This is a genomic window from Amycolatopsis sp. NPDC043885, assembly GCF_056435685.1.
On sequence record NZ_JBWKEA010000012.1, the window covers coordinates 115,090 to 228,857 of the forward strand.

Genomic DNA, 113,768 nt, shown 5'->3' on the forward strand with positions numbered 1-113,768 from the left:
GAAGGGCACGGCGAAGTCGACGATGGTGCGCGCGCTGGCCGGTCTGCTGCCCGGTGTCGACGTGGTGGACGCGTGCCGGTTCTCCTGCGACCCCGTCGAGCCCGATCCGGCCTGCCCCGATGGTCCGCACGCCGAAGGTTCGCCCGCGCACCGCCGTCCCGCGCGGCTCGTGGAGCTGCCGGTCGGCGCGGCGGAAGACCGCGTGATCGGTTCGCTGAACCTGGAACGCGCGCTCGCGGACGGCGTCACCGATTTCCAGCCCGGTCTCCTCGCGGCCGCGCATCGCGGGCTGCTGTATGTGGACGAGGTCAACCTCCTGCACGACCACCTGGTCGACACGCTGCTCGACGCCGCCGCCATGGGGCGCGCGACCGTCGAGCGCGAGGGTGTCTCGGTGTCGCACGCGGCCCGGTTCGTCCTGATCGGCACGATGAACCCCGAGGAAGGCGAACTACGGCCGCAGCTGCTGGACCGCTTCGGGCTCACCGTCGAGGTCGCGTCGAGCCGGGATCCCGAACTGCGGGTCGAGGTCGTCCGCCGTCGGCTCGCCTACGAGGCGGACCCCGACGGTTTCGCCGGCCAGTACGCCGCGGCCGACGCCGAGCTCGCCGCGGACATCGAAGCGGCACAACGGCTTCTGCCGTCGGTCAAACTGCCGGACGACGCGCTGCGGCAGATCGCGGAGGTCTGCGCGTCCTTCGAGGTCGACGGGATGCGCGCGGATATCGTGACCGCGCGGACCGCGGTCGCGCACGCCGCCTGGGCCGGGCGCACCGAGGTGACCACCGAAGACGTCCGGGTCGCGGCCCGGCTCGCGTTGCCGCATCGCCGTCGCCGCAATCCCTTCGACGCGCCCGGGATCTCCGAGGAGCAGCTGGAACAGGCGTTGCAGGACGCCGAACCGGAAGGCCCCGGTCCGGACGACGACGGCCCCGGTTCCGGTGCCCCTCCTGAGGGCGGCGAGGCTCCGCAGTCGGAGAGCGGCGGCCAGGAACCGTCGGGCGGCGGCAAGAACGGCGGCGACCAGAAGCCGGTCGGAGCCGGGGAAGCCTTTCGTGCCAGGCGTTTCGAGGTGAAGGGCACCGGTGAAGGCGCCGCCGGACGGCGGTCGAGGGCGATCACCGACAACGGCCGGACCATCGGCGTCCAGCCCGCCGGGACCAAGGACGGGCATCCGCATCTGCTCGCGACCGTCCGCGCGGCCGCGCCGCACCAGCGGTCCCGCGGCCGCAGTGGCGCCGGACTCGTGGTGCGACCGCAGGATCTCCGGTTCGCGCGGCGGGAAGGGCGCGAGGGCAACCTGGTGCTGTTCTGTGTCGACGCGTCCGGCTCGATGGGCGCGCGGCAGCGGATGCGCGAGGTCAAGACCGCCGTGCTGTCGCTGCTGCTCGACGCCTACCAGCGTCGCGACAAGGTGGGCTTGGTGACCTTCCGCGCCTCCGGTGCCGAACTCGCGCTCCCGCCGACCATCAGCGTCGATGCCGCCGCGTCCCGTTTGGACGGTCTCGCGACCGGCGGCCGTACGCCGCTGGCCGAGGGACTTCTCGAAGCGGTCCGGGTCCTGCGGATCGAAGCCCTCCGTGATCCGTTGCGGCGTCCGCTGCTCGTCGTCGTCACCGACGGCCGCGCGACCAGCGGTGCCGACGCCGTCCAGCGCGCCCGTCAGGCGGCCGGGTTGCTGGCCGGGAACGTGACCTCGATCGTGATGGACTGCGAGAGCGGGAAAATGCGGCTCGGGCTCGCCGCCGAACTGGCGGAACACCTTGGCGCGGAACATGTCCCGGTCGCCGAGGTCGCCGCGGACACCCTCGCGGGCGCCGTCCGTACTCATCTCTCGGGAAGGGCGGCGTAATGCCACAGGGCAAACCGGAAACGGTGCCGAACGACGGGCTCACCACCCGTCAGCGCCGCAATCGCCCGCTGCTCGCCGTGCACACCGGCGAGATGAAGGGCAAGTCCACGGCCGCGTTCGGGATGGCGCTGCGGGCGTGGAACCAGGGCTGGTCGATCGGCGTGTTCCAGTTCGTCAAATCGGCGAAGTGGCGCGTCGGCGAGGAAGCCGCGTTCCGCGCGCTCGGCAAGCTGCACGACGACACCGGACAGGGCGGCGCGGTCGAGTGGCACAAGATGGGCGAAGGCTGGAGCTGGGCGCGCAAGTCCGGTTCCGAAGAGGACCACGCCGCCAACGCCCGTGAGGGCTGGGCCGAGATCAAACGCCGGCTCGCCGCCGAAACCCACGACTTCTACGTCCTCGACGAATTCAGCTACCTGCTCAAATGGGGCTGGCTCGAAGTGGACGACGTCGTCTCGACGCTGACCGGACGCCCCGGGCACCAGCACGTGGTGATCACCGGCCGGTACGCGCCGCCGGAGCTGATCGAGGCGGCGGACCTGGTCACCGAGATGACGAAGGTGAAGCATCCGATGGACGCGGGGCAAAAGGGCCAGCGAGGCATCGAATGGTGAACCGCGTGGTCATCGCCGCGCCTGGATCCGGGCACGGCAAGACCACGATCGCCGCGGGCCTGATGGCGGCGCTGCGGGCGCGGGGGCTGAAGGTCTCCGGGCACAAGGTCGGCCCCGACTTCATCGACCCGAGCTACCACGCCCTCGCCACCGGACGGCCCCCGCGCAACCTCGACCCGTTCCTCCAGGGCGAGGATCGGCTGATCCCGATGCTGCGGCACGGTTCCGCCGGTGCCGACATCGCGGTCATCGAAGGTGTGATGGGCCTGTTCGACGGGGCGCTCGGCACCGAGGGCTACGCCTCGACCGCACACGTCGCCCGGTTGCTGGACGCGCCGGTGGTGCTCGTCGTGGACGCGTCGGCCGCGTCGCGCAGTGTCGCCGCGACCGTGCTCGGGTTCGCGCAGTACGACACCCGCGTCCGGCTCGCCGGCGTCATCCTCAACAAGCTGGGCTCGCAACGGCACGCGGACGAGATCGTCACCGCGCTGGAGGCGACCGGCGTCCCGCTGCTGGGAACGTTGTACCGCAACGAAGAGATCCACGCGCCCAGCCGTCACCTCGGCCTGGTCCCGGCGGCGGAACGGGCGAGCGAGTCGGAACGGCTGCTGCCGGAGCTGGCGGCATGGATCAGCGAGGGCGTGGACCTCGGCGCGGTCGTGCAGGTCGCCCGGTCGGCTTCGCGGCTGTCGGGGGAGCCTTGGCGGCCTCCGTTCGCGTATGACGGGCGCCGTACGGTGGTCGCCGCGGCGGCCGGTCCCGCGTTCACCTTCCGCTACACCGAGGCCGTCGAACTGCTCGCCGCCGCCGGTGTGGACGTCGTCGACGTGGATCCGTTGCAGGACAAGGAACTTCCCGAAGGCTGCGCCGGGCTGTACTTCGGCGGTGGCTTCCCCGAGGTCCACGCAGAAGAACTGTCGGCGAACGTCCCGCTACGGACCGCGGTCGCGCGGGCGGTCGGTGACGGAATGCCCGTCGTGGCGGAGTGCGCTGGACTGCTGTACCTGTGCCAGGACATCGACGGGACGCCGATGACCGGCGTCCTGGACGCCTCGGCCACCATGACGAAACGCGGAAAACTCGGCTACCGCAAGGCTTTCTCGCCCGCGGACAGCGTGCTCGCCGTCGCGGGGCAACGCGTCACCGGGCACGAATTCCACCGCACGATCATCGAACCCGGCAGCGGCCCGACACCGGCCTGGGGCTGGGATCGCACTCCCGACGGTTTCGCGTCGGCGTCACTGCACGCGTCGTACCTGCACGTCCATTGGGCGGGCTACCCCGAACTCGCCGAACGGTTCGCCACCGCGGTGCGCGCCCATGGCTGACTACGACCTCTGGCACCACGGCGATCGCGAGGTCGGTGAAGGTCTCGTCGATCTGGCGGTCAACGTCCGCCTCCCGGCGCCACCCGCTTGGCTGCGCGCTGAACTGGCGGCGGCCCTGGGCGATCTCGCCGCCTATCCGGACGTCACCGCCGCTGTGGTGGCGGTGGCGCGGCGACACGCTTTGCCGGAGTCCCAGGTGCTGGTGACCTCCGGCGCGGCCGAAGCCTTCACACTGCTGGCCACGGCGTTGCGGCCGTCGTGTGCGGTGGTCGTGCACCCGCAGTTCACCGAACCCGAGGCCGCTCTGCGCGCGGCCGGTCATCCCGTGCACCGGGTGCTGCTGTCACCCGACGACGGCTTCCGGTTGGGCGGGGTCCCGGAGGAGGCGGACCTGGTCTTCGTCGGGAACCCCACGAACCCGACTTCCGTGCTGCACCCGGCCGCGGACCTGCTCGCGCTGGGCCGCCCCGGCCGGCTGGTCGTCGTCGACGAGGCCTTCCTCGACGCCGTCCCCGGCGAGACCGAAAGCGTTGCGGGACAACCGGGTTTCGCCGTCCTCCGCAGCCTGACGAAGACGTGGGGGATCGCCGGTCTGCGCGCCGGATACGTACTGGCGGACGAGTCCGTTGTGGACAGCCTGCGCGCGGTCCAGCCCCCGTGGTCGGTGTCGTCGCTCGCCGCCGTCGCCGTGGTGGCGTGCTGTCGTCCTGCCGCGCTGGAGGAAGCCGAAAAGCTGGCGGTGGCGGCGGAAGCGGATCGGGAGTACCTGGTTTCGGGCCTGACCGTGCTGGGGGTCGAGGTGCTGGGGGAGCCGCGGGGTCCTTTCGTGCTCGTGCGGCTCCCTGGCGCCGACGGTGTCCGGGAACGGTTGAGGGAGAACGGTTTCGCCGTCCGTCGGGGGGACACCTTCCCGGGGCTGGACGCGCGGTACTTGCGGATCGCGGTGCGGGACCGGGAGACGGTGGACGCGTTCTTGGGTGCGTGGCGGGTCGTGAGTGACGTTTCGGGTTCTAACCCGAAACGCCACTCACGACCCGCGCACGACAGTGGTTGGATGAGCCGGTGAACTTCGCGATCGGCGTCTTCGATCTCTTCGCCTACACCATCCCCGGCGCGCTGTACGTCGCGTTCTTCGGCTATCTCGGGACGAAACTCCACATCCTGACCGCGGCGAGCATCGGTGGCGTGCCCACCGTGGTGCTGGTCGTCGTGATCGTGCTGCTGAGCTTCCTGCTGGGCTATTTGGCCTATCCGCTGGGTGAGGCGCTGGAGCGGATCGTGCCGCGACGGCGGAGCCGGGACGCGGCGAAGGAGTTCGTCCGCCGGATGCCCGCGGCGAAGGACCGCCCGTTCCTGAAGGAGAACCCGCATCTCCTGCTGTGCGCGCTGCAACTGCAGGACAAGGAGGTCGCGGCCGACGTCTCGCGGGTGCGCGCGTCCGGTCTCATGGTGCGCAACTGCGCGCCGCCGTTGCTGTTCGGCGCCGTCGCCGCGATCGTCGAGATCTTCGCGGGCAAACGTCCGTTCATCGCCGCCGGGATCGCGGTGCTGCTCGTGTTCGCGTCGCTCACCTTGGTCACGCAGGGACGGAAATTCGGTCTCTGGGCCGGGATGAAGACCTTCGAGCTGTGCTTCTGGTTGCCGGACATCGACGAGAAACTGGCGGCTCCTCAGAAGGACGAAGCCAGCAAGACCCCCGCGACGGCGACCTCGACGCAACCCCCGAGCACGTCCCCGGTGACCCCGCCCAGCCGCTGAACGCACCGCGCCAGCAACGCCGCCGCGGCCAGGTACCCCAACGCCACCGCGGCGAGCCCTTGCCACCACGGGAGTACCAGCGCCGACGCGCCCACGAGCACGGCGAACACCACCGTCGCCGTCCACACCGGCACCGAACCGGCGACGGTCGCGCCCAGTCCTTCCGGCCGGGCCGAGGGGACGCCGCGCGCGCAGCACAGCGAGAGCACCCCGCGTCCGGCGATGACCGCCGTCGCGACCGCCGCGATCCCGTGCCCGGCCGAGATCGCCCCGGCCAGCGCGCCGGTCTGCACGAGCAACGTCAGCACCAGGGTCGCGATCCCGGTCGGCCCGGAATCGCCGCGCCGCATGACGTCCAGCGCCCGCACGCGGTCGTACGAAGCACCGAGCCCGTCCGCCGTGTCGGCGAGCCCGTCCAGATGAAGGCCGCGGCTGCCCAGCGCCACCGCGCCCAACGCGAGTGCCGCCGACGCGAACGCGGGCAGACCGACCAACTCGCCCAGGAAAACGAGCACCGAGGCGACGGCCGCGAGCGGCACGACGGCCAGCGGGGCGAGCACCATCGCGCCGCCCGCCACCCGCCGGTCGATCACCCCCGGCGCCGGCACCCGGACGGTGGTCAGGGTGCCGACGGCCATCTTCAGCGCGTCGGCGATCAAGCCAGATCCGCCAGCAGGCCCATGTCCGCGAGGATCGCCCGCGCCGCCCTCAGCGTCGGCACCGCCTGCACGGCACCGCTGCCCTCGCCGAGCCGCAGCCCGAGGTCGAGGATCGGCTCCAGCCCGAGCGCCTTCAACGCGAACGCCTGCGACGGTTCGGTCGACCGGTGCCCGGCCAGCCACCACCGCTCGGCACCCGGCGCGATCTCGCGGGCGATGAGCGCCGCGGCTCCGGAGAAGACGCCGTCGAGCAGTACCGGAACCCCGCGGACCGCGGCCTGCACGAGAAAGCCCGCCGTCGCGGCGAGACAAGCGCTGCCGAGCGCGGTCAGCACCGCGAAGGGATCCTTCAGCGCTCCGGCCCGCGCCAGCGCGGCCTCGACGACCGCGACCTTCCGCGCGCGACCGTCCTCGTCGATCCCGGTCCCCGTGCCGACGACCTCTTCCGCCGCCAGGCCGAGCACCGAAGCGACCACGGCCGCGCAGATCGTCGTGTTGCCGATCCCCATGTCGCCGGGGATGAGCAGATCCGCGCCGCCGTCGATCTCCTCGTCCGCGATCGCCAGCCCATGGTCGAACGCCGTCCGCGCCTCGCCCTCGGCGAGCGCGTCCTCGACGTCGATCGCACCGGACCCCCGCCGGACCTTGTGCGCGGTGACCTCGGCTGGCACGTCCGCGCCGTCCCAATCCACCGCGATGTCGCACACCCGCACCGTCGCCCCGGACAGCTTGGCCAGCACGCCGACGCCGCTCTTCCCGGCCAGGAACACCCGCACCATCGCCGCGGTGACCTCGCGCGGATACGCCGACATCGCGGAAACCCCGTGGTCCCCGGCGAACACGACCACGCGGACGTCGTCGAGCGGCCGTGGCGGGACGACGCCGTGCGCGGCGCTCAGCCAGGCGGCCAGGTCTTCGAGCCGTCCGAGCGAACCCAGCGGCTTGACCAGGCCGTCCAGTCTGGTGCGCGCCGCGGCTTCGGCGGCGGCGTCCGGGATGGCGATACGCATGGCAGCTCCTAAGGCAGGTCGAGCATCCGTCCGGCGACGACCAGCACGGTCCGGTCGGACACGGCGGACACCCGGTTGTTCACCGCGCCCAGCACATCACGGAACACGCGTCCGGACACCGTCGCGGGCACCACACCGCTGCCGACCTCGTTGCTGACCGCGATCACCGGCACGGAGGCCTGCTCCCACGCCGCCAGGAAGTCCTCCAGCCGGTCGTCGAGCCGCCGTTCCCAGCCCTTGCGTTGCTCCCAGGCGCCGACCTCGTCGAGCACCCGGCTGATCCACGTGCCGAGACAGTCGATGAGCAGCGGATGCGTCGCCGTGCGCAGCACCGTGGCCAGGTCGGTGGTCTCCACCGTCTTCCAGTGGCCCGGCCGCCGTGCGCGGTGCGCGGCCACCCGGGCGGCCCATTCGGGATCTTCGGCGCTCGGCGGCAGCCCGGGCGCGATGTAGGTCAGGTGCGGGTGGCGGGACGCGAGCCGCTCGGCGTGGTGTGACTTCCCAGAGCGGACGCCGCCCAGTATCAGCACCTTGCCGTCGTCGCGCGAATAGCGGCGAAGTGCCCGCGCGAGGGTCTCCAGGACCTTCGCGAGGCGATGCGTCAGCTTGGTCATACCCCGCATTCTCGTGCACGCGCTACGGTTCGCCACGTGCCACTCCGACAAGCCGCCACCGCAGCCGGACTCGTGACCGGTTACGTCGCCGACGTAGTGTTCGGAGATCCACGGAGGAGGCATCCGGTCGCGGGCTTCGGGCGGGCCGCGCAAGCCCTCGAACAGCGGGTTTACGCCGATTCGAAGGTGCGGGGCGCGGCGTACACCGCCGTCTGCGCGGGCACCGTCACCGGATTGGGGGTCGCGGCCCAGTTCTTGACCCGGAAGCGTCCGTTCGCGCGCTTCGCGCTCACCGCGGCGTCCACTTGGGTGGTTCTGGGCGGCAAGGGGCTGGCGGCCGAGGGCACCCGCATGGCCCGGTTGCTCGACGACGGCGACCTGCCTGCCGCGCGGCAGCGGCTCTCGCATCTGTGCGCCCGCGACGCCACCGGGCTCGACACCGAACAACTCGCGCGGGCGACCACCGAGTCCATCGCCGAGAACACCTCGGACGCGGTCATAGCGCCGCTGCTGTGGGGCGCGGTCGCCGGGATCCCCGGTCTGCTGGGTTACCGCGCGCTCAACACGCTCGACGCCATGGTGGGCTACCGGTCCCCGAAGTACGCCAACTTCGGCTGGGCGTCGGCGAGAACCGATGACCTGGCGAACCTGGTGCCGTCCCGGGTCGGCGCGGCGCTCACCGTGGCGTCGGCGCCACTGGCCGGCGGTTTCGCCAAACCCGCCTTCCGGATCTGGCGGCGCGACGGGAAGCACCATCCGAGCCCCAACGCGGGCCAGGTCGAGGCCGCCTTCGCCGGTGCGCTCGGGATCAGGCTGGGCGGGACGAACAGCTACGGCGGACGCACCGAACGCCGCGGCGTCCTCGGCGACGGCCGCGAGCCGGAACCGGTGGACGTGCGCCGCGCGGTCCGGTTGTCGAGGGCGGTCGGTCTCGCCGCGCTCGCCGTCGCGGTGGCGGTCACGCGGTGAGCGGCCTGCTCGTCGCGGGGACGACGTCGGACGCGGGCAAGAGCCTGGTCACCGCCGCCTTGTGCCGCTGGCTCGCGCGCCAGGGCGTGCGGGTCGCGCCGTTCAAGTCCCAGAACATGTCGAACAACTCGATGGTGTGCGCGGACGGCGCCGAGATCGGCCGCGCGCAATGGCTCCAGGCGCGGGCGGCCCGCGTCGAACCCGAAGCCGCGATGAACCCGGTGCTGCTGAAACCGGGGAGCGATCGCCGCAGCCACGTCGTCGCGCTCGGGAGACCGTTCGGCACGCTGGAAGCGGGGGAGTACGCCACGGGGCGGGAAGGCCTCGCCGAAATCGCCTTCGACACGTTTTCTTCGTTGCGACGACGCTTCGACGTCGTGCTGTGCGAAGGCGCGGGCAGCCCGGCTGAGATCAACCTGCGCGAAGGCGACTACGTCAACATGGGGCTGGCGCGGCGCTTCGGCCTGCCTGTGGTCGTCGTCGGCGACATCGACCGCGGGGGCGTCATGGCCGCGATGTTCGGCACCCTCGCCCTGCTTTCCGCCGAAGACCAGGCGCTGGTTTCGGGCTGGCTGGTCAACAAGTTCCGCGGTGACGTCGGCCTGCTGCGGCCGGGACTGGAGACGCTGGAAAAGCTCACCGGCCGCGAGGTCTTCGGCGTGCTGCCCTGGCTCGCCCAGGTGTGGATCGACTCGGAGGACGCGCTCGCCGCCGCGGGGTGGGGCGCTTCGGGTGGGTCGCTCCGGGTCGCCGTCGTGCGGTTTCCGCGTGCCTCCAACGCGACCGACGTCGACGCGCTCGCCGCCGAGCCCGGGGTCTCGGTCGCGCTGACCGCCGATCCGGACACAGTCCTTTCCGCCGACGTGGTGATCCTGCCGGGTTCCCGCGCGACCGTGGACGACCTGGCGTGGCTGCGTGCGCGCGGCCTGGCGGACGCCGTGCGGACGCGGGCCGAGGCAGGGCGTCCGGTGCTGGGGATCTGCGGCGGCTATCAGATGCTGGCCGCCGAGATCGAGGACGACGTCGAGTCCGGCGCCGGAACGGTACCCGGTCTCGGTCTGCTGCCGACGCGCGTTTCGTTCGGCGCCGACAAGGTGCTGGCCCGGCCCTCGGGGGAATGGCGCAGGCAACCCGTGGAGGCGTACGAAATCCACCACGGCACCGTGATCCCCGCCGGCCCCGCCGAGTCCTTTTTGGACGGATACCGGCAGGGCGCGGTGTGGGGCACGATGTGGCACGGAGCCTTCGAGAACGATGGTTTCCGCCGCGCTTGGCTGGGCGAGGTGGCGGACTGGTCACCCGCCGCCGGGGCACCGGGTTTCGGCGCGTTGCGGGAGAGCATGCTGGACCGGCTCGCCGACGCCGTCGAGGAACACGTCGACACCGAGGCTCTGCTGCGGCTGATAGAGAAGGGTGCCGACGGCGGCCTGCCGTTCGTGCCGCCCGGCGTCCCCTGACGCATTTAGTCCTCTGAATGCGGTCCTTGCACACGCAACTACCGCATTCAGAGGACTAAATGCTAGCTAACCCGCACGGTGTCTTTACGCCCCAACGCCTTCTCGGCCAAGGTGCCGAAGGTCAGCCCGAGCGCGGTCCAGAGCACCACCTGCGTCCCGGCCGACGCGAGCCGGAACGTCCACAGCGTGGAACCCGGGAACCCGTCGGGGACTTCGTCGATCGACGGCAACAGCGCCGCCGCCACCCCGATCAGCACTACGTACCCGCCCGCGGCGATCAGGCCGCCGCGCCAGGCGCCGAGCTTGTCGGCCAGCTTCCGGCCGAACGCCGCCGCGAGGATGCCGACCAGCAGCGAAAGCGCGACGAAACCGAAGTACAGCGAAGTCCGGCTTCCGATCGTGCCCGCCTGACCGACCGCGGGCGGATTCCCCGGGTACTTCAGGAACGGCACCAGGAACACGACCACGAAGGCGCCACCGGCGAGCAGAGCCGCGGTCACCCGCGGCCGCAAAGTGCCGAGGCGCCCGTAGACGAAGGCGAACGCGAGCGAGAACAGCCCGCCGACGGCGACCCCGTACAGGCCGACGCCGGTCAGCAGGCCCACGGTGCTCTGCACACCACGGGTGACGAGCTCTTCCTCGGCCTCGGCCGGGGCGTGTTCATGGGCACCCGGAGCACTGTGCGAATGAGCGGCGGTGCCTTCGAGACCGATGGCGGTATCGACCGAAGGCTCGCCGAAGAAGTACGCGAAAAGGGTCGCCAGGACACCGGCGACCAGGCCCGCGAGCATGCCGCGGACCAGCAAGGTCCTCATCATGGGGCGCGTGCCGCCTAGTGGCACGGGAAGGCCAGCAGATGCCGGCCGTCGTGGACGAACTCGTGGACGTACGAGTTCGCGAACACCGACACCGCGCCCTGCTCGGCGCTGATGAAGTACAGCGTGATCAGCGAAAGGAGGATGACGAGCACCGCCCAGGGCAGGATCTCGCGGACGGGGATCCGGACGGGGACGGGTACTGCGGCTACCGCTTCGGACATGGCGGTGGGACCTCCTCGGGCTAGCGCGGCCTCTTCAGGGGTGTCACGACGGCTCCGGGTCTGGCTTCCCCGATGGCTCGGGGTCACAGTGGCGCGACCGCGCGGATTCTCACCGCGTTCCGGGTGCCGTCGTCTGGCCGACCGAGCGTAGGTCGCCACGAAGCGTCCGGTCAATGTGACGGAACCCGATCGGCGCAGGCTCGTGACGTCACGGGCATCCACCGATCGGTTGATGGGGGCTCCACCGTCGCCCGCCTCAGCCGTGGCCACGCGGTTGATTCGGCGGACCCCCGCCGCGCGGCATGGTCTTCGTATGGCAATCATCGAGGTGGAAGACCTCGTCAAACGCTACGGCGACCACACCGCGGTGAACGGGGTCGGTTTCGCCGTCGAGCAGGGCGAGATCTTCGGCATTCTGGGCCCCAACGGGGCAGGCAAGACCACGACGGTCGAGTGCGTCGAGGGGCTGCGCGTCCCGGACGGCGGGACCATCCGGGTCTGCGGGATCGACCCGCGAAGCGAAACCGGCGAGCTGCGGCAGCTGCTCGGCGCGCAACTGCAGGAAAGCGAGTTGCCGGACAAGCTCAAGGTCGGCGAGGCGATGGAGCTGTACGGCTCCTTCTACCGTGAACCGGCCGACTGGCGGGAGCTTCTCGGCATCCTCGACCTGACCGCCAAGATCGACACCCAGTTCCGCAGGTTGTCCGGCGGACAGAAGCAACGGCTGTCGATAGCGCTCGCGCTGATCGGCAACCCGAGGGTGGCGGTGCTCGACGAGCTCACCACCGGCCTGGACCCGCAGGCGCGCCGTGACGCGTGGGGCCTGATCGAGCGCGTCCGCGACCGCGGCGTCACGATCCTGCTGGTCACGCATTTCATGGAGGAAGCCGAACGACTGTGCGACCGGCTCGCGGTGATCGACGCCGGCCGCGTCGTCGCGCTCGACACCCCGGCCGGGCTGGTCGCCGGCGTCGACGACCGGCAACGCATCCGGTTCCGTCCGTCCGCCCCGCTGGACCACTCCGTGCTGACCGCGCTGCCCGAGGTCACCTCGGTCGACCGCGCGGGCGACCAGCTCGTCGTGACCGGCACGGGCAACCTGCTGCTCGCCGTCACCACCGTGCTCGCCCGCAACCAGGTCACCGCGGCCGGCCTGCGGGTCGAGCAGGCGTCGCTGGACGACGCGTTCGTCGCGCTCACCGGCCGCACCATCGACTCCTGAGGAGAACACCATGTCCGCCCTCGCCCGGCTCACCGTCGCCGAGACCAAACTCTTCTTCCGCGAGCCGATGCTCGTGTTCTTCGTGCTCGCGTTCCCACCGCTCCTGCTCGTCGTCCTCGGCGCGTTCCCCGCGTTGCGAGAACCCAGCGCGGACCTCGGCGGCGCCAGGGCGATCACCCTGTACCTGCCGATCATCGTCACGATGGGGCTCGCCATGTTCGCGCTCAACAGCGTGTCCCAGCTGCTCGCCACCTACCGGGAGAAGGGGGTGCTGCGGCGCATGCGGACCACCCCGGTCAAACCGCACGTCATGCTCGGCGCCCAGCTGCTGATGTCCACGATCATGTCCGTGGCGACGATGCTGGTCGTGCTGGCCATCGGCAGGGTGATGTACGACGTGGGCCTGCCCCGGCAGCTCTTCGCGTACCTGATCGCCTATCTGCTGACGGCGCTGGCGATGTTCGCGATCGGCCTGCTGGTCGCCTCCGTCGCGCCGACCGGCAAGAGCGCGGGCGCGATCGGGACCCTGCTGTTCTTTCCGATCCTGTTCTTCGCCGGTCTCTGGGTGCCGCGCGCCGAGATGAACGACGTCCTGCGGACGATCAGCGACTTCACTCCGCTGGGTGCGGGCGTGCAATCATTGCAGGACGCCGCCGCCGGTCACTGGCCGCAACCACTGCAGGTGGCGGTCTTGCTGGGGTGGACGATCACTGCAGGCGGGCTGGCCGCCCGGTACTTCCGCTGGGAGTGAGTCGTGGGCATCGAAGCGGAGCTGCGTGCGGAGTTCGACCGCTGGGAACGGGTCGAGACGAAGGTCTTCAACGTCCTTCCGTACGTCCTGCTGGCGATCGGCGTGCTCATCGCGGTGCTGCTGCCGATCTGGCGGGTGCCGGTACACCTGCCGACAGTGCTCACGCTTTCGGCCGCGATCCTGGCCTGGACCTTCTGGTTCCACACGCTTCATCCGGAATGGCACCGGAACGGCCCGCTGATGGGCCTGTACTACACGGGCCTGATGGTGCTGACGGCCTGCCTGGTCGCGGTCGCGCCGTGGTACGGCCTGTTCGCCTTCATCGGCTACCCCCAGGCGTTCCGTTACCTGAAAGGCCGCTGGCGGTACGCCGGGGTCGCCGCCACGTCCGTGATCTCGGCGGTGGCGTACCTGGGCGGGCTGACCGGGATCCGGGACGAGAACATGTGGGCGGCGTGGGCGGCGCTCAGCGTGATCATCACCGTGCTGGCCGGGGCTTTCTCCCGGATCGCCGAGCAGTCGGACCAGCGCAACCTCAAACAGAAGCAGGCGCTCGCCGAGCTGAACGAGGCGAACACCAGGCTGGAGGCGGCGCTGGAGGAGAACGCCGGCCTGCACGCCCAGCTGCTGGTCCAGGCCAGGGAGGCCGGGGTGCTCGACGAGCGGCAGCGGATCGCCAGGGACATCCACGACACCTTGGCCCAGGGCCTGGCAGGCATCCTCACCCAGCTCCAGGCCGCCGAACAGACCCTGGACGAGCCTCCGGTGCTGCACCGGCACGTGACGAACGCGATGAACCTCGCGAGGGAGAGCCTGACCGAGGCACGCCGGACGGTGCACGCGGTGCAGCCGGAGCCACTCGCCGAGGGCAGGCTCCAGGACGCGATCGGCGAGGTGACCAGGCGCTGGTCGGAGGTGTACCACATCGAGGCGGTGCTGACCACCACCGGCGACCCCCGGCCGATGCACGCCGATGTCGAGGTGACGCTGCTCCGGGCCGCGCAGGAAGCACTGGCCAACGTGGCCAAGCACGCGAAGGCGGGCCGAGTCGGCCTGACCCTGTCGTACATGGAGGATCTGGTGACGCTCGACGTGCGTGACGACGGTGTGGGCTTCGAACCCACCGCCAAGCGCGCCAACGGTTCCGCCGACGGAGGGTTCGGGCTGACCGGTATGCGGCAGCGCGTGCAGCGCCTCGCCGGCCGCCTCGACATCGAGTCGGAGCCGGGCGGGGGCACCGCGATCTCGGCGTCCGTACCGGCGATCCCGGCCGGAGCGGAGCGGTGATCTCGCTGCTGATCGTCGACGACCATCCCGTGGTACGGGACGGACTGCGGGGCATGTTCAGCGCAGACCCGCGCTTCGATGTCCTCGGCGAGGCCGGGGACGGCGAGGAGGCCATCACCGCCGGGGTGAAGCTCCGTCCCGACGTGATCCTCATGGATCTGCGGATGCCCCGGATCGACGGCGTCACCGCCATCGAGGAGCTGGCGAAACGCGGGGTGACTTCGCGGATCCTCGTGCTCACCACCTACGACACGGACAGCGACGTGCTGCCCGCCATCCAGGCCGGTGCCACCGGCTACCTGCTGAAGGACGCGCCGAGGGAAGAACTGTTCCGCGCGGTGGAGGCGGCCGCGCAGGGGAAGGCGATGCTTTCTCCCGCCGTCGCGACCCGGTTGATGGGCCAGATGCGGCAGCCGACTTCAGGCCCGCTCTCACACCGTGAACTGGAAGTCCTGGAACTGATCGCCCAGGGCTCGACGAATCGTGAGGCCGCGAAGAGGCTGTTCATCAGCGAAGCGACGGTGAAGACCCACCTGCTGCACGTGTACGCGAAACTCGGCGTCAAGGACCGGGCGGCGGCCGTGGCCACGGCGTTCTCCCAGGGGTACCTGACACCGCGCGGCTGATGGTGCGGCGTCGGCGGAATCCTTGCGGTCCGCGGCGGGGCGCATGCCAAAATCCAGCTATGACACCTGCGGTGGCGGCACTCGATGTCGGCGGAACGTCCATCAAGGCGGCCCTGTACGACGCGGACCTGAAAGACCTCGCCAGCCTGCGCGAGCCGACGGCCCGCGGAGCGGACGGCGAGGCGCTCGCGGACCAGGTCGCGCGGATCGTGGAAACGCTGGGCAAGCAGGCGGGGACCGGGACGCCGGACGCCGTCGGCGTGGTCATCCCCGGCATCGTCGACGAAGTCGGGCGAGTGGCCCGGTTCTCGGCGAACCTCGACTTCCGGAACGTGCCGTTCGGCGAGATGCTCGACCGCAGGCTGGGGCTGCCGTTCGCGTTCGGGCACGACGTCCGCGCCGGCGGGCTCGCGGAGTTCCGCGTCGGCGCGGGCAAGGGCTGCACCGACGCCGCCTTCATCCCGGTCGGCACCGGGATCGCGGCCGCGCTCCAGCTCGACGGGAAGCTGTACGCCGCGGGCGGGCAAGGCGGCGAGATCGGGCATATCGACGTCGGCCACCGGCTGCCGTGCGGGTGCGGCGCGACGGGATGTCTCGAGGCGATCTCCTCCGCTTCGGCCATCGCCCGCCGCTACAGCGAGCACACCGGGCGGCCCGCCGACGGCGCCGAGCAGGTGGTCGACGCCGCCCGGCACGGCGACGAGGCCGCGATCTCCGTGGTCAACGACGCGCTCGAAGGGCTCGGCCACGGCATCAAGACCCTGGTCACGCTGTTGGCGCCCGAAGTCGTCGTCCTCGGCGGCGGCCTGTTCACCGCGGGCGACTACGTCCTCGAACCCGTACGCGCGTGGCTGGCGGCGAACCTGCAGTTCCAGCGGATGCCCGAACTGCGGATCGCGCAGCTCGGCGACGAGGCGGGCAGGCTCGGCGCGGCGCTGCTGGCGCTGGACCGGCTCAAGCCTTGACCACGCGCACGCCTTCCTCCTCGAAGGCGTGCACCCGCTCCGGATCCGCGCGGCCATCGGTGACGAGAACGTCGACGTCGGTGGTCGCGCAGATCTTCGCGAAGGCGTGACCGCCGAGTTTCCCGCTGTCGGCGAGCACGACGACCTGCCGGGCACGGGCGGCCATCAGCCGGTTCGTGCTCGCGTCGCCCTCGTGATGCGCCTGCGCGCCGTGCACCGGGTCGAAGGCGTCCACCCCGAGGAACACCAGATCGAGCGAGATCTGGTCGAGGAACAGGTGCGACAGCGGCCCGGACAGGTCGAACGACTGCTGCCGTGCGACCCCGCCGGTCACCACGATCTTGATATTGGGCCGGACGGCGAGTTCGTGGGCGATGTTGAGCGCGTTCGTCACCACGGTGAGCGACGGCCCTCCGGTCGGCTCGCCCATGTCCGGCCGGGTCGCGAGCGCGCGGCCCACTTCGGTGCTCGTGGTGCCGCCGTTGAGGCCGACCACCATGCCGGGGTCGACCATTCTGGCCGCGGCGGCGGAAATCCGTTGCTGTTCGGGCGCGTTGCGCGCCGCCTTGTGCCGCAACGGAAGGTCGTAGGCGACGTTGCTCGCCACGGCGCCGCCGCGGGTGCGGACCACGAGATTGCGCCCGGCCAGGTGATCGAGGTCCCGGCGGATCGTCGCGGGGGAGACACCGAGTTCGCCCGCCGAAACCTCGACGTCGACTTTTTCCCGCTCTCCCACCATGTCCAATAATGCCGTGAGTCGTTCATGCCGATTCATCCCCAGCTCCCTCCCCGAAGCCCGATGTCGCTTACCGCACCGGACAAAGTACTACGCGTCGCGAAAGGGGCAGGCTCGGGACGCCGGGAGAAAGCTAAATGGGCGGGCGCCGGCCACCCCCAGTGTGACCGGCGTCCGCCCGGTGGCCGGTACGCCCAGGACCGGCCCGTTTCGCAGGCTATCTCCGCCGACTCCAAACTGATATCCGCTTTACGCCCGTTTCGGTGACGTTTAGCGGATAACCCGATCAGCCCTTGCCGCCGAGCCCGCGCAGGAACGCGAGTGACGGCATGAAGAAGTAGTCGCCGCCCTTCAGTGTCACCGACTGCGGGATCGGATCCGCGGTCACCGTGCGGTCGCCCGCCCATTCCGTGGTGTAGACGGATTCCGGCCGCGGGCCCTGGCCGATGACCGGGTCGAGGCCCGGCGGCTTGACCCCGGCGGGCGGGATCGGGAACCCCGGGTTGTTCGACCAGGTCGCCTGGGTGAACTCGAACTGGTTGCCCAGCACCGAATTGAACGCCATGAACAGCAGCCCGACGCCGCCGCTGGGCCGGGCCGACGGTGGCAGGTCGGCGTTCGGATCGTCGGCTCGTTCGCCGTAGGGCACGCCCCGCCGCGCCATCAGGTGCAGGCGTTCCTGCGGCGGCTGTTCCGCGCCTCCGCTGCCGCGCGGGTTCGTCTTCCGGATATGGGCTTGGAAGGGGCATTTGGCGCCGGCGGCGTCACTTCCGTAGTCGAAGTTGTTCGGTACCGGACTTTCCGCACCCTCTTCCCGTTGCGCGGTCAGCGGGGTGCCGTCTTCGAAACGGCCGACGATCATCGCGCCCGCCCGTTCCCGGTCTTCGCCGACGAGGCCCAATTGATCCGCCAAATCCTCCTCGGACTGCTTGAATCGCCGCACATTCTGTTCCAGTTTGCGGAAAACGAAGTAGCTGCCGAAATGCACTCCTGGATCGGGGGCGGCGTGATCCGGGACGAGCACCTGGTTCAGCGGAGCGGTCGGATCCCAGACTCCGATGCCGTCCGTTTCCGTCTTTTCCGCGTGGATGTCCTCGACCAGGAAGAGCGGCTGGCTCCGGCCGTCGACGTAGCCGAAATGTTCGATTCCGTTCCCGTTGGCGTTCACCCGCCCGAGTCCGGTTTCCTCGGCGACGACGGAAACCGTCGACGGAATCAGTGCCAGAACCTCGTTCCGGCGCGCGGTCATCGGAGCGTCCTCGGCGTCGCCGATGATGACGACCGCGTGGATCTCGTCGTGGTATCCACCGTCGAACGTGGAGCGCGGCGGGTCGTTCAGCTTCTCGCGGGTCTCCTGCGCGCGCATGCCGAGACGGAACGATGCGTCTTGCGGCACCTCGATTTTCAGGAACCGGTAGCCGGCCGCGGTCAGTCCGGTGCCGACGTAGGGCGCCCCCTTCACCCCTTCGGTTTTGAAGCGCTCGACCTCGGTCAGGTGGGTCTTCGCGGACTTCATCAGCGGGACGAGCGACGCGAGGAACTTCATCGCGTCCTGGACCTCCGAAAAACGGAGGAACAGTGCGGAAAAATGGTCGCGAGCGTGTGCTTTGAGGATGTTCGGCTGTAGTTCGTCGAGCATCTTCGCGGCGTCGCCGGTCGCGGTCTTCCATTCCAAGGGCATGGTCAGATCGACGGACATGGCAAGGAACCCCCTCCTTGAGAACCCGTCCGGCGGCCCCGGCAGGTCTGATGCCGGTCGCCGTGCGGGTCTTACCCTTGATACAACCGATACCGAAAGCTCGCTGTCATCACCCGTAACTACACTCTTTCGGCGGTTCTTTCACTCGAAAGGACCAGTGTGCCGATCACGCCCCGCATTTAGTCCTCTGCATGCGGTGGTTGCGCACGCAACTACCGCATTCAGAGGACTAAACGCGAGAGGGAGTAACACGCGTGAAGGCCCCCTTCCCCTTGGGTTCACCCAAGGGGAAGGGGGCCTTCACGCGCTCAAGGCACCTAGGTGAGCGGCCGGTCGGTCGGCGCGATCGGGGCGGGCAGCACGTCTCGCCCGGTGAGGAACGCGTCCACCCCGGCCGCGGCGGAGCGGCCTTCGGCGATCGCCCACACGATGAGCGACTGGCCGCGGCCCATGTCGCCCGCCACGAACACGTTGTCGACGCTGGTCTTGAAGGACTTGTCGCGGGCGACGTTGCCGCGCTGGTCCAGTTCGACGTCGAGCGACTCCAGCAGGCCTTCCCGCTCCGGGCCGACGAAGCCCATCGCGAGCAGCACCAGCTGCGCGGGCAGTTCGCGTTCCGTGCCTTCGACCGGGACGAACTTGCCGCCCTCGTTGCGCACCTCGACCAGCTTCAGCGCGCGCACGCGCCCGCCCGCGTCGGCCAGGAACTCCTGGGTGTTGACCGAGTACAGCCGCTCGCCACCCTCTTCGTGCGCGGAAGAGACGCGGTAGATCATCGGGTACGTCGGCCACGGGTGCGCGTCGGACCGCGAAAGCGGCGGCTTCGGCATGATCTCCAGCTGCGTCACCGACTTCGCGCCCTGGCGGTGCGACGTCCCGACGCAGTCCGCGCCGGTGTCGCCACCGCCGATGACCACGACGTCGAGGCCTTCGGCGTTGATCGGCGAGACGTCCAGCTCTCCGGCGGCGACCCGGTTGGCGTGCGGCAAGAACTCCATCGCCTGGTGGATACCGGCGTGCTCGCGGCCGGGGATCGGCAGGTCGCGCCACGCGGTCGCGCCGCCGGCGAGGACCACGGCGTCGTAGGACGACTTGAGCTCCTCGACGGTGAGGTCGACGCCGACGTTCACCGAGGTCCGGAACTCCGTGCCCTCGGCCCGCATCTGGTCGAGGCGCCGGTCGAGCCGGTGCTTCTCCATCTTGAATTCGGGGATGCCGTAGCGCAGCAGCCCGCCGATCTTGTCGGCCCGCTCGAAGACCACGACGCTGTGGCCCGCGCGCGTGAGCTGCTGCGCCGCGGCGAGTCCCGACGGGCCGGATCCGACCACCGCCACCTTCTTGCCGGTCTTGACGACCGGCGATTCCGGCGTGACCCAGCCTTCTTCGAAGGCCCGGTCGATGATCGAGATCTCGACCCGCTTGATGGTGACGGGATCGTCGTTGATCCCGAGCACACACGCCGTCTCGCACGGCGCCGGGCAGAGGGTCCCGGTGAACTCCGGGAAATTGTTGGTCGCGTGCAACCGCTCGGCCGCGTCGCGCCAATCGTCACGCCAGGTCAGCGTGTTCCACTCGGGGATGAGGTTCCCGAGCGGGCAGCCCTGGTGACAGAACGGGATGCCGCAGTCCATGCAGCGTCCGGCCTGCTTCTGCAGCTTCGACGTCGCGAAGTCCTCGTACACCTCGCGCCAGTCCATCAGGCGCAGGTCGACGGGACGGCTCTTGGGCGTCTCGCGAGTGGTGGTCAGAAAGCCCTTGGGGTCAGCCATGTGCGGCCTCCATGATCGCCTCGTTCACGTCACGCCCGTCGCGCTCGGCCTCAGCCTGCGCCGCGAGCACGCGCTTGTAGTCCTTCGGCATGACCTTGCCGAACCGGTCGACGGCGGCGTCCCAATCGGCGAGCAGCGCACGCGCGACCGCGGACTCCGTTTCGTCGTAATGCTTTTCGAGCGCCTCGCGCAGGAAGTCCACATCGGACGAATCCAGCGGGTCGACGTCGACCATCTCCGGGTTGATCCGGTGCGCGGGCAGGTCCAGCACGTAGGCGACGCCGCCCGACATCCCGGCCGCGAAGTTGCGGCCCACGCTGCCGAGCACGACGACACGGCCGCCGGTCATGTACTCGCAGCCGTGGTCGCCGACGCCCTCGACGACGGCCAGCGCGCCCGAGTTTCGCACGCAGAACCGCTCGCCGACCTTGCCGCGGATGAAGATCTCGCCGCTGGTCGCGCCGTAGCCGATCACGTTGCCCGCGATGATGTGCTCTTCGGCGTTGTACCGCGCCACCTTCGGCGGCCGCACGATGAGCCGTCCACCGGAGAGGCCCTTGCCGACGTAGTCGTTGCCGTCACCGTAGAGCCGCAGCGTGATGCCCTTGGGCACGAACGCGCCGAACGACTGACCGGCGGTCCCGGTGAAGGTGACGTCGATCGTGTTGTCCGGCAGGCCTTCGCCGCCCCACCGCTTGGTGAGCTCGTGGCCGAGCATGGTGCCCACGGTCCGGTTCACGTTGCGGACCGGCAACTCCAGCCGCACCTTGTCCCCGGAGGACAGCGCGCCCTCGGCGAGCTGGATCAGCGTGTTGTCGAGCGCCTTCTCCAGCCCGTGGTCCTGCACCGTCTGCTGGTGCCGCAGTCCGGCCGGGGCCATGTCGGGCACGTGGAAGATCGGCGACAGGTCGAGCCCGGCGGCCTTCCAGTGGTCGATCGCCTTGCGCTTGTCGAGCATCTCCGCGTGGCCGACGGCCTCGGCGATGGACCGGAAACCCAGCTCAGCCAGGTACTCCCGGACCTCCTGGGCGATGAACTCGAAGAAGTTCACCACGTACTCCGCCTTGCCGCTGAACTTCTCACGCAGCTTGGGGTTCTGCGTCGCGACACCGACCGGGCAGGTGTCGAGGTGACACACCCGCATCATGATGCAGCCGGAGACCACCAGCGGCGCGGTCGCGAAACCGAACTCCTCGGCGCCGAGCAGCGCGGCGATGACGACGTCACGGCCGGTCTTGAGCTGGCCGTCGGTCTGCACGACGATGCGGTCACGCAGCCGGTTGGCCAGCAGCGTCTGCTGCGTCTCGGCGAGCCCGAGTTCCCAGGGGCCGCCCGCGTGCTTGATCGACGACAGCGGGGAAGCACCCGTGCCACCGTCGTGCCCGGAGATGAGCACGACGTCCGCGTGCGCCTTGGACACACCGGCCGCGACCGTGCCGACGCCGACCTCGGACACGAGCTTCACGTGGATACGCGCGGCCGGGTTGGCGTTCTTGAGGTCGTGGATCAGCTGGGCGAGATCCTCGATCGAGTAGATGTCGTGGTGCGGCGGCGGCGAGATCAGCCCGACACCCGCCGTGGAGTGCCGCGTCTTCGCGATCCACGGGTACACCTTCGCGCCGGGCAGCTGGCCGCCTTCGCCGGGCTTCGCGCCCTGCGCCATCTTGATCTGGATGTCGTCGGCGTTGACCAGGTACTCGCTCGTGACGCCGAACCGGCCGCTCGCGACCTGCTTGACCGCGCTGCGGCGCTCGGGGTCGTAGAGCCGCTCCGGATCCTCGCCGCCCTCACCGGTGTTCGACTTGCCGCCGAGGCGGTTCATCGCGATGGCCAGGGTTTCGTGCATCTCCGCCGAAATCGAGCCGTAGGAGATCGCGCCGGTGGCGAACCGCTTGACGATCTCGGAGACCGGTTCGACCTCCTCGATCGGCACGGCGGGCCGCTGCCCGATCTTGAAGTCGAACAGCCCGCGCAGCGTGTACAGCTTCTGCGCCTGGTCGTCGACGGCCTTCGTGTACTCCTTGAAGACCTCGTACTTCCCGGCACGGGTGGAGTGCTGCAGCTTGAACACCGTCTGCGGGTTGAACAGATGCGGCTCACCCTCGCGGCGCCACTGATAGTCCGAGCCGGTCTCCAGCTCGCGGTGGTTCGCGCGGAAACCGTCGCGCGGGAACGCCCGGCGGTGCCGCTCGGCGACTTCCAGCGCGAGCGTGTCGAAGCCGACGCCGCCGAGCCGGGAAGTGGTGCCGGTGAAGCAGTTCTGGATGACCTCGTCGCCGAGCCCGACCGCTTCGAAGATCTGCGCGCCGGTGTAGGAGGCCACTGTGGACACTCCCATTTTCGACATCGTCTTGCGGACGCCCTTGCCCAGTGCCTTGATCAGGTTCGCGGTCGCCTGCTTCGCGGTGACGCCGGGGATCAGGCCCTGGTCGGCCATCTCCTCGACGGTCGCCATCGCCAGGTATGGGTTCACCGCCGCGACGCCGTAGCCGACCAGCAGTGCGATGTGGTGCACCTCGCGCGCGTCGCCCGCCTCGACGATGAGGCCGACCTGCGTACGGGTCTTCTCGCGCACCAGGTGGTGGTGCACCGCGCCGGTGAGCAGCAGTGACGGGATACCCGCGTGGTCCTCGTCGATGCCGCGGTCGGAGAGCACGATCAGCCGCGCGCCCTCGGCGATGGCCGCGGACACCTCGGCCCGGATCTCGTCGAGCCGCCGCACGAGCGCCTCGCCGCCGCCGTGGACGTCGTAGGTGCCGTGCACGGTGACGGCCTGGAACTCTGGCAGATCGCCGTCGTCGTTGACGTGCACGAGTTTGGCGAACTCGTCGTTGTCCAGCACCGGGAAGGGCAGCACGATCCGGCGGCACGACGACGCGTCGGCCGTCAGCAGGTTCGGCTGCGCGCCGAGCTGGGTGCCGAGCGCGGTGACCAGTTCCTCGCGGATCGCGTCCAGCGGCGGGTTGGTCACCTGGGCGAAGAGCTGGATGAAGTAGTCGAAGATCAGCCGCGGGCGGCTGGACAGCGACGCGATGGGGGAGTCGTTGCCCATCGAGCCGATCGGCTCCGCGCCGGTGCGGGCCATCGGCTGGAGCAGGACGTCGAGTTCTTCTTCGGTGTAGCCGAAAGCCTGCTGGCGGCGCACGAGCGCGGCGTGCGGCGGGATCTCGCGCTCACGTTCGGGAAGCCCGTCGAGCGGGAGCAGCCCGTCCTCGACCCATTCGTCGTACGGGTGCTCGGTGGCGAGCCGGTCCTTGATCTCCTCGTCCTCGACGATCCGGCCGGCGGCCGTGTCCACGAGGAACATGCGGCCCGGCTCCAACCGTCCTTTCCGGACGATCGTGGACTGCTCCAGTTCCAGCACGCCGACCTCGCTGGCGAGGACGACGAGGCCGTCTTCGGTGACCCAGTACCGGGCGGGGCGCAGGCCGTTGCGGTCGAGCACCGCGCCGATCTGGGTGCCGTCGGTGAAGGAGACCAGCGCCGGGCCGTCCCACGGTTCCATCAGCGTCGAGTGGAACTCGTAGAACGCGCGGCGCGCGGGGTCCATCTCCTGATGGTTCTCCCAGGCCTCCGGGATCATCATCAGCACCGCGTGCGGCAGCGGGCGTCCGCCGAGGTGGAGCAGCTCCAGCACCTCGTCGAAGGACGCCGAGTCGCTCGCGCCGCGGGTGATGATCGGGTAGATCCGCTTGATATCACCCGGGATCAGGTCGGATTCGAGCAGCGCCTCACGCGCGTCCATCCAGTTCCGGTTGCCGCGCAGGGTGTTGATCTCGCCGTTGTGGGCGACGTACCGGTACGGGTGCGCCAGCGGCCACGACGGGAAGGTGTTGGTGGAGAAGCGGGAGTGCACCAGGCCGATGGCGCTGGTGACGCGCTCGTCGGTGAGGTCGGCGAAGAACTTCTCGACCTGCGGCTCGGTGAGCATTCCTTTGTAGACGATCGTGCGCGAGGACAGGCTCGGGAAGTAGACGTCGTCCTCGACGAGCGCGTGCTCGGCGCGTTTGCGCACCACGAACGCGGCGCGTTCCAGGGCGAGGCCCTCCAGCGCGTCCTGTCCGGCAAGGAACAGCTGGCTGAAATACGGCATGGTCTCGGCCGCGCCGGTGCCGACGTGTTCGGTGTGGACGGGAAGGTCACGCCAGCCGAGGACGCGCATGCCCTCTTCGGCGGCGACGCGCTCGATGGTCGTCATCGCCCGGCCACGGGCGTTTTCGTCCTGTGGAAGGAAAGCCGTGCCGACGGCGTACGCGCCGGGCTCGGGAAGGTCGAAGCCGACGACGTCGCGATAGAACTCGTCGGGGACCTGGATGAGGATCCCGGCACCGTCGCCGGTCTCCGGGTCGGCGCCGCGGGCCCCGCGATGTTCCAGGTTCCGCAGCGCGATCAGCGCTTTGGCGACGATGCCGTGATCGCGTTTACCGGAGAGATCGGCGACGAACGCGACACCGCAGGCGTCGTGCTCGAACTCCGGGTCATACAGGCCTTCGGGGGCCTTGCTGCCCTTGTAGCTGGCATGGTGGGTCACGGCTGGCCGCCTCCCAAGGCGTCGGCGCGACCGGTACCACTCCGTTCGGGTGGTTCGTGCGTGAACCAGTTAACGGAGTGGTCCGGGACCGCGATGGTCAGTCGAGAGGGAACGATCCCGCCCGCGGAAACGGGGGCAGGCCTCGTAGAGCCGCACTGCACTGGGCGGCCGATGCGCATATCGGTACTGCTGTGCACGTGGGTGCCGTCTGGCCACTGTGGTGGGCGGCTGACGGGTACACGTGTTACTCCCGGGTTCGCCGGTCTTATGACGATAGTGTGAAATCGCTGTTATCGACATACGTCGCTTGGTCGGGGTGGGAAATGCCACGCGGGCGTTGACTTCAAACATCATCTGCCCACTGGCTGGAATGACATGTCCACTGAGTGGAGCATCAGCACGTAGACCTGCGCTTATGACTGACAGACTCATCCAGAAGTGTGACCTGGGTCGCTCGGGAGAGTGGGTTGCGCCGGTGTTGCGATGACCCCGGGTGACCGCCGAATCGCCCGAACGGCAGAGTGACCCGGCCGGTTTGAGAGGCTTGGCCGATGGCGGATCGTTATCTCACCGTGGCGGGCACCGGGGTCCACGAGATCGAAATCCGGCGGTCGCGCTTCCTCTGCGCGCTCGCCCCGGTCACCTCGGAAGAGGCCGCCCGCGAGGTGATCGCCGCCAGGAAGAAGGCCGATCCGGCGGCCCGGCACCACTGTCACGCGTTCGTGTTAGGCGCCGACGGCAGGACTCAACGTTCGAGTGACGACGGCGAGCCCGCGGGCACGGCGGGCACCCCGATGCTCGAGGTGCTCCGCCGCCGGGAGCTGACCGACACCGTCGCCGTGGTGACCCGCTACTTCGGCGGAGTACTGCTCGGCGCCGGCGGCTTGATCCGCGCGTACGGGCAAGCCGTTTCGGAGGCCGTCGACGTCATCGGCGTCCGGGAGTACCGGCGGCTGCGGCTGGTGGAGGTCGTCGTCGACTACGACCGGGCCGGACGGCTGGAGAACGACATCCGCTCGTCGCCGTACCTGCTGCACGCGACCCGCTTCGAAGACGTCGCGCACTTCGACGTCGGACTCCCGCCCGACCAGGGAGACACGTTCCACGCCTGGCTCGCCGACCTCACCGGCGGGGAGGCCCTCGCCGAGGAGATCGGCGAAACCTGGCTGCCCACCTCGTGAGTGGTAAGGACGGTTCTAACCGTCCTTACCACTCACGAGGCCGACGCGGGCCCGCCACTCCTCCAGCGTGATGGCGTACTCGACCTCGCCCTCTTCCGTGCCGGGGATCGGGTTGTCGAAGTGCTCGTGATAGGTCCGGACGTGCCGCATCCCGATCTTCTCCATGACCCGCCGGGACCCGAGGTTCACCGCCATGGTCGCCGCCCAGATCCGCCGGGCGCCGAATTCGGTGAACCCCTTCTCAACGATCGCCAGCGAACCCTCGGTCGCATACCCCTTGCCCCAGGACGACCGGTTCAGCCGGTAACCCAGCTCGGGATCATCGGTGTGGTGACCGCGCAACGGTCGGAAATGGAACCAGCCCAGGAAATCCCCGCTCGATTTCTCGATCGCCGCCCAGAACCCGTAACCGGGGAAACGCTCGTAGTAACCGATAAAGGCGGGAAGGTCGTGGTTTTCGATCTCCGCCCGGTCGGCGGGTTCGCCACCGTTGAGGTAGCGCATGACTTCGGGGTCGTCGTAGAGCGCGAACAGAGGGTCGACGTCGGTGTCGGTGAACTGTCGCAGCAGGAGCCGCTCGGTCTCCAGAAAGACACGCATCGGCAAAGCGTGGCGACGGCGAGCCGCCCTGGCAACCCGATTACGCGGCCGCTTCGGGGCCCGCGAGGTCGTCCAGCGCCGCCGCCCCGGCCTCGGTGAGCAGGGCGGGAACGCGCTCGCCCCACCGGCCGTCCCTGGCGGGCGCCACCAGGCCGAGATGGGCGAGGCGATGCGCGGTGTGCTGGTCGCAGCAGGCGAGGCCGTCGACGAACAGGTCCGGCTCGCGGCTGCAGCTGATCTCGGCGTGGCCCTCGGCCACGGCTCTCAGGGTGGCCCGCTCACGATGATTGAGGTCCGTCCGAAGGTCCATGGCGTGCCTCCTTTCCGTCCCGCACTGACCAGTTAAACCCATACCCCCGACAGTTTCCGTCTCCTTGGCTGCGAAGTCCGGGATTTCGGGCGGACTGAAGGGCGGCGAGTCGTCCACTAAGGGGTATCACCCGGTATTCGCGGCGGAAGCGGTTCCAGTTCGGTCTTGCGCAGATGCCGGAAAATGATCGAACTGCGGAAGCCGATGATCTCCTTGCGCTTCGCCAAGCGATCCACGAGGAATGCGTGGAGCTGATCGACGTCCTGTGCGGCGACGTGGATCAGGAAATCGTCGCTGCCGGCGGTGACGAAGACCGAAAGGACTTCCGGCAATTCCGCGACCGAACGCTGGAAGGAGTCGATCACCTCCCGGCTCAAGGGCCGCACCTGCGCCGAGACCATCGCCTGGACGCCGCGGTTGAGGCTGCGCAGGTCGATGTCGGCGTGATAGCCGCGGATGACTCCGCGCTCCCGCAGCAGCCGCGTCCGTTCCAGGCAGGTCGACGGCGCGACGCCGACCTTGCGGGCGATGTCGCGGTTCGACTGCCGCGCATCCGCCTGGAGTTCCCGGATGATCGCCGAATCAAGTTCGTCCACGCCCACTCCTTGACCTCGTTCGCCGAATAACGTTCGGCAACTCCCCTGTAAGCCTGGGAATCAGCCTAGCTTCAGCGCAATCAGCCGACTAAATGCGTGGGAGGAAGCGAGATGTCCGTACAGGAGTTGGTCGTCCGGAGGGGACAGCGGTCCGGAGTGACCACGATGGTGGCCGTGCATTCGAGCGCCCTCGGCCCGGCCGTCGGCGGCTGCCGGTTCAAGGTCTATCCGCGTGTCCACGACGCGATCGACGACGTCCTGCGGCTGTCCGCGGCGATGACGCGCAAATGCGCGGTCGCGGGCTTGGACTTCGGCGGCGGCAAGAGTGTCGTCGCCCTCGACGCCGTGCCGACCGACGAGCTGCGGCGCGAGATCCTGCTCGACCACGCCGACCTCATCGCGTCACTCGACGGCGCGTATCTCGCCGGGCCCGACGTCGGAACCGGTCCGGAGGACATGCTCGTGCTGCGCGAGCGGACCCCGCACGTGTTCTGCCTTCCCGAGGAGCACGGCGGCACCGGTTCGTCGAGCGGGCCGACCGCTGTCGGAGTTCTCGCCGCCCTGCGAGCGGGCGCGCGGGCGGTCTTCGGTGACGACGAGATGAAGGGCCGCACGGTGGTCATCGGCGGCTACGGCTCGGTCGGCGCCCACCTGGCCGCCGGACTTGCCGGGCAGGGCGCCGAGGTCGTCGTGTCCGATGTGGACGAACGACGCCTCGCCGCGGCCCGCGCACAAGGCCTGAAGCCGGTGAGGCCGGATCAGGTGCTCGGCATCGACGCCGACGTCCTGATCCCGGCCGCCGTGGGCGGGGTCTTCGGCCCGGGAACCGAGGTCGCCGCGCCGCTGGTTGTCGGCCCGGCCAACAACCAGCTCACCGACGACACGGTGGCGGACGGCCTCGCCGCGAAGGGAATCCTGTGGATCCCGGATTTCGTCGCGAGCGCTGGGGGAGTCGTCTACACGCTCGGCCGCGAGAAGGAGGACCTCACCCACGCCGAGGCGCTCGCCCGCGTCGAAACCCTGGAAGCGACGACGCAACGCATCCTGGACGCCGCTTCGGCCAACGGCACCACACCGTTGGCCGAAGCGGACGCGCTCGCCGAAGCGAGACTCACTTCTGGTGCGGAGCCACGTACTCCTTCGCCTCGGGAGCCTCGAACAGCGGCTTGACGTAGCGGACCCCGCCCTCGGCCGACGCGTCCGGTGTCGCCGCGTACACCTGGCGTGTCGCCGGGGTACCCGCCTTCGAGAAGTCCAGCGCCGCCACCAGGTCACCCGTGCTCGCCGACGTGGTCTGCTTCAACGCCGCGGCGATGCCGTCCCGCGTGAGGTCCTTGTTCTCGCAAGCCTTTTTGAGCACCGTGCCCCAGACCTCGCCGACCGCGTAGCCGTAGGGGATCCCGCCGTTCGGTGTCTCCTTGTACGCCGCCTTGTACTTCGTCGCGACGTCCTTGGCCTTGGGGATGTCGGCGGAGAACGGCACGCTGCTGGCGACGATCGTCAGCTTGTCCAGCGCGTTCGCCGCCGGGCTCTTCAGCAGCACCGGGTCGAACACCGGGTTGTTGCCGAGCACCGGCACGTTCAGCCCGAGCGCCTTGTTCGCCGCGAGCGCGGAACCGGTCTGCGCCGGCGTGGTGGTCAGGACGATGGCCTTGACGCCGTCGCCCTTGAGTCCGGTGACGATGTTGGTGAGGTCGTTGTCCGTGGAGGTCACCTTGACCTCCTTGACCGTCAGATTGTGCTTCTTCGCGTAGAACTGCGAGCCGCGCAGGCCGTTCTTGCCGTACTCGCCGTCGATGTAGACGTGCCCGATCGTGTCGCCGTCCTTCACCAGGCCCTGTTCCTGGAAGTACGACAGCCCGTCGATGATCTCCAGGTCGTAGGTCGTTCCGACGATCATCACGTACTGGTTGTCGAGCAGTTCCGAAGACCACGACGCGGGCGCGGCGACGGTCTTGTCCGACGCGATGTTCTGCTTCAGCGCGGCCACCACGGGCGAGCCGAGCAACTGCACGAAGCCGAGGACCTTCGGCTCGATCTGCGGATACAGCGTCTTCGCCGTGTCCGCCTTGTAGCCGTGGTCGACGGTCTCCAGTTTGACCTGACGGCCGCAGGCCCCGCCCGCGGCGTTGAAGTCCTTGGCCCACAACTCGTTCCCCTGTGTGATGCCGAGCCCGAGGTTCTTGAACACCCCGGTCTTGTCGGTCATCACGCCAAGGGTGATCTCCGACGCCGTCACTCCTTTGTCGGTCTTGACGCCCGAACCGTCCGCCCCCGAGGACCCCGAGTCGCCCGCCTTCGTGCTGCACGCCGAGAGGGCGAGGACCGCCGCCAGCGCGACGGCCGGATATGTGTGCTTCATTTGTCTTGCTCCTCCGGGAGATGAGGTTTCCTTGCTGACGTGATCCGGCGACCGATCGCGGCGAGCCCGCCCGGTTCGAAGAGCACCACGAGGATGATCGCGGCGCCGTAGACGAACGAGCTGACCAGGATCGGGGTCAGTGCGCCGTCGCCGGTTCCGGAGAACCAGCCGAGATCGGCGGAGTACAGCGAAAGCACCTGCGGCAGCCCGTTGACGATCAGCGCGCCCACCAGCGCGCCGGGCACCGAGCCGAGTCCCCCGATGATCACCATGGCCAGGAAGGCGATGGAGATGTTGATGCCGTACGTGCCGAACTCGCTCTCGTCGGGTTTGAGGATGTCGAACCACAGCACGGTCATCGCGCCCGCGAGCCCCGCGTACGCCGACGAGACGGCGAAAGCGCCGGCCTTGGCGCGCGTGACACTGACGCCCATCACGGACGCCGCGGCCTCGTTGTCCCGCACCGCGCGCCACGACCGGCCGACGCGGCTGCGCACCGCCGCCTTGGCGACCACGAACGCGAGCACGGTCAGCAGCAGGAACAGGTACCAGAGCCGTTCCGCCTGCCGGATCGGCACGCCCATCAGCTCGATTTCTGGGCCGTCGTTGGTGAACGGGAAACCGAACAGCGAGAACGGTTCGGGGCTGCGCCCGGTCGACGTCCCGCCGGTCAGTGTCTCGGCCGACTGTCCGAAGTAGAGCCCGAGGAACACCAGCGAAAGCGACGCGACACCGAGATAGATCCCGCGCAGCCGTCCGGAAACCGGCGCGAACGCCAAGCCGAGCAGCGCGGCGACGACCACCGCGCCGACCAGCGAAAGCCCGGGATCGAGGCCGAGTCCGAACACGCGCTCGTCGTCGACCGGTCCGGAAAGGACGGTGTACCCGGTCGCGCCCGCCAGCAGGAAGAACGCGTGCGCCAGGGACAACTGCCCGGCCTGCCCGACCAGCATGGTCAGCCCGATCGCGCCGACCCCGCCGATCATCATGTACTGCCCGGCCTTCAGCCAGGCGGCGTCGAGGTACAGCGGGATCGCGAGCAGGACGACGAGCAGCGCGATCCAGGCCAGCGCCTTGAGCAGCCGTCCCCGGTCGCGTTTCGCGGGCGGTGTCGGCGGGGCGGCGGGCGGGGCTTTCACGGCGGTGTCAGACACGGGTGCTCTCCCTCGTCCCGAACAACCCCGACGGCCGCACCACCAGGACCACGAGCATCACCAGGAAGACCGCGCTCTTGGAGAAGTCGAACGACACGTACTGCGCCGAAAGCGCTTCGACCAGCCCGACGACCAGGCCGCCCACCACCGCGCCCGCCGTCGAGTCCAGCCCGCCGAGGATGGCCGCGGGGAACGCCGCGAGCGCGATGGAGTGCGTGCCGCGGGACAGGCCCGCGCCGGAGAAGTCCTGCGTGGCGATGAAGAGCACCGCGACCCCGGCGAGCACGCCGGCGACCACCCACGCCGTCGCCGTCACCCGGGAACTGCGGATCCCCATCAGTGCGGCGGCTTCGCGGTTCTCGGCCTGTGCCCGCATCGCGACGCCCCAGTTGGAGTACTTGAACGCCAAGGTGAACGCGGTGATCAGCACGGCGGCGACGAGCAGCGCCACCAGATGCGTGCGGAACAGGGTGATCCCGCCGATCTGGAACGGTTGCGCGTCCCAGGCGTCGCCGAGGAACGGCAGCGTGACGCCGAGGCGGCGCACGATCTCCTCGGTGATGATCACGTCCACGCCGATCGTCAGCAGCGCCAGGCTGTTCGCGTCCGCGTGCCGCGAGCGGGACAGCAGGAACCGTTCCAGCAGGAGCGCGAGCAGACCAGCCGACACGATGCCGACCAGTGAGGCGCCCGCCCAGCCGAGCGATTCGCGCGTCACGACGACCAGGTAGCCGCCGAAGAGCACGAGTGATCCATGCGCGAAGTTGACCACTTCGGTGGCCTTGAAGATGATCACGAAACCCAGCGCCAGCAACGCGAACACCGCGCCCTTGCCGAGTCCGTTGACCACGAGTTGCAGGAAAGTGTTCACGCCGTGGCCTCCGTGCCGAGATATGCCCTGATCACGTCCGGATCCGACTGGACCTCGGCCGGTGTGCCGTCGGCGATACGCCTGCCGAAGTCCAGGACGGTGACCCGGTCCGCGATGCCCATCACCAGTCCCATGTCGTGTTCCACCAGGAGAATCGAGATGCCGAGCTCGTCGCGGACGTCGCGGATCGTCCCGGCCAGCTCGGCGGTCTCGGTCGCGTTCATGCCCGCCGCGGGTTCGTCGAGCAGCAGCAGGACGGGTTCGACGGCGAGCGCGCGGGCGAGGTCGACGCGTTTCACCGCGCCGTAGGGCAGCGCGCCGACCGGGAGATCCACCAGTGCGCCGATCCCGAGGAAGTCGCAGATCTCCCGCACCCGCGCGGAATGCCGTCGTTCGGCGCGGACCGTCCACGGCAGCCGGAGCCCGCAGGCGAGGAAGCCGCCCTTGGTCAGCGCGTGCCGTCCGAGCATGACGTTGTCGAGCACGGTCGAGCCGGGAGAGAGGGCGGCGTTCTGGAACGACCGGCCGACGCCGAGGCCCGCCAGCCGGTGCGGCGGGAGTCCGGAAAGGACGGCGTCGCCGAGTCGGATTCTGCCGGTGTTCGCCCGGTAAAGCCCGCTGATCACGTTGAAACAGCTGGATTTGCCGGCGCCGTTCGGCCCGATGAGCGCGTGCAGCGAACCGGAACCGACAGTGAAGGAGACGTCGTCGAGCGCCCTGATCCCGCCGAAGCGCAGGGTCACGCTCTCGACCTGCAGCTCGGGCGGCGTCATCCGGCCCACCTCGACAGGCTCCGGCCCGCGAGCTGCTTGCGGGCGTCGGCGGCTTCGGCTTCGGCGGTGGCCTGCGATTCGGCGTGGCCGCCGAGGTAGAGCCGCTGGACCTCCTCGCTCGCGGCGAGTTCGGCCGTCGTCCCGGCGAGCGCGACCCGGCCCACCTCCAGGACGATCGCGTGATCGGCGACGCGCAACGCCATCACGGCGTTCTGCTCGACCAGCACCACGGCGGTGCCCTGGTCGTGGATCTCGCGGATGATGTCGCCGATCCGCTCGACGATCTTCGGCGCGAGACCGAGCGAAGGTTCGTCGAGCAGGAGGAGCCGCGGGCCGGACATCAGCGCGCGGCCGATCGCGAGCATCTGCTGTTCGCCGCCGGAGAGCAGGCCCGCGCGCTGTTTGGCCCGCTCGGCCAGGACCGGGAAGAGTTCGTCGACGCGTTTGCGCGCGGCGGCGCGCTGCCCGGGGGAGCGGGCGCCGATCCCGCCCGCGCGCAGGTTCTCCTCGACCGTCATCCGCGCGAAGACCTGGCGGCCCTCGGGGACGCCGACCACGCCGAGACCGACGATGCGGGCCGGGTCCAGTTTGGTCAGTGGTTTGCCGTCGTAGCGCACCTCGCCGGCGGAAACCGAGCCGCGGTGCATACGCAGCGTGCCGGAAACCGTACGCAGGAGGGTCGATTTCCCGGCGCCGTTGCTGCCGAGGACGGCCAGTACTCCATCAGGTGAAACGTCGAGGTCGACCCCGTGCAGTGCGGCCACCGATCGGCCGTACCGCACTTGAAGATCACGGACACTCAGCAAGCCGCCTCCTCCATCCGTGTGACCCGAGTCACGATCGGTGGCGGTCATCCTGCGTGGGCACCCTCCGCCGCGTTACCCCCACCTGGAGACCCACACGGCTACAAAACGGACACAGCGCATTTCGTCCTCTGAATGCGGTACTTGCACGCGCAACTACCGCATTCAGAGGACTAAATGCGTCAGAGCAGGCCGGCTTCGGAGGCCTTCCCGATGGCCTCGACGCGGTTCCGGGCGCCGAGTTTGTGCAGCGCGGACTGCAAATAGGTCTTCACGGTGTTCCGCGCCAGGCCGGTCGATTCCGCGATCTCCGGATTCGTCTGCCCCTGTGCCGCCAGCCGTAGGACCTCGTACTCACGCCGCGTCAGGCCGCTGCGCGCGAGCGCGTCGGACCGCTGGTCGTCGTCGGGGAAGATGCGCGGATCGACGACGCGCTCACCCTTGAGCACCTGCCGCAGCGCCGCCACCAGATCCGTCCCGGCGACGTCCTTGAGCAGGCAGCCGTGCGCCCCGGAGTCCAGCGCGGCCCGCACACCCTGATGGTCGCCGTGCGCGGTGAACACCACGATCCGCCCGGCCGGGTGCACGCGCCGGAGCTCCGCGATGACCTCGGGCGCGAGCATGTCCGGCAGCCGCAGGTCCAGCAGGATCAGCGCCGGCTTCAGCTCACCCGCCCGCCGGATCGCGGACCGGCCGGTCTCGGCCGAGCCGACCACGGTCATCGCCGGGTCGTAGCGCAGCAGCAGGCTCACCCCGTCGCGGACCACCGGATGGTCGTCCACGACGAGGACCGTCACCGGCGAAGGCACGGTTCCGGCACCCAGGCGCGCAGCGTGCACCCGTCGTCCTCGTCGCGGACCAGGCTGACCCGGCCGCCGAGCCGCGCGGCGCGCTCGGCCAGCGCGCGCAGGCCCATCCCGGTCCCCGGCTCGGGCTCCTCGTCTTCGGAGCGATGCCCGGTCCCGTCGTCGGCGACGACCACCTGCACGCCGTCGTCGCTGGGCAGCAGGCTGACCACGACGGACAGCGCGTCGGCGTGTTTCTCCACGTTGAGCAGGCCTTCCCGGACGGCCGCCACCAGCAGGCCGGTGCGTTCGGCGTCCAGCCGCGGCACCGGCGCGAGCTGGACGAAGCGCGCCGGGACGCCGCAGCGGGCCTGGAACGAGCGGCAGTGCTCGGCCAGCTCCACCGGCAGCGCCCGCTCCGGGCTCGACTCCGACAACGCCAGCAGCGACTCGCGCAGCGCCCTCGACGCGGCCGACACGTCGCCCTCCAGCCGTCGCAGCCGCGATTCGAGCGCCGGGTTGTCGCTGATGTCCTCGTGCAGGTTCCGGACCTGGACGCCGATGGAGAACAGCAGCGCGCCGACCGAATCGTGCAGCGCGCTCTGCATCCGGAGCCGCTCGGCGGACAGCGCGGTCTCACGGTCGGACTCGGCGACCGACGCCAGTTTCAGCGCCCGGCCGGCCTCGGTGGCGATGTCTTCGAGGGACTGGACCGCGTCGTCGCCGAAGTCGCGGCGCTCGCGCATGGCGGCGTACGCGATGGCGACCGTCTCGGTCCCGCTGACGATCGGGACGGCGATCATCGCGGCGAGGCCCTCACCGCGTACCTGCGCGTCGAACTGGTGGGTGATGCTCGGCGAGTTGACGTAGTCGTTGACCCTCACCGGCTTGCCCAGCGCGAGCACCCGCCCGCCGATTCCCTGGCCGATGGGCACGGCGAGGTCCTGCAGCGCGTCCGTGCGGTTGCCCGACATCCAGCGGATCACTGCCTGTTCGGGCCCGGTCAGCTCGGCGACGAAGCCGGAATGCGTGCCGATCGACTCGCGGATCAGGCGCGCGGTGCCGTTGAGCGCCGCGACCCGGTCGAGGGTGGCGAGCAGCTCTTCGCGCTCGCGAAGAAGCCCGCCGAGCACCGCGCTGTGCTCGGCGGCGAGGTCTTCAGCGGCGTGCCGTCTCGCCGTCACGCGCTCACGATCGCATATCCGACGTGGTTTCCGACACACCCGTCCGGAGAGGTTCGCCGATGCGTTCTCGCCCGCGGTTGTCTTGAATGGACCCGTGGAGATCCTGGCCGACGCCGCGACACTGGCGCTGTACACGACCGACGCCTCCAACTACCGGCACGTGCCGAAGGGGGTGGTGCTGCCGCGGAGCGTCGACGAGGTGATCGCGGCCGTCGCCGCCTGCCGGGAGGCCGGGCTGCCGGTGATCGCCCGCGGCGGCGGCACCAGCGTCGCGGGCAACTCGTGCGGGCCGGGCGTCGTGATCGACACGTCACGCCACTTCGGCGGCGTCCTCGACCTCGATCCGGAGGCACACACGGCGAGGGTCGCCCCCGGAACCGTCCTCGACGACCTCCAGCGGCTCGCCGCGCCGCACGGCCTCCGGTTCGGCCCCGACCCGTCGACGCACTCGCGCTGCACGATCGGCGGGATGATCGGCAACAACGCCTGCGGATCGCATTCGGTGGCCTGGGGTCGCACGGTCGACGTCGTCCGGGAGCTGGACGTGCTGCTCTACGACGGCACCCGGCTCACCGTCGGGCCGACCTCGCCGTCCGAAGTGGACGTGCGGGCGGCCATGCCCGGCACGGAAGGCCGGGTCTTCTCGGAGCTGCGCGCGCTCGTCCACGACAACCTGGCGTTACTGCGGACCGAGCTGTCCTCGTTCAGCAGGCGGGTGTCCGGGTACGGGCTGGAGCACCTGTTGCCGGAGAACGGCTTCGACGTCGCCAAGGCGCTCGTCGGCAGCGAGGGCACGTGCGTCACGGTGCTGGAGGCGACGGTTTCCCTCGCCGAGGTGCCGCGCCGCAAGGTGCTCGCGGTGCTCGGCTTCGAGTCCGACATCGCCGCGGCCGACGCGGTCCCGGCGATCCTGCCGTGGTCGCCGCTGACCGTCGAGGGCGTCGACGCGGACCTCGTCGCCCTGCTGGAGCCCGGCCGCGCCGACGGGCTTCCGCCGGGCGGCGCGTGGCTGTTCGTCGAGATGGCCGATCCGGAAAAGGCGCGCGGGCTGATCGACGGGCTCCGCGGCGCGCTGACCGGATCCGCGCTGCTGGACGACGCGGCCGCGCAGAAGCGGCTGTGGCGGATCCGGGAGGAGGGCGCCGGTCTCGCGACGCGGCTGGCCGGGGGCGAGGAGGCCTGGCCCGGCTGGGAGGACGCGGCCGTCCCGCCCGCGCGTTTGGGTGCCTACTTGCGGGAGTTCAAGCAGCTCATGCGCGAGCACGGCCGCAAGAGCGTCGTCTACGGCCACTACGGCGAGGGCTGCCTGCACCTGCGGCTGGACTTCGATCTGCTGTCGTCGCGAGGGATCGCCGGGTTCCGGTCGTTCCTCGAAGAGGCGGCGGACCTGGTCGCCGCGCACGGCGGTTCGCTCTCCGGGGAACACGGCGACGGACAGGCCCGCTCGGAACTGCTGACCCGCATGTACAGCCCCGAAATCCTCGCGCTTTTCGCGCGGTTCAAGGGAATCTTCGATCCGGCGGGCATGATGAACCCGGGCATCCTGGTGAACCCCAGGCCGGTCGACGCCGATCTCCGCGTCCGGCGCGCGCCACTGGAACTCGAAGACGTCACCGCGCTCGCGTACCCGGAGGACCGGGGGAGCTTCGGGCAGGCGATGCGGCGCTGCGTCGGCGTCGGGAAATGCCGCAACACCACCGGACCGGGCGTGATGTGCCCGAGCTACCGCGCCACGCGCGAGGAGAAGCACTCGACGCGGGGACGCGCGCATCTGCTCGCCGAAATGGTGAACGGCGAACTGATCACCGACGGCTGGCGCTCGGAAGAAGTCGCCGAGGCGCTGGATCTCTGCCTGTCGTGCAAGGGATGCCTGTCCGATTGCCCGGTCGACGTCGACATGGCGACGTACAAGGCGGAATTCCTGCACCAGCACCACAAGGGACGGCTGCGCCCGGCGTCGCACTACTCGATGGGCTGGCTGCCGCTGTGGCTGCGCGCGGCGTCGCTGGCGCCCCGGCTGGCGAACACGATGTCGCGCCGGTTCTCCGGGCTGCTGAAGAAATTCGGTGGGATCGCGCCGGAACGGGACCTGCCGACGTTCGCGAGGGTGCCGTTCACGCGGCGCCGCGACGATCTCAAACGCTGGGCGACCGGTTCGCGGCCCGTGGTGCTGTGGCCCGACTCCTTCAACAACTACCTCACCCCGGACGTCCTCGACGCGGCGGCCGAGGTGCTCACCGCCGCCGGTTACGACGTCGTCCTGCCCGATCGCGGCGTCTGCTGCGGGCTGACCCTGGTGTCCACCGGACAGCTCGACGCGGCGAAGAAGGTGTTGCGCCGCACACTTTCCGTACTCGAACCGTACCTGCGCTCCGGCTACCTGGTGGCCGGTCTGGAGCCGAGCTGCACGGCTCTTTTCCGCGGTGATCTCCCGGCGCTCCTGCCCGGCGACCCGGTCGCGGAACTGCTCGCCGAACGGACCAGGACCTTCGCCGAACTCGTCGAGGACTCGCCGCTCGAATTCCGGTCGCTGGACGTCGAAGTGCTCAGCCAGGTGCACTGCCACCAGCACGCCGTGCTCGGCTTCGACGCCGACGAGGCCGCGATGCGCGCCGCGGGTATCCACAATTCCACAATGGACTCCGGATGCTGTGGACTGGCGGGCAACTTCGGCTTCGAACGCGGGCATTACGACGTTTCCGTCGCCTGCGCCGAAGACCGCATGCTGCCCGCGATCCGTGCCGCGGCCGAGGGCACCGAAGTGGTCGCGGACGGCTTCAGTTGCCGGACGCAGATCGAGCAGCTCGACGGACGGCGGGCGCTGCACCTGGCGGAACTGTTGAGGCGTGCGTTGCCGTAGCCGCTCGTGAGTGGTAAGGACGGTTCTGGCCGTCCTTACCACTCACGAGACGTGACAGTTGCTTCCGCATCATGACCAGGTCGCCCCGGCACGACTTCTCGTCGATCGGTTCGACCGAGCAAGTGGCGGCCACCGGGCCGAACAGGTTCTCGGACTTGGCGAAGGTCCGCCCGGTGAGGCTGTGCCCGCGGTCGACCATCGCCTGGCGTCCGCCGCTGTCGATCCGCGGCCCGGAAGCCGTGCCGGTGACGTGGGCTACCACCAAGCCCGGCTGAGGCTCTCCAGAGTCGGTTCCTCCGGCGCCGGAAGAACCCTGAAGTACCAAGTGAAATTGCTGTAGACGTGCAAAAGCGCGTACGCCAGGCAGCGCCGGGAGAATTCCTCGTCCGGCTCGACGCCGTATCCGGCCAGTAGCCGCCGCAGGAAGTCCTTGTCCCCGCCCGAAACGAACAGGCCGACAGCGACGAAGTCGTACTCGGCCGCACCCCGCATCGCCGGTTCGAAATCGAAGAGCCCGGTCAGCCGCGGGCGTTCGCCGTCATGGGCGACCATGAGGTGGTCACGCATGAATTCGGTGTGCAGCGGGACGACCGGCGGGCTGCCCAGATCGACGGAGTAGAGGAACGCCGGAATCCGGCTGATCCAGGCCTCGTCGAGGCCGGTCCGGCGGTGATGCTCGACGACCTTCACGCGCTGCCCGGCGACGAACGCGGCCCAGTCCGGCGGACCGAGGACGTCGAGCCGCGGGTCGTGCAGCGAATGCAGGGCGGCCAGCGCCTCGCCGAGTTCTGGAGCGAGCCGGTGCTTGTCCTCTGTGGACAGTTTCGGCCAAGCGTCCTTCAGTGCTTCGCCGCGCAGGCGCTCCATGAGCACGTAGCCCCAGCCGTCCCGCTCGCCGGCGTCGTGCACGGCGGGGGTCGGGATCGGCAGCTTCCCGTGCAGGACCTCGAGCATCGTCCGCTCGGTCGGGAGTTCGTCGCGATGCACCGGCGGGAACAGCTTGAGCACCAGATCTTCGCCGACGGCGTAGACCGGGAGCGAGCCTTCGGTGAACGGGACGACTTCGCCGAGGCCGAGCGACCCGGTCAGCGACGTCACCGCCGGAAGAAGGTCTTGCCTGGTCAGCGCGTCGAACTCGGCTTCGGTGCCGGCGGGCGGGAACGGGATCACGGCACGACCGTAGAGCAGTGAGCCGTGGACGGCGACGTAGTTACCCGCTGCGCTCCAGCAGCGTCCGCGCCGCGCCGAGCACCAGACGGCAGACGTCGTCGGGATCCGCGCTGGCCAGTGGTTCCTTGCCGGTGATGTCGCGGACCAGGCCGATCCCGAGCAGCCAGGCGAGGACGAGGTCCGCCCGCAGGTCCGCGTCTTCGGCGTCGGTCAGCGTGGCGAGCACCTTGGCGTACTCCTCGCCTAGCTGCCGCCGGACCGCGGCGGCGGCGCTGTCGTGCCCCGTCGAGCGCAGGTACGCGTCGAGGGTGCGGTCGCGGCCGGTGTCGGATTCCAGCATGCTGCGCAACGCCGTCCCGAGCAGTTCGTCCGGTGGGGTGGTGGCGATCTGCTCGCGTCCGCCGCGCGCCAGGACCTCCTCGAACAGCGCGTCCTTCGAACCGAAGTAGCGGAACAGCAAGGCCTGATTGACTCCGGCGAGTTTCGCGATGTCGCGCACGGTCGTCCGGTCGAAACCGCGTTCGGCGAAGAGAGCCGCCGCCGCGTCGAGCAGGGCAGCCCTGGTCGCGGCCGCGTCGCGCTTGCGGACCTGCGGTTCTTCCGTCATCGCCAAAGGCTAGCCGTACGTCGCACGGTAGGCGCATTGACGCTCACCGTGATCATGGTTAGCGTTGTAAGCAGTTGCTTACAAACCGCCGAGCCGGGGGGTTTCCGGACAAATGACCACCACAGACACCGAATTCGTCTCCTATCCCTTCAACGAAGACGCCGGGCTCGAACTCAACGAGGCGTACGCGGCGGCCCGCGCCACCAAGGGCATGCTCCGGGTCCGTCTTCCGCACGGTGAGCCGGCGTGGCTGGCCACCCGGTACGCCGACGCGCGGTTCGTGCTGGGCGACCGGCGCTTCTCCCGCGCGATGGCGGCGGAACGGGACGAGCCGCGGATGGCGCCGGGCAGGCGGCCCGGCGGGATCCTGAGCATGGACCCGCCGGATCACACCCGGCTGCGCACGCTGGTCGCGAAGGCGTTCACCATGCGCCGCGTCGAACTGCTGCGGCCGCGCGTCGCCGAGCTGGCGTCGGGCCTGATCCAGGACATGAAGGCCAAGGGGCAGCCCGCCGACCTGGTCGAGGACTACGCGCTGCCGATCCCGGTCGCGGTGATCTGCGAGCTGCTCGGTGTCCCGGTCGAGGACCGGCCGAAGTTCCGCGTGTGGAGCGACGCCGCGCTGTCGACCAGCCCGCTGACCACCGAAGAGATGATGGCCAACCAGGACGAGCTGCGGGCGTACATGCACGTGCTCGTCGAGCAGCATCGCGCCGAGCCGCAGGACGACCTGATGACCGCGCTGATCGAGGCGCGCGACGTCCGCGACAGGCTCAGCGAGCTGGAACTGGTCGACATGTGCATCGGCATCCTGATCGCCGGGCACGAGACCACCGCCAGCCAGATCCCCAACTTCGTCTACGCCCTGCTCGAACAGCCGGACCGGCTCGTCCGCCTCCGCGCGGACCTGGACCTGATCCCGGCCGCGGTCGAGGAACTGCTGCGGTTCATCCCCCTGGGTGCCGGGGCGGGGTTCGCCCGCTACGCCACCGAAGACATCCAGGTGGGTGACGTGCTCGTGAAGGAAGGCGAGCCGGTGATGGTCGCGATCGGTGCCGCGAACCGGGACGCGCTCCAGTTCACGTCGGCGGACACCCTCGAATTCGGCAGGGAGTCCAATCCTCACCTCGGTTTCGGGCACGGCGTGCACCACTGTCTCGGCGCCCCGCTGGCGAGGCTGGAACTGCAGGAGGCCTTGCGGGCGTTGCTGCGAGATCTCCCCGGACTGCACCTCGACGGCGATATCGTGTGGAAGACGCAGATGCTGGTGCGGGGGCCCCGCTCCATGCCGATCGGATGGTGAGCATGAGCTGGAAAGTCGACGTCGATGGCGATACGTGCATCGGCTCGGGGATGTGCGCCGCGCTGAAGCCGGAGGTCTTCGCGCTCGAAGGCGCCACGGCGACGGTGGTCACGGGAGAGGTGGAGCCGGACGAGACGGTGCTCGACGCGGCGGATTCATGCCCCGCGATGGCCATCGAGGTGACGGAAAAGGGTGAGGTGATCGGGCCGCGGCCCTGATGACCGCTCTTTAATGCGTGGCGGTCGTCGGTGAAGAGGCGTACGACGACAGGGTGAGCGATGACGGCTTGACCCTCCGCACCCTGACCACCGACGACCTGCCCGCGTTCGCCACGATGCTCGCGCGAGCGTTCCTCACCGACGACACGGAAGGCATGCGGTTCCGCGAAGCGCTGGTCTTCGAACCCGAGCGTTCACACGGCGTCTTCGACGGCGACGACCTCATCGGGACAGGGGAACTGCTCACCCGCAAGATCACCGTTCCCGGTGCCGGGCAGACGCCGCTCGCCGCGGTGACGTCGGTCGCCGTCGCGCCGGGGCACCGCAGGCGGGGCGCGCTCACGCGGGTCATGCGGGCGCAGTTGCACGGCCTGCACGAAGACGGCGGTGAACCGATCGCCGCGTTGTGGGCCTCCGAAGCGACCATCTACCCCCGCTTCGGCTACGGGCTCGCGGCGCAGTTCCATCGCGCGAAGGTGCGCGCGAAGTCCGCCTTCCGGCCCGGCGTCGAACTCGAAACCGAGCGGGTGCGGGAAATCACCCGTGCGGAGGCGAGCCCGCTGATCAAAGCGATCTACGAGAATGAGGCGCCGCTTCGGGTCGGCGCGCTCGACCGGCCCGAATCGGCATGGAACTTCAACCTCGACGACCGCGAGGTCCGGCACAAGGGCTCGTCGGGGATGAAGTTCGCCGTCCTGCCGGACGGTTACGCGATCTACCGGGTGAAGAGCGATTGGGACGAGGAAGGTCCGTGCGGGACGCTGAGCCTGCAGGAACTCGTCGCGACCACGCCGCGGACGTACGCGACCTTGTACCGCTTCCTGCTCGACTATGACCTGATCGGCACGATAGAGCTGAACGCGGCGCTCGACGAGCCGCTCGTCCATCTGCTCGCCGACCCCCGAAAGATGACCAGGTCGGCCGGTGACTCCTTGTGGCTCCGGCTGGTCGACGTCGACCGTGGCCTCGTCACCCGGCGCTACGGAGCTCCGGTGGATCTGGTGTTCGGCGTCCGCGACACCTTCTGTCCTTGGAACACCGGGAACTGGCGGCTCGTCACCGATGCCGTCGGGAACGCAGAGGTGACGCGCGTGGAGGACGCGCCGGATCTCGAGCTGGGCGTGGACGACCTCGGCGCGATCTTCCTCGGTGGCACCAGGCCCAGCACGCTGGCCGCCGCGGGCCGGATCAAGGAGCGGGCCGCCGGCGCGGTTTCCCGGGCGACGGCCGCGTTCGCCACCGACCGCGAGCCGTCCTGTCTCGAATCCTTCTAGCCGGCATTACCTGGCGGGTAATCGACTTCGCGTGGTCGCTCTTGCCAAGGTGACCTGGTGCGAAAGATCAAGAGATTCCTTGGTGTGGCGGCGGTACTCCTCGGGGCGACGGTGATGGGAAGCGGGGCGGCGGTGGCTGAGACGACCGAGGACTGCTCGATGCCGAAGCAACTCGCAGACCTGGTCGAAGGCGCGGTGTCGCCGTCCGCCTGCGCCTTCATCACCGAACAGACCGAATTCGGGGCGATGCGTTCGGACACCCCCGAGGCGCGGGAAGCCCGCGTTCGTTTGTACGGCACCATTTTCGCCGCCGACGGCACGCTCGCGGAATCGGGCAGCGCCGCGCCGATCCAAGGCAGGGCGAATATCGAGAACAACCTGCGCACCCTGCTCGGCGCGTTCCCGACGTTCCGGTTCACCCCGGTGAAGATCGTGGTGAACGGCGACGCCGTCTTCTACGAGGCGGCCAACGAAGCGGTGATCCACGGCCGGATGGTGCGGTACCCGGCCGTCTACCGGGTGGTGCTCGAAGACGGCGAGGTCACCCAAGGCCGTCGCTATCACGATCGGACGGAATGGTTCCGTCCGGTCGAAAACGACGGCCTTCGTGAGCTTTTCGCCGGTATCGGCGACAACTGTCCTCGACCGGGCCCGGCCTTCACCGGCCCGGGGCTGACCGCGCCGGTGACGGACCCGGTGTGCCATCTCGCCTACCTCGGCAGGCTTTCGGGCGCGATGACCGACGTCCGGCTGGCACCCGATCAGGCGGCGGCGGGTCCGCACACGAAGTTCCAGGAGTACCGCGGGACCGTGCGGGCGAAGGGGCGGACGATCGACTTCGGAATGGTCGTGGGCACCGGATCCGGCCCTCTCCGCTACTACTTCGACACGCTCCCGCTGAGCTACGACGACGCGGAAACGGCCGCTCTGTTCACCAAGCTGCTCACGGGCGCAGCACCCCCTGCTCCGTGACGACCGCGGTGACCAGCTCGAACGGCGTCACGTCGAAGGCCGGGTTGAACACCTCGGCGCCTTCGGGAGCGACCTTCGTGCCACCGAAACCCAGGACTTCGCCGGGATCGCGCTCCTCGATCACGATCCCGGCGCCGTCCGGCATCGCGTTGTCCACAGTGGACGATGGGGCGACGACCACGAACGGGACTCCGTGGTGCTTCGCCGCGATCGCCAGCCCGTAGGTGCCGATCTTGTTGGCGACGTCGCCGTTGGCGGCGATCCGGTCGGCGCCGACGAGCACGCAGTCGACCAGGCCGCGGCTCATCGCGGCGGCGGCCGCGCCGTCGGGCTGGATCCGGTACGGGACACCGGCTTCGGCCAGTTCCCACGCGGTCAGGCGGGCGCCCTGCAGCAGCGGCCTGGTTTCGTCGACCAGCACGGACTCGACCAGGCCACGTGCCTGAAGATGCCAGACGACGCCGAGCGCGCTGCCCCAGGCGACCGTGGCGAGGTGGCCGGCGTTGCAGTGGCTGAGCAGCCGCAACGGCCGCCGCCCGCAGTGTTCGAGCACCACTCCGGCCGCCAGCCGGGAGGCTTCGTGATTGATCCGCTCGTCCTCGTCGAGGATCGCCAGCGCTTCGGCGAGGACGGCTTCCGGTCCGTCCGGGAGCTTCGCGAGGGCGCGGGAGACACCCCAGCTCAGGTTGACCGCCGTCGGCCGGGCCTGGGCGACGCGGTGCGCCTCGGCCTCGACGTCGCCGCCGGCGCGGGCGGCGAGCACGACACCGAGCGCCCCCGCCGCGCCGAGCGCCGGTGCCCCGCGCACCGCCAGCCGCTGGATGGCGTCGACGAGTTCGCCGACCGTGCGCAGTTCGAGCACGCGATACTCGGCGGGAAGGACGGTCTGGTCGATGATCGTGACCGCGCCACCGGTCCAGTCGATCGTTCTGCGCATGGCTCTCCCGTGAAATCCGGTTGTCCCGTCGCGACCGCCTCGGTGAGGATGCGGCTCGTGACCATTCAACGCCACCATCCGCCCGGTCTGCACCCCACGCCCACCTACCACCACGTGACCATCGTCGAAGGACGGCGGGACATCCACCTCGCCGGCCAGTGCCCGCTCGCCGATGACGGCAAGGTCGTCGAGGGCGGCGTGCTCGCCCAGGTCGACCAGGTCGTCGCGAACACCGCCGCCGCGCTCGCCTTCGCCAAGGCGACCCCGGCCGACGTGGTGCGCACGGTGATCTACGTGGTCACGCCGGACGCCGACGTGCTCTCGGCCGTGTGGGACCGGTTCGTCGAGTCGGAGATCGGGGAGGCCTTCACCACCGCGAGCACCCTGCTCGGCGTCGCGCAGCTCGGGTATCCCGGGCAGCTCGTCGAGCTCGACGTCACCGCCGCCACGGCCTGATCTCGCTGGCTTTGCGAAGTTCCGTGAAGGCCCCCTTCCTTACCCTCAGGGTAGTCAAGGAGGCCTTCACGGACCGCTGCCTTCGTCAGGTGATGATCGTGACGACAGGCTCTCCGGCCTTCGCGGCCCCGGCGAAGAAGGTCACCAGTTCGTCGTAGTACCCGCGCACGTAATCCAGCGCGTCGGGCTCGTCCCAGATCGACGGGTAGACCCCCTCGGCCTCGAGATCCGACAGCTCGACGCCTTGCGAGAGCCGATCGAACCCCGTCCGCGCCATCTCCGCCGAGATCGTCCGCACTTCCTCCGCGCTGAAATGCCGCGGCGGCCCGTCACTGTCCGCTTCCCCCAGCAAAGTCCCGCCCAGTACGAAATCGACTTCGAACCCGGCGCGCCCCGCCAGGAACCACAGCGCGTTCCACGCCTTGTCGATGTCCACCGCTCGCTCGGTTCCGGCGGCCTTTTCGGCATACGCCCAGTACCGCTCGGGCTCCTCGGTCAGTTCACGCAACTCGTCCGGCGTGACCCGCAGGTACGCCCCGCACATGCCCATCGGTCAGAGACCCGCCATCAGGTCGGTCTCGGTGATGCCCGGCCCTTGCCCGGCGCGGATGAACCACTCGACGCCGAACGCCTGCGCGAAGGTCTCGTCGGGCATCGCGAGGAAGAACGAATCCTCACTGATCTGGCTGGCGTGCGCGCGCATCGCGGCACGTTTGTACGGCAGGTACGCGGTGACGTCGACCCTCGCCGTCAGTACGGCTTCCGGCTTGCCGAACTCGGAGCCGTCTTCGAAATCGGGAAGATCCTCCGCCTTCATCTGCCCGGTCCGCACCGCCTCCTCCATGCCGCGGCGCATCTCGTCACTGTTGCTGGTCGCCTCGTAGACCCGCGGCGTGCCCGCCAGCTCGGCCGCCCGCATCCCGACGCGATGCACCTGGATGTGATCCGGATGCCCGTAGCCGCCGTTGTCGTCGTAGACGGTCAGGACGTCGGCCTGCTCCTCGCGCAGGATCGCGGCCAGGCGCTGCGCGGCCTCCTCGACGTCGGCCTGCCAGAAGGTGCCGGGCACGTCGTTGCGCGGCTCGCCCATCATGCCGGAATCGGTGTACCCCAGGAACTCCACCCGCTTGGCCCCCAGGACCTCGGCGGAAGCGTGCGTCTCCTGCACGCGGCGCTGCCACAGCTCCTCTCCGTCGTCGAGGAAACCGTCCGGCACCTCGCCGACCTCCCCCCTGGTCGCGACGACGAGCACGACACGGTGACCTTCCTCGAAGGCTTTGCGCATGACGCCGCCCGCGACGATGCACTCGTCGTCGGGGTGGGCGTGAAAACTCACCAATGTGGCCATGGTGGTGAAACTACCGGGAGGCACCGACATATTCCGGAGATCGCCGGCCATCTGTGGTGCGGATCCGGCCGTCGGCGCGAGCTCACGCGGGGAAGGTCCGCCCGAGGAACTCCAGCGTCAGCGCCCAAGCCGCCGCGGCGGGCTCCGGCTGATGGAACATCGGCGCCACATGGTTGTGGAACGCGTGCCCCGCGCCCTCGTGGATGTGGATCTCCGCCCCGTCGTGGGAAGCCACCGCCTCGGCCAGCTTCCGCACCCCCTCGACGGGAATGTAGGGATCCGCGCCACCGAACTGGAACTGGATCGGGCAGGTGATCTCGTCCAGCAAGGGAAGTTGCTCCGGAACGCGCGAGCCGTAGTACGAAACCGCGACGTCCGGGTCGCCCTCGGCGGCGGCCGCGAAGGCCATCGAACCGCCGAGGCAGAAGCCGAAGACGCCCGCGCGGCCCTCGGTTTCGGGCAGCCCGCGCAGCGTCGCGAGTGTCGCGAGCACGTCACCGACGGCGCGTGCCGGGTCGAGTTGGCCGGCGACGGCCATCGAGGCCGAGACCCCGGCTTCGTCGTGCGTGGCCGACCAGCCGGGGGAGATCCGCCAGAACAGTTCGGGCACGGCGACGACATAGCCGAGGGCGGCCAGGTCGGCGGCGACCGACTTGAGGTAGTCGTCGAGACCGAAGATCTCCTGGATCAGCACCAGACCCGGGCCGGAGCCGGATTCGGGCAGCCAGAGCGGGGCGTCGAACGAGCCGTCGGCGACGGTGACCTTGGTCATCGGGTTCCTTCCAGTGCGCGCACGAGGCAGTCCGCCACCAGGGCGGCCTGTGTGCCATCGGGGTCGAGGTCGGGATCGAAGATGGTCAGCTCCAGCCCGGCGGCGCCGGGGATGGCGAGCAGGCCGCGGAGCAGTTCGACGAGGTTGTCCGGGCTGAGCCCGCCGGGATCGGGACTGTCCACAGCGGATACGAATTCCGGATCGAGCGTGTCGATGTCGATGTGGATCCAGAAACCGTCCAGCGGCGCGAAGATCTCGCGGGCGGCGGCGAGCGCGCCGCCGGTGCCGGACGCCATGATCTCCTGGCTCGTGACGACGCGAAGCCCGGCTTCCCGCGCCTCGGCGGACTCCTCCGCACGGACTCCGAGCACGAGGACGTCTTCGTCCCGGACGTAAGGACCCAGACCGTCCACATCGGCCAGTTCCGGCTGGCCACGGCCGGTGACGACGGCGAGGGCCTCACCGCCGACCGAGGCGACGTGGTCGGAATTGCCGAGATGCCGGAAGTCGTCGTGCCCGTCGAAGTAGACGATGCCGAAGCGTCCTTCGCGACGCAGAGTCAGCATGGCGGCGAGCGCGATCGAACAGTCGCCGCCGAGTACCACCGGGAAGCCGCCGTCCGCGCGGATCTTCGCCAGCCGTCCGGCGAGGGCCGCGGTGTAGGTCGCGATCCCGGCCGCGTTGCGCACGCCGCTGCCGGGCGACCAAGCGGGCAGATACCGCGGCGGGGTGACGACCCCGCCGTCCCTCGCGCCCAAACGGGTGAGCAGGCCGTGGTCACGCAGCGCGCCTGGAGCCTTGTAGCAGCCGGGGACCACACCTTCGGCGGGCGGGCGCAGTCCGAGATTGGACGGTGCGTCGAGCAGTACGAAATTCCCCATGCCCCCACCGTAGTAGTGACGCCTGGTGCGACGCCGTCCGTCCCTTTAGGTTGAAGGGGACGGACAGAGGAGGCTCAATGGCGGAGCGGACGAAATACATCCTCGACGAAGCGGACATGCCGACCAGGTGGTACAACGTCGTCCCGGATCTGCCGGAGCCGCCACCGCCGCCGTTGCATCCGGGCACCCGTGAACCGGTCGGCCCGGACGATCTCGCGCCCCTGTTCCCGCAGGCGCTCATCGCCCAGGAAGTCAGCACCGAACGATACATCGACATCCCGGAAGAGGTCCTCGACGTCTACCGGCTCTGGCGGCCGTCGCCGCTGTTCCGCGCGAGGCGGCTGGAGAAGGCGCTCGGCACTCCCGCTCGCATCTACTACAAGTACGAGGGTGTCAGCCCGGTCGGCTCGCACAAACCCAACACCGCGGTCCCGCAGGCGTTCTACAACGCGGCGGAGGGTGTCACGAGGCTGACCACGGAAACCGGCGCCGGGCAGTGGGGGAGCGCGCTCGCGTTCGCGTGCGCCACTTTCGGGCTCGAGTGTGAGGTGTGGCAAGTCCGCGCCTCGTTCGACCAGAAGCCGTATCGCAAGCTGATGATGGAGACCTTCGGCGCGACGGTGCATCCGAGCCCGTCCGAGCTGACCGAATCCGGCCGTGCGATCTTGGCCGCGGACCCGGACTCGACCGGGAGCCTCGGCATCGCGATCAGCGAGGCGGTCGAGCAGGCGGCGCGGGCGGAGAACACGCGTTACGCGCTCGGCAGCGTGCTCAACCACGTGCTGCTGCACCAGACGATCATCGGCGAAGAGGCGCTCAAGCAGTTCGAACTGGCCGGGGACACCCCGGACGTCCTCGTCGGCTGCACCGGCGGCGGATCCAACTTCGGCGGGCTCGCCTTCCCGTTCCTGCGCGAAAAACTCGCCGGGCGGATGGACCCGGTGATCCGCGCGGTCGAACCGGCCGCCTGCCCGACCCTCACCCGTGGGAAGTACGCGTACGACTTCGGGGACACCGCCGGGTTGACGCCGTTGCTGAAGATGCACACGCTCGGTCACGACTTCATCCCCGACCCGATCCACGCCGGCGGCCTGCGCTACCACGGGATGTCGCCGCTGATCTCGCATATCTACGAACTCGGGCTGATCGACGCGGTCGCCATCGGGCAGGAGGACTGCTTCGCGGCAGGCGTGCGGTTCGCCCGCGCGGAGGGCATCATCCCCGCGCCCGAGCCGACTCACGCGCTCGCCGCGTGCATCCAGGAAGCGTTGCGGTGCAAGGAAACCGGGGATGAGAAGGTGATTCTTACCGCGCTGTGCGGGCACGCGCACCTCGACCTCCCGGCGTACGGCGCGTACCTGGCGGGCGACATCTCCGACCACGCGCTGTCCGACGAGGTCCTCGAGAAGTCCCTCGCCGGCCTCCCTTAGTCCTCAGGCGGATGTCATGAAAGGGTCGTTCCTGACGTTTTTCGTCCTGAACGACCCTTTCCTGACACTCGAAAGTGAGTCAGCCGGTCACCTCGTGGCCCGACGTGAGCCGACCGTGTCCTGATTGTCCACAAGAGACACTATCCCGCGCTGGAATGCCCGGTTCATGTATATGTGTACCTTTCGTGACTGAGGTCGTGAGTGATGAAGAGCGTCGGAACCCAATGCCACGGAGCTTAAGTTGATCTTGAATGGAGCCGACTGCGCCTCTCAGTGTCCACTAAGGACATTTTCGCTGGCTCAATGTCTGATTGATGCCCGGATGGGGCGAGTTCACGAGGGGGTCGTGAGTGGCGTTTCGGGTTAGAACCCGAAACGCCACTCACGACCAACCCGACCCGCGACCAGGGCCTTCACCCGCCTGTCAACCTCGCCCAAGATCAACTTAAGCTACGTGACCTTGCGTTGGAACCCTCTTTATCACTCACGACAGTGAAGAAACCGCGAACTGCCCAAGTGGAGCACTGTCATCTCAGGTGTGTCCCCTGTGGACAGTCGAGCAGGCGTGTCAGGTCTCTTTAGGGCATTCAGAGGACGAAACGCGTGGGGGAGGGTCAGCCGGTCACCTGGTAGCCCGACGTCCGGTTCCGCCCGGTGTTCTTCGCCTCATAGAGTGCCCGGTCCGCGACGGCGAGCACCGCGTCGAGGTCGGTCACGCCCGGCCGGTCGGCGAGGCCGATCGACACGGTGACGTGCTCGGGCAGGTCACCGGCACGCGAAGCCACGCTCGACCGGATCCGTTCCGCGATCGCGTGGGCGTGGACGGCGGGGGTGCCGGGCAGCAGGACGACGAACTCCTCACCGCCGAACCGCCCGACCAGATCCGTGCCGCGCACCTCGGTGCGCAGCGTTTCCGCGATCGCCGCCAGATACCGGTCGCCGACCAGATGCCCGTGCCGGTCGTTGATCAGTTTGAACCGGTCGACGTCGACCATCAGCAGGCTGGTGTGCCGCCCCGCGCGCCGCGCGCGGTCGAGTTCGTCGGCCGCCGCTTCGCGCCACGCCTTGGCGTTGAGCAGTCCGGTCTTGGCGTCGCTGCGCGCCTGCCGTTTCAGTTGCCGCAGCAGGACGCCGCGGTGCAGCACCAGCGTGATCCCGACGACCAGCAGCAGCATCACCGGCCAGTCCCGCAAAGCCCACGCGACGATGACGCCGAGCGCGATCGTCGCCGCTTCGAGCGCGTATTCGAACGGCTTCGCCAGCGCGTCGCGCAGCCGCTCGTGCGGTGTGCCGTAGTGCACCGCGATGGTCATGAGCACGGTGTTGACCAGCAGGAAGACCCCGCCCGCCGCGACGATCGACCCGAATGCGGAGACGTCGCGGGGGAGCATGTCGAACGGGGCCGCGTACCGGGAGAGGAAGGCGGCGGCCGCGAACCCCGAGAGCACGGTCGCCGAGGTGGAGAACATCCGCCGGAACAACGGGTTCGGCTGCCCGCGGAACCAGCGGTAGAAGAACGACACGGCGATGACCAGCGCGGCGAGCGCCGGGTGCACCAGCAGCACGGCCGCGAACGTCCACACGCTGTCGAGCGAGATGTGCGGCGTTCCCGCGAACCGTTCCCGCACCCGCTCGACCGGACGCGACAACTCCGTGTACGCCACGGCACTGACGATCAGGATCGCGAAGGGGAGTGCGTCGCCCCGAGTGAACGGGATCCAGAGAAAAGACCAGGCGGATCCGGCGATCGCCGCGACGTCCACCAGGAGGACGAAGCCGATCAAGCCGCGGTTGGGTAGCCGCCACAGCGCCCAATTCGTTAGCGCCACGGAGACGAACGTAATCGGTTGGATACTAGGTGTCACTACGCTGTATGGGTAGGCGGGGGGTGCACCACGCGTGACCGGATCGGCGAAGTGGAGGGGGTGAGCTCCATGCGCGGGCAGAACTGGTGAATACCCCGTTCCGGTCAAAGGGGGTGAAGCGGGGCCACGTGGCGCCAAGCCCGGGTGGCCGGAACAGCCACTACGAGACCGGCGAGTGCGATGACCGAGACCGTCGTCGCGGGTGAACCGAGCACGCCGACGAGCAGGCCGCCGGCGATCAGCCCGATTCCCTGCACGGCGATGAGTCCCGACCCGGCGAGGCCGAACGCCTGGCCTCGTTCGGTGTCGGGGACCAGCCGCATGAACGTGGTGCTCGCGGTGACCTGGTAGGCCGCGCACATCCCGGACAGCATGAGCAGTCCGGCGGCGTAGGGGAGCGAGGGCCGGAACCAGAACGCCGCGAGCGGCACGATCGCGCCGAGCGCCAGCCCGCCGACCATGCGCAACCGGACTTCGGGCCGCACCAGACGGCCCAAGGCGAACACCCCGAGCACGATCCCCGCGGGATGCGCCGCGAGCAGCAGTCCCGCCGTCGCCGCGCCGCCGCCGATCTCCGCGGCGTAGGGCACGGCGAGCCCTTCCGGCACGATCACGAACCCTGCCAGCCACGCCAGCCCGACCAGCGCGCGCAGCCGTCGATCGTGCCAGATCGTCCTGGCACCGGCCGAAAGCCGCCGCAGGGTCGACGTCGCCGGTCCGCTCGCTCCCGAAGCCGCCCGGGCGCGGACGCCCAGCCGCAGGACGATCGCCGAGACACCGAACGTCACCGCGTCCAGTGCCAGCCCGCGGCCCGGTCCGATCGCGGCGATCACCGCGCCGCCCAAGGCGAATCCGGCGAGCTGGCCGACCTGGTTGGTGATCTTCATGAGGGACTGGCCGAGAACGTAGGAATCCCCGCTGAGCACCGACGGCAGGACCGCGGCCTGCGCGGCGGTGAACGGCGCGTTCGCCAGTTGCACCACCACGAGCACGGCGGCGAGCACGGGCAACGGGATGCCGGGGACGGCGAGCACCGCGACCAGGAGCGCGCGGACGACGTCGGAGCAGACCATCACCGCGCGGCGCGGGAACCGGTCGGCCAGACCGCCGAGCAGCGGCCCGCCGATCAGATCGGGCAGATAGGTGAGCGCGTAGGTCAGCGCGGGCCAGGTCGCCGAACCGGTTCGCTCGAACACCAGCACCGACAGGGCGACCCTGGCCACCTGGTCACCGAGGATCGACTGGAGTTCCGCGAACCAGATCGCCCGCAGTTCGCCGACCGCGAGGATCTGCCGGAAGGTCGCCTTGGACTCCACGAGGTGACCACCCCCGCCAGGTCGGGTGAGTCACCGAGCGTACCGCTCCGGACGCGGGTGGTGAACCGCCGCTAGGGACCGCTATTCCGTGCCGCAGGTGATCTTCGGCTGCGGGTTGTAGTGCACGTTCCTGGTGTGACGACGGATCTCGCGGCCGGTCGCGGCGTCCTTGATGACCCGGGTGTCCGACGTGGTGAAGCCGGGCGCGCCGTTGCTGGGCTTGCAGTTCTCGGCGGGGCCGGGCTTCGTCGGCGGCTCGGACGAGTTGGTGCGGCCGCCGGGGATCGACTCGACGGTGTACTTCTTGGTGCCCCACAGCCGGATCGTGATGTCCGACGGCGTCCAGATGGTCTGGATCGCGACACCGGTGTCCGTGTCGTTGGTGAACTTCAGGTCGATCACGCTGCCGCCGTTGTGGTTCTGGAACACGGTCGCCTCGCGCGCGGCGGGGTAACGGCTGATGTAGTAGCTGTGTTCCTTGTGCTCGGTGTCCTTCATACCGGCGAAGTACGAGGCGTTGTACAGCGTCGTCGCGAACTGCGAGATCCCGCCGCCGACCTCGCGGCCGGGCGCGCCGTCCTTGATGACACCGGCCTCGACGTAACCCTGTGCCGCGCCGCGCGGCCCGGTGAACCCGTTGAGGCTGAACGTCTCTCCCGGCTTCACGATGGCGCCGTTGACCTTCTGCGCCACGACCCGGATGTTCGTCCCCGAGTCCGGCGCGAACCCGCCGGTCTTGAACTCGCTGACGACCTCCTTGATGCCGAGCTGGTTCGCCTGCTCGGTGGTCACCTTGGCCGGGGTCTTCTTGTAGGTCACGGGCAGCTCGCGGGGAGCGGCGCGCTTGAGCACGTCGAGCACCGGCTTGAGGCTCGGCTCCCAGTCGACGACGTTGGCGTCCTCGGAGGGCTGCACGGTCGGCTTGCCGCCTTCGAAGACGATCTGTGCGTCCTTGCCTTCCTTCTCGGTGGACTTCAGCTGCGGGCCCGCGGCCTCGATGATCTTGTTGTTGTCCACCTTCGGGTTCAGCACGCCGCCGTCGACGGGCTCGAAGGTCAGCGCGGCCGCGATCTGCTCGGGTTTGACGATCGCGTCCTTGCCCTCGCCCTTGACGACCATCGGCGACGCCACGGCGGGCTTCGCGATCTGCTCGAGAGCGGCGTGGACGGCCTCCGGTGAGACCTTGACCGGGGTCTGGGTGACGGCGAGCGTGAGCGGCTCGCCGCCGGCCCAGCGCTCCAGGATGGTCTTCTTGGCGGCTTCGACGTCGAGCTTCTGCCCGGTCTTCGGCTCGACGGCGACCGGTTTGGCCTCCTCGAAGCGCACGGTGCCCTCGACCGGGTCGCGATCGACCTTGTCGCGCAGGTTCTCCAGCGCGGAGGTGAGCTTGGCGTCGTCGGTCTGCGTGACGACACCGACCTCGGTGGTCGAGAAGAACGACGCGATCCGGGTGAACGGGTTCAGCGGCTGGTCACCGGCCTGGTCGAGGGTGGCGGGCCAGTCGAGGCGCAGCCCCGCGTTGTTCGGCGCCAGCGACTCCTCGGCGTCGCCCGCGACGACCTTCACCGGCCTGGTCAGCCGCGGCTCGATGCCGCCGCGGAGCTCCGTCTCGGCCGCCGCGCGGTCCATCCCGCCGACGTCGACCCCGGCGACGGTGACGCCGCGGGGGACGCTGCCCTGGGAGACCAGCACGTCGAGGGCGTACGCGACGACCAGCAGGCCGAACACGCCGCCGCCGATGAAGGCGGCCTTGCGGTAGCTGCGACGGCGCTTCGGTGGCGCGGGCTCCTCCGGCGTGGCAGACTCCGCGAACCCGGGCGTGACGACCGGGAGAATGTCCGTCTGCTCAGCGTGGGACTCGGGCCAGCGCGGTTCCTGCGGCAACTCTCCACCCTCCACGGTCCGGCGTAGCCGGGCGTCGTGATCCAACGTCCGGGCCTTCCACACGTTCCGGACGTAGGTTCAAGATACGGGGCGCGTTTTGTGGTCGTGCAACTCGCCCGGTTGGGTGAGCGGGTCACTCCGTCGGGTGGTCACTGGGCGTCAGGTTCGGGATTTTCACCCACTCTGGCGAGAAAGTCGAAGTCACAGCCCTCGTCGGCCTGCGTGATGTGTTCGGCGTACAACGCGCCGTAACCCCGTTCGTACCGCGGGGCGGGTGTGGTCCACTCCGCCCGGCGACGTTGCAATTCCGCATCATCGACGTCGAGGCTCAGCCGTCGCGAAGGGACGTCCAAAGTGATCCGATCACCGTCGCGGACCAGCGCGAGCGGCCCGCCGACGTGGGATTCCGGCGCGACGTGGAGCACGCACGCGCCGTAACCGGTGCCGCTCATCCTGGCGTCGGAAACGCGGACCATGTCCCGGACGCCCTTGGCCAGCAGGTGATCCGGCAGCGGCAGCATCCCGTATTCGGGCATCCCCGGGCCGCCGAGCGGGCCGGATCCGCGCAGGACGAGGACCGAATCCTCGGTGATGCCGAGCGAGGGGTCGTTGACACGGTTCTTCAAGTCCTCGTAGTCGTCGAAGACCACCGCGGGTCCGGTGTGGACGAGCAGCCGGGGATCGGCGGCGATGTGCTTGATCACCGCGCCCGACGGCGCCAGATTGCCGCGAAGCACCGCGACCCCTCCCTCGGCGGCGACCGGGTTGTCACGCGTACGGATGACGTCGTCGTCGTGCACCCGCGCCGAAGCCAGGTTTTCGCCGAGAGTCCGGCCTGTGACGGTGACCCGATCGGTGTGCAGCAGGTCGGTCAGCCGGGAGAGCAGGCCGGGAAGCCCGCCGGCGTAGTAGAAGTCCTCCATCAGCCAGTCACCGCCGGGGCGGATGTTCGCCAGCACGGGGACCCGGCGCGCGATCGCGTCGAAATCGTCGACGGACAAGGGGATCCGCGCGCGCCCGGCCATCGCGATCAGATGGATGACGGCGTTGGTCGAGCCGCCGAGCGCCAGCACGGTGGTGATCGCGTCGGCGTACGCGCGCTCGTCGAGGATCTTCGTGACGGTGAGGTCCTCCCACACCATTTCGACGACGCGCGCGCCGCTCGCCGCGGCCATGCGGTGGTGCGCCGAGTCGACGGCGGGGATCGACGTGGCGCCGGGCAAGGTCAGGCCGAGTACCTCCGCGACCGACATCATGGTGGACGCGGTTCCCATCGTCATACAGGTTCCGGGAGAACGGGCCAGCCCACGCTCCAATTCGGACAGTTCCTCGTCGCCGATCAGCCCGGCCCGCTTGTCGTCCCAGTACTTCCACATGTCGGTGCCGCTGCCGAGCACTTCGTTCCGCCAATGCCCGCGCAACATCGGGCCGGCGGGGACGAAGATCGCGGGCAGTCCCGCGCTCGTCGCGCCCATCAGCAACGCCGGTGTCGTCTTGTCGCAGCCGCCCATGAGGACCGCTCCGTCGACGGGGTAGGACCGCAGGATCTCTTCGGTCTCCAGCGAAAGCAGGTTCCGGTAGAGCATGGGTGTCGGCTTCTGGAAGGTCTCCGACAGGGTCGCGACCGGGAACTCCAGTGGGAAGCCGCCCGCCTGCCACACCCCGCGTTTGACCTGTTCCGCCCGCTCTCGCAGATGCATGTGGCAGGGGTTGATGTCGCTCCAGGAGTTGAGGATCGCGATGACGGGTTTCCCGAGGTGCTCCTCCGGGTTGTAGCCGAGTTGCCTGCTCCGGGCCCGGTGGCTGAAACCGCGCAGTTCGTCGCCGCCGAACCAGCGGTGGCTTCGGAGTTCCTCAGGGTTCCTCATGACCGTGAGTATGGCATCTCATATATGATCGCCCCATGCCTTCGACCTTCAGCCTGCCCGCTTCACGGACCGAAGTGGTGCTCGAAGAGATCCGCCGCGGCATCCTCACCAGGGAGCTGAAGCCCGGCCAGCCACTGGTCGAAGCCGAACTCGCGGCCCGGCTCGGGGTGTCGAAGACGCCGGTCCGTGAGGCGCTCAAGGTGCTGTCGAACACGGGACTGGTGACCTTCAGCCCGTACAAGGGCGCTTCGGTGTGCGTGGTCGACGCGGAGCTGGCGAAGTCCGTCTACGACGTTCGCATGGTGCTGGAGCCCGAGGCCGTGCGCCGGTCGGTCGAACGCCGCTCGCCGGACCTGTTCGAAGACGCCGCGGAGGCGTTGAAGGAAGCGTCGGCGGCGATCTCGGCCAAGGATCAGGCGGCGCTCAGCCTGCTCAACCGCCGGTTCCATCGCGCGCTCTACAGCGGCTGCGGCAATCCGCTGATGGTCTCGATGCTGGACGACCTCAAGGACCGCGCGGCGCTGATCAGCGTGGTCGGCTGGGCGGCGAATCCCAGCTGGCGCAGGGAATGGGCCGAGCACAAGGCGGTGCTGGCGGCGGCGAAGAAAGGTGACGCCGACGGCGCGGCGGGGCTGCTGCGCGCCCACATCGGCGACTTCCTGGACCGGATCCTCGAGACCATCGGCGACGAATGATGCGCTTGTTGCTCATCGCCGACACGCATCTGCCTCAGCGCGCGAAGGTGCTGCCGGCCCAAGTCTGGCGCGAGGTCGAGGCGGCGGACGTCGTCATCCACGCCGGTGACTGGGTCGAGGTCGCCCTGCTCGACGAACTCGAGGCCCGGAGCGAGCGGCTCATCGGGGTCTACGGCAACAACGACGGCGAGGACCTTCGGGTGCGGCTCCCCGAGATCGCGCGTGCGGACCTCGACGGCGTCCGCCTGGCGGTCATCCACGAAACCGGCGGTAAGCAGGGGCGTGAGCGCCGCTGTGACGAACAGTTCCCGAACACCGACGTCCTCGTGTTCGGGCACAGCCACATCCCCTGGGACACGGTCACACCGAAGGGGTTGCGCCTGCTGAACCCCGGCTCGCCGACCGACCGGCGGCGTCAGCCGTTCTGCACCTATCAGACCGCCGAGATCCGCGACGGCGAGCTGCACGACGTAGCTCTTCATGAGCTGCCGCCTCGCCGCTGACCGGGTAGACAGGTAGCCATGGAACCGGCGCAGGCGTTGAGGGAGATCGCGTTCCGGCTGGAGCGCGCGGGCGAGCCGACCTACCGGGTGCGGGCGTTCCGGCAGGCGGCTTCGGTGATCGCCAAGGTCAAGCCCGACGACCTGCGCAAACGCGCCGAGGCGGGCACGCTGACCGCGTTGCCGAATATCGGCAAGGCGACCGCGGCCGTCGTCGAAGACGTCCTCGCCGGACGCCGTCCCGCGTACTTCGAGAAGCTCGGCGAGCCGAAGCTGCCCGACGGCGGCCCGATGCGGGCGGCGTTGCGCGGCGACTGCCACACCCATTCGGACTGGTCCGATGGCGGAAGCCCGATCGAGGAGATGGCGGAGGCCGCCCGCGCGCTCGGCCACGAATGGATGGTGCTGACGGATCACTCACCGCGGCTGACCGTCGCCAACGGCCTTTCGCCGGAACGGCTGCGGCGGCAGATGGACGTCGTCGCGGAACTGAACGAGACGATGGCGCCGTTCCGGATCCTGCACGGTATCGAGGTCGACATTCTCCTCGACGGCACGCTGGACCAGGAGGAAGAACTGCTGGGACAGCTGGACTTCGTCGTCGCGAGCGTGCACTCGAAACTGCGGATGCCCGCGAAGGAGATGACGCCGAGGATGATCGCCGCGGTGCGGCATCCGCGGGTTCGCGTGCTCGGTCACTGCACCGGGCGGTTGGTGATGGGAGGCCGTGGAAAGCGGCCTGAGTCGGAGTTCGACGCGGAGGCGGTGTTCACCGCGTGCCGGGACAACGGGGTCGCCGTCGAGATCAACTCGCGTCCCGAGCGCCGTGACCCGCCGACGCGCTTGCTGAACCTGGCCGTGGACCTGGGTTGCGACTTCGCGATCGACAGCGACGCGCACGCGCCGGGGCAGCTGGACTGGCTGGTCTACGGTTGCGCGCGGGCCACCGAGCTGGGGATCGAGCCGGACCGGGTGATCAACACGCGGACCGCGGAGGACCTGCTGGCCTCGTGAGTCGGGCCGGTCCGTGAAGGCCTCCTTGCCTACCTTGAGGGTAGGGAAGGAGGCCTTCACTACCTCTGGGACCGCCACGCTCGCTTAGTAGGTTCTGCCGGTGCGCGGGTGGCGGTTTCGCGTGTTCGGGCGGACGACTCGTGGCGGAACCCGGCCGCGGTCGTGTCGTCCCTCCAGTCACGAGGGGTCATCGCCTGTCGCCGGTGTAGACGACGGCGGCGCTCACCGCGTCCACCCCCGAGATCAGTTCGGCGAGCGCCTTCGGGAGTTCCCGGTGCGTGGACCCGGCCCAGGCCCGCAGGCCGGCGCGGTCGAGTTCCGGTTCGCAGAAATCGTCGAGACCGATGGTCCAGGCCAGCAGGGCCAGGCAGACCGAATGCGGATCCGGCTGGTCGGTGCCGAGGACGGCCGCCCGCACCTTGCTGCGCGCGGCCGTCGACATCAGCAGATCCCGTGGCGGATACCGGTGATTCTTCCGCAGGAGCATCCGGTCGGTTTCGCGGTCGATCACTCCCGCGGCGAGCAGGTTCACCGCGACCGTTCCCCCGAGATCGTGGCGGAGATGGCCGACCCATTCCCGGACGGTGTGCCGCTCGGGTTCGCGGAGGATTTCCGAGAACACCCGATCCAGCGGTGGATGGGCGAGGCCGCGGCGCGAAAGCGGCCGGATTCGTTTGCGTTCCACGGTGATCCGCTCGGCGAGGAGGAGATCACAGAGCGCGGAACCGGCAATTCCGATGCCGAGTCCCGTGCCGCGCAGCGCGGGTTTTCCGGTGAACTCGTCGTGGGCGAGAAAGAACAGGGAATCGACCAAGGTCAGCCGACGCATGAATGGCACGCCCTCCGGCGTTGTAGTGCGGGACGGCCAAAGTAGCGGTAGCGCGCGGACCACTGCGACCCGAGGCCCGTTTTTAGCCTGAACGGACGTACCTCGCCGAAGTGGCCGGCCCTAGGGTGGGATGGCTCTCGCAAGATCAAGAATCTTCAGCGCCAAACCGACGTCCGGGGGGACGGGTTCATGGGTACGCAAAGACCGCGGCGCGGTCTCGGCCATCGACGGCTCGGAGCCGCCCAGATCGTGTTCTTCGTGGTGGCCGCGGCGGGCCCGCTGTTCGCCATCGCGGGCGGGGTCCCGACCAACTACGCGGTCACCGGCAGCATCGGTGTGCCGCTGTCGTTCCTCCTGCTCGCCCCGATCCTGGGGCTGTTCGCGGTCGGATACGCCGCGATGAGCCGCTACATCACCAACGCGGGCGCGTTCTACCCCTACGTCGCCAACGGGATCGGCAAATCCACCGGCGCCGGGATCGCGTTCGTCACGCTGATCTCCTACAACGCCATCCAGATCAGCATCTACGGTCTGTTCGGCTGGTCGGTGTCGACCTGGCTGGGCACGCTCACCGGATCCCCGCCGCCGTGGTGGCTGTGCGCGCTGGTGATGGTGCTGATCATCGGCGCGCTCGGCGTCCTGCGGGTCGATCTCAACGCCAAGGTGCTCGGCGTGGCGCTGTGCCTCGAAGTCGCCGTCGTCGCGATCGTCGACATCGCGTTGTTCGCGAATCCGGCCGGTGGCACCGTTTCCTGGGCCCCGCTGGAGCCGTCGAGCCTGTTCACCACCGGTGTGGGCGCGGTGTTCGCGTTCTCCGCCGCCGCGTTCATCGGCTTCGAGGGCGCGGCGACCTACGGCGAGGAGACCCGGGAACCCAGCCGCACGGTCGGGCGCGCGACGTACGCGGCGATCGGGCTCACCGCGGTGCTCTACGTCGTCTCGTCGCTCGCGCTGGCGGTGGCGACCGGGCCGGACGTCATCGTCACCACCGCGGCCGCGCAGGGCCCGGACGTGCTGTTCAACCTCGCGGGCGAGCACCTCGGCGAGACGTTCTCCGATGTCGCGTACACGCTGTTCGTGACCGGCCAGTGCGCGGCGCTGCTGAGCTTCCACAACGCCGTCGCGCGGTATTTCTTCGCGCTGGGCAGGGAAGGACTGCTGCCGCGCTCTTTGGCCAAGACCAGCAAACGCACCGGCGCGCCGGTGGCCGGTTCGCTCACGCAGACCGCGCTCGCGCTGGTGATCGTGGCGCTGTTCGCGATCGCGGGCCGCGATCCGGTGACCGAACTGTTCACCTGGCTCGGCACGACGGCGTCCACCGGTGTCGTGGTGATCATGATCGCCGTCTCCCTTTCGGTGATCGGCTTTTTCAAACGGCGCCGCGACGCCGAAAACGCCTGGCGCCGCTGGATCGCGCCGGGGGCGGCGATGCTCGCGCTGTCGGCCGTCCTCGCGCTGATCCTGCTCAACTTCGATCTGCTGCTCGGTCCGGCCGGGACGTTCCTGTTGCGCTGGGGGCTGCCCGGTCTCGTGCTCGTCGCGGCACTGGCCGGCTTCCTGCGCGCGGAAGTGTTGCGGACAAAGGATCCCGAGACGTACGTCGCCATCGGCGGTCCGCTCGAAGAGGACGAACCCGTCGCGCTGAGAGCGGGGCGATGATCGTCCGGGCCGCCGAACCGTCCGAAATGGACACCGTGGTCGACGTGCTTGCCGAGGCGTTCCACGACGACCCGGTCAGCGCGTGGGTCTTCCCAGGGGACGAGCGCCGCGCGGTGGCGACGTCACCGGCGACCTGTCCGGCGCCGTCCTCTGGACGCCGGCCGGAGAGGAGGACCTGGACGACGACGCGTTCGCCGGGCTCACCGGGGAAGAAATCGGCAGGCTGACGGCGTTGTTCGAGCTGATGACGGAGCACGCTCCCAGCGGCGAGTACCACCACGCGCAGTTCATCGGCGTCCGCGAGACCGCGCGGCGGCAAGGGATCGGCGCACGGTTGCTGAAGCACGGGCTCGACCGCTACGGCGCGGTGCCCGCGTACCTGGAGGCGAGCAGCGCGGAAAGCGCGAAACTGTACCGGCGGCTGGGTTTCCGCGATCACGGACCGGCTTTCGCGGTCGAGGGCGGGCCGCCGATGCGGCCGATGTGGCGCGAGCCGTGACAGATCTCTCGTCGATATGTCTATAAAGGACTGGTAAAGTGGCGGGCAGATGACGACGAACCGTGCCCCCGCCGCGCGGCACCGTTCCGTCTTCTTCCTGCTGATCTTGCTCGTCTTCGCCTTCGTCACGCCGACCGTTCCCCACGGGCACGGGCGGACCGCGATGGAAGATCCCGTCGCCGTCTTCGCGACCCATCCGCTGCCCGCCTTCCACGGCGGGCAAGCCGTTCCCCTCGCCGACGCTCCCGCCGAAGCGGAGACCGTCGACCTCCCGGACGCCGGCCACGCCCCTGAGCAGGGCGAACCCGTCGTCATCACCCGAGCGGTGCCCCAGGCGCCCGCACGGGCTCCTCCGCGCTGACCGGTTCTCACATCGCCGCATCAGCCACCATCGGAGGTCTCCATGAGTTCCGGTCATGCCTTGCTGGCCGTCGGCGGGGCGTTCCTCGCCGCCGGTGTCATCGCCAGAGCGGGCGCCCGTATCGGGCTGCCGACCATCCCCTTGTTCATGCTGGCCGGTTTCGTCTTCGGCCCCAACACCCCCGGACTGTCCCTTGTAGACGATCCGGCCGAACTCGGTGTGCTCGCCGGGCTCGGTCTCGTCTTCCTGCTGTTCTACCTCGGCCTCGAATTCTCCCTCGACGACCTGGCCAAGGGCGGGCGCAAGCTCGTCTGGTCCGGGCTGATCTACCTGATCCTCAACATCGGCGGCGGCCTCGCGTTCGGCTTCCTGCTGGGCTGGGGGACCAGGGAAGCGCTGGTCATCGCCGGTGCCATCGGTATCTCGTCGTCCGCGATCGTCACCAAGCTCCTGCTCGAATCACGCCGGATGAACAATCCCGAATCCCGGCTGATCATGGGCATCATCGTGATCGAGGACCTGTTCCTCGCGCTGTACCTGGCGTTGCTGCAGCCGGTGCTGTCTGGCGCCGGGAGCTTCGGTTCGGCGCTCGCCGACTTCGGCAAGGCCTTCGCGTTCCTGATCGTGATGGCCGCGCTCGCCCGGTGGGGTGGCCGGGTGGTGTCGAAGCTGTTCGGTTCGGCCGACGACGAGCTGCTCACCGTCTGCTTCGTCGGTGTCGCGGTGATGGGTGCCGCTGTCGCCGAAGAGGTCGGCGTGTCCGACGCCATCGGCGCGTTCATGGTCGGCATGATGCTCGGCGGTTCGAAGGTCGCGCCGCGTATCCACAAGCTGGTGCTCCCGCTGCGGGACGCGTTCGGCGCGCTGTTCTTCTTCATCTTCGGGCTCAGCATCGATCCGAACGCGGTCGGCTCGGTGGTCGTGCCGGTGCTGATCGCGGTGGCGCTGACGATCGTGCTGAACCTCGGAGCCGGCGCGCTGGCCGCGCGGCTGCACGGGTTCGGCCGCCAGGCCGGCGTGAACATCGGGCTCACCGTGCTCACCCGCGGCGAGTTCTCACTCGTGCTCGCGGCGATGGCGACCGCGGCCGGGCTGGACTCTCGGGTCGCGCCGTTCGTCGCGGGCTACGTCCTCCTGCTGGCCGTGATCGGTCCAGTCGCGGTCATCCGCTCCGAGAAACTCACCTGGTTGCTACCGGCGAGTATTGTCCGAGGCTCGACCCGCCGCGACGAGCCGGCCAGGGCGACGTGACGAGGAGGCCTGGGTGACCGAACGGTTCGGCGGCTACCAGAACGAGATCTACCTGCGGGGGCTCGGCGGGACCTTCCCGCCGTGCTCCACCGACGCCACGAAACTGGAGGAGTCGGCGCGGGAGATCCTCGAGCCGGGGCCGTTCTGGTACGTCGCGGGCTCGGCCGGATCGGGCGCCACCGCGCGTGCCAACCGGGAGGCGTTCGACCGCTGGCGCCTCGTGCCCAGGATGCTCACCGGCGCCACCGAACGCGATCTGTCGACGACGGTGCTGGGGACGCCGGTGCCGGCGCCGGTGCTGCTGGCGCCGGTCGGCGTCCAGTCGATCGTGCACGAGGGCGCCGAACCGGCGGCCGCGCGGGCCGCCGCGTCGGTCGGCCTGCCGTACGTCATGTCGACGGCGTCCTCCACGAGCATCGAGGACGTCGCCGAGGCCAGTGGAGACGGGCCGCGCTGGTTCCAGCTGTACTGGCCGACGGACAACGAGGTCTGCGCGAGCATCCTGGCGCGGGCGAAGGCCGCGGGCTTCACGACGCTCGTGGTCACGCTCGACACCTGGACCCTCGCGTGGCGCCCGAACGACCTCGACCACGCGTACCTGCCGTTCATCAAGGGCATCGGGCTCGGTGTCCCGCTCAGCGACCCGGTGTTCCGCGGCCTGCTGGAGAAGACGCCGGAAGAGGACCCGCCCACCGCGATCCTGCGCTGGATCTCGATGATCACCGGCACCGACAGCACCTGGGACCGGCTGCCGTTCCTGCGCGAGCACTGGGACGGGCCGATCGTGCTCAAGGGCATCCAGCACCCCGACGACGCGCGCCGCGCCGTCGAGGCCGGGATGGACGGGATCGTCGTGTCCAACCACGGCGGCCGTCAGGTCGACGGCGCGATCGCCTCGCTCGACGCGCTCCCGGAGATCGTGGCCGCCGTCGGCGACCGGCTGGAGATCCTGTTCGACTCCGGCATCCGCACCGGCGCCGACATCGCCAAGGCACTCGCGCTCGGGGCCAAGGCCGTGCTGGTGGGGCGGCCGTGGGTGTACGGCCTGGCGCACGCGGGGGAGGACGGCGTCCGGCACGTGCTGCGGGGCCTGCTCGCCGACCTCGACCTGACCATGGGCCTGTCCGGGCACCGGACCCTGGCCGACCTCACCCCCGCCTCCCTCACGCGCTCCTGACCCCCCGCATTTCGTCCTCTGAATGCGGTAGTTGGTATCACGAACTACCGCATTCAGAGGACGAAATGCCCAGGTGATGTCGCCTCCGGCATATTCGGAGGCCCGGATCGTCACGCACGGCTATCCTGGTGCCGGTCATGGCTTCTCAACCTTCCCCGCTCGGCGCCCTGCGCGCTCGCCTGCCCGAACTCATGTCGCGCGACGAGCATCGCCTCCGGCGCCGGCTCGACGGTGCCCGGAAAGCGCGTAACGCCGAGTCGATCGCCGCCCAGATCGAGGCCGACATCGAGGCCGCCGAACTCCGGATCACCCGGCGGCGGGACAGCGTCCCGAAGATCTCGTTCCCCGAAGAGCTGCCCGTCAGCCAGCGCAAGGACGAGATCGCCGAGGCCATCCGCGACCACCAGGTGGTGATCGTCGCGGGCGAGACCGGGTCCGGGAAGACGACCCAGCTGCCGAAGATCTGTCTCGGACTCGGTCGCGGCATCCGTGGCCAGATCGGGCACACGCAGCCGAGGCGGCTGGCCGCGCGCACGGTCGCCGACCGGATCGCCTCCGAGCTGAACACCGAGCTCGGCGAGGCCGTCGGCTACAAGGTCCGGTTCACCGACCACTCCGGCCAGGACACGCTGGTCAAGCTGATGACCGACGGCATCCTGCTCGCCGAGATCCAGACCGACCGGATGCTGCGGCAGTACGACACGCTGATCATCGACGAGGCACACGAGCGCAGCCTCAACATCGACTTCATCCTCGGCTACCTCAAGCAGCTCCTGCCGCGCCGCCCCGATCTCAAGGTGATCATCACCTCGGCGACCATCGACCCGGAGCGGTTCTCCAAGCATTTCGACGACGCGCCGATCGTGGAGGTCTCCGGCCGGACGTATCCGGTCGAGGTCCGTTACCGGCCGATCATCGATCCGGACGACCCGGACGCCGATCAGGACCGCGACCAGACGCAGGCCATCTGCGACGCCGTCGACGAACTCCACCATGAGGGACCGGGCGACATCCTGGTGTTCCTCTCCGGCGAGCGGGAGATCCGCGACGCCGCCGAAGCACTGTCCAAACAGGACCTCAGGAACACCGAGATCCTCCCGCTGTACGCCCGGCTTTCGTCGTCGGACCAGCATCGGGTGTTCCAGCGCCACACCGGGCGCCGCGTCGTGCTCGCGACGAACGTCGCCGAGACGTCGCTGACCGTGCCCGGCATCAAGTACGTCATCGACCCCGGCACCGCGCGGATCTCGCGCTACAGCCACCGCACCAAGGTGCAGCGGCTGCCGATCGAGCCGGTGTCGCAGGCGTCGGCGAACCAGCGCAAGGGCCGCTGCGGCCGGACGTCCGACGGTATCTGCATCCGCCTGTACTCCGAAGACGACTTCGACGCCCGGCCCGAGTTCACCGATCCGGAGATCCTGCGGACCAACCTCGCGTCGGTCATCCTGCAGATGACCTCGCTCGGCCTCGGCGACATCGCGGCGTTCCCCTTCGTGGAGCCGCCGGATCGCCGTCAGGTCACCGACGGTGTCCAGCTGCTGCAGGAGCTCGGGGCGTTCGAGATGTCCGACGGCAAGAAGCTCACCGAGACCGGCCGCAAGCTCGCGCAGCTCCCGGTCGACCCGCGGATGGCGCGGATGGTGCTGGAGGCCTCGCGCAACGGCTGCGTCCGCGAAGTGATGATCATCGCCGCCGCACTGTCCATTCAGGACCCGCGCGAGCGGCCGGCGGAGAAGCAGCAGGCGGCGGACGAGCAGCACGCGCGGTTCGCGGACAAGACGTCCGACTTCCTCGCGTACCTGAACCTGTGGGAGTACGTCACCGAGCAGCAGAAGACGTTGTCCACCAACCAGTTCCGCCGGATGTGCCGCAACGAGTACCTGAACTACCTGCGCATCCGCGAATGGCAGGACATCTTCAGCCAGCTGCGTCAGCTGGCCAAACCGCTCGGCATCACCCTCGACACCTCCGGCCCGGTCGATCCGCAACGCGTGCACACGTCGCTGATCGCCGGGCTGCTGTCGCATGTCGGCCTCAAGGATCCGGCCAAGGGCGACTATCTCGGCGCGCGCGGGGCACGGTTCTCGGTGTTCCCGGGTTCGGCGCTGTTCAAGAAGCAGCCGCGGTTCGTGATGTCGGCCGAACTCGTCGAAACCTCCCGTCTGTGGGGCCGGGTCAACGCGAGGATCGAGCCGGAGTGGGTCGAGCCGCTCGCCGGGCACGTGGTGAAGCGGAACTACTCCGAGCCGCACTGGGAGCGCAAGCAGGGCGCGGTGATGGCGCTCGAGAAGGTGACCCTGTACGGCGTTCCGCTCGTCGCCGACCGCCGGGTCAACTACGGCCGCATCGACCCGGAGACGAGCCGCGAGCTGTTCATCCGGCACGCGCTCGTGGAAGGCGACTGGGAAACCCGGCACCACTTCTTCCGCGAGAACCGCGCGTTGCTCGACGAGGTCGAGGACCTGGAGAACCGCGCCCGCCGCCGCGACATCCTGGTCGACGACGAGACGCTGTTCGAGTTCTACGACCAGCGCGTCCCGGCCGACGTCGTCTCCGCGCGGCATTTCGACAGCTGGTGGAAGAAGGCGCGCCACACCGAGCCCGACCTGTTGAGCTTCGAGAAGACGATGCTCATCAACGAGACCGCCGGCGGCGTGCGCGAGGCCGACTACCCCGACTTCTGGACCCAAGACAGCCAGACCTTCAAGCTCACGTACCAGTTCGAGCCGGGGGCCGACGCGGACGGCGTCACCGTGCACATCCCGCTGCCGGTGTTGAACCAGGTCACCGCGGACGGCTTCGACTGGCAGGTCCCCGGCCTGCGGGAAGAACTGGTGACGCAGCTGATCAAGTCGCTGCCCAAGGCGATCCGGCGCAACTTCGTGCCGGCGCCCGACCACGCGAAACTGGTGCTGTCGCGGGTCGGCCCGGCCGAGGGGCCGCTGCTGCACGTCGTCGCCAACGAGCTGGAAGCGTTGCGCGGGGTGGTGATCCCCGACGACGCCTGGCAACTGTCGGCGGTTCCCGAACATCTGAAGATGACCTTCCGCGTGGTCGACGTCCGCGGCAAGAAGGTGTCCGAGGGCAAGGACATCGAGGCGCTCAAACGAGATCTGAGCGGCCAGGTGCGCGCGACGATCTCCAAGGCCGCCGACAGTATCGAGCGTGAGGGCCTGACGACGCCCGCGTTCGGCGAGCTGCCCAAGGTGTTCGCGAGCAAGCAGCGCGGGCACGACGTCAAGGCGTATCCGGCGCTGGTCGACGAAGGCGGTTCCGTGGCGGTGCGGCTGCTGGACACGCCGGGCCAGCAGGAACAGTCGATGTGGGCGGGCACTCGGCGGATGCTGCGGCTGAACATCCCGTCGCCGATGAAGTTCATCACCCGCAACCTCGGCAACTCATCGAAACTCGTGCTGAACCGGAATCCGCACGGCTCCGTGGCGGCACTGCTCGAAGACTGTGTGGATTGCGCGGTCGACAAGCTCGTGGCCGACAACGGCGGCCCGCGCTGGGACGAGGCCGGATTCGCCGTCCTGCTGGAAAAGGTGCGCGCCGGGCTGAACCCCGGGGTGCTCGACGTGCTGACCAACGTCGAGAAGATCCTGCGCGCGGCCAACGACGTCGAAACCCGGCTGGCCGACACGCGCGGCCCGAAGGACTCGCTCGCGGATATCCGCGCGCAGCTGGACGGCTTGGTGCACAAGGGTTTCGTCACCGAAACCGGGCAGGACAGGCTGAAGCACGTCATTCGGTACCTGCGGGGGATCGAACGGCGGCTGGAGAAACTCCCGACCGAGCCGACGCGGGACATCCAGCGCACCGGCGACATCGCGTGGCTCCGCAACGAGTACCAGGCGGCGCTGGACGCGTTGCCGCCAGGCACCTCGTCGCCCGCGCTGCGGGAGATCCGGTGGATGATCGAGGAGCTGCGGGTCAGCTTCTTCGCCCAGACGCTCGGTACCGCCCACCCCGTCTCGCTGAAGCGCGTCATCAAGGCACTGGACGACGCCGCCTCTTCCTGACCCCGCGAGTTCCGCCTTCAAGCACGCGAATCCCGCCCTCAAGCACGCGAATCCCGCCTTCAGTCACGCGACGCGTCCCCGTGATCACGCGAGTCGCCCCGTGATCATGCGTGTTCGCCGCCTGATCACGTGTGTTCCGTGGAGTGGAAACGGGCCGCACGTGCTTGGGTGCGGAACTCGCGTGCCTGGGGGCGGGTCTCGCGTGCTTGGGGGCGGGATTCGCGTGCTTGGGGGCGGGTCTCGCGTGATGGAGGGCGGGGTCACTTCGCGTCGGCGTAGGTGTCCACTGCGGCGATGTGCAGCGGGAACCGGACCGGGCAAGCGGGACCGAAGAGCATCCGCGCCGCCTCGGTCATGCTGTCCACAATGGACTGCGAGACCTCGTCGGCGAACTCGGCCGGGGTGTGCACCAGGACCTCGTCGTGCTGGAAGAACACCAGATGCGCGGGGGAGGGGAGTCTGCTCCGCAGGGTCGCGAGCAGGACCGCGGTCATGTCCGCCGCGCTCGCCTGCACGACGAAGTTGCGGGTGAAGCGGCCCCAGTTGCGGGACGCCTGGCGTGCTTTCAGCTCGGCGGCCTCGTCCTCCGCGACCCCGCCGGTCAGCGCTCGCCAGGCTTCGGACGGCGCGGGCGAAGTGCGGCCGAGCCGGGACCGGACGCGCTCACCGCGTTCCCCGGCCTGCGCGGCACGCTCCACATAGGACACCGCGTCGGGGAACCTGGTGCGCAGCAACGCCAGCAACGGTCCCGCCTCGCCGGACGTGCCGCCGTACATCGCCGACAGCATCGCGATCTTCGCGCGGTCTCGGTCGTCCCGGTCGTCCCACGCGGGCACCGGAACGCGGCGCACTCCGGAGAACATCGCCTCGGCGAGGCTCGCGTACAGATCCGTGGCCGCGGCGACCTCGGCCAGTTTCCGGTCTCCGGACAACGCGGTGAGCACCCGCGGCTCCAGCTGGGCGGCGTCGGCGACCACGAGTTTCCAGCCCGGATCTGCCCGGACGCAGGTCCGCAGGATCTTCGGGATCTGCAGCGCGCCCCCGCCCCGGCTCGCCCAGCGGCCGGAAACGACCCCGCCGACGACGTAATGCGGGCGGAACCGGCCGTCGTGCACCCACTCGTCGAGCCACGTCCAGCCGTTGGCCGAATGCAGCCGCGCGAGCTCCTTGTACTCCAGCAGCGGCGGGACGGCGGGGTGGTCGATGTCGCGCAGCAGGTACTTCCTGGCCGACGAGACCTCGATGCCCTCCCTGCCGAGCGCGCGGACGACGCTGGCCGGAGCGTCGGGGTTGACCGGACGCCCACCGAACGCGGCACTGATCTCGGCCGCCAGCTCGACCAGCCGCTTCGGCCGGTGCCCGGCCGGAACGCGGGGCCCGAGCTGGTCGGCGAGCAACGCCAAATGCAGGTCCGCCCGCCACGGCAGCCCGTCGGCCGACATCTCGGCGGCCGCCAGCGCGCTCGCCGACTCCGCCGCGAAGAGCAGCCGTAACCGCTCCGGGCGCTCGGTGGCGGCGACCCGCTTCTCTTGCTCGGCCAGCACCCGGCGCGCCGCGTCGATCACCGTGACACCGGAGGGGAGCCGCGGCCCCCGCGTCTCGAACAGCGTCGGCTGGTCGTCCTCGGCCCAGAGCGGCGGCTCGTCGGCGGGCGCCTCTTGGCCGTTCGCCCTGGCCAGCGCGGCACGGAGGCTCCGCGACTCCTGCGGACGGCCTTCGTGGGCCAGGAGCAATCCCTCGGTCAGCGCCAGGTCATGACAGCGCCGCACCCGGACGCCCGCCTTGATCAGCGCCGGATACGTCCCGTCGACCGACGGGAACACCCAACGGGGTGAGTGCTCGGCCTCCAACCGCCGTACTTCGCCGACGAACTCCGGGAGCTTCATGCCCTGCCGCGGCGGCTGCCCGGAAAAAGCGATCGCGAAGTCGCCATCCTCCTCTTGACCTGCGATCGCCTGCACACTCACATTGTGGTGGTTCCCCCCGACATTTCTGTCACTTGGGTGTGGAGGTCAGCGCAGCTGTCCGTTGAGGGTGGTGGTGGGGCGGGGAGGGCTAGTGCGCCTGCGCTATCGGTCGGCTACTGTCGAGTAGCAACCCCATACCGCCGGTACGCGAACCCGCCGGGGGCATGGTGTCTCGCCGCAGCAGCAACGGAGGTGCCCGGATGAGAAACCCCACCGGCCTCGCCACCCTGGTGGCGGGCAAGGTGACCGAGACCGTGCGCAGCATCGACGTGATGCGCCAAGCGGGCCTGCTCCCCATCCCGCGGGTCGACGAGGGCCTGCGTTCGCTGGTCATGGTGCGCAAATGGGGCCCGTTCGCCGGCGCGAACATGATCGCCGCCCGCCGGGACCCGACCGCGACCGGCATCATCGACGAGCTCGGCCCGCTGACCTTCAAACAGCTCGACACCCAGTCGAACGCGCTGGCCAGGGCGTGGTCGGAACGCGGCCTCGGCCCGGGCTCGGTGATCGCCGCGTTGTGCCGCGACCACCGCGGTCTCGTGCTGACGATGCTCGCCTCGGGCAAGCTCGGCGCCAAGCTGCTGCTGATGAACACCGGGTTCGCAAAACCACAGCTCGCGGACGTCGCGAAGCGTGAAGGCGTCACCGCGCTCGTGTACGACCAGGAGTTCACCGACCTGCTGGACGCGGTCGAGGGCGACGTCGACCACTACCTCGCGTGGGTCGATTCGGACGCCGAGCTCTCCGGGCACGAGATCCCGATCGTCACCGAACTGGTCGCCAGCACCGACGACCGCCCGTGGCCCGCGCCCGCCAAACCGGGCGGGTTCATCCTGCTGACCAGCGGCACCACCGGGACGCCGAAGGGCGCGCCGCGGCCGCACACCTCCGCGCTGGCCTCCGCGCAGTTCCTCGACCGCATCCCGTTGAGGACCGGGGAGGCGACCTACATGGGCGCGCCGCTGTTCCACGGCACCGGGTTGTCGCAGTTCATCCTGTCCTTCGCGCTCGGCTCGAAGGTCGTCATGCGGCGCAAGTTCGTGCCGGAGGAGACGTTGCGCGGGGTCGCGGAGAACCGCTGCACCACGCTGGTCCTCGTGCCGACGATGCTGCAGCGGATCGTCGACCTGCCCGAGGAGGTCCGCGCGAAGTACGACACGTCGTGCCTGCGGATCATCTTCGTCGCGGGCTCCGCGCTGTCACCGGATCTGGGGAACCGCGCGACCGCCGCGTTCGGCGACGTCGTGCACAACCTCTACGGGTCCACCGAGGTCGCGGTCGCGACGGTCGCGACGCCCGAGGACTGGCGCAAGGCGCCGGGCACGGTCGGCCGCGCTCCGGTGGGCTGCAAGGTCGCGCTGTACGACGAAAAGGGCACGAAGATCACCGAGCCGCACGTCACGGGCCGGGTGTTCGTCGGCAGCGGGCTGAGCTTCCAGGGCTACACGGACGGGCGTAACAAGGAGATCATCGACGGGCTGCTCTCCAGCGGTGACGTCGGCCATTTCGACGAGGACGGCCTGCTGTTCATCGACGGCCGCGACGACGAAATGATCGTCTCCGGCGGCGAGAACGTCTTCCCGATCGAGGTCGAGAACCTCCTTGTCGAACGCGAGGACGTGATCGAAGCCGCCGTGGTCGGGGTCGACGATCCCGAGTTCGGACAGCGGCTGAAGGCTTTCGTGGTGCGGGCCGAGAAATCGGAGCTGGACGTCGACGGCGTGCGCGAGTACGTCAAGGCCAACCTGGCCCGGTACAAGGTGCCGCGCGACGTGGAGTTCCTCGACGAGCTGCCGCGCAACGCGACCGGGAAGGTGCTGCGCAACAAGCTGCACTGAGGCGATCAGTACTCCCAGTCGATGCCGAAGACGCCGGGGCCGAAGTCGAGCGCGACGGCGTGGACACCGTTGCCCTGGTCCGGTTTGAGCTCTTTCCGGTCCATCGGCGAGGTGCCTTGGCGCGAATATTGCCAGCACTTGGCCGGGACGGTGCCCGGGGCGAACCGGACCTCCAGCAGGTATTCGCGCACGGGACGCCGGAACTCGCGGTAATGCGTGTTCCGGCATTCCGGGTACGGCGGTCCGGGATTGGTCAGCGAGTACTCGATCAGATGCGTCTCGCCGCGGTCGATGGGCCGATCGAAGAGCAACTCGGCGACGGTGAGCCCGTGCTCATCGTCGACCTCGGCGCGGCCGACGTGACAGTTGCGCAGTGTGTTCAGTACCGGCGGCCCGGCCTCCGGATCGCCCTGGGCGTAGACGAGCAACCAGCGGTCCTGCCCGTCCGCGCCCGCCTGGAACACCGCCCGCGCGGTCACCGCGCGTTGCCCGCCGTCCTCGGCGATCTCGCACAGGTCGTGCAGGCCGACGAGTTTCAGCTGATGGTGTTGTTCGAGCGCGTTGGGTGCACCGACCTTCTCCAGCAGCGCCTGGAGCGCTTCGAGCGGGAAGGTCAGCGGCTGCTCGGTGGTCGCCCGGCTGCGGCGTGACGACGCCCCGCGCGGCCGCGGCGGCGGCAGCAGGCTGAGCAGCGAACCGGCGGGGATCGCCAGGACCTCCTCGAGAACCCGGACCGCGGACAGCGAACTCTGCCGTTCCGGCTGACGTTTGCCCGATTGCCAGTAACTCAGCGCGGTCACGCTCACCGACGCGCCGCGTGCGAGGAGCCGGGCTTGGATACGGTCGAGACTCAGGCCGCTGGTGGCGATGGCCGATCGCAACGCGGTGGCGAACGCGGTACGCGGCTGGTCTTCATCGTCCGTGGTCACTCGGTCCGCCGCGCTCCCCGCCACCATATGCTGCCCGACCGCCCCCGTCTGCCGTTCCCTGACACCGCCCGGTTGGATAACAACACGAATAACTTTAACAGTCTGAGGTAACGCTTCAGGGGCGCCTTCTGCCAGGCGAAAACGACTTTCCGGACGAGCGTTGTTACGCCGTATGGCCTAGTACTGGTAACTGTGAATCATTGCCCGGCCACCAGCGCACCGGCTTGCATGGCTCTCAACAACGATCATCCTCCCGGGTGATCCGCACGGCGCGGCAGGAAGGGAACCAGTGAGCAAGTCCCGGAAGAACCTGAAGTCCCGAAAGACCCGTAGCGGCCTCGTGGCGGGAGTCGCCCTCGCCGGTGTGACCGCGGCGGTCGCCACGTTCGGCGCGGGTGCGGCCAACGCCGAGCAGCAGGGCGAGATCCGCGGCGCGGGTGCGGCCAACGCGGTCGGCGGCAGCTACATCGTCGTCCTCAAGCCCACCGCGGTCGGCCAGGGTGTGGCCGCGGCGAACGAGATCACCGCGAACGTGGCCGCCAAGGCGCAGGGCCTCACCGGTCAGTACGGCACCACGCTGTCCCGCACGTTCGGCTCGGCGCTGAACGGCTTTTCGATCAAGGCCGACGAGGCCGCCGCGAAGCGTCTCGCCGCCGACCCGCAGGTCGCGTACGTCGTCCAGAACAAGACGTTCAAGATCAGCGAGACTCAGGACAACCCGCCGTCGTGGGGCCTCGACCGCGTCGACCAGGCCGACCTGCCGCTCGACAACAAGTACACCTACCCGACGAAGGCCGACAACGTCACCGCCTACGTCATCGACACCGGTGTCCGCGGCTCGCACGCCACCTTCGGTGACCGTGCGACCGGCGGCAAGGACTTCGTCGACAACGACGACACCCCCAACGACGAGCACGGCCACGGCACGCACGTCGCCGGCACCATCGGCGGCACCGAGTACGGCCTGGCCAAGGGTGTCAAGATCGTCGGCGTCCGCGTGCTGGACGCCAACGGCAGCGGCACCACCGAAGGCGTCGTCGCCGGTGTCGACTGGGTCGCGGCGAACGCCAAGGGCCCGTCGGTCGCCAACATGAGCCTGGGCGGCGGCGCGGACGACGCCCTGGACGCGGCGGTCAAGGGAGCCATCGACAAGGGCGTGACCTTCGCGCTCGCGGCGGGCAACGAGTCCTCCGACGCCGGCACCACTTCGCCCGCCCGGGTGAAGGAGGCCATCACGGTGGCGGCCAGCGACAAGACCGACAAGCAGGCCAGCTTCTCGAACTACGGTTCGGTCGTGGACCTGTACGCGCCGGGTGTCGACATCACCTCGTCCTGGGCGACCGGTGACGACGCCAAGAACACCATCAGCGGTACCTCGATGGCCGCGCCGCACGTCGCCGGTGCCGCCGCGCTGTACCTCTCGGCGCACCCTGACGCCACCCCGGCCCAGGTCGCCGAAGGCCTGGTCGGTGCCGCCGCGGACGGCAAGATCAGCAACCCGACCGGCGGAACGGCGAACAAGCTGCTCCAGGTCAAGTAAGACCCTTTCGGACAGGCTGCCCCCGGCGTACTCCAGGCGCCGGGGGCAGCCCCTGTCCGAGGGGCTCCCAGACTTGTTACCAACGGGTAAGCTCCAGTCCATGGTCCTGCGGAAGAACATCCTGATCACCGGGGCGAGCTCCGGACTCGGCGAGGGAATGGCCAGGCAGTACGCCGCCAGAGGCCGCAACCTGGCGCTGGCCGCCCGCCGGGTCGACCGGCTCGAAGCGCTCGCCGCGGAACTCAAGAAGGCGTACCCCGGGATCACCGTGGTCACCCGGAAGCTGGACGTGAACGACCACGACCAGGTCTTCGCCGTCTTCGAGGAGTTCCGCGAGGAGCTCGGCTCCCTAGACCGCGTGATCGTGAACGCGGGGCTCGGCAAGGGGCAGCGGATCGGCACCGGCCGGTTCGACGCCAACCGCGAAACCCTCCAGACGAACTTCCTCGCCGCGGCCGCCCAGATCGAGGCCGCCGTCGGCATTTTCCGCAAGCAGAAGAACGGCCACCTGGTGGTCGTGTCCTCCTTCCTCGCGCTTCGCGGTGTGCCCGGCAACGCCACCGCGTACGCCGCCTCGAAGGCGGGTATCTCGGCCTTCGCCGAGGGCACCCGGATCGAGCTGCTGAAGACGCCGATCAAGGTCACCACCCTGCATCCCGGGTTCATCGAATCGGAGATGAACGAAGACATCTCGAAGCTCCCGGGCGCCGTGAGGGCGGAGCCCGGCGCGCAGGCGCTGGTGAAGGCGATCGAATCCGAGACGGCGAAGGCGTTCGTGCCGACGTGGCCGTGGAGCGTGCTCTCGAAGCTCTTCCCGCTCGTCCCGGCGCCTTTGCTGAAGAAGTTCGGATGACGGTGGCCCCGGACAAGACCGTCGAGGTACGCGGTGAGGACTCGTTCGACCCGGCGGCGGTGCACACCTGGCTGGCCGGACGGGTGCCCGGGCTCGGCGACTCGCCGCCCGAGGTCCGCCAGTTCCCCGGCGGCGCCTCGAATCTGACGTACCTGCTGGCCTATCCGGATCGCGAGCTGATCCTGCGGCGGCCACCCCTCGGGCACAAGGCCGCGTCCGCGCACGACATGCGCCGTGAATTCCGGGTCCAGCAGGGGTTGCGGCCCGTCTTCCCGTACGTGCCCGAGGTGCTCGCCTTCTGCGACGACGAATCCGTGCTCGGCGGCGACTTCTACGTGATGGAACGCCTCGAAGGCCTGATCCTGCGCGGAGATCTGCCCGCCGGTCTCGAACTGCCGCCGGACGGTGCGCGCGAGCTGTGCGGCAAGGTCGTCGACCGGCTGGTCGAGCTGCACGCCGTCGACGTCGAGGCCGCCGGCCTGGCCGATCTCGGCAAGGGCGCCGGATATGTCGAGCGCCAGGTGCGCGGCTGGTCGGAGCGTTTCCTCAAGGCGCGCACGGAGAACGTCCCGGACTGCGCCGAGGTGATGGCGTGGCTGAAGGACAATCAGCCGTCCGAGGTCAAGATCTGCTTGATCCACAACGACTACCGGCTCGACAACCTGGTGCTCGACGACGATCTCGACATCGTCGGCGTACTCGACTGGGAGATGGCCACCCTCGGCGATCCGCTGATGGAACTGGGCAGCACCCTGGCGTACTGGGTGCAGGACGACGATGACGACGTCATGAAGCTCAGCCGCCGTCAGCCGACGCACGTGCCGGGGATGTACACGCGCGAGGAGTTCGTGCGGCGGTACGCGGAGCGCTCCGGCCTCGCAATCGGCGACTGGACGTTTTACGAGGTGTACGGCCTGTTCCGGCTCGCGGCGGTGATCCAGCAGATCTACTACCGGTTCCACGAAGGGCAGACGACCAACCCAGCGCTGAAGGATCTCTGGCAGTTCGTCGGGTACCTCGACGGGCGCTGCCGCCGGATCATCGGAGGAGGGCACGCGTAGATGGGTGCGATCTACCTGGTCCGGCACGGGCAGGCGTCGTTCGGCGCGGAGAACTACGACCAGCTCTCGCCGCGCGGCTTCGAACAGTCCACTGTGGTCGGTGAGGAGCTGTTGCGGCGGGGCGTCGAATTCACTCAGGCGCGAGCGGGTTCCCTCGCCCGTCAACGGGACACGGCCGCGACGGCGTTGAAGGTGCTCGGTTCCGGGATCGCCGTCATCGAGGACGAACGCTGGAACGAGTACGACCACGTCGACATCGCGAAGCACCACGCCGCTGGAGTTCAGCAGACCGACTCGCGGGCGTATCAGGCCGCTTTGGACGGTGCGCTGAACGCCTGGGTCTCAGCGGGAGCTTCCGGTCCGTGTGCCGAAACCTGGCCCCGGTTCCTGGAACGGGTCAAGGGCGCGCTCGCCGATGTCGTGGCGTCACTGGGCAAGGGCGAACACGCCGTGGTCTTCAGCTCCGGCGGCGTGATCGCGACGGTCTGCGGCGTGCTCATGGGCACGCCGGAAGCGGGACTGCTGAAGCTGAACCGGGTCACCGTGAACGCGGGCATCACCAAACTGGTGTCCGGCCGCGGCGGGGTGACCTTGTTGTCGTTCAACGAACATCCGCATTTCGAGGCGGAAGCCGCGGAACTACTCACTTATCGCTAGGAGAAACGCGATGGCGTTCGGCGAGGTCACGGTCATCCCGGTCAACGGGCACGGTCCCGAGGACGTCGTGGTCGACGACCAGGGGCGGATCTACACCGGCGTCGACGACGGGCGGATCCTGCGCGTCACGCCGGACGGCAGGCGGATCGACGTCCTCGGCGACACCGGCGGGCGTCCGCTGGGGCTGGAGTTCTACGGCGAAGACCTCCTGATCTGCGACGCCAAGGCCGGTCTGCTCACCATGCCGCTCGCGGGCGGCCCCGTCACCACCTTGGCGACTTCGGCGGTGGGGCTCGACTTCGTGTTCTGCAACAACGCCGCCGTCGCCTCCGACGGCACGGTGTACTTCACCGATTCGTCGCGCCGCTTCGGCATCGAGAAATGGCGGGACGACCTGATCGAGCAGACCGGCGGCGGACGGCTCCTGCGGCGCACGCCGGACGGGAAGATCGAGCAGCTCGCCGACGGTTTCCAGTTCGCCAACGGGGTCGCGCTGCCGCCCGACGAGTCCTATGTGGCCGTTGCCGAGACCGGCGCCTGCCGGGTCGCGCGCGTGTGGCTCACCGGCGACAAGGCGGGCACGCGGGACTACCTCGTCGACGACCTGTGGGGATACCCCGACAACATCTCGACCGGCAGCGACGGGCTGATCTGGATCACCGTGGCGAGCCCGAAGGTTCCGGCGCTTTCCCTGGTGCAGAAGCTCCCCGCGCCGTTGCGGGCCGGAGTCCGGGCGCTGCCGACGGCCCTGCAACCCGCACCCGCGCGGGAATGCGGGGTGCGCGGCGTGACTCCGGACGGGAAGCAGGTCCACGAACTACGCGGGGAGATCGATGGGTTCCATGTGCTCGTCGGCGTCCGCGAGCGGGCCGGGACGCTTTACTTCGGCTCGCTGGAGGACAACGCGATCGCCGTGACGACGGTCTGACTCAGTCGAGACAGAACTCGTTGCCCTCCGGATCGTTCATCACGATGAAGCCGAGGCTCAACGGCTGCTCGGGCTCGAAGCGCTGAATCCGCTTCGCCCCCAATGCGACAAGCCTGTCGCACTCGGCTTCGAGCGCCGCCATGCGCTCGTCTCCCACGAGCCCGGGTGCGGCGCGGATGTCGAGGTGGACGCGGTTCTTCGCGATCTTGTCCTCCGGGACCTGCTGGAAGAAGATCCGCGGCCCTTCACCGTCGGGGTCTTCGAGGGCCGACCTGGTGTTGCGCTGATCCTCGGGCACGCCGACCCGCTCGAGGAACTCGGCCCACGCGTCCAGCGGGGCGGTGCCTTCGGGCACCTCCACCCCGGGAGGGCCGGGGTGGACGTAGCCCAGGGCGTCACGCCAGAAGGTCGACAGGGCTTGGGGGTCGAGGGCGTCGAAGCTGACCTGGAATTCGCGGCTCTTGCGGTTCATGGGACCACTCTGACATGCCTAGCGGACAGGATCGGTCCGCTATCTCTGGCACAGTGGGTGACATGGAGGACGAGCGCGGGACGACCGAACGGGTGCTCACCCTGCTCGGCCTGCTGCAGCAGCGCGCGGTGTGGACCGGCCCGGAACTGGGCGAACGGCTCGGCGTCACGCCGCGCACGATCCGGCGCGACGTCGAACGCCTGCGCGCGCTCGGGTATCCGGTGCAGGCGAGCAACGGCGTCGGCGGCGGCTACCAGCTCGGGCCCGGCCACGACATGCCGCCACTGCTGCTGGACGACGAGGAGGCGATCGCCACCGCCGTCTCGCTGCTCGCCGGCGCGGGCAGCGGTGAGGCCACGCTCCGGGCGCTGACGAAACTCGACCGGGTGCTGCCGACCAGGCTGCGCCACGAGGTGAGCGCGCTGTCCGGTTCGGTGGTCGCCTTCGACGGAAGCCGCGCGCCGATCGACCCCGACGTACTGATGACCCTGGCCCGCGCTTGCCGCGACGAGGTCGAGGCGGGCTTCGCGTACTCGTCCTCCTCGGGTTCCGCGGTGCGGCGGGTCGAGCCGTATCGGCTGGTGGCTTCCGGGCGGCGCTGGTACCTGCTCGCCTACGACCTCGACCGGGACGACTGGCGCACCTTCCGCGTCGACCGGATGACCGAGGTTTCCGCGCGATCGTGGCGTTTTCGCCCGCGCCCGTCTCCCGACGCGGCGGCCTACGTGCAGGAGAACATCGCCAGCCGCGTCTACCGGCACCAGGCGCGATTCCTGGTGCACGCCCCCGCTCCGGTCGTGCGGGCGCAGATCCCGGCTTCGGCGGCCGTGGTACGGGAACGGGGCCGTTCGCGGTGCGAGGTGGTGAGCGGGGCCGGGGATCTCGACTTCCTGCTGATGCACGTGGTGGTGCTGGGGCACGCGTTCGAGGTGATCGAGCCGGTGGAGCTGGGGGAGCGGTGCCGGGTGCTGGCCGAACGGCTCTTGGGTGCGGCTGGTTCGGAGACCCCGCAATCAGCCGACTAATTGCGGGGGAAAGACTTCATCGCCCGGTCCACCGGGGCGAACGCCCGGCCGTCCACGCCGCGTAGAACTCCCCGTGGTCCTTCGCCGTCATCAGCAAAGCCTGCGTGATCGCCTCCAGCTCGATGGAACTCCCCAGGTCCATATCCAGCTCCCGCGTCAACAGGACCTTCGTCGTCCCATACGCCAGAGCAGGTCCATCGGCCAAACGCCGAGCCAGCGCGGAAGCTTCGGAAGCAAGCTCAGCGTCGGGCACCACCTTCGAGGCCAGGCCGATCGCCTCCGCGCGGGTCGCGTCGATCTTGTCGCCCAGCATCAGCAATTCGGTCGCCCGGCCCAGGCCCACCAGCCGCGGCAGCAGGTACGCCGAGCCCATGTCCGCGCCGGCCAGGCCGACCTTCGTGAACAGGAAGGCGAACTTCGCCGAGGACGCCAGCAGCCGGAAGTCGCTCGCCAGCGCGATCACCGAACCCGCGCCCGCCGCGATGCCGTTCACCGCGGCGATCACCGGGAGGGGGCACTCCCGCAGCGCCTTCACCACCGCGCCGGTCATCCGCGTGAACTCCAGCAGCTCCGCGGACTCCATTTTCTGCAGCTCGCCGATGATCTCTTCGACGTCGCCGCCGGAGCAGAAGCCGCGGCCCCGGCCGGTGACGACCAGCACCCGGACGTCGCCGCGGTGCGGCAACTCGGCCAGCAGATCGCGCAGGTCCGCGTAGACCTCGAAGGTGAGTGCGTTCAGTTTTTCGGGGCGGTCCAAGGTGACCGTGGCGACGCCATCGTCCACGGTGAACTCGAAGTGCTCCCAGTCCGCCGTGATCGGCGGCGTGGCGCGGAACGGGCTCATGACTGGATCCCACCTCCATCGAGGACGAGTGTCTGTCCGTTGATCGCGGCGGCTTCGGGCGCCGCGAAGAAGGTCACCGCGTGGGCGACCTCGTCGGGTTCGAGCAGGCGGCCAAGGGGCGACGCGGCGGCCAGGGCGGCTTCCGCGCCGGCTTCGTCGCGGCCGGTCCGTTCCTGGATCCGGGCGACCGACGCGGCCGTCATGTCCGTGCGAACGAAGGCCGGGCAGACGGCGTTCGCGGTGACGCCGGTGCCCGCCAGTTCCGCGGCGGTGGCCCGCATCAGGCCGACGGCGGCGTGCTTCGACGCGGTGTACCCGGCCGTGTAGCGGTAGCCGATATGCGACGCCGTCGAGGCGACGGTGACGATCCGGCCGGTGTCGCGCGACCGCATACCGGGCAGAACCGCGCGTGTGCACAGGAAAGCACCGGTCGCGTTGACCTCGATCTGGGTGCGCCACTGCTCCAGCGACGTCTTCGCCAGCGGGGCGCTCGCCGAGATCCCGGCGTTGTTCACCAGCACGTCCACCGGGCCGAGGCCGTCGAAGTACCGCGCGACGGCGTCTTCGTCGGTGACGTCGCACTCGGCCCGGCCGGGGGCGTGCACCTTGTCCCCGGCGGCCCGGAACCGGGCGGCGATGGCCGCGCCGATCCCGCGGGTCCCGCCGGTGACGACGACGATCCTGCTCACTCTGCCTCCACCCGGCGCAACGCGCGCCGATCGAGTTTTCCGTTGGCGGTGCGGGGGAGTTCGGTCACGAACACCACCTCGCGCGGGTACTTGTGCTTCGCCAAGTGTGCCCGAGCGTGGTCTTTCAGTTCCTCGGCCGTGGCGGAAGCGCCCTCCGCCAGGACGACGCACGCCCGCGGGACGACCAGGCCGTCGACCGTGACACCCAGTACCGCGCAGTCGACGACCGCGGGATGACCGATGAGACAGTCTTCGATCTCGCTCGGCGCGACGAACACACCCGACACCTTCAGCAGGTCGTCGGCGCGGCCGTGGTGGTGGAAGTACCCGTCGCCGTCGCGGCTGAACAGGTCGCCCGTGCGCAGGGTGTCGCCGCGGAACGTCCGCGCGGTCTTCTCCGCGTCGCCGTGGTACTCGCGCGCGATGGTCGGGCCGGTCACCTCCAAGGTGCCGATCTCCCCATCCGGTAAGGGATCGCCGCTCTCGTCGAGAACGCGAGCGGTGTAACCGGGTACCTCGCGGCCGAGGCTGCCGACCCGCTGAGCGCCGGGCACGTTGGAGAGATAGATGTGGTACGCCTCCGACGAACCGATCCCGTCGATCACCGGGACACCGAACAGGTTGTCCCACTTGCGATGCAGCTCCGAAGGCAGTGCCTCGCCCGCCGACGTCGCGAGCCGCAGCGAGCTCATGTCCACGCCTGCCGCCGCAGGGTGGGCGATCATCGCGCTCATCATGGTCGGCACGTTGACCAGGATCGTCGGCCGGTAGCGTTCGATCAGGGAGAACAGCAGGTCGGCGGTACTGCGCTGCGGGAACACGATCCCGGAGGCGCCGACGCCGAACGGGAACAGCGCGGTCAGGTCGCGCGCGTAGCCGAAGAACAGCTTCGGCACGGCCAGCACGCGGTCGTCCTCGCGGAGGCCGAGCACGCCGAGCGCGTACCGGTCGAAGCTCTCCAGCGCGCTGCGCGCCGGGTGCACGCACGCCTTGGGGGAGCCGGTGCTCCCGGTGGTGAACTTCCAGATCGCGACGTCGTCCAGCGTGGTCGGCGCGGCCTCCAGTTCGGCTGACGCGGATGCGGCCAGCGCGTCGAACGAGTGCTCGCCGGGCTCCAGTGCGACATCGCCGACGACCAGCAGGTTCCGCGCCCCGGCTTCACGCAGCGCGGGCAACGTCGAGCCGTCCGCGATGACGACGGCGGCCTCGGTGTAGTCCAGGTAGTACGCGTAATCCTTGGGCTGGAGGAAGGAATAGACCTCGGCGGTGACCGCGCCGATCTTCTGCGCCGCGTACCAGACGGCCACGAACTCCACGCCGTCGTTCAGCGCCAGCAGAACCCGCTGTCCACTTCGGACACCCAGGTCCCGCAGCACGTTCCCGGCCCGGTTCACCCGCGCCGCCAGATCCGCGTAGGTGACTTCCTCGTCGCCGCACAGCAACGCCGTCCGCTCGCCGGGAAGGCGGTCGACGAAATGGGTCGCCAGATTGAAGGTCATACCAGTTCTCGGATCGCTTCGACCAGGATGTCGGTGAGCACCGAGAACGTCTTCTCGCCTTCTTCGGCGGTCGCCTGGGCGGGCGTGCCGCAGTAGGCCTCGGTCATGCCGGCCGAGGTGAAGTCCGTGATGGTGGTGCGCGCCAGGTCGACGTGGACCGGCGGAAGGTCGCGCTGGACGGCGGCGTCGACGAGGTCCGGCCGGTCGGCGAGCACCAGTGACGTCTCGTACTGCCCGGCGTGACACTCGCCGGAACGGAACTCGTCGGTGAGCCGTTCGGCGTACCGGCGGCGGACCAGGTCGACGAAGCCGACGCCCGCCGTCTCGGCCACGCGCCGCAGTACCGCCAAGTGAGCCGGTTCGAAATGGTTGTTGACCAGCAGGATCCGGGTGAGTCCCTGCCCGCTGAGCGCCCCGCAGATCTCGGTCAGCAGCGCGTACAGGATCTCCTCGCCGATCGAGATGCCCCCCGCGAACCCGGCGGCGAGCCGCGTCACCCCGTACGGCACCTCGGGCAGGATCAGCACCCGGACACCGGGATCACCGGCCAGCCGCGCGGCGGCGCGCTCGCACATCCCGCGGGAGATCAGGGGATCCGTGCCCAGCGGCGCGTGTGGTCCATGCGGCTCGACGGCGCCCACCGGCAGCAGTAGCACGGGAACGCGCTCGTCGGACGCGAGCGCGGCGACCTGAGGTGAGCTCAACTCCGCGAAGTACGTCACCCGAGTCAAGCTACACCGCAGCGGCCTGAGGTGTATAGAGTTGCTCGTATGCCCGAATCGGCCGCGCCCCACGGCGACCCAGGTCCCCAGGAACTGGTGATGACGCTGCTCGGCACCTACGTGTCGCCGCGCGAGAGCCGCCGTGTCTGGTCCGGCGGCCTGGTCGGCGTGCTCGCCGGGCTCGGCTTCTCCGACGGCGCCGCGCGGATCGCCCTGGCCAGGCTCGCCCGCCGTGATCTGCTCGCGAGACACAAGGCGGGCAGGCTCGTCCACTACTCGCTGACCCGCCGCACGATCGCGCTCCTGGAGGACGGCGACCGCCGGATCTTCTCGCTCGGCAGGCGCGAACGCGAGGTCGGGGAGTGGACCGTGCTGTGGCAGAGCATCCCGGAGAGCCGCCGCCAGGCCAGGGAACGTTTGGTGCGCCGCCTGCGCTTCCTCGGATTCGGGCCGGTCCAGGACGGCACCTGGATCGCCCCGCACGACCGTGAGGCCGAGGTGCTCGCCCTGCTGGCCGAGCTGGACGTCTCCGAACACGCCGGGCTGATGCTCGGGAAACCGTCGGCGAGCCTCGACGTCCGGCGCTTCGCCGCGAGGGCCTGGAACCTCGACGGCCTCGCCGCGCGGTACGACGCGTTCGTCCGGGATTTCGGCGGATACTCGGGCGACCTGCCTGACGCCGAGGCGTTCCGGGTCCGAACCTGGCTGACGCACACGTTCCGCGCCTTCCCGTCACTCGATCCGGAGCTCCCGGTCGGGCTGGTGCCCGCTCCGCCGAGCCGGGCGGCCGCGGTCGACCTGTTCCACGATCTCTATCACGCGCTGGCCCCGGCGGCGCAACGCCATTTCGACGAGGTGACGGAAAAGTGACAGGTGACCGGGAGAGGCTCTTGATCTTTTCGGGATCGCGCCGGCGGCGCGGTCAAGGTCGGCGCGATATCGATGGAGTGACAGAAAAATGAACGACACTCAGGCCGCATTGAGTTACACATCCTACCTTTCGCTGGACGAATTGCTGGACGCACAGCGTCCGCGGTCCGACGAACACGACGAATTGCTCTTCATCGTGATCCACCAAGTGTATGAACTTTGGTTCAAACAAGTTCTCCACGAGGCGCTTTACCTGCAGGAGCAACTCGAAGGGGGTAACACCGCTCACGCCGTCCGCACACTGAGGCGAATCCTGACTATCTTCAAGGTGGTGGTCGCGCAGATCGATGTGCTCGAGACGATGACTCCGAGCCAGTTCACCAGTTTCCGTGCGCGACTCGACGCTTCGAGCGGGTTCCAGTCGGCCCAGTTCCGCGTTCTGGAGGCCGTCCTCGGCCGCCGGGACGAGCGGGTGTTCGCGCACTACCCCGAAGGAGGTGACCAGCGTGCCCAGATCGCGGACGCGATGTCACGGCCGTCGCTCTTCGACTCCTTCGTCACCTACCTCGCGGTGAAGGGGTACGACGTCCCGACCGGGCGCGATGTCACCAAGCCACTCGAACCCTCTCCGGCGCTCCAAGAAATTCTGTTGCGGGTCTACCGCGACGACACCGGGCCGTCCGTCGTGGCGGAGCACCTGGTCGATCTGGACGAAGGGATGCAGGAGTGGCGGTATCGGCACGTGAAGATGGTCGAGCGGACCATTGGAGACAAGACCGGGACGGGGGGTTCGTCGGGAGCGCACTATCTGCGTACGACGCTTTTCTCCCCGATGTTCCCGGATCTCTGGGCTGTGCGGAGCAGGCTTTGACGAACCTCGACGAACTCCGCCGCGACCCCAACGCGCTCGCGGCGCACTACACGGAATTCGGTGTGGCGGACCGGATGCTGTTGACCGGGCACTCGCACCAGGCCTGGCCGGACGTCGCGCGCGAAGGCCTTCTCGAAGCCTTCGCCGACGCCGCCGAAGAGGTCGACACCAAGTGGGCGCGGGCCTTCGCCAAGGCGGACGAGATGCGGGCCGGGTTCCGGGCGCTGCTCGGTGACCCGCACGGCGATATCGCGCTCGGCGCCAGCACCCACGATCTGGTGATCCGGTTCCTCTCGGCGATGGACCTGCCGCGCCGTCCGCGGCTGGTCACCACCGACGGCGAGTTCCACACGCTTCGCCGTCAGCTGGGCAGGCTGGCCGAGGAAGGGGTCGAGGTGGTCCGCGTCCCGGCGGCGCCGGTCGGCACGCTGGCCGAACGCGTCGCGGCCGAGGTCACCGAAGACACCGCCGCCGTGCTCGTCTCGGCGGTGCTGTTCGAGACCTCCCGCCTTGTGCCGGGTCTCGCGCATCTCGCCGACGTCTGCCTTTCGAAGTCGGTGAACCTCGTCGTCGACGCCTACCACGCGCTCGGCGTCGTCCCGTTCTCGCTGCACGACCTCGGGCTCACCAACGCCTGGGTCCTCGGCGGCGGCTACAAGTACCTCCAGCTCGGCGAGGGCAACTGCTTCCTGCGGATGCCCGCGCACGCGCAGGAACTGCGGCCGGTCGTCACCGGCTGGTACGCCGAATTCGGCGCGCTCGCGGACGAGCGCCGGCCCGGCCAGACCGCCTACGCCTCCGGATCGGACAGGTTCGCCGGAGCGACCTACGACCCGACGAGCCACTACCGGGGCGCCCGCGTCTTCCGGTTCTTCGCCGAGCACGGGCTCACACCCGAGTTCCTGCGGGAGGTGTCGCGGCACCAGGTGGGCTACCTCGCCGAGGGCTTCGACAAGCTGGGGCTGCCCGAGGACGTCATCACCCGTGACCGGGAGACGCCGCTGGACCGGATCGGCGGATTCCTTTCGCTGAAATGCGCCGACGCCGGCGCGCTGCGGGCCGCCCTCGGCGAACGCGGCGTCCGGACCGACAGCCGCGGCGCGTACCTGAGGTTCGGGCCGGCACCGTATCTGTCCGACCGGCAGCTCGACTCCGCGCTCCACGTCCTGAAAGAGGTCGTCGACGGCTGAGACAGCTCGCCCCCGGCTTGGCGAACGGACCGGGGCGATCTAGGTTTGCGATGTGGCACCGTCGCCGCCGGACGACCTTCGTCGGGGACTGTGCCTTGTTGCAGGAACTTCGCACGTGAGCCACAAGCAGCGTGCACTCCAGGACAAGGAGTCACCACAGTGACCGAAGTGTTCGGCCAGGGAACGGGCCATGAACAGGTCGTCTTCTGCCAGGACCAGGCCACCGGCCTGAAGGCCATCATCGGGGTCTACTCGACGGCGCTCGGGCCGTCACTGGGCGGGACCCGCTTCTACCCCTACGAATCCGAAGACGCCGCCCTCACGGACGTCCTCGCGCTGTCGAAGGGGATGGCCTACAAGAACGCGCTCGCCGGGCTCGACCTCGGCGGCGGCAAAGCCGTCATCATCGGCGACCCCCAGAAGCACAAGACCGAAGCGCTGCTTCGCGCCTTCGGCCGGTTCGTCCAGTCGCTGGGCGGCCGCTACATCACCGCCTGCGACGTGGGCACCTACGTGCAGGACATGGACATCGTCGCCCGCGAATCGGAGTTCGTCACGGGCCGCTCGCCGGAGAACGGCGGCGCCGGCGACTCCTCGGTGCTCACCGCTTTCGGTACCTACCAGGGAATGCGTGCCTCCGCGGACGCCGTCTGGGGCGTTCCGGACCTCGCGGGCCGCAAGGTCGGCGTCGCCGGGGTCGGCAAGGTCGGGCACATCCTCGTCGGGCACCTGATCGAGGCAGGCGCGCAGGTGGTCATCACCGACGTCTCGCCCGCGGCGATCGAGCGCACCCGCGCGGCGTACCCCGGCGTCGAGGTCGTCGCCGACATAGACACGCTGATCCGCACCGAGCTCGACGTTTTCGCGCCATGCGCGCTGGGCGGGGTGCTCACCGACGAGACCGTCGGCGTGCTGCGGTCCAAGATCGTCTGCGGCGCGGCCAACAACCAGCTCGCACACCCGGGCGTCGGCAAGCAGCTCGACGACCGCGGCATCCTCTTCGCGCCGGACTACCTGGTCAACGCGGGTGGCGTTATCCAGGTCGACGACGAGCGGCACGGTTTCGACTTCGCGCGCGCCAAGCGCAAGACGACGGCCATCTTCGACACCACCAAGGCGGTGTTCGCGCTGGCCAAGGCCGACGGTGTGCCGCCGGCGACGGCGGCCGACCGGCTGGCCGAGCGCCGGATGGCCGAGGTCGGTGGACTGCGGTCGATCCTGACGGTGTAGCTCTCGCGTCCGGTAACGCCATGAAAGGTCCTTTCCTTGCAAATTTCGCAAGGAAAGGACCTTTCATGGCACTTGCCGTGGGTCGGCAGGGTGCGAGAACTCAGCCGCTCTTGCGACGGAAGGTGCGCTTGTTCGCGGCCGGACCGTGCGCGTGCAGGTTCTTCCCGCCGCCGTTCTCGTGCGCCGAGCCCGAGCGGGCCTGGGCCTGCTTGCGCTCCAGGGCCTCGCGGAACTTGCGCTTGGTGTCGTCCTCTTCGCCATCCGCTGGGGACGGTGCCGGTTCAGTCATTGCTACCTCCGAGGTGACGACATGTGACGTTCTCACCCTGTCAGGAACCGACCGGCTTGGCGAGTCGATTTACGTCACCTGGGCGGCGTGGGCAGCTGGACCGGGCCGCCGAAGCGGACCCGGTCGCGCAGCAGCGGCCGCCAGCAGTGGTCGCACAGCAGGATCGGCTTCAGCCGGTTACCGCAGTCCACGTGGTCGAGCGTGATGTCCGGCTCCTGACCCGGGACCTCGAAACCCCGCGACCACTCGGCGATGAAGGCCAGCGCGGGGAAGAACGCGAGCCCTTTCGCCGTCAGCCGGTAGTCGTGCGCGTCGGTGCGGGTCTTCGCGGTCCCGGTCCGCAGTACGCCGACGTCCACGAGCTTCGACAGCCGTCCCGAAAGCACGCTCGGTCCGATGCCGAGTTCGCGTTCGAACTCCGAGAAGTGCCGTGCCCCGAGCAGCGCGCTCACCACGAGCCCGGTCGACCACCGGTCTCCGAGGAGCTCCATGGTGTCGGGGAAGAACATCAGCGGATCGCCCGCGAGGGATTCGGCGTCCTTGCGGCGAAAGCGTTTCGACGCCGTCGCTTCGACGACGCCGGTGTCGTCGAGCCGTCGCGCGCGGACGTCGCGGGCGTCGACCCGCCGTTCGCAGGAGGCGCAGCCGAGCGGCGCCGAAGTGGCCAGCTCGCAGTCGAGGTGGATCAGCGTCGGCAGCACGGCGCGCCGTCCCTCGACCCATTCCCGTTCCCAGGCCCAGATCGAGATCAGCAGCGGCCACAGGTCGAGGCCGCGTTCGGTGAGCCGGTACTCGTGCCGCGTGCGGCGCGCGTCCCGGTACGGCGTGCGGACGAGCACGCCCGCCTCGACCATCGCGCGCAGCCGCCCGGACAACGCGGTGGGGGAGATACCGAGCCGCAGCCGGAGTTCCTCGTAGCGGCGGAACCGCAGGAAGAGGCTCTGCAGGATCAGCAGGGTCCACTGGTCCCCGAGCAGTTCGAGCGCGTGGCGCAGTGGATCGCCCGCCGGCCGGACGCGCTGCGCCGTCGCCTCTGTCACGTGGTTCCTTCCGAGGGGGTGTCGCTGTCAGCGTACTACTGACTACAACAGTAGAAGCCTATTGACACCTGACTACAGCAATCGTAGTGTCTCGGCCATGGCCAGTACCTCCGAACAGCCGGTGCTGGTGGCAGCCGCCGCCGGCGAAGCCGAGGTCAACCCGTATCTGATGGGCGTCTACGCCCCGGTCGGGGAAGAGATCGACGCGAGCGATCTCGAGGTCATCGGCGAGATCCCCGCGGATCTGAACGGCGTGTACCTGCGCAACGGGCCCAACCCCCGGTTCAAGCCGGAAGGGCGCTACCACTGGTTCGACGGCGACGGCATGATCCACGCCGTCCACCTGGAGAACGGCAAGGCCCGCTACCGCAACCGCTGGATCCGCACCAAGGCCTTCGAGGCCGAATCCGCGGCGGGCAGGGCGCTCTGGAAGGGCGTCATGGAATCGCCCAAGGGCAACCCGTTCGGCAACACGCACGGCCTGAACGTCAAGGACAGCGCCAATACCGACCTGATCTTCCATCGCGGCAAGGTGCTCTCCACCTGGTACCTGTGCGGCACGCCGTACGCGGTCGACCCGCTGTCGCTGGAGACGCTGGGCGCGGAGGACTTCCTCGGCACACTGGCCGGCGACATGATGGCGCATCCGAAGGTCGACGAGCGCACCGGCGAGATGTTCTGGTTCGACTACGGGCCGCGGCCGCCGTACCTGCGTTACGGCGTGATCAGCGCGGACGGCAAGGTCGCGAGCACGACCGAGATCGAACTTCCCGGCCCGCGCCTGCCGCATGACATGGCGATCACCGAGAACTACGCGATCCTGATGGACTTGCCGCTGGTCCAGGACATGGAGGCGGCTCGTAACGGACGGCACAAGCTGCTCTTCGACCGTTCACTGCCGAGCCGGTTCGGGGTGCTTCCTCGCTACGGTAACGGTAGCCAGATCCGCTGGTTCGAAGCCAGCCCCTGCTACATCTACCACGTCGTCAATTCCTGGGAGCAAGGCGAGGAAATCGTCCTCGACGTCTGCCGCGTGCAGCGGCCGCATGATCAATTGGCCACCCCGGCAGCCGACGCGCACACCCCGCTCGCCAAGATGCTGTCGTACCTGCGGCTGGACGCTTCGCTGCACCGCTACCGGTTCAACCGGCGGACCGGGCAGTGCCTGGAGAACCAGCTCGACGACGACAACACCGAATTTCCGTCCGTCGACTCGAGGGTGGTCGGCGGCCGGAATCGCTTCTCCTACGCGGTGCACATCTCGCCGGATTCGACGCTCAAGTTCGACGGCTTGGTGTGCTACGACAATCGTGCCGACGTCAAGACGGAACACCGTTTCGGTCCTGGCCGGTGGGGCAGTGAGGCGCCGTTCGCACCTCGCGACGGAGCGGCCGCCGATTCCGACGACGGCTATCTGGTGACCTTCGTCCAGGACGAGCGTGAGGGTCGCTCGGAGCTGGACGTCTTCGACGCCGCCGATCTCGCTGCCGGACCCGTGGCCAGGGTCCTGTTGCCCCAGCGTGTCCCGCTCGGTTTCCACGCTACCTGGGTCCGGGCGGACCAGCTGGAACCTTCCCGTACCCGATGATCCCCTTCGTGCCCGCCCACCGGAGGGGTGTGGGCAGGCGCAGGGCCGGAAAGCCGCGTCCGAGTCGCCCCTTCCAGGGGGTGGGGCGACTCGGGCATGGTGGCCGCCAGGCGACGCCGTACCACTCCGGCGAGTGAGCCGATCGCGGTCGCGGCGGCGAAGACGACCGCGGCGACGCCGGTCTCGGCGGTGAACTGGAGCGCGCCCAGCGTTCCGACGGTGAATCCCGAATGGACACCCCAAGCGATCACCGCCGTCCCGGCGGTCGCGGTCGCGCTCGTCGCGATACCGGTGACGAGTACGACCAAACTCAAAGCCGGCAAGGAAAAGACGTGATGTCGCGCCGAACCGAGGAGCCCGGCCGCCGACGCCGCGGCGACGACGGCGACACATCCGAACGGGAAGCCGAAACACTCGGTTCTCCTCATCCGTCCAGGGAACACCGCGTCACCGGACGGGTCGCGGGCGTGAACGGCTTCCCTACGTCTCCGCCGGGATTCTTGACGGGATCCTGACCCTCAGGCCTTACGCGCGTGCGCGACGATCGCGTCGGCGATCGCGGGCCACAGCTGCCGCGGCAGTTCGTGCCCCATCCCGGGGAGCAGCAGCAGTTCGGCGTCCGGGATCGCTTCCGCGGTCGCCTTCCCGCCGCTGACGTTGATCAGCGGATCGCTCTCGCCGTGGACGACCAGCGTCGGGACCCGGACCTCGCGCAGTTTCGCCGTGCGGTCACCCGAAGCGACGATGGCGGCGGCCTGCCGCAACGCGCCCGCGGGGTGATTCGCCCGGTCGTAGTTCCGGGTGGCCTTCATCCGCAGGAATTCCTCGTCGGACGGGTGACCGGGCGAACCGACGAGCTTGAACCACTCGACACCGTCTTCGATCGCCCGCTCCCGGGTGGCCGCCGGCGGCCGCGTCAGCCCGGCGAGCGCGGCGGGCTCGGGATGCCCGACCGAGGGATCCCCGGTGGTCGACATGATCGACGTGAGGCTGAGCAGTCGCTCCGGCGAGTCGATCGCGAGCTGCTGCACGATCATCCCGCCCATCGACGCGCCGACGACGTGCGCGCGGCCGAACCCGAGCGCGTCGAACAGCCCGGTGACGTCGGCGGCGAGATCCGACAGCAGGTACGGCGCGGAGGTCTGGTCGCCCGCGGCGAGCGCGGCCAGATCCGGCGCGGGGAGATCGTCCAGATAGGACGAAAGGCCGACGTCGCGGTTGTCGAACCGGACGACGTGGAACCCGTCGTCGGCGAGCAGCTCGCAGAAGCCGACCTCCCACGTCACCATCTGGGCCCCGAGTCCCATCACCAGTACCAGCGGCGGATCCGCGGGGGAGCCGAAGGTGTCGTACTCGAGTTCGAGGCCGTTCACACGCGCGCGGGGCATGGCACGATCCTGCCGGAAGCCCCCGCCGTACGACCAGACGAATGCGGATACGGTAGCCCGCATGCCGACTTTCCCCGAAGACGCGGGTTCGCGCCCCAGGTCCCGCGCGGCTTCCGGACGGCCGGCCGTCACCAGGGACCGGATCGTCGACGCCGCGCTGGAGCTGTCGGCCGAGTCGGGCCTGGAGAACTGGACGCTGCGGCAGCTCGCGGCCGCCGTCGACGCCTACCCCGCGGTCGTCTACCACCACGTGGGCGACCGGGACACCGTCGTCGTCGCGGTGCTGGACCGGGTGGTCGGCGAGCTGACCCTGCCCGACGAGACTCTGCCGTGGCGGGAATGGTTCGACGAGTTCCTGCCGACGGTGCGGAGGGTGCTGCGCCGCTATCCCGGTTCGGCGCGGCGGCTGGCCCTGTTCGGGCCGTCGGTCGCCGCCGCTGTGCCGACCATGAACGCCGGCATCGGCCGTCTCCTCGCGGCGGGCTTCGGCACCGAGTCGCCGTTCGCGTACAACCTGCTGCTCGCCACCGCGTGCCAGTTCGTCGCGATGGAGGACGACCGCGAGAGCGCGATGGCGCTCCAGCTCGACCGCTGCGAGGGCTACGCGTCGTACCGCACGCGCGAGGACCTGCCGGGGATGGCGGCGCTGGGCGAGTCGGTTTCGGCGCTGGTCGCGGACCCTGACCTCGCCGCCGGTTACTACGAGCGTCTTTACGACTACGCCGTGCAGCGCTGTCTCGACGGATTGGAACTCAGGCTCACCCAGTTGAACGCTCTCAGAAGTTTGACAGAGCCGTGACAGGGAATCGGCGTAGTGTGGAGGAATACCGGTGCTCGTCACCGGTCCCGAAGCCCCTGGCACCCACCTCCCCCTCGAGGTGCCGGGGGCTTCTCCCTGAAGATGACACCGATGGCGTATCGGTCGGAGTGGTGTCTTAGGTACCTGCCGCAGCATGTAGCGGGAGTTGGTTGCAGGTCCGTGAAGGCCTCCTTGCCTACCCTGAAGGTAGGGAAGGAGGCCTTCACGGACTGTGCGATCGCCATCCGCGGCCCCAGCGACACCATCAGCCCCAGCAGTCACAGCGGCGGCGCGTGAAGGACCCCTTCCCCTCAAGTAGCTGGAGGGGCCTTCATGTACGCACGGCTCCAGTCGCGGGGATAGCCACTCACGATTACCCCAGCCGGCGCCTCAGCCTCGCTGGATCTCTGGGAAGACCTCGCCGACCAGCGTGACCAGTGACTTGCTGAGCAACGTGTGCACCTGCGCGCGATCGAGCGAGCCGCGTACGAGCCATTCGCGGCCCGCCGCCTTGACCATCCCGCCGAACGCGCGGACCAGCGCGTTCAGCTCCTGCCCGTGTTCGCTCTCGCGGGAGAGCCCGACCGCTTCGAGTACCCGGTCCGCCGATTCGCGATCGGCCTCCTCCAGGATCCGTTCGACTTCGAGGTCGCGGCCGATGCCCTCCGGCGCGATCGCGGCCAGCCACATCTTCTCCTGGCTGGTGACCATGTCCAGGAACCAGTCGATCGCGACGTCGGCCCGCAGTTCGAGCGGCCCTTCCGGCAGGATCTCGACGGCGAGCCGCGGCACGGTCAGTGCCCGCCGGATGATCTCCAGATAGAGCTCGCGTTTGGTACCGAAGTAGTGGTTGAGCAGACCCCTGGCGACCCCGGCCTCCGCCGCGATGTCCGAAGTGGACACTTCCGAGTACGGGCGGTCGGAGAAAAGGCGGGCCGCGCAGGCGAAGATCTGCTCCTTGCGTTCGTCCGGTTCCAGTCTCCGCCATCTCGGCGCCGGCTCGGTGGTCATGTGGTCAATCTTCCCACGATCGATTCAGCGGGGCCGGGCAGCGGCCGAATCCCTTTTCGCCGCCGAAAGGCGCTGTGACATCCAAAAGCAAAGTGTCAGTTAATCCGGCGTGTACCGTCTGTTGGCCCGCTGGTCTTTACCGTCTTCATTCAGGTGGCATGCCGTGCGCGCTGTCGGGGCGCGTTTGCCTCCTACCGGCCCGGCCTGGCGAGTAACCCCCCCTAGCTCGCCAGGCCCGGGCCTTCTTCTTGCGGTGAGGGACGTTCGGCGGGCAGAAGCAGCGTGAACGTCGTCGGCGACGGGCTGGTCAGCCGCAACCGCCCGCCCTCCGCCTCGGCCAGGCTCCGCGCCAGCCGCAGCCCGATCCCGTTGCCTTCGTGTTCCTCGGTCCGGTCGGCGGTCGCGAACGGATCGCGACCGTCCGGGATGGCGCCCTCGTCGCTCACGTCGATGGCCAGCGCGTCCCCGGCGTCGCGCGCGAGGACGGAGACCGTGCCGCGCCCGTGGGTCGCCGCGTTGTCCAGAAGCACGGCGAGCACCTGCCGCACCGCCGCGTCCGCCGCCCGCGCCGGGAGGGCCTCTCGTCCGCTGATGCGCAGCGCCCTGCCACGTCCGGCGAGCAGGCCGTGCCAGGTCTGCCGGACCTCTTCGAAGAGTTTGCCCAGTTCGAGCCGCGCTCGCGGGGCCCTGGTCTGCTTGGCCAGCGCCAGCAGGTCGTCGATGGTGCGCTCCAGGCGGTCGGCCGAGGCGATGCCGTCGCGGATCGTCGCGTAGGGGTCGCGATCGGGGCTCTCCAAGGCCGCCTCGAGCTGCAGGCGCAGGCCGGTCAGCGGCGTCCGCAGCTGGTGGGAGGCGTCGGAGGAGAAGGTCCGCTCGCGTTCCAGCGTCTCGCCGATCCGCTCGGACGTGACGTCGAGCGCTTCGGCGACCTGATCGATCTCGCGGACCCCCGTCCGGCGGGCGCGGACGGTGAAGTCGCCCTCGCCGAGGCGTTCGGCGGTGGCGGCCAGTTCCTCCAGCGGGCGCGCCAGCCGGGTGGCGATCCGGCGCCCGATCAGCCAGCTGGCCCCGATCGCGAGCCCGGCGAGCACGATCATCTTGAGCCAGGTCAGCCGGATCTGGGCGTCCAGTTCGGACCGGGGGTGGGCGGCGCGGACCACGCCGACCAGCGACTGTCCGCTGAGCACCGGGACGGCCAGGACGACCTCGTCTTCGCGGGTCCCGGTCGCCATGTCGGTGTAGTGCGCTTCGCGGACGTATCGGTCTTCGCTGGCCGGGCCGTTGCCTGCCAGGAGCCTGCCGGTCGGGGTGTAGACCGCGACCCTGATCCCGCGGATGCGGTCCTTGTCCGGTTTGACCGGCCGGAGTTCCGGGACCCGGCCGTTGGCGAGATCGCCGGTCACGTCGAGCACGACCGTGTCGGCGACCCGTTCGAGGTCGTGGGTCGAGTTGCCCTCGTGGAACCTGGCGACCGCGACGGCCAGCGGTGCCCCGAACAGGGTGATCGCCAGCACCGCGGCCAGCACGGTGAGAGTGACGATCCGGCGGCGCACGGACAGAGTGTGGCCGACGAGCGTGAGGATCACCCACCCGACGCGATATTTTGCCGTCCGTTGACCTGAGATCAAGGCGATGTTGACCCCGTTCGCCTTACCTTGGGGCCATGCGCCGACGTGCCGCCGTCATGGCAGGCCCGGGGCCCGGATCCGTCCCCCTCGTCCGGTTCGCCGTCCCGGGCGAGTGTGTGGCCGTGCTGCCCGCCGGAAGCGGTGACGCCCCCGGCGGAACTCCTGGTGTCGGCATGCTGCTCAGACGCGGCAACCTCTTCGATCACCTCACCGTCGCACGGAACGTCGTGCTGGCGGGACGGCTGGCCGGCCGCTCTCTCCGCGCTGCGGACGACCTGCTCGACCTGGTCGGCCTGGCCGGACGCGGTGACGACTACCCTGGCACGCTGTCGGCGCTGGAAAGCGCGCGTGCCGGAGTCGCCGTCGTGCTGGCCGGAGCCCCTGAGACGGTCCTCGCCGACGAGCCGGCCGGTGAACTCGACGGGCTCGCCGCACTCGAACTGATGGATCTGCTGTGCGCCGTCGCGGCCCGCGGGACGGCCGTCGTCGTGGCGACCCGCGACCCCGAGATCGCGGCGGCCGCGCACCGGATCGTGAGAGTGGCGTGACGGCACCACTGGTCCGCACCGACGAGCTGGCGCACACCTATGGTTCCGGGCTGACCGCCGTGGTCGCCGTGCACGGCGTCACCTGCGAGATCTGCGCGGAGACTCGCGCGGTGGTGACCGGCAGGGCCGGTGCCGGGAAGACCACGCTGCTGCATCTGCTCGCCGGGATGAAGAAACCGACGGCGGGCACCGTCGACTGGCCCGCCTTCGAGCCGTCGCCGCCGGGCCCAGACCTGGTCGGGCTGATGCTGCAGGACGGCGGGCTGCTGCGCGATCTCGACGTCCGGCTCAACGTCGCCCTGCCGCTGGTGCTCGCCGGCCGGACCGGCACCGCGGTCCGCGACGCCGTCGACGGCGCGCTGGAGCTGGTGGGCCTGGCGGGCTTCGCCAAGAAGGCCCCCCGCGACCTGACCGGTGAGCAGATCCGGCTGGCCGTCCTGGCCAGGGCGCTCGCGCCCGCGCCGAAACTGATCCTCGCCGACGACCCGGCGGGCTGGCTCGACCAGCGCGAGGGGGAGCGGCTCCTCGGCAGGCTCCTGGGGGCCGCGGACCAGCTGGGCGCCGGACTGCTGGTGGCCACCGCCGAAGAGGCCCCGGCCGGGCTGTTCGGCGAGCGCTGGGGGATGGTCGACGGGAAGCTGGTGCGGGACCGGTGATCGCGGCGATGGCGTTGTGGGTCGGCGGGATCGCGCGCGTGCGCCCCGCCAGGCTCGGTGTCCCCGCGGCCGGGGTCGCGATCGTGACCACACTGCTCGCGGTGCACGACTGGGCCTGGACCCCGGCACCGCGCTGGATACCCGCGATGGTGCTCGTGGTACTGCTGGCCACCCCCTCGGCGCGGGTGCTGCGGGCGGATCAGGACCTGCTGCGCGCCCGCGGCGCCACCGGCGGGCAGGTATTCGGACTGGCCGCCGCCGAAGCCGCGGCGGCGGGGCTCGCCGGCGGCGTGACCGGGGTGACCCTGTCCCTGGCCTGTGGCTTCTCGGCCGGCACCGGCATAGCGGTCGTCCGGGAAATCGTTCTCTTGCTGGTCGCCGGGCTGCTCGTCGCGGCACTCGCCATCCTGCCCCCGGTGCTGCGCGAGTGGTACTTCGTCCCGGCCGACGGCGGACCGCCCTGGTGGTCGCCCTACGGCATCGACCTCATCCTGCTCGCGCTCGCCTTCGTCTGGCCGCTGTTCGGCTGGGCGGGCGGCACGATGCTGTTGTGGCGGTTAGTGGAGCTGGGTCTGCGCAAGGGGAAGCGGGCGATCGGCGGGATACTCCGGCCGCTCGTTTCGGGGCTCGCGGGCGTGATCGCGCTGTCCATTTCGTGGCGGAGCGCGCTCCTGGCGCGATCGGTGGTGCTGGTCGCGCTGGCGGTGGCGTTCGCCATCTCGACCGCCCTCACCAAGGACGGCTGCGGCGAGGCCGAGGTGGATCTGATCGCGTCCCTGATCCTCGCGGCCGCCGCGGCGGGCCCCTCGTTCGGGGCGGCGCTCAACGAACGTCGCCGCGATCTGCTGATCGTGAGCACGCTCGGCGGGAAACGCCGCCAGGTGGCGGCGTTCATCGCGGGCGACGCGCTGGTGGTCGGCGGCGGTGGCCTGATCGCCGGGCACCTGCTGGGCGTGCTGTTCGTGTTCCTCGCGCAGGTGGAGAGATCACCTTCGCGGCACGGGTACTTCGGGTTGCTGGCGGTGGTGGTGATCGTGTCGTGTGTGGCGGCGTCGGCGCGGATCGCGCAGCTGGCCGCCCGGGACGAGGTCTCCGACCTGCGCGACTACTAGCCGCACTCGCGTGCTCCAACTCCGCACACACGTGTTTGAAGACCGCACTCGCGTGCTTGGAGACCGCACTCATGAGTGCGGTCTCCAAACACGCGAGATCCGGGTTCAAGCACGCGAGATCCGGGCTTGAGCACGCGAGTGCGGTGTTCGCGCTCGGATCCCTAGCCCTCGAAGGGCTGTTCGAGACGGTAGCCGTGGCCGCGCAGCGTCGAAATCCTCGGCGCCTGCTCGGGGGTGGGCGCCGACTCGGTCAGCTTCCGGCGCAGCGCGGCGATGTGGACGTCGAGGGTCTTCGTCGAGCCGTACCAGTGCGCGTCCCACACCTCCGACATCAGCGTGTCCCGGCTGACCGCGACGCCCGGCTGCTCGGCCAACCGGGCGAGCAGGTCGAACTCCTTGGCCCGCAACGAGATCTCCCGTCCGCCGACGCTGACCCGCCGTCCGGCGGTGTCCACCCGCAGATGGCCGATGGCGATCGCGGGCCTGCTCTCCGGCGGAGCCGTCCCGCGCCGCAGATGTGCCCGGACCCTGGCGAGCAGCTCGCCGAGCCGGATGGGTTTGGTGAGGTAGTCGTCGGCGCCGGCCTCCAGGCCGACGACGACGTCCATCTCCTCCTGCCGCGCGGTCAGGATGACCAGGACGGCGCCGGGAAGCTCCGCCCTCAGCCGACGGCAGACCTCGACCCCGTCCAGATCCGGCAGGCCGAGATCGAGCAGGACGAAGTCGATGCCGCCGTCCGCCGCGGCCGCGAGCGCGGTGCGGCCGTCCCGCTGCCAGGAAACCTCGTAGCCGTGCAGGCGGAGAGTCGATTCGAGGACACCGCCGATCGCGTCGTCGTCTTCCACCACCAGCAGTTTCGGCATGCGAGGGAGCTTAACCGTTGAACACTGTTCTTTTCGGGTATGACGTTAGGAACACCACGCATTCCGTAACGGGGCGCTAACGGTTCCTTCGATATGTCCATAAAGGACAGAGCGCGGCCGCGACGAGGCACAGCCAGGCGAACACGTCACCGACACGGCTGTACACGGTCTGTGTTCTCGGCTGCACCGGCAGATCGGCGACGAGCGTCTGCTGATCCGTGCGGTAGTAGTCGGCGTGCCCGAGTACCCGGCCCTGGCTGTCCACAGCTGTGGAATTCCCGTGGGTGGAGTGCCGGAAGAGGGAGTAACCGTTTTCCACCGCGCGGAAGCCCGCCTTCTCAGCGTGCAACGAGCCGAAACCCGGCCAGTCGTTGGCGGGGACGAGCATCAGCGAGGTCCCCTTGTCCGCGGCTTGGCGCATCAGGCCGGGAAAGTCGGCGTCGTAACAGATCACCGCCGCGAGCCGTCCGTACGGCGAATCCGAGGTCGGGACGTTCCCCGGGCCAGGGGTCATCGGCTCCATCGGCGTCGGATGCGTCTTGTCGTAGGTCCACAGCACCTCGCCGGACGGCCCGACGAGCACGGCCACGTTGCGGATGTAGGGAGCCTGCGACGTGTAGAGCGCGTACGCGAGCCCGACGTGGATACCGGCTTGTTTCGCTTGCTCGCCGACCCGCTTCAGCAGCGCCGCCTGATCCCGTTCCAGGACGCGAGCATGAGTTTCCGGCCAGAGCACGATCTTCGCCCCCGCCGACGCCTGCTGCCCGGTCCTCGTCACGAGATCGTCGGTGACCGGCGCGAACGCCGTACCTACCGCGACCGGGTCGGCGGCGGCGACTTCCTCGGCACGCCAATACTTCACGCCGATGCGCTCCAGCGCGTCGGAACTCGACCGGTCCGCCTCGGACGACGGGCTGATCCCCGCGATCCGCACGGTCTCCGTCGTGGGAGCGTCGAACAGCAACCGCGCGCCACCGGCGGCGAACACCACGCCGAGCAGGCACACGTGGACGAGGACCGTGCGCTTGACCGGCTGCCATCCCTCCGACCAGACGGTGTTCGCCACCGAGGCGAACCACGCGAGGACGAAGGTGAGTCCGTACACGCCGGTCACTGACGCCGTCTGGAGCAGGGGCAGGTTCGTGGCCTGGGTGCTGCCGAGCGCGCCGAAGTCCCCGAAGCCGGTGATCACCGTGAAGAGGTACTCGCCCGCGACGAGTGTCACCGGGAAAACCAGTGTCCTCACCGGCCCGGCACGGTCGGCGAGCAGCCGATCGGCCAGGAACGCCGTCGTCTGAAGTACCGCGAGCACGGTGAAGGCGAGCAGCGCGGAGAGCACGAACAGCAGGCCGGTGACCCCGAGCCAGAACAGTTGCCCGATCAGCAGGGACAGGCCGACCATCAGGATCGCGCGCCGGAGCGGGACCAGACGGGCGTAGTGGAGAAGGAAGACCGGGAACACCCATGCTGCGAGCGGGACGTTCCAGTCGGTGTGGACGGCGAGCAGGAGCAGCGCTGTGCCCAGCCACCAGAGCAGCCGTGGTTTCATACCGCGAACGCTAGGAAACCACGGCCGCCCGGACAGCGGACCAAGGGCAGCGAGGGACCCTTACTTTCGTCAGGAGACGTGGTCCCGGTAGGCCTGGACGGTCTCCGCGAGCACCTCGCCACCGGGGCGGCGCCAAAGGTCGGCGTCGAACACCTCGACCTCGATCGGCCCGGTGTACCCGGCGGCCTCGACACACGCCTTCAGATGCCGATGGTCGATCGGGCCGTCACCGGGCAGCGCCCTGCCGAGCAGGGTGTCGGTCAGGGGCACCTTCTGGTCGCAGACGTGGAATCCGGCGATCCGGCCCGCCGCCGCGGCGATCGACTCCTCGATCCGCGGGTCCCACCACACGTGGAACTCGTCGACGATCACGCCGACCTGGTCGGCCGGATGTTCCCGCGCGACCGCCAGTGCCTGGTCCACTGTGGACAGGACCGAGCGTTCGGCGCACTGCATGGGGTGCAGCGGTTCCAGGCCGAGGCGGACCCCGCGCTCACCGGCGTATGGCGCCAGCTCGCCGACCGCGTCCGCGACCCGCTGCCTCGACGACGCCAGGTCGCCGTTCACCCCGCCGACGACCAGGACGAGGACGTCCGCGCCCAGTGCGGCGGCTTCGTCGATCGCCTCCCTGGTCTGCGCGACACCGTCCACAGGGGACCCTTCCGGGGTGATCCCGGTGAAGAAACCACCGCGGCACAACGACGACACGCCGACGTCGTACTCCTTGAGCAGCCGGGCGGTCTCCTCGACACCGGTCTCGGCGACCTTGTCCCGCCACAGGCCGATCCAGCGGACGCCCGCTTCGGCGCAGCCCGCCACGGCTTCCGGCAGCGACCAGGCCTTGGTGGTGATCTGGTTCAGGCTCAACCGGTCCATCAGAGCACCCCCGCCGCGGCCAGCAGCGGCCGCATCCGCGCGACGGCGAGATCCGGGTCGGTGAGCACCCCCGCGGCGTCCGCCAGGCGCAGCAGCTCGGCCAGATGAGTGATGGAGCGGGCCGACTCGCGGCCGGCGACCATGCGGAAGTGGTCCTGGTGCCCGTTGAGATAGGCGAGGAAGACGACACCGGTCTTGTAGTTCCTGGTGGGCGCCCGGAAGATGGCCCGGCTCAGCGCCACCGTCGGATCCAGCAGGCCGTGGAAGCCGTCTTTGTCGCCTTCGTCGAGCCGGGCGAGCGCGGCGCCGGCGACCTGCGCGACAGCGTCGAAGATGCCCAGGAGCGCCTCGCTGTGCCCCTGGTCGTCCCCGGCGATGAGCTCCGGGTAGTTGAAGTCGTCGCCGGTGTAGCACTTGACGCCGTCGGGCAGCGCGCGGCGGAATTCGGTCTCGATCGAGGCGTCGAGCACCGACACCTTGACCCCGGCGATCACGCCGGGGTGCTCGGCGCAGAGCCTGCCCAGTTCCTTCGCGGCCGCGCGGACGTCGCCGTGGCCCCAGTAGCCCGCCAGCGCCGGGTCGAACTGCTCGCCCAGCCAGTGCAGCAGGACCGGGCGGTCCGCGCCGGAGAGCAGTTTCCCGTACGCGGCATGGTAGTCCGCGGGCCCGGAGGCCGACGCGGCGAGCGCCCGGCTGGCCATCACGACCGGGATCGCGCCCGCCTCGCCGACCAGGTCCAGCTGCTCGCGCCAGGCGTCCACAATGGACCCGACGGTCGCTTCGCCGTGGGGAAGCTGGTCGGTGCCGACACCGGCCACCCACGGCCGTCCGGCGGCGAGTGCGCCGGTGCGCCGGATGAGGTCCTTGGTGGTGGCCCAGTCGAGGCCCATCCCGCGCTGCGCGGTGTCCATCGCTTCGGCGACGCCGAGACCGCAGGACCACAAGTGCTCGCGGAAGGCGAGCGTGGTGTCCCAGTCCAGCGCCGCGCCTTCTTCGGGATCGGCGAGGGCGAGCGGGTCGGCGACCACGTGCGCGGCCGCGTAAGCGATCCGGGAGGTCGGCGGCGTCGCCGGTTTCGCGGGCGTTTCCGCCCCTCGGGGCGTCCACTCCGCCAGTCCGCCGTCGGCGGTGGGCAGGGCGATCAAGGTCATCGGGTCTCCGTGGCGCGGGGGTGAGAAAGCGCTTTCTCGGGCCACGGTAAGTCACCTCGTGGGCCGCACACAAGGGTTTCAGCGAGCGGGGGCGGCGGTGCTGCGGCGCAGGACGACCTCGCCGGACATCCGCACCATCCGCGGCCGGGTGCCGGGGGAGGCCTTGAGTGCCAGGTCCATGGCCCGTTCGCCCAGCTTCTCCAGCGGTAGCGCGACCGTACTCAGCGCGGGCGTGAGATCGCGCACTACCGGGATGTCGTCGAAACCGGCGATCGACATCTCGCCGGGTACGGAGACGCCGGCGTCGCGCAGCGCCGACATCGCGCCGATGGCCATCACGTCGGTCACCGCGAACACACACGTCGGCCACTGCTTCCGCGGCCGGGCGAGGACCTTCTCCATCGCCTCGTAGCCGCCGTCGCGGGTGAACGCCGCCTCGAAGACGTCGTCCTCGGCCAGCTCGACACCGTGCTCCAGCAGTTCCGCCGCGAAACCGTCGAGACGGTCCACGACGGTCGTCAGGCCCTTCGGCCCGGCGAGCACGGCGAATCGCCGGTGCCCCAGGTCCAGCATGGCCTTCGCCAGTTCGGCGCCCCCACCGCGGTTGTCGGGCTGGACGGTGTCCACCTTGAGCCCGCGATGCCTGCTTACCGCGGCGACGTGCCCGCCGCCGCGCCGGTACGGCTCGAGTTCGGCGGCCATCGCCTTTTCCCACGCCTTGTCCTCGAACGCGGAACCGATCAGCAGAATGGCCGACGCGCGCTGGGCGCGCAGCGTCGAAACGTAGGCGACCTCCTTGGCCGGATCGCGGAACGTGCTCGCGAGCATCACCAGAAGATCGTTTTCACTCGCCACGCGCATGACCCCGCCGGCGATCGCGGCGAAATACGGATCGCCCACGTCGTGGCAGATCACCCCGACGGTGGGCTGTGAGCCACCGGCCAATGCCTGAGCGTGAGCATTGGGGGTATAGGACAGCTCGGAGGCCGCGGCGATCACTCGTTCGCGGAGATCTCCCCGGACGGTGGCGGTGCCGTTGAGTACGCGGGACGCGGTCGCTAGCGACACGTCCGCGGTGCGCGCCACATCTTCCAGCGTCACGTGGGGGCGGGCCTTCATCGATCCTCCAAGCTGGCGTTTGGGGCATAGTGGCGGGCATGCTCGGCCTTTATCCGGAAATCGAACCTTACGTCCAAGGGATGTTGCCTGTCGGTGACGGCAACGAGATCTATTGGGAGGAGTGCGGCGATCCCGAGGGCAAGCCGGTGATCTTCCTCCACGGTGGCCCCGGTGGCGGTTCGACTCCGAGACATCGCAGACTGTTCGACCCCGACCGATACCGGATCGTCCTTTTCGATCAACGCGGTTGCGGGCGCAGCACGCCGAACTGCGCCACCCCGGAGGCCGATCTTTCGGTCAACACGACGTGGCATCTGGTCGCCGACATCGAGCGCTTGCGCGAGCATCTGGACATCGAACACTGGATGGTCTTCGGCGGCTCGTGGGGGAGTGTGCTCGGGCTGACCTACGCGGAAACCCACCCCGGCCACGTCACGGAACTCGTTCTCCGCGGCGTCGCCACTTTGCGGGTGAAGGAACTGCAATGGCTCTACGGCGGGGGAGCGGCGTTCCTCTTCCCCGAGGCGTGGTCGCGTTTCCTCGCCCCGGTGCCGTATTCGCGCCGCCAGGAGAACCTGATCGAGGTCTACCACGAACTGCTGAGCCATCCGGATCCCGCCGTGCACGGCCCCGCCGCGATCGCGTGGAGCCGCTGGGAGGGGGAGACGGTCAAACTGCGCCCTCAGGACGAAGTGATCGACGCGTTCAGCGATCCTTCGTTCGCCCTCGCGATCGCGCGGATCGAGAACCACTACTTCCGGCATGGCGGCTGGCTGGCCGAAGATCAGCTGCTGCGCGACGCCGGGAAGCTCCGGGACATCCCGTGCGTTCTGGTCCAGGGACGCTACGACGTGGTCACCCCGGCCATCACCGCGTGGGAGCTCAGCCAGGTGCTGCCCACCGCGGAACTGAAGATCGCGGGCGACTCGGGTCACGCGTTCGACGAACCCGGCATCCTGCACGAGTTGATCAGCGCGACCGACCGGTTCGCGTCAGACTGGCAGGACGCCGGTATACGCCAGGACGAGAGGAACTCAGACATGCTTTTCGGTGACGAGCACGTCCGTCGCTACGAAGAGACCGACGGCGAGGTGGGCCACGACTGGGAGAAGGGCGCCCCTTGCCTCATCCTCACCACCAAGGGCCGCAAGACCGGCGAGGACCGCAAGTTCGCGCTGATCTACCAGTTCGACGACGACAACAACCCGGTGATCGTGGCGTCCAAGGGCGGCGCGCCGGAGGACCCGGGCTGGTACAAGAACCTGCAGGCCAACCCCGAGGTCAAGGCCCAGGTCAAGGCGGACAAGTTCACCGCGCGGGCCCGGACGCTGGAGGGCGAGGAGCGCGCGAAGCTGTGGGAGAAGCTCGCCGCCGTCTGGCCGGACTACAACGAGTACGCGAAGAAGACCGACCGTGAGATCCCCGTGGTGGTGCTCGAGCGCGTGTGATCCCCGCCGCGTTCGCGCGTGGTTTCAGCCGAACCCGGGCGGGTTCGGCTACGAATTACGTCCATGGTGCTGAGACCCCGTGAACGCTGGACCGCGCTGAGCCCCGCTGCGGGTGACCTGCTGACGTTCCGCCAGATGATCGCCTTCGGCCGGCGCTTCGCCCGCGCCGGCCGGGGCGCCTGGTTCGCCTTCGCGATCAACGTCGTGTGGCCGTTCCTGGTGCTGTTCACCCGGTTCAGGGTGCGCGGCGGGGAGCACCTGCCCTCGTCGGGCGGTTTCCTGGTGGCGTCGAACCACCTCTCGTTCGCCGACCCGACGACGGTGACCGCGTACTGCCTGGCCCACGGGCGCGTGCCGCGGTACCTGGCGAAGGCGAGCCTGTGGGACGCGCCCGTCATCGGCTCGGTGATGCGCTCGGGCAGGCACATCCCCGTCTACCGCGGCGCGGCCACGGCGTCCGACGCGTACCGCGACGCCGTCAGCGCCGTCCGTGAGGGTGAATGCGTCGTCATCTTCCCGGAGGCGACCTTCACGGATCACCCGGACGGGTGGCCCATGCGCGGCAAGACCGGGATCGCGCGGATCGCGCTGGAGACCGGTGTCCCGGTGATCCCGCTGGCGAACTGGGGCACGCACCACCTGCTGCCGTCCGACGCCGTGCTTCCGCGCGCCTTCCCGCGCAAGACGGTGAACCTGGTCGCCGGTCCGCCGGTGGACCTCTCGGACCTCATGATGCCCTCGCCGTCCCGTGAGGTGCTGGAGGAGGCCACGAAGCGGATCATGACCGCGGTGACCGACCTGCTGATCGAGATCCGCGGCTCGCGCCCCGAGTAGGCAGTCTCACCCTTCGGACCGTCCCGGTGAGGGGTAGGTTTCGGGGTATGAGTGCACACTATGACGTCGTTGTCCTGGGGGCCGGAGTCGGCGGTTACGTGGCGGCGATCCGGGCGTCGCAACTGGGGCTGAGCGCGGCGGTCGTGGAGGAGAAATACTGGGGCGGCGTTTGCCTCAACGTCGGCTGTATCCCGTCGAAGGCGCTGCTGCGCAACGCCGAACTCGCGCACATCGTGACCAAAGAGGCGAAGTCGTTCGGGATCCAGGTCGAAGGGAAGGTCAGCTTCGACTACCAGGCCGCCTTCGACCGCAGCCGCAAGGTCGCGGACGGGCGCGTCAAGGGCGTGCACTTCCTGATGAAGAAGAACAAGATCACCGAATACGACGGGCACGGCACCTTCCTCGACGCCAACACCATCGAGGTCAACGGCGAACGGGTCACCTTCGACCACTGCGTGATCGCCACGGGCGCCACCGCGCGCCTGCTGCCGGGCACCACGCGCAGCGACCGCGTGGTCACCTACGAACAGCAGATCATGGAAAATGAGCTGCCGGAGAGCATCATCATCGCCGGCGCGGGCGCGATCGGCGTCGAGTTCGCCTATGTGCTGCACAACTACGGCGTGAAGGTGACCATCGTCGAGTACCTCGACCGGATGGTCCCGCTCGAGGACGCCGAGGTCTCCGCGGAACTCGCGCGCCGCTACCGGAAGCTCGGCATCGAGGTGCTGACCTCCACCAAGGTCGAGTCGATCGACGACACCGGCTCCGGCGTGCGCGTGACCGTGTCGAAGAACGGCGAATCCCGCGTTCTCGAAGCGGGCAAGGTGTTGCAGGCCATCGGTTTCCAGCCGCGGGTCGAGGGATACGGCCTGGACAAGACCGGCGTGGAACTGACCGAGCGCGGCGCCATCGCCGTCGACTCGCGCGGCCGCACCAACGTCCCGCACATCTTCGCGATCGGCGACGTCACCGCGAAACTGATGCTCGCGCACGCGTCCGAGTCCATGGGCGTCGTCGCCGCCGAAACCATCGCGGGCGCCGAGACCATGGAGCTCGACTTCGTGATGATCCCGCGCGCGACTTACTGCCAGCCGCAGATCGCCAGCTTCGGCTGGACCGAAGAACAGGCCCGCGAAAAGGGCTTCGACGTCCAGGTGGCGAAGTTCCCCTTCACCGCCAACGGAAAAGCGCACGGCCTCGGCGAGGCGGTCGGCTTCGTGAAGATCCTGAGCGACGCTACGCACGGCGAGCTCTTGGGCGCGCACCTGATCGGCCCCGAGGTGACCGAACTGCTGCCGGAGCTGACTTTGGCGCAGCAGTGGGACCTGACGGTGCATGAGATCTCGCGGAACGTGCACGCTCACCCGACTTTGGGGGAAGCGGTGAAGGAAGCCGTGCACGGACTCGCGGGCCACATGATCAACATGTAAGCGTGAACCTGCCCTGACCTGCGGTTTCGCGGGTCAGGGCAGGTGTCAGGCCGTGGCCAGGCCGTCATGCAGCCTGGTCGCCGAGCGCGCCATCGAAGAAGTCGTCGACGGCCTTCCGCGTCCGGGCGTGGCTACTCGGCAGGAGATGCGTGTACACCCGGAGCGTGAAGCCGGGGTCGGTGTGGCCGAGGTACTGCGACAGCGCCTTGATCGACTCGCCAGCGTCGAGCAGGACCGAGGCGTAGAGGTGCCGCAGCGCGTGCACGCCGTCGGCCCTGGTCGGCTTCTCCACTCCGGCGTCCTTGAGCGCGGGCAGCCAGAAGTTCACCCGGAACCACTCCGCCCGGAAGACCCACCCGTACCCGTTGACCATGAGCAAGCGGACCGTGGTGGGTTCGCCGCCAGGATGCGACCAGGGGAGCGTGACTTCGGTCGCCGGGAACTCCTTGGCGTACTCGTCGAGGAGGCCGAGCAGCTTCCGCCCGATCGGCACCTCACGCGTCTTGCCACCCTTGGGCGGAGCGAACACCGGTTGTCCGGCGACCACTCGCACCTGCCGGGTGATGAGCGCCAGGTCCCTGCTCCGGTCGACGTCATCGAGCGAGAACCCGAACAGCTCGCCCTTCCGCAGGCCCAGACCGGCCGGGACGTCGACAGCGGGCTTGTACCGCCTCGGGAGGTTGTCCCGCACCGCCCGAGCCCGCTCCCGCGACCACGGCACGACCTGGTTACGACTCGCCCTCGGACGGGAGATCACCTTGGACAGCGCCGGATTCTCCGAGATCTTCTTGTCCGCCATCGCGAAGTTGAGGATCGAGACCAGGTGCCCGAAGTAGAGCGCCCGCGACGTTTCCGAGGCTTCGTCGTCCTGGAGCTTCCGTAACCACGTCTGGATGTGACTCGGCCGGATCGAGCCGACCGCCTTCTTGCCGAAGTACGGAAGCAGATGGACGTTGACGCGCGTCGCGAAGCGCTCTCGGCTGGTGTAGTCGACCGTCTGCGAGTCCAGCCAGCTTTGCGCGACGACCTCAAAGAGCACCAGACCCGCACGCGGATCGATGTACTTGCCCTCGCGCTTGTCCGACTCCATCTCGATCAGGAAGTCTTCCGCACGCTTCTTTTGCTTGTCCGGAAAGGACTTCGACCGCTCACTACCGTCCGGGTCGAGGTAGCGAACCTTGTACCGCATCCCGACGCCGTACAGCTCGGTCTTCTCCAGAATCGGACGTCCACGGGCGTTGAGCCGCAGGTTCCCCCTGGCGTCCTTGGCGGGTTTGTACCAGCGGTCTTGGATATGTCCCATCAGGCGGCCTCCTCAGCAACCCAGGCCCGGACCTTCGTCGGGTCATAGCGGAGGTGACGGCCGATCTTCCGTACCGGCGGGCCCTCGCCGAGCCATTTCCATTGGTAGAGCGTCTTTACTGGCACGCGCAGGTAGTCCGCGACGTCTTCGACTGACCACAGTGGATCGATGCTGTCCATGCCTTCCCCCTTAAGCCGCGAGCGGAGTTGCCGAAAGATCCGGCGGACTCTGCGCGGCTAGTAGTGCCTTGTCGTACTCGGCTTTCCAGGTGATCCGTTCTGAGATCGCGTGCATCACCAGGTGGTCCCGAGGCGGCACGGACGGGTCTCCGGAGTCGACCTTGCGCCAGACCAACCGAGCTGGGTCGGGCGCTGGTTTCTCGATCCCGACCGCCGCCAGCGCTTCGAGGACGAACGCTTTCCGGTCGGCCTTGTGGTCGACGAGCGTCTTCCCCGACCACTTGCGCGACACCAGCACCCGCCGACCCGGCAACCCGAGCGTGGTCCGCCGGTGGGCCCGTCCCTTGCAGTGCCCTGGAGTCGTTTTTCCGTTGGCGCCCTTGGGGTTGATGCCGTAGAGCAGCCACACCGCGCAGCGAGGCGAGCAGGGCGTCACCGACAGCTCCGCGTGCAACCGGTCGTGGTGATCGCGCTGCCTCGCCGTGTCGGCCTCCACCACTTCACCTGTCGACTTGGTGAGGTACTTGGTCAGGTAGCCGATGTGCCGCCCGGCCTCTTCGGAGCCGCCGAGGATGCCCTTCGAGTGGACCTGCCGCCCGAACGTGACCACGTGCGCCGGGTCCTCCACGGCCTCTACCGCGTCGTCCCACTCGGTCAGCGGTTCGCGGGTGTCCGGGTCAACGAACACCCTGGCGTCGCCGTCCCACAGCGGCATCCGGTCGACGTAGACCACTTCGTCGTGGTTGGGCCACCACACCTGGTGATAGGTCGCTTCGGTGACCTGCCGGATCACGTCGTGCGGCACCGATCCCCGGATAGCCGCGTGCAGGTGCGGGGCGGCCCGTCGTTGGGGTTCGACGGTGGCGAAGTACTGTGCGTCCCAGCCGACGACCCGCCGGAGGTTCTGCCACCACCGGTCCACCAGGGCCGAGAAGTGCACAGCGTCCCGAGCGGCCCGCCGGTAGTCATAGGTCGACGGGTCGACCGGTGCGCCGTCGGAGCGGACCGGGCCGTAGGTGTCGCAGGTGAGCGTCACGAACATCGACGGCCGGAACCTGCCCGCGTACTCCCTGCCGAGCGTGGTCTTGGCGACCTTCCGGCGAGGAAGGTTTGGCGCGTCCTGCCGCCGTTTCGTCGAGCGCTTCACCACCTTCTTTGTGGGCAGGTCGATCGACGGGAGACGGCCCCGCATCCCGAGTTGCCGAAGTTCTTCATCGACACTCTGGATCTCCTCCCGCAGCTCATCCGCTTCGGCCTGGTTCGTCTCTTGCCGGTAGGCCGCGACGAGGTCAGCCCGGAACGCCAACAGCTCCGTCTGGACCTCGGACGGCGGCTCCGGGGTGAAGTCCGGTTCGGTGTCCATGTGCCAGCCCTCACGGCACTGGACCTGCCGCAGCGCCTTCGCTTTCCGAGCACACGGCAGGCACACCGATTCGACGGTGGAGCCGCAGGGGACGGGGACGTAGCGGAGTTCGCCGGTATCGGTGTCGCCGACTTCCATCGTGAACGGCCGGACACAGACCCCGTGCTTCTCAGCGGTCGCCTTGACCACGTCCGAGGCGAGGGGTTCCCGCATCCGGGCGGCCCGAGTTTTGGCCGGCGGGGTCACCGCGGCTTCCTTGGTGCTCGTCACGCTGCCACCTCCCCAGGTGTGTCCCACTGCCGCAGCACGAACACCGGCATCTCCTGCCGCATACCGGAAGGCAGGTCCGGGAACGTGGCTTCGTCGAACCAGACGCCGCCGTAGACGACCACGGGGATGCCGCAGGGAGTCCGGCCGCTGAGTTCCAGGTGCACCGAGGCACCGCCCTCGGGACGCCACAGCGACGTCTTCACATCCTCCAGGGAGTCAGCCCAGGCGAGCAGGCCGCGAGCGACGTCCTCAAGCCGACGCGAATCGAGCTGCACCGTGATCGGGTCAGGCCCAACCCCAACCCGCACGGACGCGACCGGAGGCAGCGCGAAGGAGTCGAGGTGATCGCGGATCGCATCGAGGAAGACCATGAGCCGGTTCACGCCGCCACCCCCTCAGGACCGCGACGGGTAGCCAGGTCGACGACATGAGCACCGCCGTTGGTCACGTAGGTTTCCAGCGCCTTGACCGTCTCGTCCGGCACCCAGCCAGCCCGGACCCGCAGCGGTTCGCGGATGCCTTCACCCCAGATGTAGCCAATCCCCGCAGCCGACTCGTCGATGCGATTCGCCCACGCCCCGCGCTCATAGGCACCGTCGCCGAGGACCATCCCGACATGCGTCTTCGACGTGACGCGCAGACACACCCGGCGCGGGAACAGCTCCCGCACGGGAACGGTGTCCTTGGTGGGTTCCTGGACATAGCCGCGCACCGTGTAGCCGAGCGCCCGACCTTGTGTCGTCAGGATGGCGACCCGTTCCACGATGGCTTCGCGGGTTTTGCGGTCGGTGTACTTGGTGAGTGCGCCGATCTCGTCAAACTCCAGCACCTCCAGGGGGTGCTCGATGGAGATGGGGACGTTGCGGGTGTGCCCGGCGAACTCGCGCTTGCGGGACTCCAGGCCGTCGAGCAGTTCGTCCAGGACCTCGATTGCTTCTTTCCCCGCGACGCCGTAGCGGGCGAAGATCCCGCGCCCGTAGGCGAGTTCCATCCCCTTCGGGTCGATCCCCGAGACGCGTACCGTCCCGGCGCTAATCGCCGAGGCCGCCGACACCAGCGGAGACCAAATGACCGAGTTCTTCCCGGCCCCGGTCGCCCCGGCGACGAGCATGTGAGCACCCGGACCGGTCAGCGGCAGCCGCCAGTCCTTCCCGTACTCGGTACGTCCGGCGAACACCCGCCGCAGATCCACGGCGTCGACGGCCGCCAGCTCGGGCAGCTCCGCGCAGTCCACCGAAGCTTTGAGAAGGTCCCGGCGCTGGAAGTCCAGCGAGACGACGTTGGGTTCCAGCTCCCGGACCTGGCACCGCGTGACCTGGCGAGCCACGGCCAAGGCGCGGGCGGCGTCGTCGAAGTCCTCCGGCTTCTGGCCAGGCACGAGCCGGACCCGGACCTCATCCCACGACGGCCCCGACTTCACCCCGAGCACCTTCGGGACCTGCACAGCCGTGCCACCCGCAGTGCGCGAGACTGCCTTGCGACGGCGGCCGACGAGGTTGACCGTCACTTCGACGGGCACGGTGCCGTCAGAGATGGACAGGCCGCAGGCGTGCAGCCAGCCCGGCAGTTTCCGGGCGTAGGTGAACCACCGCAGCCACCACGCCCGCAGGAACCGGCCACAGCACCAGTCGAACGACACCAGGTCGAGCAGCCGCCACGCCACCAGCACCACCGCGACCGAAGCGACGGTGATGGCGAGCGAGCGCCAGCCGAGCCACTGCCACCAGGCCACCACAGCAAGGACGCCGAGGCTGGTCCGCCAGTGCGTGAAGACCTGCTTTCCCAGCCACACCAACAATTTCACGGCCGACCACAGAGCGATGAAAACCACCGCAGCGGCGGCGAGGACTTCCGCGATCGTGGCCAGGGCGCGGCCGAGCTTGTGCAGCAGCCACACCACCACACCGAGCACACCGCCGCCGACGAGGAGAAGACCGATCCCGTTCGCGTTCATCGGCGACCACCGCCGGTCAGGTCCAGCGGCAGCATTCCCCGGCAAGGAGCACATTCGGTCTCGCCGGGCAGAAGCTTCGCGAACCGCTTACAGACTGCGCAGCGCGTTCGGGTGACCCCATCTAGCGCACGCTCGTTGCCATCGTTTAGCGTTGTCATTGTTCACTTCCAAAGGTTGTGGACAGCGCAGAACCGGCGAGGTTCCTAGGCCAGTTACCGGTTCTGCGCCTTACGAGACGAGGGAAGCGTGCGAGGACGTGTTTGTACGCCGCGCGTCCCCACGCGCGTTTTTCGCTCTGTCATTCAATTTCTAGCTGGCTTGCGACTTCTCCTTCTGGATCTGGGCGGCCACCTCCTCGGCCTTCCGCTCCTCATAGCCCACCCAGTAGCGGAGTTCGTGGTGGTGCCCTCGGTCCACATCGGACACCGCGCGATACATGCGCGCGTTGGCCTGATGGAACGTCAGCCACGCCGACAGATTCGACCCCGGCTTCGGCCGACGAGCCGAGGCAACGGCGTGCGCATCCTTGAGAGTCTGCGGCTCATTCCGGTCGAGAGTGGTCATCCCGCACCGCCTTGTGCTTGTCGAGGAACACGGCCAGTTCGTCCGAGCCGTCGCGGATTTGGCGAAGGAGCCGGATGAACTCCGGCCACGCGGCCGGATCGGACGGCGGCAGGATCGCCAGACTGTCCGGATCCAGATAGATCACCAGGGCCGGGTTCGCCGAACCATTGCCCTGCATCCCCGCGACCGCCTGCCGTCCCGGCTTCCACATCGCGTTGAACGCCACGACCCTGACTCTCCTCGCTGTAGGCGCGCATCTCCCACGACCGCGCGTTCTCCTCGAACCCCTCGGCAGCCGCCGACACCGCAGCCAGCACCCACCACGGCAACTGGCCTTGAGTCGCCAGCTCTCGCCATGCCGACGCCACCGCCCAGGAAGCGACTGCCATGTCATGCGCCGCCAGGGCATCCCCGCTCTGCGCAGTCCGCTGTGTCATCGCGCCGTAGTGGCGGTAAGCGGCTTCCCAGGTTTGGACCAGGTGCGGGGATGCCACCCCCAGCGCCCGCCCGTCATCACGCCGCCTTGGGCGTTGACTCGGCAGCGGCGGAGGCCCGGCCCGACTTCGCTCCGCCACCGGACGCCGCAGCCTTGAAGCCGGTCGCGCGGAACAGGTAGGACTGGTATTTGAACTCGCCCTGACCAGCCACCTTCGGCTCAGCCGTCAGGCCCTCCAGTTCGATTGGCCGCATACCCGGCAGCACCTCCGACGTCGTCGGCACCGGCTGCACATCGGCCAGCAACGTGATCTCGAAAGATGCCCGCTTGGCCTTCGTCTCGTCCGGGTCCGTCACCGTGACCTTCCACTGACGTTTGCCTGTCACTTCGTCGATCCGCTGCCGCGCCGGACGACCCGCAGCACGGTCTTCCCGTGACTGGTACTCGTTGTCCGGCGAGACTTCGCCGACCATCACGAGGCCCTGCCCAAATGCTTCGTCGAAGTCGAT

107 protein-coding genes and 1 pseudogene (2 of these 108 only partly in view) are annotated in these 113,768 nt (G+C 69.3%); 52 read left to right on the plus strand and 56 right to left on the minus strand.

Translation table 11 applies throughout. From position 1 onward, the window contains the following. The 5 genes in view from AC069I_RS29330 to AC069I_RS29350 are tightly spaced (each overlapping or abutting the next) and all read left to right on the plus strand, a layout consistent with a single transcriptional unit that may run on beyond the window. Nucleotides 1-1,852 carry the 3' portion of a putative cobaltochelatase gene (locus AC069I_RS29330; protein ID WP_478226536.1) on the plus strand. 107 nt of this gene lie to the left of the window's left edge, so 1,852 of the gene's 1,959 nt are visible here — the last part of the coding sequence; its start codon lies off the left edge, out of view; it ends in the stop codon at nt 1,850-1,852. Beyond that, nucleotides 1,852-2,466, plus strand: a complete 615-nt coding sequence (cobO, locus tag AC069I_RS29335) for a cob(I)yrinic acid a,c-diamide adenosyltransferase (RefSeq protein WP_478226535.1) — start codon at nt 1,852-1,854, stop codon at nt 2,464-2,466. The genes AC069I_RS29330 and cobO overlap by 1 nt, the downstream gene beginning before the upstream one ends. Further along, nucleotides 2,460-3,794, plus strand: a complete 1,335-nt coding sequence (locus AC069I_RS29340; RefSeq protein ID WP_478226534.1) for a cobyrinate a,c-diamide synthase — start codon at nt 2,460-2,462, stop codon at nt 3,792-3,794. Before cobO ends, AC069I_RS29340 begins: the two co-directional genes overlap by 7 nt. Then, complete coding sequence (cobC, locus tag AC069I_RS29345; protein ID WP_478226533.1) at nt 3,787-4,860, plus strand: Rv2231c family pyridoxal phosphate-dependent protein CobC; 1,074 nt, start codon at nt 3,787-3,789, stop codon at nt 4,858-4,860. Before AC069I_RS29340 ends, cobC begins: the two co-directional genes overlap by 8 nt. Continuing rightward, on the plus strand, nt 4,857-5,552 hold the full coding sequence (locus AC069I_RS29350; protein WP_478226532.1) for a hypothetical protein: 696 nt from the start codon (nt 4,857-4,859) through the stop codon (nt 5,550-5,552). Before cobC ends, AC069I_RS29350 begins: the two co-directional genes overlap by 4 nt. On the opposite strand, the gene AC069I_RS29355 is transcribed toward AC069I_RS29350, so the two are convergent. The 3 genes from AC069I_RS29355 to AC069I_RS29365 are packed head-to-tail and all read right to left on the minus strand — an operon-like array spanning nt 5,465 to nt 7,835. Continuing rightward, nucleotides 5,465-6,211, minus strand: a complete 747-nt coding sequence (locus AC069I_RS29355) for an adenosylcobinamide-GDP ribazoletransferase (protein WP_478226531.1) — start codon at nt 6,209-6,211, stop codon at nt 5,465-5,467. The genes AC069I_RS29350 and AC069I_RS29355 overlap by 88 nt on opposite strands. After that, on the minus strand, nt 6,208-7,221 hold the full coding sequence (gene cobT, locus AC069I_RS29360) for a nicotinate-nucleotide--dimethylbenzimidazole phosphoribosyltransferase (RefSeq protein WP_478226530.1): 1,014 nt from the start codon (nt 7,219-7,221) through the stop codon (nt 6,208-6,210). Before cobT ends, AC069I_RS29355 begins: the two co-directional genes overlap by 4 nt. 8 nt (nt 7,222-7,229) lie before the next feature. Further along, nucleotides 7,230-7,835: a bifunctional adenosylcobinamide kinase/adenosylcobinamide-phosphate guanylyltransferase gene (locus AC069I_RS29365; protein WP_478226529.1), complete on the minus strand. Its 606-nt coding sequence runs from the start codon at nt 7,833-7,835 to the stop codon at nt 7,230-7,232. A gap of 36 nt (nt 7,836-7,871) precedes the next feature. Here AC069I_RS29365 and AC069I_RS29370 point away from each other — a divergent pair, with 36 nt between their 5' ends. Continuing rightward, the gene (locus AC069I_RS29370) at nt 7,872-8,804 is read left to right on the plus strand and encodes a cobalamin biosynthesis protein (protein ID WP_478266863.1); all 933 of its coding nucleotides are present in this window, start codon (nt 7,872-7,874) and stop codon (nt 8,802-8,804) included. Then, nucleotides 8,801-10,261 carry a cobyric acid synthase gene (locus AC069I_RS29375; protein WP_478266864.1) on the plus strand — a complete coding sequence of 487 codons (1,461 nt, stop codon included), beginning with the start codon at nt 8,801-8,803 and terminating at the stop codon, nt 10,259-10,261. The genes AC069I_RS29370 and AC069I_RS29375 overlap by 4 nt, the downstream gene beginning before the upstream one ends. 62 nt (nt 10,262-10,323) lie before the next feature. Here the strand turns inward: AC069I_RS29375 and AC069I_RS29380 are convergent, their stop codons facing one another. Beyond that, nucleotides 10,324-11,079 carry a CbtA family protein gene (locus AC069I_RS29380; protein ID WP_478266865.1) on the minus strand — a complete coding sequence of 252 codons (756 nt, stop codon included), beginning with the start codon at nt 11,077-11,079 and terminating at the stop codon, nt 10,324-10,326. A 14-nt stretch (nt 11,080-11,093) separates the two neighbouring features. Then, nucleotides 11,094-11,300 (minus strand): CbtB domain-containing protein, encoded by a 207-nt coding sequence (locus AC069I_RS29385; RefSeq protein WP_005162643.1) that lies wholly within the window; start codon nt 11,298-11,300, stop codon nt 11,094-11,096. Between the two features lie 313 nt (nt 11,301-11,613). Between AC069I_RS29385 and AC069I_RS29390 the strand changes: the two genes are divergently transcribed. From AC069I_RS29390 to AC069I_RS29410, 5 genes are all read left to right on the plus strand, one after another. Beyond that, the gene (locus tag AC069I_RS29390; RefSeq protein ID WP_478235061.1) at nt 11,614-12,522 is read left to right on the plus strand and encodes an ABC transporter ATP-binding protein; all 909 of its coding nucleotides are present in this window, start codon (nt 11,614-11,616) and stop codon (nt 12,520-12,522) included. A 10-nt stretch (nt 12,523-12,532) separates the two neighbouring features. After that, complete coding sequence (locus AC069I_RS29395; RefSeq protein ID WP_478226525.1) at nt 12,533-13,273, plus strand: ABC transporter permease; 741 nt, start codon at nt 12,533-12,535, stop codon at nt 13,271-13,273. Nucleotides 13,274-13,276: 3 nt separating this feature from the next. Then, nucleotides 13,277-14,560, plus strand: coding sequence for a sensor histidine kinase (locus tag AC069I_RS29400; protein WP_478266866.1), 1,284 nt, complete (start codon nt 13,277-13,279; stop codon nt 14,558-14,560). Then, complete coding sequence (locus AC069I_RS29405) at nt 14,557-15,186, plus strand: response regulator (protein ID WP_478226523.1); 630 nt, start codon at nt 14,557-14,559, stop codon at nt 15,184-15,186. Before AC069I_RS29400 ends, AC069I_RS29405 begins: the two co-directional genes overlap by 4 nt. Nucleotides 15,187-15,257: 71 nt before the next feature. After that, a complete protein-coding gene (locus AC069I_RS29410) occupies nt 15,258-16,151 on the plus strand; it encodes an ROK family protein (RefSeq protein WP_478226670.1) in 894 nt (297 codons plus the stop codon). Here AC069I_RS29410 and AC069I_RS29415 read toward each other — a convergent pair. The 4 genes from AC069I_RS29415 to gltB form a co-directional block, all read right to left on the minus strand. Next, entirely contained in the window at nt 16,141-16,926 is a 786-nt protein-coding gene (locus AC069I_RS29415) for a DeoR/GlpR family DNA-binding transcription regulator (RefSeq protein WP_034312927.1), read from the minus strand. The genes AC069I_RS29410 and AC069I_RS29415 overlap by 11 nt on opposite strands. Before the next feature lie 247 nt (nt 16,927-17,173). Beyond that, nucleotides 17,174-18,586, minus strand: coding sequence for a Dyp-type peroxidase (locus AC069I_RS29420; protein WP_478226522.1), 1,413 nt, complete (start codon nt 18,584-18,586; stop codon nt 17,174-17,176). 317 nt (nt 18,587-18,903) lie between these two features. Further along, nucleotides 18,904-20,355 carry a glutamate synthase subunit beta gene (locus AC069I_RS29425; RefSeq protein WP_478226521.1) on the minus strand — a complete coding sequence of 484 codons (1,452 nt, stop codon included), beginning with the start codon at nt 20,353-20,355 and terminating at the stop codon, nt 18,904-18,906. Next, nucleotides 20,348-24,886 (minus strand): glutamate synthase large subunit, encoded by a 4,539-nt coding sequence (gltB, locus tag AC069I_RS29430; RefSeq protein ID WP_478226520.1) that lies wholly within the window; start codon nt 24,884-24,886, stop codon nt 20,348-20,350. The genes AC069I_RS29425 and gltB overlap by 8 nt, the downstream gene beginning before the upstream one ends. A 551-nt stretch (nt 24,887-25,437) precedes the next feature. Here gltB and AC069I_RS29435 point away from each other — a divergent pair. Then, the gene (locus AC069I_RS29435) at nt 25,438-26,067 is read left to right on the plus strand and encodes a YigZ family protein (RefSeq protein WP_478266867.1); all 630 of its coding nucleotides are present in this window, start codon (nt 25,438-25,440) and stop codon (nt 26,065-26,067) included. 15 nt (nt 26,068-26,082) lie between these two features. On the opposite strand, the gene AC069I_RS29440 is transcribed toward AC069I_RS29435, so the two are convergent. From AC069I_RS29440 to AC069I_RS29450, 3 genes are all read right to left on the minus strand, one after another. Beyond that, the gene (locus tag AC069I_RS29440) at nt 26,083-26,667 is read right to left on the minus strand and encodes a GNAT family N-acetyltransferase (protein ID WP_478226518.1); all 585 of its coding nucleotides are present in this window, start codon (nt 26,665-26,667) and stop codon (nt 26,083-26,085) included. 40 nt (nt 26,668-26,707) lie between these two features. Continuing rightward, nucleotides 26,708-26,977 carry a hypothetical protein gene (locus tag AC069I_RS29445; protein ID WP_478226517.1) on the minus strand — a complete coding sequence of 90 codons (270 nt, stop codon included), beginning with the start codon at nt 26,975-26,977 and terminating at the stop codon, nt 26,708-26,710. A gap of 116 nt (nt 26,978-27,093) precedes the next feature. Beyond that, nucleotides 27,094-27,573, minus strand: coding sequence for an Lrp/AsnC family transcriptional regulator (locus AC069I_RS29450; RefSeq protein WP_125681177.1), 480 nt, complete (start codon nt 27,571-27,573; stop codon nt 27,094-27,096). A 111-nt stretch (nt 27,574-27,684) separates the two neighbouring features. Between AC069I_RS29450 and AC069I_RS29455 the strand changes: the two genes are divergently transcribed. After that, entirely contained in the window at nt 27,685-28,743 is a 1,059-nt protein-coding gene (locus tag AC069I_RS29455; RefSeq protein WP_478266868.1) for a Glu/Leu/Phe/Val dehydrogenase dimerization domain-containing protein, read from the plus strand. Here AC069I_RS29455 and AC069I_RS29460 read toward each other — a convergent pair. From AC069I_RS29460 to AC069I_RS29490, 7 genes are all read right to left on the minus strand, one after another. Continuing rightward, nucleotides 28,685-29,935 carry an ABC transporter substrate-binding protein gene (locus tag AC069I_RS29460; protein WP_478226515.1) on the minus strand — a complete coding sequence of 417 codons (1,251 nt, stop codon included), beginning with the start codon at nt 29,933-29,935 and terminating at the stop codon, nt 28,685-28,687. The two genes, AC069I_RS29455 and AC069I_RS29460, sit on opposite strands and share 59 nt — an antisense overlap. Continuing rightward, entirely contained in the window at nt 29,932-31,089 is a 1,158-nt protein-coding gene (locus AC069I_RS29465) for a branched-chain amino acid ABC transporter permease (protein WP_478266869.1), read from the minus strand. Before AC069I_RS29465 ends, AC069I_RS29460 begins: the two co-directional genes overlap by 4 nt. Continuing rightward, nucleotides 31,082-31,960 carry a branched-chain amino acid ABC transporter permease gene (locus AC069I_RS29470; RefSeq protein WP_478226513.1) on the minus strand — a complete coding sequence of 293 codons (879 nt, stop codon included), beginning with the start codon at nt 31,958-31,960 and terminating at the stop codon, nt 31,082-31,084. Before AC069I_RS29470 ends, AC069I_RS29465 begins: the two co-directional genes overlap by 8 nt. Next, nucleotides 31,957-32,733 carry an ABC transporter ATP-binding protein gene (locus AC069I_RS29475; protein ID WP_478226512.1) on the minus strand — a complete coding sequence of 259 codons (777 nt, stop codon included), beginning with the start codon at nt 32,731-32,733 and terminating at the stop codon, nt 31,957-31,959. The genes AC069I_RS29470 and AC069I_RS29475 overlap by 4 nt, the downstream gene beginning before the upstream one ends. Then, nucleotides 32,730-33,539, minus strand: a complete 810-nt coding sequence (locus tag AC069I_RS29480; RefSeq protein ID WP_478226511.1) for an ABC transporter ATP-binding protein — start codon at nt 33,537-33,539, stop codon at nt 32,730-32,732. Before AC069I_RS29480 ends, AC069I_RS29475 begins: the two co-directional genes overlap by 4 nt. Before the next feature lie 179 nt (nt 33,540-33,718). Continuing rightward, complete coding sequence (locus tag AC069I_RS29485; RefSeq protein WP_478266870.1) at nt 33,719-34,375, minus strand: response regulator; 657 nt, start codon at nt 34,373-34,375, stop codon at nt 33,719-33,721. Beyond that, on the minus strand, nt 34,330-35,505 hold the full coding sequence (locus AC069I_RS29490) for a GAF domain-containing sensor histidine kinase (RefSeq protein ID WP_478266871.1): 1,176 nt from the start codon (nt 35,503-35,505) through the stop codon (nt 34,330-34,332). The genes AC069I_RS29485 and AC069I_RS29490 overlap by 46 nt, the downstream gene beginning before the upstream one ends. A gap of 94 nt (nt 35,506-35,599) precedes the next feature. On the opposite strand from AC069I_RS29490, the gene AC069I_RS29495 reads away from it, so the two are divergent. Together AC069I_RS29495 and AC069I_RS29500 are read left to right on the plus strand one after the other, a co-directional pair. Beyond that, on the plus strand, nt 35,600-38,365 hold the full coding sequence (locus AC069I_RS29495; RefSeq protein ID WP_478266872.1) for an FAD-binding and (Fe-S)-binding domain-containing protein: 2,766 nt from the start codon (nt 35,600-35,602) through the stop codon (nt 38,363-38,365). A 71-nt stretch (nt 38,366-38,436) separates the two neighbouring features. Beyond that, a complete protein-coding gene (locus tag AC069I_RS29500) occupies nt 38,437-38,640 on the plus strand; it encodes a hypothetical protein (protein ID WP_478266873.1) in 204 nt (67 codons plus the stop codon). On the opposite strand, the gene AC069I_RS29505 is transcribed toward AC069I_RS29500, so the two are convergent. Both AC069I_RS29505 and AC069I_RS29510 read right to left on the minus strand, forming a co-directional pair. Next, entirely contained in the window at nt 38,621-39,535 is a 915-nt protein-coding gene (locus tag AC069I_RS29505; protein WP_478266874.1) for a phosphotransferase family protein, read from the minus strand. The genes AC069I_RS29500 and AC069I_RS29505 overlap by 20 nt on opposite strands. Before the next feature lie 40 nt (nt 39,536-39,575). Further along, nucleotides 39,576-40,142: a TetR/AcrR family transcriptional regulator gene (locus AC069I_RS29510; protein ID WP_340681519.1), complete on the minus strand. Its 567-nt coding sequence runs from the start codon at nt 40,140-40,142 to the stop codon at nt 39,576-39,578. 112 nt (nt 40,143-40,254) lie between these two features. On the opposite strand from AC069I_RS29510, the gene AC069I_RS29515 reads away from it, so the two are divergent. The 4 genes from AC069I_RS29515 to AC069I_RS29530 are packed head-to-tail and all read left to right on the plus strand — an operon-like array spanning nt 40,255 to nt 43,909. Further along, the gene (locus AC069I_RS29515; protein WP_478235047.1) at nt 40,255-41,445 is read left to right on the plus strand and encodes a cytochrome P450; all 1,191 of its coding nucleotides are present in this window, start codon (nt 40,255-40,257) and stop codon (nt 41,443-41,445) included. 2 nt (nt 41,446-41,447) lie between these two features. Further along, nucleotides 41,448-41,663, plus strand: coding sequence for a ferredoxin (locus AC069I_RS29520; protein WP_465422237.1), 216 nt, complete (start codon nt 41,448-41,450; stop codon nt 41,661-41,663). Between the two features lie 17 nt (nt 41,664-41,680). Then, nucleotides 41,681-42,937, plus strand: a complete 1,257-nt coding sequence (locus AC069I_RS29525; RefSeq protein WP_478266875.1) for a GNAT family N-acetyltransferase — start codon at nt 41,681-41,683, stop codon at nt 42,935-42,937. 57 nt (nt 42,938-42,994) lie between these two features. Further along, nucleotides 42,995-43,909, plus strand: coding sequence for a nuclear transport factor 2 family protein (locus tag AC069I_RS29530; protein WP_478226503.1), 915 nt, complete (start codon nt 42,995-42,997; stop codon nt 43,907-43,909). Here AC069I_RS29530 and mtnA read toward each other — a convergent pair. Next, a complete protein-coding gene (gene mtnA / locus AC069I_RS29535) occupies nt 43,881-44,846 on the minus strand; it encodes an S-methyl-5-thioribose-1-phosphate isomerase (RefSeq protein ID WP_478235044.1) in 966 nt (321 codons plus the stop codon). The genes AC069I_RS29530 and mtnA overlap by 29 nt on opposite strands. Nucleotides 44,847-44,894: 48 nt before the next feature. Between mtnA and AC069I_RS29540 the strand changes: the two genes are divergently transcribed. Further along, entirely contained in the window at nt 44,895-45,302 is a 408-nt protein-coding gene (locus AC069I_RS29540; protein ID WP_478266876.1) for a RidA family protein, read from the plus strand. A gap of 85 nt (nt 45,303-45,387) precedes the next feature. On the opposite strand, the gene AC069I_RS29545 is transcribed toward AC069I_RS29540, so the two are convergent. The 4 genes from AC069I_RS29545 to AC069I_RS29560 all read right to left on the minus strand — a co-directional run bounded on the left by AC069I_RS29545 (nt 45,388) and on the right by AC069I_RS29560 (nt 48,303). Next, the gene (locus tag AC069I_RS29545) at nt 45,388-45,852 is read right to left on the minus strand and encodes a YfbM family protein (RefSeq protein WP_478226500.1); all 465 of its coding nucleotides are present in this window, start codon (nt 45,850-45,852) and stop codon (nt 45,388-45,390) included. Between the two features lie 3 nt (nt 45,853-45,855). After that, the gene (locus AC069I_RS29550; RefSeq protein WP_478226499.1) at nt 45,856-46,650 is read right to left on the minus strand and encodes a PIG-L family deacetylase; all 795 of its coding nucleotides are present in this window, start codon (nt 46,648-46,650) and stop codon (nt 45,856-45,858) included. Between the two features lie 82 nt (nt 46,651-46,732). Next, nucleotides 46,733-47,422 carry a dienelactone hydrolase family protein gene (locus AC069I_RS29555; RefSeq protein WP_478226498.1) on the minus strand — a complete coding sequence of 230 codons (690 nt, stop codon included), beginning with the start codon at nt 47,420-47,422 and terminating at the stop codon, nt 46,733-46,735. After that, nucleotides 47,419-48,303, minus strand: coding sequence for an arginase family protein (locus AC069I_RS29560; protein WP_478226497.1), 885 nt, complete (start codon nt 48,301-48,303; stop codon nt 47,419-47,421). The genes AC069I_RS29555 and AC069I_RS29560 overlap by 4 nt, the downstream gene beginning before the upstream one ends. Before the next feature lie 77 nt (nt 48,304-48,380). Here AC069I_RS29560 and AC069I_RS29565 point away from each other — a divergent pair, with 77 nt between their 5' ends. Further along, nucleotides 48,381-49,733, plus strand: coding sequence for a TrpB-like pyridoxal phosphate-dependent enzyme (locus tag AC069I_RS29565; protein WP_478226496.1), 1,353 nt, complete (start codon nt 48,381-48,383; stop codon nt 49,731-49,733). Between the two features lie 614 nt (nt 49,734-50,347). On the opposite strand, the gene AC069I_RS29570 is transcribed toward AC069I_RS29565, so the two are convergent. The 4 genes from AC069I_RS29570 to araD all read right to left on the minus strand — a co-directional run bounded on the left by AC069I_RS29570 (nt 50,348) and on the right by araD (nt 56,666). Continuing rightward, complete coding sequence (locus AC069I_RS29570) at nt 50,348-51,562, minus strand: GGDEF domain-containing protein (RefSeq protein WP_478235709.1); 1,215 nt, start codon at nt 51,560-51,562, stop codon at nt 50,348-50,350. Nucleotides 51,563-51,702: 140 nt separating this feature from the next. Further along, the gene (locus AC069I_RS29575; protein WP_478226494.1) at nt 51,703-52,914 is read right to left on the minus strand and encodes an MFS transporter; all 1,212 of its coding nucleotides are present in this window, start codon (nt 52,912-52,914) and stop codon (nt 51,703-51,705) included. 81 nt (nt 52,915-52,995) lie between these two features. Continuing rightward, nucleotides 52,996-54,798, minus strand: coding sequence for a VanW family protein (locus AC069I_RS29580; RefSeq protein ID WP_478266877.1), 1,803 nt, complete (start codon nt 54,796-54,798; stop codon nt 52,996-52,998). Between the two features lie 149 nt (nt 54,799-54,947). Next, nucleotides 54,948-56,666 (minus strand): L-arabinonate dehydratase, encoded by a 1,719-nt coding sequence (araD, locus tag AC069I_RS29585; protein WP_478226492.1) that lies wholly within the window; start codon nt 56,664-56,666, stop codon nt 54,948-54,950. 35 nt (nt 56,667-56,701) lie between these two features. On the opposite strand from araD, the gene AC069I_RS29590 reads away from it, so the two are divergent. From AC069I_RS29590 to AC069I_RS29600, 3 genes are read left to right on the plus strand one after another with little or no spacing between them, the layout of a single operon-like run. After that, the gene (locus tag AC069I_RS29590) at nt 56,702-57,361 is read left to right on the plus strand and encodes a GntR family transcriptional regulator (protein ID WP_478226491.1); all 660 of its coding nucleotides are present in this window, start codon (nt 56,702-56,704) and stop codon (nt 57,359-57,361) included. Then, complete coding sequence (locus AC069I_RS29595) at nt 57,361-57,864, plus strand: metallophosphoesterase family protein (protein ID WP_478266925.1); 504 nt, start codon at nt 57,361-57,363, stop codon at nt 57,862-57,864. Before AC069I_RS29590 ends, AC069I_RS29595 begins: the two co-directional genes overlap by 1 nt. A gap of 18 nt (nt 57,865-57,882) precedes the next feature. Beyond that, on the plus strand, nt 57,883-58,875 hold the full coding sequence (locus AC069I_RS29600) for a PHP domain-containing protein (RefSeq protein ID WP_478266878.1): 993 nt from the start codon (nt 57,883-57,885) through the stop codon (nt 58,873-58,875). A 187-nt stretch (nt 58,876-59,062) separates the two neighbouring features. Here the strand turns inward: AC069I_RS29600 and AC069I_RS29605 are convergent, their stop codons facing one another. Further along, the gene (locus tag AC069I_RS29605) at nt 59,063-59,704 is read right to left on the minus strand and encodes a GOLPH3/VPS74 family protein (protein ID WP_478226489.1); all 642 of its coding nucleotides are present in this window, start codon (nt 59,702-59,704) and stop codon (nt 59,063-59,065) included. 189 nt (nt 59,705-59,893) lie between these two features. Here AC069I_RS29605 and AC069I_RS29610 point away from each other — a divergent pair, with 189 nt between their 5' ends. The 6 genes from AC069I_RS29610 to hrpA all read left to right on the plus strand — a co-directional run bounded on the left by AC069I_RS29610 (nt 59,894) and on the right by hrpA (nt 68,673). After that, nucleotides 59,894-61,363 carry an APC family permease gene (locus AC069I_RS29610; RefSeq protein ID WP_478226488.1) on the plus strand — a complete coding sequence of 490 codons (1,470 nt, stop codon included), beginning with the start codon at nt 59,894-59,896 and terminating at the stop codon, nt 61,361-61,363. Nucleotides 61,364-61,445: 82 nt separating this feature from the next. Then, nucleotides 61,446-61,862 (plus strand): GNAT family N-acetyltransferase, encoded by a 417-nt coding sequence (locus AC069I_RS29615; RefSeq protein ID WP_478226487.1) that lies wholly within the window; start codon nt 61,446-61,448, stop codon nt 61,860-61,862. A 49-nt stretch (nt 61,863-61,911) separates the two neighbouring features. Beyond that, nucleotides 61,912-62,223, plus strand: coding sequence for a hypothetical protein (locus AC069I_RS29620; RefSeq protein WP_478226486.1), 312 nt, complete (start codon nt 61,912-61,914; stop codon nt 62,221-62,223). A 42-nt stretch (nt 62,224-62,265) separates the two neighbouring features. Then, the gene (locus tag AC069I_RS29625; RefSeq protein ID WP_340684157.1) at nt 62,266-63,474 is read left to right on the plus strand and encodes a cation:proton antiporter; all 1,209 of its coding nucleotides are present in this window, start codon (nt 62,266-62,268) and stop codon (nt 63,472-63,474) included. Nucleotides 63,475-63,487: 13 nt separating this feature from the next. After that, nucleotides 63,488-64,651 (plus strand): lactate 2-monooxygenase, encoded by a 1,164-nt coding sequence (locus AC069I_RS29630; RefSeq protein WP_478226485.1) that lies wholly within the window; start codon nt 63,488-63,490, stop codon nt 64,649-64,651. A gap of 137 nt (nt 64,652-64,788) precedes the next feature. Then, nucleotides 64,789-68,673: an ATP-dependent RNA helicase HrpA gene (gene hrpA / locus AC069I_RS29635; protein WP_478266879.1), complete on the plus strand. Its 3,885-nt coding sequence runs from the start codon at nt 64,789-64,791 to the stop codon at nt 68,671-68,673. 260 nt (nt 68,674-68,933) lie between these two features. On the opposite strand, the gene AC069I_RS29640 is transcribed toward hrpA, so the two are convergent. Continuing rightward, entirely contained in the window at nt 68,934-70,640 is a 1,707-nt protein-coding gene (locus tag AC069I_RS29640) for a bifunctional 3'-5' exonuclease/DNA polymerase (RefSeq protein ID WP_478266880.1), read from the minus strand. Nucleotides 70,641-70,840: 200 nt separating this feature from the next. Here AC069I_RS29640 and AC069I_RS29645 point away from each other — a divergent pair, with 200 nt between their 5' ends. Further along, entirely contained in the window at nt 70,841-72,478 is a 1,638-nt protein-coding gene (locus tag AC069I_RS29645; protein WP_478226482.1) for an acyl-CoA synthetase, read from the plus strand. 5 nt (nt 72,479-72,483) lie between these two features. Here the strand turns inward: AC069I_RS29645 and AC069I_RS29650 are convergent, their stop codons facing one another. Beyond that, the gene (locus AC069I_RS29650; RefSeq protein ID WP_340684153.1) at nt 72,484-73,434 is read right to left on the minus strand and encodes a hypothetical protein; all 951 of its coding nucleotides are present in this window, start codon (nt 73,432-73,434) and stop codon (nt 72,484-72,486) included. A 262-nt stretch (nt 73,435-73,696) separates the two neighbouring features. On the opposite strand from AC069I_RS29650, the gene AC069I_RS29655 reads away from it, so the two are divergent. The 5 genes from AC069I_RS29655 (at nt 73,697) to AC069I_RS29675 (ending at nt 78,446) form a co-directional block, all read left to right on the plus strand. Beyond that, nucleotides 73,697-74,947: a S8 family peptidase gene (locus tag AC069I_RS29655; RefSeq protein WP_340684152.1), complete on the plus strand. Its 1,251-nt coding sequence runs from the start codon at nt 73,697-73,699 to the stop codon at nt 74,945-74,947. Nucleotides 74,948-75,047: 100 nt separating this feature from the next. After that, nucleotides 75,048-75,800: an SDR family oxidoreductase gene (locus tag AC069I_RS29660; RefSeq protein WP_478266881.1), complete on the plus strand. Its 753-nt coding sequence runs from the start codon at nt 75,048-75,050 to the stop codon at nt 75,798-75,800. Further along, on the plus strand, nt 75,797-76,861 hold the full coding sequence (locus AC069I_RS29665; RefSeq protein ID WP_478266882.1) for a phosphotransferase family protein: 1,065 nt from the start codon (nt 75,797-75,799) through the stop codon (nt 76,859-76,861). Before AC069I_RS29660 ends, AC069I_RS29665 begins: the two co-directional genes overlap by 4 nt. After that, entirely contained in the window at nt 76,862-77,518 is a 657-nt protein-coding gene (locus AC069I_RS29670; protein WP_478266883.1) for a histidine phosphatase family protein, read from the plus strand. Between the two features lie 10 nt (nt 77,519-77,528). After that, the gene (locus AC069I_RS29675) at nt 77,529-78,446 is read left to right on the plus strand and encodes an SMP-30/gluconolactonase/LRE family protein (RefSeq protein ID WP_478226478.1); all 918 of its coding nucleotides are present in this window, start codon (nt 77,529-77,531) and stop codon (nt 78,444-78,446) included. Between the two features lies 1 nt (nt 78,447). Here the strand turns inward: AC069I_RS29675 and AC069I_RS29680 are convergent, their stop codons facing one another. Continuing rightward, nucleotides 78,448-78,918, minus strand: a complete 471-nt coding sequence (locus tag AC069I_RS29680; protein ID WP_478266884.1) for a VOC family protein — start codon at nt 78,916-78,918, stop codon at nt 78,448-78,450. 62 nt (nt 78,919-78,980) lie between these two features. Here AC069I_RS29680 and AC069I_RS29685 point away from each other — a divergent pair, with 62 nt between their 5' ends. Beyond that, entirely contained in the window at nt 78,981-79,943 is a 963-nt protein-coding gene (locus tag AC069I_RS29685; protein ID WP_478266885.1) for a helix-turn-helix transcriptional regulator, read from the plus strand. A 16-nt stretch (nt 79,944-79,959) separates the two neighbouring features. Here the strand turns inward: AC069I_RS29685 and AC069I_RS29690 are convergent, their stop codons facing one another. The 4 genes from AC069I_RS29690 to AC069I_RS29705 are packed head-to-tail and all read right to left on the minus strand — an operon-like array spanning nt 79,960 to nt 83,697. Continuing rightward, nucleotides 79,960-80,787: an enoyl-CoA hydratase family protein gene (locus AC069I_RS29690; protein ID WP_478235697.1), complete on the minus strand. Its 828-nt coding sequence runs from the start codon at nt 80,785-80,787 to the stop codon at nt 79,960-79,962. After that, nucleotides 80,784-81,476 carry an SDR family NAD(P)-dependent oxidoreductase gene (locus AC069I_RS29695; RefSeq protein WP_478226474.1) on the minus strand — a complete coding sequence of 231 codons (693 nt, stop codon included), beginning with the start codon at nt 81,474-81,476 and terminating at the stop codon, nt 80,784-80,786. Before AC069I_RS29695 ends, AC069I_RS29690 begins: the two co-directional genes overlap by 4 nt. Further along, nucleotides 81,473-82,975: a benzoate-CoA ligase family protein gene (locus AC069I_RS29700; RefSeq protein ID WP_478266886.1), complete on the minus strand. Its 1,503-nt coding sequence runs from the start codon at nt 82,973-82,975 to the stop codon at nt 81,473-81,475. Before AC069I_RS29700 ends, AC069I_RS29695 begins: the two co-directional genes overlap by 4 nt. Continuing rightward, entirely contained in the window at nt 82,972-83,697 is a 726-nt protein-coding gene (locus tag AC069I_RS29705) for a creatininase family protein (RefSeq protein WP_478266887.1), read from the minus strand. Before AC069I_RS29705 ends, AC069I_RS29700 begins: the two co-directional genes overlap by 4 nt. A gap of 48 nt (nt 83,698-83,745) precedes the next feature. Here AC069I_RS29705 and AC069I_RS29710 point away from each other — a divergent pair, with 48 nt between their 5' ends. The 4 genes from AC069I_RS29710 (at nt 83,746) to AC069I_RS29725 (ending at nt 87,858) form a co-directional block, all read left to right on the plus strand. Continuing rightward, nucleotides 83,746-84,567 (plus strand): PaaX family transcriptional regulator, encoded by an 822-nt coding sequence (locus AC069I_RS29710; RefSeq protein WP_478226471.1) that lies wholly within the window; start codon nt 83,746-83,748, stop codon nt 84,565-84,567. Between the two features lie 88 nt (nt 84,568-84,655). Beyond that, entirely contained in the window at nt 84,656-85,438 is a 783-nt protein-coding gene (locus AC069I_RS29715; RefSeq protein WP_478226470.1) for a tryptophan 2,3-dioxygenase, read from the plus strand. Next, nucleotides 85,435-86,628 (plus strand): kynureninase, encoded by a 1,194-nt coding sequence (locus AC069I_RS29720; protein ID WP_478226469.1) that lies wholly within the window; start codon nt 85,435-85,437, stop codon nt 86,626-86,628. The genes AC069I_RS29715 and AC069I_RS29720 overlap by 4 nt, the downstream gene beginning before the upstream one ends. A gap of 159 nt (nt 86,629-86,787) precedes the next feature. Next, nucleotides 86,788-87,858, plus strand: a complete 1,071-nt coding sequence (locus AC069I_RS29725) for a Glu/Leu/Phe/Val family dehydrogenase (RefSeq protein WP_478266888.1) — start codon at nt 86,788-86,790, stop codon at nt 87,856-87,858. A 100-nt stretch (nt 87,859-87,958) separates the two neighbouring features. On the opposite strand, the gene AC069I_RS29730 is transcribed toward AC069I_RS29725, so the two are convergent. Both AC069I_RS29730 and AC069I_RS29735 read right to left on the minus strand, forming a co-directional pair. Then, the gene (locus tag AC069I_RS29730; RefSeq protein ID WP_005162443.1) at nt 87,959-88,147 is read right to left on the minus strand and encodes a DUF5302 domain-containing protein; all 189 of its coding nucleotides are present in this window, start codon (nt 88,145-88,147) and stop codon (nt 87,959-87,961) included. 74 nt (nt 88,148-88,221) lie between these two features. After that, complete coding sequence (locus tag AC069I_RS29735; RefSeq protein WP_478226467.1) at nt 88,222-89,187, minus strand: winged helix-turn-helix transcriptional regulator; 966 nt, start codon at nt 89,185-89,187, stop codon at nt 88,222-88,224. A gap of 97 nt (nt 89,188-89,284) precedes the next feature. On the opposite strand from AC069I_RS29735, the gene AC069I_RS29740 reads away from it, so the two are divergent. Then, entirely contained in the window at nt 89,285-90,775 is a 1,491-nt protein-coding gene (locus AC069I_RS29740) for a carotenoid oxygenase family protein (protein WP_478266889.1), read from the plus strand. Nucleotides 90,776-90,871: 96 nt separating this feature from the next. After that, nucleotides 90,872-91,111 (plus strand): hypothetical protein, encoded by a 240-nt coding sequence (locus AC069I_RS29745; RefSeq protein ID WP_478266890.1) that lies wholly within the window; start codon nt 90,872-90,874, stop codon nt 91,109-91,111. A 182-nt stretch (nt 91,112-91,293) separates the two neighbouring features. Here AC069I_RS29745 and AC069I_RS29750 read toward each other — a convergent pair whose 3' ends face one another. Further along, complete coding sequence (locus AC069I_RS29750) at nt 91,294-92,163, minus strand: alpha/beta fold hydrolase (protein ID WP_478226464.1); 870 nt, start codon at nt 92,161-92,163, stop codon at nt 91,294-91,296. A gap of 61 nt (nt 92,164-92,224) precedes the next feature. On the opposite strand from AC069I_RS29750, the gene AC069I_RS29755 reads away from it, so the two are divergent. Continuing rightward, the gene (locus AC069I_RS29755; RefSeq protein ID WP_478226463.1) at nt 92,225-92,962 is read left to right on the plus strand and encodes a TetR/AcrR family transcriptional regulator; all 738 of its coding nucleotides are present in this window, start codon (nt 92,225-92,227) and stop codon (nt 92,960-92,962) included. Nucleotides 92,963-93,352: 390 nt separating this feature from the next. Here AC069I_RS29755 and AC069I_RS29760 read toward each other — a convergent pair whose 3' ends face one another. Both AC069I_RS29760 and AC069I_RS29765 read right to left on the minus strand, forming a co-directional pair. Next, nucleotides 93,353-93,973, minus strand: a complete 621-nt coding sequence (locus AC069I_RS29760; RefSeq protein WP_478266891.1) for a TetR/AcrR family transcriptional regulator — start codon at nt 93,971-93,973, stop codon at nt 93,353-93,355. Nucleotides 93,974-94,194: 221 nt separating this feature from the next. Beyond that, on the minus strand, nt 94,195-95,559 hold the full coding sequence (locus AC069I_RS29765; protein ID WP_478266892.1) for a sensor histidine kinase: 1,365 nt from the start codon (nt 95,557-95,559) through the stop codon (nt 94,195-94,197). Between the two features lie 77 nt (nt 95,560-95,636). Here AC069I_RS29765 and AC069I_RS29770 point away from each other — a divergent pair, with 77 nt between their 5' ends. The 3 genes from AC069I_RS29770 to AC069I_RS29780 are packed head-to-tail and all read left to right on the plus strand — an operon-like array spanning nt 95,637 to nt 97,917. Beyond that, nucleotides 95,637-96,149: a P-loop NTPase family protein gene (locus AC069I_RS29770; protein WP_478266893.1), complete on the plus strand. Its 513-nt coding sequence runs from the start codon at nt 95,637-95,639 to the stop codon at nt 96,147-96,149. Continuing rightward, a complete protein-coding gene (locus AC069I_RS29775) occupies nt 96,146-96,805 on the plus strand; it encodes an ATP-binding cassette domain-containing protein (RefSeq protein WP_340686502.1) in 660 nt (219 codons plus the stop codon). Before AC069I_RS29770 ends, AC069I_RS29775 begins: the two co-directional genes overlap by 4 nt. Further along, entirely contained in the window at nt 96,802-97,917 is a 1,116-nt protein-coding gene (locus AC069I_RS29780; protein ID WP_478266894.1) for an ABC transporter permease, read from the plus strand. The genes AC069I_RS29775 and AC069I_RS29780 overlap by 4 nt, the downstream gene beginning before the upstream one ends. 161 nt (nt 97,918-98,078) lie before the next feature. Here AC069I_RS29780 and AC069I_RS29785 read toward each other — a convergent pair whose 3' ends face one another. The 5 genes from AC069I_RS29785 to AC069I_RS29805 all read right to left on the minus strand — a co-directional run bounded on the left by AC069I_RS29785 (nt 98,079) and on the right by AC069I_RS29805 (nt 103,475). Beyond that, nucleotides 98,079-98,780, minus strand: a complete 702-nt coding sequence (locus tag AC069I_RS29785) for a response regulator transcription factor (RefSeq protein WP_478226457.1) — start codon at nt 98,778-98,780, stop codon at nt 98,079-98,081. A 76-nt stretch (nt 98,781-98,856) separates the two neighbouring features. After that, nucleotides 98,857-100,329 (minus strand): apolipoprotein N-acyltransferase, encoded by a 1,473-nt coding sequence (locus AC069I_RS29790; protein WP_478266895.1) that lies wholly within the window; start codon nt 100,327-100,329, stop codon nt 98,857-98,859. A 69-nt stretch (nt 100,330-100,398) separates the two neighbouring features. Then, entirely contained in the window at nt 100,399-101,205 is an 807-nt protein-coding gene (locus AC069I_RS29795) for a sugar phosphate isomerase/epimerase family protein (RefSeq protein ID WP_478235683.1), read from the minus strand. Further along, nucleotides 101,205-102,356 carry a dihydrodipicolinate synthase family protein gene (locus AC069I_RS29800; RefSeq protein ID WP_478266896.1) on the minus strand — a complete coding sequence of 384 codons (1,152 nt, stop codon included), beginning with the start codon at nt 102,354-102,356 and terminating at the stop codon, nt 101,205-101,207. Before AC069I_RS29800 ends, AC069I_RS29795 begins: the two co-directional genes overlap by 1 nt. A 78-nt stretch (nt 102,357-102,434) precedes the next feature. Continuing rightward, complete coding sequence (locus tag AC069I_RS29805) at nt 102,435-103,475, minus strand: LacI family DNA-binding transcriptional regulator (RefSeq protein ID WP_478266897.1); 1,041 nt, start codon at nt 103,473-103,475, stop codon at nt 102,435-102,437. A 38-nt stretch (nt 103,476-103,513) separates the two neighbouring features. Here AC069I_RS29805 and pip point away from each other — a divergent pair. The 4 genes and pseudogenes from pip to lpdA all read left to right on the plus strand — a co-directional run. Beyond that, nucleotides 103,514-104,452: pseudogene (gene pip / locus AC069I_RS29810) on the plus strand (prolyl aminopeptidase); the annotation flags it as partial. 63 nt (nt 104,453-104,515) lie between these two features. Continuing rightward, entirely contained in the window at nt 104,516-104,923 is a 408-nt protein-coding gene (locus AC069I_RS29815; RefSeq protein WP_425342037.1) for a nitroreductase family deazaflavin-dependent oxidoreductase, read from the plus strand. A gap of 63 nt (nt 104,924-104,986) precedes the next feature. Then, the gene (locus AC069I_RS29820; RefSeq protein ID WP_478266898.1) at nt 104,987-105,757 is read left to right on the plus strand and encodes a lysophospholipid acyltransferase family protein; all 771 of its coding nucleotides are present in this window, start codon (nt 104,987-104,989) and stop codon (nt 105,755-105,757) included. Between the two features lie 47 nt (nt 105,758-105,804). Further along, a complete protein-coding gene (gene lpdA, locus AC069I_RS29825; protein WP_340686493.1) occupies nt 105,805-107,190 on the plus strand; it encodes a dihydrolipoyl dehydrogenase in 1,386 nt (461 codons plus the stop codon). Between the two features lie 64 nt (nt 107,191-107,254). On the opposite strand, the gene AC069I_RS29830 is transcribed toward lpdA, so the two are convergent. From AC069I_RS29830 to AC069I_RS29865, 8 genes are all read right to left on the minus strand, one after another. Beyond that, on the minus strand, nt 107,255-108,493 hold the full coding sequence (locus AC069I_RS29830; RefSeq protein ID WP_478266899.1) for a phage integrase central domain-containing protein: 1,239 nt from the start codon (nt 108,491-108,493) through the stop codon (nt 107,255-107,257). After that, a complete protein-coding gene (locus tag AC069I_RS29835) occupies nt 108,493-108,672 on the minus strand; it encodes a helix-turn-helix domain-containing protein (protein ID WP_007033922.1) in 180 nt (59 codons plus the stop codon). Before AC069I_RS29835 ends, AC069I_RS29830 begins: the two co-directional genes overlap by 1 nt. 10 nt (nt 108,673-108,682) lie before the next feature. After that, nucleotides 108,683-110,248, minus strand: a complete 1,566-nt coding sequence (locus AC069I_RS29840) for a replication initiator (RefSeq protein ID WP_478266926.1) — start codon at nt 110,246-110,248, stop codon at nt 108,683-108,685. Between the two features lie 53 nt (nt 110,249-110,301). Then, nucleotides 110,302-110,688 (minus strand): hypothetical protein, encoded by a 387-nt coding sequence (locus AC069I_RS29845; protein WP_478266900.1) that lies wholly within the window; start codon nt 110,686-110,688, stop codon nt 110,302-110,304. Continuing rightward, nucleotides 110,685-112,259: an FtsK/SpoIIIE domain-containing protein gene (locus tag AC069I_RS29850; RefSeq protein ID WP_478266901.1), complete on the minus strand. Its 1,575-nt coding sequence runs from the start codon at nt 112,257-112,259 to the stop codon at nt 110,685-110,687. Before AC069I_RS29850 ends, AC069I_RS29845 begins: the two co-directional genes overlap by 4 nt. A gap of 309 nt (nt 112,260-112,568) precedes the next feature. Further along, on the minus strand, nt 112,569-112,823 hold the full coding sequence (locus AC069I_RS29855) for an AMED_5909 family protein (RefSeq protein WP_478266902.1): 255 nt from the start codon (nt 112,821-112,823) through the stop codon (nt 112,569-112,571). Beyond that, the gene (locus AC069I_RS29860; RefSeq protein WP_478266903.1) at nt 112,801-113,049 is read right to left on the minus strand and encodes a hypothetical protein; all 249 of its coding nucleotides are present in this window, start codon (nt 113,047-113,049) and stop codon (nt 112,801-112,803) included. The genes AC069I_RS29855 and AC069I_RS29860 overlap by 23 nt, the downstream gene beginning before the upstream one ends. 287 nt (nt 113,050-113,336) lie before the next feature. Further along, on the minus strand, nt 113,337-113,768 hold the 3' portion of the coding sequence (locus tag AC069I_RS29865; protein ID WP_478266904.1) for a hypothetical protein. 30 nt of this gene lie beyond the right edge of the window; 432 of the gene's 462 nt are visible here — the last part of the coding sequence; its start codon lies off the right edge, out of view — the gene reads right to left on this strand; it ends in the stop codon at nt 113,337-113,339.

Coding starts and splice junctions, on each gene's coding strand:
- cobO (WP_478226535.1), top strand. CDS start 1,852: ATGCCACAGGGCAAACCGGAAACGGTGCCGAACGACGGGCTCACCACC.
- AC069I_RS29340 (WP_478226534.1), top strand. CDS start 2,460: ATGGTGAACCGCGTGGTCATCGCCGCGCCTGGATCCGGGCACGGCAAG.
- cobC (WP_478226533.1), top strand. CDS start 3,787: ATGGCTGACTACGACCTCTGGCACCACGGCGATCGCGAGGTCGGTGAA.
- cobT (WP_478226530.1), bottom strand. CDS start 7,221: ATGCGTATCGCCATCCCGGACGCCGCCGCCGAAGCCGCGGCGCGCACC.
- AC069I_RS29365 (WP_478226529.1), bottom strand. CDS start 7,835: ATGACCAAGCTGACGCATCGCCTCGCGAAGGTCCTGGAGACCCTCGCG.
- AC069I_RS29380 (WP_478266865.1), bottom strand. CDS start 11,079: ATGATGAGGACCTTGCTGGTCCGCGGCATGCTCGCGGGCCTGGTCGCC.
- AC069I_RS29385 (WP_005162643.1), bottom strand. CDS start 11,300: ATGTCCGAAGCGGTAGCCGCAGTACCCGTCCCCGTCCGGATCCCCGTC.
- AC069I_RS29390 (WP_478235061.1), top strand. CDS start 11,614: ATGGCAATCATCGAGGTGGAAGACCTCGTCAAACGCTACGGCGACCAC.
- AC069I_RS29395 (WP_478226525.1), top strand. CDS start 12,533: ATGTCCGCCCTCGCCCGGCTCACCGTCGCCGAGACCAAACTCTTCTTC.
- AC069I_RS29415 (WP_034312927.1), bottom strand. CDS start 16,926: ATGAATCGGCATGAACGACTCACGGCATTATTGGACATGGTGGGAGAG.
- AC069I_RS29420 (WP_478226522.1), bottom strand. CDS start 18,586: ATGTCCGTCGATCTGACCATGCCCTTGGAATGGAAGACCGCGACCGGC.
- AC069I_RS29425 (WP_478226521.1), bottom strand. CDS start 20,355: ATGGCTGACCCCAAGGGCTTTCTGACCACCACTCGCGAGACGCCCAAG.
- AC069I_RS29435 (WP_478266867.1), top strand. CDS start 25,438: ATGGCGGATCGTTATCTCACCGTGGCGGGCACCGGGGTCCACGAGATC.
- AC069I_RS29440 (WP_478226518.1), bottom strand. CDS start 26,667: ATGCGTGTCTTTCTGGAGACCGAGCGGCTCCTGCTGCGACAGTTCACC.
- AC069I_RS29445 (WP_478226517.1), bottom strand. CDS start 26,977: ATGGACCTTCGGACGGACCTCAATCATCGTGAGCGGGCCACCCTGAGA.
- AC069I_RS29455 (WP_478266868.1), top strand. CDS start 27,685: ATGTCCGTACAGGAGTTGGTCGTCCGGAGGGGACAGCGGTCCGGAGTG.
- AC069I_RS29460 (WP_478226515.1), bottom strand. CDS start 29,935: ATGAAGCACACATATCCGGCCGTCGCGCTGGCGGCGGTCCTCGCCCTC.
- AC069I_RS29475 (WP_478226512.1), bottom strand. CDS start 32,733: ATGACGCCGCCCGAGCTGCAGGTCGAGAGCGTGACCCTGCGCTTCGGC.
- AC069I_RS29500 (WP_478266873.1), top strand. CDS start 38,437: ATGACCAGGTCGCCCCGGCACGACTTCTCGTCGATCGGTTCGACCGAG.
- AC069I_RS29510 (WP_340681519.1), bottom strand. CDS start 40,142: ATGACGGAAGAACCGCAGGTCCGCAAGCGCGACGCGGCCGCGACCAGG.
- AC069I_RS29515 (WP_478235047.1), top strand. CDS start 40,255: ATGACCACCACAGACACCGAATTCGTCTCCTATCCCTTCAACGAAGAC.
- AC069I_RS29520 (WP_465422237.1), top strand. CDS start 41,448: ATGAGCTGGAAAGTCGACGTCGATGGCGATACGTGCATCGGCTCGGGG.
- mtnA (WP_478235044.1), bottom strand. CDS start 44,846: ATGCGCAGAACGATCGACTGGACCGGTGGCGCGGTCACGATCATCGAC.
- AC069I_RS29540 (WP_478266876.1), top strand. CDS start 44,895: ATGCGGCTCGTGACCATTCAACGCCACCATCCGCCCGGTCTGCACCCC.
- AC069I_RS29545 (WP_478226500.1), bottom strand. CDS start 45,852: ATGGGCATGTGCGGGGCGTACCTGCGGGTCACGCCGGACGAGTTGCGT.
- AC069I_RS29550 (WP_478226499.1), bottom strand. CDS start 46,650: ATGGCCACATTGGTGAGTTTTCACGCCCACCCCGACGACGAGTGCATC.
- AC069I_RS29555 (WP_478226498.1), bottom strand. CDS start 47,422: ATGACCAAGGTCACCGTCGCCGACGGCTCGTTCGACGCCCCGCTCTGG.
- AC069I_RS29560 (WP_478226497.1), bottom strand. CDS start 48,303: ATGGGGAATTTCGTACTGCTCGACGCACCGTCCAATCTCGGACTGCGC.
- AC069I_RS29565 (WP_478226496.1), top strand. CDS start 48,381: ATGGCGGAGCGGACGAAATACATCCTCGACGAAGCGGACATGCCGACC.
- araD (WP_478226492.1), bottom strand. CDS start 56,666: ATGAGGAACCCTGAGGAACTCCGAAGCCACCGCTGGTTCGGCGGCGAC.
- AC069I_RS29590 (WP_478226491.1), top strand. CDS start 56,702: ATGCCTTCGACCTTCAGCCTGCCCGCTTCACGGACCGAAGTGGTGCTC.
- AC069I_RS29595 (WP_478266925.1), top strand. CDS start 57,361: ATGCGCTTGTTGCTCATCGCCGACACGCATCTGCCTCAGCGCGCGAAG.
- AC069I_RS29600 (WP_478266878.1), top strand. CDS start 57,883: ATGGAACCGGCGCAGGCGTTGAGGGAGATCGCGTTCCGGCTGGAGCGC.
- AC069I_RS29605 (WP_478226489.1), bottom strand. CDS start 59,704: ATGCGTCGGCTGACCTTGGTCGATTCCCTGTTCTTTCTCGCCCACGAC.
- AC069I_RS29610 (WP_478226488.1), top strand. CDS start 59,894: ATGGGTACGCAAAGACCGCGGCGCGGTCTCGGCCATCGACGGCTCGGA.
- AC069I_RS29620 (WP_478226486.1), top strand. CDS start 61,912: ATGACGACGAACCGTGCCCCCGCCGCGCGGCACCGTTCCGTCTTCTTC.
- AC069I_RS29625 (WP_340684157.1), top strand. CDS start 62,266: ATGAGTTCCGGTCATGCCTTGCTGGCCGTCGGCGGGGCGTTCCTCGCC.
- hrpA (WP_478266879.1), top strand. CDS start 64,789: ATGGCTTCTCAACCTTCCCCGCTCGGCGCCCTGCGCGCTCGCCTGCCC.
- AC069I_RS29645 (WP_478226482.1), top strand. CDS start 70,841: ATGAGAAACCCCACCGGCCTCGCCACCCTGGTGGCGGGCAAGGTGACC.
- AC069I_RS29650 (WP_340684153.1), bottom strand. CDS start 73,434: ATGGTGGCGGGGAGCGCGGCGGACCGAGTGACCACGGACGATGAAGAC.
- AC069I_RS29660 (WP_478266881.1), top strand. CDS start 75,048: ATGGTCCTGCGGAAGAACATCCTGATCACCGGGGCGAGCTCCGGACTC.
- AC069I_RS29665 (WP_478266882.1), top strand. CDS start 75,797: ATGACGGTGGCCCCGGACAAGACCGTCGAGGTACGCGGTGAGGACTCG.
- AC069I_RS29670 (WP_478266883.1), top strand. CDS start 76,862: ATGGGTGCGATCTACCTGGTCCGGCACGGGCAGGCGTCGTTCGGCGCG.
- AC069I_RS29675 (WP_478226478.1), top strand. CDS start 77,529: ATGGCGTTCGGCGAGGTCACGGTCATCCCGGTCAACGGGCACGGTCCC.
- AC069I_RS29680 (WP_478266884.1), bottom strand. CDS start 78,918: ATGAACCGCAAGAGCCGCGAATTCCAGGTCAGCTTCGACGCCCTCGAC.
- AC069I_RS29685 (WP_478266885.1), top strand. CDS start 78,981: ATGGAGGACGAGCGCGGGACGACCGAACGGGTGCTCACCCTGCTCGGC.
- AC069I_RS29690 (WP_478235697.1), bottom strand. CDS start 80,787: ATGAGCCCGTTCCGCGCCACGCCGCCGATCACGGCGGACTGGGAGCAC.
- AC069I_RS29700 (WP_478266886.1), bottom strand. CDS start 82,975: ATGACCTTCAATCTGGCGACCCATTTCGTCGACCGCCTTCCCGGCGAG.
- AC069I_RS29710 (WP_478226471.1), top strand. CDS start 83,746: ATGCCCGAATCGGCCGCGCCCCACGGCGACCCAGGTCCCCAGGAACTG.
- AC069I_RS29715 (WP_478226470.1), top strand. CDS start 84,656: ATGAACGACACTCAGGCCGCATTGAGTTACACATCCTACCTTTCGCTG.
- AC069I_RS29730 (WP_005162443.1), bottom strand. CDS start 88,147: ATGACTGAACCGGCACCGTCCCCAGCGGATGGCGAAGAGGACGACACC.
- AC069I_RS29740 (WP_478266889.1), top strand. CDS start 89,285: ATGGCCAGTACCTCCGAACAGCCGGTGCTGGTGGCAGCCGCCGCCGGC.
- AC069I_RS29745 (WP_478266890.1), top strand. CDS start 90,872: ATGGTGGCCGCCAGGCGACGCCGTACCACTCCGGCGAGTGAGCCGATC.
- AC069I_RS29750 (WP_478226464.1), bottom strand. CDS start 92,163: ATGCCCCGCGCGCGTGTGAACGGCCTCGAACTCGAGTACGACACCTTC.
- AC069I_RS29755 (WP_478226463.1), top strand. CDS start 92,225: ATGCCGACTTTCCCCGAAGACGCGGGTTCGCGCCCCAGGTCCCGCGCG.
- AC069I_RS29760 (WP_478266891.1), bottom strand. CDS start 93,973: ATGACCACCGAGCCGGCGCCGAGATGGCGGAGACTGGAACCGGACGAA.
- AC069I_RS29770 (WP_478266893.1), top strand. CDS start 95,637: ATGCGCCGACGTGCCGCCGTCATGGCAGGCCCGGGGCCCGGATCCGTC.
- AC069I_RS29785 (WP_478226457.1), bottom strand. CDS start 98,780: ATGCCGAAACTGCTGGTGGTGGAAGACGACGACGCGATCGGCGGTGTC.
- AC069I_RS29790 (WP_478266895.1), bottom strand. CDS start 100,329: ATGAAACCACGGCTGCTCTGGTGGCTGGGCACAGCGCTGCTCCTGCTC.
- AC069I_RS29795 (WP_478235683.1), bottom strand. CDS start 101,205: ATGGACCGGTTGAGCCTGAACCAGATCACCACCAAGGCCTGGTCGCTG.
- AC069I_RS29800 (WP_478266896.1), bottom strand. CDS start 102,356: ATGACCTTGATCGCCCTGCCCACCGCCGACGGCGGACTGGCGGAGTGG.
- AC069I_RS29805 (WP_478266897.1), bottom strand. CDS start 103,475: ATGAAGGCCCGCCCCCACGTGACGCTGGAAGATGTGGCGCGCACCGCG.
- AC069I_RS29815 (WP_425342037.1), top strand. CDS start 104,516: ATGCTTTTCGGTGACGAGCACGTCCGTCGCTACGAAGAGACCGACGGC.
- AC069I_RS29820 (WP_478266898.1), top strand. CDS start 104,987: ATGGTGCTGAGACCCCGTGAACGCTGGACCGCGCTGAGCCCCGCTGCG.
- lpdA (WP_340686493.1), top strand. CDS start 105,805: ATGAGTGCACACTATGACGTCGTTGTCCTGGGGGCCGGAGTCGGCGGT.
- AC069I_RS29830 (WP_478266899.1), bottom strand. CDS start 108,493: ATGGGACATATCCAAGACCGCTGGTACAAACCCGCCAAGGACGCCAGG.
- AC069I_RS29835 (WP_007033922.1), bottom strand. CDS start 108,672: ATGGACAGCATCGATCCACTGTGGTCAGTCGAAGACGTCGCGGACTAC.
- AC069I_RS29840 (WP_478266926.1), bottom strand. CDS start 110,248: ATGCGGGAACCCCTCGCCTCGGACGTGGTCAAGGCGACCGCTGAGAAG.
- AC069I_RS29850 (WP_478266901.1), bottom strand. CDS start 112,259: ATGAACGCGAACGGGATCGGTCTTCTCCTCGTCGGCGGCGGTGTGCTC.
- AC069I_RS29855 (WP_478266902.1), bottom strand. CDS start 112,823: ATGACCACTCTCGACCGGAATGAGCCGCAGACTCTCAAGGATGCGCAC.